The 115,343-nt window shown below is 70.9% G+C and carries 90 protein-coding genes, 1 other RNA gene and 1 pseudogene (1 of these 92 running past the window's edge); 53 read left to right on the forward strand and 39 right to left on the reverse strand.

Going from position 1 to position 115,343, the window contains the following annotated elements:
* Positions 1 to 151: 151 nt before the first annotated feature.
* From ACFY6U_RS27550 to ACFY6U_RS27570, 5 genes are read right to left on the reverse strand one after another with little or no spacing between them, the layout of a single operon-like run.
* Positions 152 to 1,462 (reverse strand): DUF58 domain-containing protein, encoded by a 1,311-nt coding sequence (locus ACFY6U_RS27550; protein ID WP_390042444.1) that lies wholly within the window; start codon positions 1,460 to 1,462, stop codon positions 152 to 154.
* Positions 1,462 to 2,451, reverse strand: coding sequence for an AAA family ATPase (locus ACFY6U_RS27555; protein ID WP_390042960.1), 990 nt, complete (start codon positions 2,449 to 2,451; stop codon positions 1,462 to 1,464). The genes ACFY6U_RS27550 and ACFY6U_RS27555 overlap by 1 nt, the downstream gene beginning before the upstream one ends.
* Positions 2,451 to 3,647 carry a DUF4350 domain-containing protein gene (locus ACFY6U_RS27560; RefSeq protein WP_390042445.1) on the reverse strand — a complete coding sequence of 399 codons (1,197 nt, stop codon included), beginning with the start codon at positions 3,645 to 3,647 and terminating at the stop codon, positions 2,451 to 2,453. Before ACFY6U_RS27560 ends, ACFY6U_RS27555 begins: the two co-directional genes overlap by 1 nt.
* The gene (locus ACFY6U_RS27565; protein ID WP_390042447.1) at positions 3,644 to 4,405 is read right to left on the reverse strand and encodes a DUF4129 domain-containing protein; all 762 of its coding nucleotides are present in this window, start codon (positions 4,403 to 4,405) and stop codon (positions 3,644 to 3,646) included. The genes ACFY6U_RS27560 and ACFY6U_RS27565 overlap by 4 nt, the downstream gene beginning before the upstream one ends.
* A gap of 34 nt (positions 4,406 to 4,439) precedes the next feature.
* Positions 4,440 to 5,813, reverse strand: coding sequence for a hypothetical protein (locus ACFY6U_RS27570; protein ID WP_390042449.1), 1,374 nt, complete (start codon positions 5,811 to 5,813; stop codon positions 4,440 to 4,442).
* A 140-nt stretch (positions 5,814 to 5,953) separates the two neighbouring features.
* On the opposite strand from ACFY6U_RS27570, the gene mtnA reads away from it, so the two are divergent.
* The 7 genes from mtnA to ACFY6U_RS27605 all read left to right on the forward strand — a co-directional run bounded on the left by mtnA (position 5,954) and on the right by ACFY6U_RS27605 (position 15,849).
* Positions 5,954 to 7,093: an S-methyl-5-thioribose-1-phosphate isomerase gene (gene mtnA / locus ACFY6U_RS27575; protein ID WP_390042450.1), complete on the forward strand. Its 1,140-nt coding sequence runs from the start codon at positions 5,954 to 5,956 to the stop codon at positions 7,091 to 7,093.
* Between the two features lie 1,054 nt (positions 7,094 to 8,147).
* The gene (gene mtrA, locus ACFY6U_RS27580) at positions 8,148 to 8,837 is read left to right on the forward strand and encodes a two-component system response regulator MtrA (protein WP_015659998.1); all 690 of its coding nucleotides are present in this window, start codon (positions 8,148 to 8,150) and stop codon (positions 8,835 to 8,837) included.
* 1 nt (position 8,838) lies between these two features.
* Entirely contained in the window at positions 8,839 to 10,878 is a 2,040-nt protein-coding gene (mtrB, locus tag ACFY6U_RS27585) for an MtrAB system histidine kinase MtrB (protein ID WP_351501481.1), read from the forward strand.
* Entirely contained in the window at positions 10,868 to 12,712 is a 1,845-nt protein-coding gene (locus tag ACFY6U_RS27590) for an LpqB family beta-propeller domain-containing protein (protein ID WP_390042453.1), read from the forward strand. Before mtrB ends, ACFY6U_RS27590 begins: the two co-directional genes overlap by 11 nt.
* A gap of 231 nt (positions 12,713 to 12,943) precedes the next feature.
* A complete protein-coding gene (locus tag ACFY6U_RS27595; RefSeq protein ID WP_390042455.1) occupies positions 12,944 to 13,885 on the forward strand; it encodes a phosphoribosyltransferase family protein in 942 nt (313 codons plus the stop codon).
* A gap of 315 nt (positions 13,886 to 14,200) precedes the next feature.
* Positions 14,201 to 14,893 carry a ribosome hibernation-promoting factor, HPF/YfiA family gene (gene hpf, locus ACFY6U_RS27600; RefSeq protein WP_390042457.1) on the forward strand — a complete coding sequence of 231 codons (693 nt, stop codon included), beginning with the start codon at positions 14,201 to 14,203 and terminating at the stop codon, positions 14,891 to 14,893.
* 206 nt (positions 14,894 to 15,099) lie between these two features.
* The gene (locus ACFY6U_RS27605) at positions 15,100 to 15,849 is read left to right on the forward strand and encodes a response regulator transcription factor (RefSeq protein ID WP_351501473.1); all 750 of its coding nucleotides are present in this window, start codon (positions 15,100 to 15,102) and stop codon (positions 15,847 to 15,849) included.
* A gap of 28 nt (positions 15,850 to 15,877) precedes the next feature.
* Here the strand turns inward: ACFY6U_RS27605 and ACFY6U_RS27610 are convergent, their stop codons facing one another.
* Both ACFY6U_RS27610 and ACFY6U_RS27615 read right to left on the reverse strand, forming a co-directional pair.
* Complete coding sequence (locus ACFY6U_RS27610) at positions 15,878 to 17,068, reverse strand: winged helix-turn-helix domain-containing protein (RefSeq protein WP_390042459.1); 1,191 nt, start codon at positions 17,066 to 17,068, stop codon at positions 15,878 to 15,880.
* Positions 17,069 to 17,117: 49 nt separating this feature from the next.
* Positions 17,118 to 17,693 (reverse strand): GNAT family N-acetyltransferase, encoded by a 576-nt coding sequence (locus ACFY6U_RS27615; RefSeq protein WP_390042461.1) that lies wholly within the window; start codon positions 17,691 to 17,693, stop codon positions 17,118 to 17,120.
* Between the two features lie 291 nt (positions 17,694 to 17,984).
* On the opposite strand from ACFY6U_RS27615, the gene secA reads away from it, so the two are divergent.
* Complete coding sequence (gene secA, locus ACFY6U_RS27620) at positions 17,985 to 20,828, forward strand: preprotein translocase subunit SecA (RefSeq protein WP_390042463.1); 2,844 nt, start codon at positions 17,985 to 17,987, stop codon at positions 20,826 to 20,828.
* Between the two features lie 103 nt (positions 20,829 to 20,931).
* Here the strand turns inward: secA and ACFY6U_RS27625 are convergent, their stop codons facing one another.
* Positions 20,932 to 21,393, reverse strand: coding sequence for an Rv3235 family protein (locus ACFY6U_RS27625; RefSeq protein ID WP_390042465.1), 462 nt, complete (start codon positions 21,391 to 21,393; stop codon positions 20,932 to 20,934).
* 339 nt (positions 21,394 to 21,732) lie between these two features.
* On the opposite strand from ACFY6U_RS27625, the gene ACFY6U_RS27630 reads away from it, so the two are divergent.
* The 4 genes from ACFY6U_RS27630 (at position 21,733) to ACFY6U_RS27645 (ending at position 29,207) form a co-directional block, all read left to right on the forward strand.
* Positions 21,733 to 22,248, forward strand: a complete 516-nt coding sequence (locus ACFY6U_RS27630; protein WP_390042467.1) for a DUF6912 family protein — start codon at positions 21,733 to 21,735, stop codon at positions 22,246 to 22,248.
* 112 nt (positions 22,249 to 22,360) lie between these two features.
* Complete coding sequence (locus ACFY6U_RS27635) at positions 22,361 to 23,026, forward strand: HAD family hydrolase (protein WP_390042469.1); 666 nt, start codon at positions 22,361 to 22,363, stop codon at positions 23,024 to 23,026.
* Between the two features lie 599 nt (positions 23,027 to 23,625).
* Positions 23,626 to 28,563: an NAD-glutamate dehydrogenase gene (locus ACFY6U_RS27640; protein ID WP_390042471.1), complete on the forward strand. Its 4,938-nt coding sequence runs from the start codon at positions 23,626 to 23,628 to the stop codon at positions 28,561 to 28,563.
* 200 nt (positions 28,564 to 28,763) lie between these two features.
* Complete coding sequence (locus ACFY6U_RS27645) at positions 28,764 to 29,207, forward strand: GtrA family protein (protein WP_390042473.1); 444 nt, start codon at positions 28,764 to 28,766, stop codon at positions 29,205 to 29,207.
* A 36-nt stretch (positions 29,208 to 29,243) separates the two neighbouring features.
* Here ACFY6U_RS27645 and ACFY6U_RS27650 read toward each other — a convergent pair whose 3' ends face one another.
* A complete protein-coding gene (locus tag ACFY6U_RS27650) occupies positions 29,244 to 30,113 on the reverse strand; it encodes an ABC transporter ATP-binding protein (protein WP_390042961.1) in 870 nt (289 codons plus the stop codon).
* Positions 30,114 to 30,153: 40 nt separating this feature from the next.
* Positions 30,154 to 31,071, reverse strand: coding sequence for an ABC transporter permease (locus tag ACFY6U_RS27655; protein WP_390042475.1), 918 nt, complete (start codon positions 31,069 to 31,071; stop codon positions 30,154 to 30,156).
* A 380-nt stretch (positions 31,072 to 31,451) separates the two neighbouring features.
* Between ACFY6U_RS27655 and ACFY6U_RS27660 the strand changes: the two genes are divergently transcribed.
* The 3 genes from ACFY6U_RS27660 to ACFY6U_RS27670 all read left to right on the forward strand — a co-directional run bounded on the left by ACFY6U_RS27660 (position 31,452) and on the right by ACFY6U_RS27670 (position 33,492).
* Positions 31,452 to 32,078 carry a TetR/AcrR family transcriptional regulator gene (locus tag ACFY6U_RS27660; RefSeq protein WP_089106574.1) on the forward strand — a complete coding sequence of 209 codons (627 nt, stop codon included), beginning with the start codon at positions 31,452 to 31,454 and terminating at the stop codon, positions 32,076 to 32,078.
* Between the two features lie 79 nt (positions 32,079 to 32,157).
* Positions 32,158 to 32,535: a DoxX family protein gene (locus tag ACFY6U_RS27665; protein WP_390042477.1), complete on the forward strand. Its 378-nt coding sequence runs from the start codon at positions 32,158 to 32,160 to the stop codon at positions 32,533 to 32,535.
* A 33-nt stretch (positions 32,536 to 32,568) separates the two neighbouring features.
* Positions 32,569 to 33,492 (forward strand): RNA polymerase sigma-70 factor, encoded by a 924-nt coding sequence (locus tag ACFY6U_RS27670; protein WP_390042479.1) that lies wholly within the window; start codon positions 32,569 to 32,571, stop codon positions 33,490 to 33,492.
* 327 nt (positions 33,493 to 33,819) lie between these two features.
* Here the strand turns inward: ACFY6U_RS27670 and galE are convergent, their stop codons facing one another.
* Both galE and ACFY6U_RS27680 read right to left on the reverse strand, forming a co-directional pair.
* Positions 33,820 to 34,800 (reverse strand): UDP-glucose 4-epimerase GalE, encoded by a 981-nt coding sequence (gene galE, locus ACFY6U_RS27675; protein ID WP_390042481.1) that lies wholly within the window; start codon positions 34,798 to 34,800, stop codon positions 33,820 to 33,822.
* Positions 34,801 to 34,839: 39 nt separating this feature from the next.
* On the reverse strand, positions 34,840 to 36,057 hold the full coding sequence (locus tag ACFY6U_RS27680) for a glycosyltransferase 87 family protein (RefSeq protein WP_390042482.1): 1,218 nt from the start codon (positions 36,055 to 36,057) through the stop codon (positions 34,840 to 34,842).
* A 400-nt stretch (positions 36,058 to 36,457) separates the two neighbouring features.
* Here ACFY6U_RS27680 and ACFY6U_RS27685 point away from each other — a divergent pair, with 400 nt between their 5' ends.
* Positions 36,458 to 38,026: a glycosyltransferase family 39 protein gene (locus ACFY6U_RS27685; RefSeq protein ID WP_390042483.1), complete on the forward strand. Its 1,569-nt coding sequence runs from the start codon at positions 36,458 to 36,460 to the stop codon at positions 38,024 to 38,026.
* Positions 38,027 to 38,048: 22 nt separating this feature from the next.
* On the opposite strand, the gene ACFY6U_RS27690 is transcribed toward ACFY6U_RS27685, so the two are convergent.
* Positions 38,049 to 38,537, reverse strand: coding sequence for a MarR family transcriptional regulator (locus ACFY6U_RS27690; protein WP_351499605.1), 489 nt, complete (start codon positions 38,535 to 38,537; stop codon positions 38,049 to 38,051).
* A gap of 135 nt (positions 38,538 to 38,672) precedes the next feature.
* Here ACFY6U_RS27690 and ACFY6U_RS27695 point away from each other — a divergent pair, with 135 nt between their 5' ends.
* Positions 38,673 to 39,089, forward strand: a complete 417-nt coding sequence (locus tag ACFY6U_RS27695; RefSeq protein ID WP_351499603.1) for an organic hydroperoxide resistance protein — start codon at positions 38,673 to 38,675, stop codon at positions 39,087 to 39,089.
* Here the strand turns inward: ACFY6U_RS27695 and ACFY6U_RS27700 are convergent.
* From ACFY6U_RS27700 to ACFY6U_RS27740, 9 genes are all read right to left on the reverse strand, one after another.
* Positions 39,079 to 40,548, reverse strand: a complete 1,470-nt coding sequence (locus ACFY6U_RS27700) for a hypothetical protein (RefSeq protein ID WP_390042485.1) — start codon at positions 40,546 to 40,548, stop codon at positions 39,079 to 39,081. The two genes, ACFY6U_RS27695 and ACFY6U_RS27700, sit on opposite strands and share 11 nt — an antisense overlap.
* A 72-nt stretch (positions 40,549 to 40,620) precedes the next feature.
* Positions 40,621 to 41,958 (reverse strand): hypothetical protein, encoded by a 1,338-nt coding sequence (locus tag ACFY6U_RS27705; protein ID WP_390042487.1) that lies wholly within the window; start codon positions 41,956 to 41,958, stop codon positions 40,621 to 40,623.
* The gene (locus ACFY6U_RS27710) at positions 41,955 to 44,144 is read right to left on the reverse strand and encodes a CDP-glycerol glycerophosphotransferase family protein (RefSeq protein WP_390042489.1); all 2,190 of its coding nucleotides are present in this window, start codon (positions 44,142 to 44,144) and stop codon (positions 41,955 to 41,957) included. Before ACFY6U_RS27710 ends, ACFY6U_RS27705 begins: the two co-directional genes overlap by 4 nt.
* A 2-nt stretch (positions 44,145 to 44,146) precedes the next feature.
* Positions 44,147 to 46,339 (reverse strand): CDP-glycerol glycerophosphotransferase family protein, encoded by a 2,193-nt coding sequence (locus ACFY6U_RS27715; RefSeq protein WP_390042491.1) that lies wholly within the window; start codon positions 46,337 to 46,339, stop codon positions 44,147 to 44,149.
* Between the two features lie 124 nt (positions 46,340 to 46,463).
* The gene (locus ACFY6U_RS27720) at positions 46,464 to 48,725 is read right to left on the reverse strand and encodes a CDP-glycerol glycerophosphotransferase family protein (protein ID WP_390042493.1); all 2,262 of its coding nucleotides are present in this window, start codon (positions 48,723 to 48,725) and stop codon (positions 46,464 to 46,466) included.
* Between the two features lie 155 nt (positions 48,726 to 48,880).
* On the reverse strand, positions 48,881 to 49,720 hold the full coding sequence (locus ACFY6U_RS27725) for a carbohydrate ABC transporter permease (RefSeq protein WP_390042495.1): 840 nt from the start codon (positions 49,718 to 49,720) through the stop codon (positions 48,881 to 48,883).
* On the reverse strand, positions 49,717 to 51,048 hold the full coding sequence (locus ACFY6U_RS27730) for a carbohydrate ABC transporter permease (RefSeq protein WP_390042497.1): 1,332 nt from the start codon (positions 51,046 to 51,048) through the stop codon (positions 49,717 to 49,719). The genes ACFY6U_RS27725 and ACFY6U_RS27730 overlap by 4 nt, the downstream gene beginning before the upstream one ends.
* A gap of 7 nt (positions 51,049 to 51,055) precedes the next feature.
* The gene (locus ACFY6U_RS27735; RefSeq protein WP_390042499.1) at positions 51,056 to 52,432 is read right to left on the reverse strand and encodes an ABC transporter substrate-binding protein; all 1,377 of its coding nucleotides are present in this window, start codon (positions 52,430 to 52,432) and stop codon (positions 51,056 to 51,058) included.
* Between the two features lie 256 nt (positions 52,433 to 52,688).
* A complete protein-coding gene (locus ACFY6U_RS27740; RefSeq protein WP_390042501.1) occupies positions 52,689 to 56,429 on the reverse strand; it encodes an FHA domain-containing protein in 3,741 nt (1,246 codons plus the stop codon).
* A 430-nt stretch (positions 56,430 to 56,859) separates the two neighbouring features.
* On the opposite strand from ACFY6U_RS27740, the gene ACFY6U_RS27745 reads away from it, so the two are divergent.
* The 4 genes from ACFY6U_RS27745 to ACFY6U_RS27760 all read left to right on the forward strand — a co-directional run bounded on the left by ACFY6U_RS27745 (position 56,860) and on the right by ACFY6U_RS27760 (position 62,459).
* Complete coding sequence (locus ACFY6U_RS27745) at positions 56,860 to 58,575, forward strand: serine/threonine-protein kinase (RefSeq protein WP_390042503.1); 1,716 nt, start codon at positions 56,860 to 56,862, stop codon at positions 58,573 to 58,575.
* Positions 58,576 to 58,699: 124 nt separating this feature from the next.
* Positions 58,700 to 59,935: a serine/threonine-protein kinase gene (locus tag ACFY6U_RS27750; RefSeq protein WP_390042505.1), complete on the forward strand. Its 1,236-nt coding sequence runs from the start codon at positions 58,700 to 58,702 to the stop codon at positions 59,933 to 59,935.
* Positions 59,936 to 60,188: 253 nt separating this feature from the next.
* Entirely contained in the window at positions 60,189 to 61,295 is a 1,107-nt protein-coding gene (prfB, locus tag ACFY6U_RS27755; RefSeq protein WP_351958257.1) for a peptide chain release factor 2, read from the forward strand.
* A 303-nt stretch (positions 61,296 to 61,598) separates the two neighbouring features.
* Positions 61,599 to 62,459 carry a hypothetical protein gene (locus ACFY6U_RS27760; RefSeq protein ID WP_390042507.1) on the forward strand — a complete coding sequence of 287 codons (861 nt, stop codon included), beginning with the start codon at positions 61,599 to 61,601 and terminating at the stop codon, positions 62,457 to 62,459.
* Positions 62,460 to 62,569: 110 nt separating this feature from the next.
* Here the strand turns inward: ACFY6U_RS27760 and ACFY6U_RS27765 are convergent, their stop codons facing one another.
* Positions 62,570 to 62,764 (reverse strand): hypothetical protein, encoded by a 195-nt coding sequence (locus ACFY6U_RS27765; RefSeq protein ID WP_089106595.1) that lies wholly within the window; start codon positions 62,762 to 62,764, stop codon positions 62,570 to 62,572.
* Positions 62,765 to 63,021: 257 nt separating this feature from the next.
* On the opposite strand from ACFY6U_RS27765, the gene ftsE reads away from it, so the two are divergent.
* The 5 genes from ftsE (at position 63,022) to ssrA (ending at position 66,996) form a co-directional block, all read left to right on the forward strand.
* Entirely contained in the window at positions 63,022 to 63,711 is a 690-nt protein-coding gene (ftsE, locus tag ACFY6U_RS27770) for a cell division ATP-binding protein FtsE (RefSeq protein WP_294011361.1), read from the forward strand.
* Positions 63,712 to 63,733: 22 nt separating this feature from the next.
* Positions 63,734 to 64,651, forward strand: a complete 918-nt coding sequence (gene ftsX / locus ACFY6U_RS27775) for a permease-like cell division protein FtsX (protein WP_351486726.1) — start codon at positions 63,734 to 63,736, stop codon at positions 64,649 to 64,651.
* 68 nt (positions 64,652 to 64,719) lie between these two features.
* Positions 64,720 to 65,889 carry a S41 family peptidase gene (locus tag ACFY6U_RS27780; RefSeq protein WP_390042510.1) on the forward strand — a complete coding sequence of 390 codons (1,170 nt, stop codon included), beginning with the start codon at positions 64,720 to 64,722 and terminating at the stop codon, positions 65,887 to 65,889.
* Between the two features lie 76 nt (positions 65,890 to 65,965).
* Positions 65,966 to 66,508, forward strand: a complete 543-nt coding sequence (gene smpB, locus ACFY6U_RS27785; protein WP_390042511.1) for an SsrA-binding protein SmpB — start codon at positions 65,966 to 65,968, stop codon at positions 66,506 to 66,508.
* A gap of 93 nt (positions 66,509 to 66,601) precedes the next feature.
* Positions 66,602 to 66,996, forward strand: a transfer-messenger RNA (tmRNA) gene (gene ssrA, locus ACFY6U_RS27790).
* Between the two features lie 560 nt (positions 66,997 to 67,556).
* On the opposite strand, the gene ACFY6U_RS27795 is transcribed toward ssrA, so the two are convergent.
* The 7 genes from ACFY6U_RS27795 to ACFY6U_RS27825 form a co-directional block, all read right to left on the reverse strand.
* The gene (locus tag ACFY6U_RS27795; RefSeq protein WP_390042513.1) at positions 67,557 to 68,570 is read right to left on the reverse strand and encodes a LacI family DNA-binding transcriptional regulator; all 1,014 of its coding nucleotides are present in this window, start codon (positions 68,568 to 68,570) and stop codon (positions 67,557 to 67,559) included.
* Positions 68,570 to 70,822, reverse strand: a complete 2,253-nt coding sequence (gene yicI / locus ACFY6U_RS27800; RefSeq protein WP_390042514.1) for an alpha-xylosidase — start codon at positions 70,820 to 70,822, stop codon at positions 68,570 to 68,572. The genes ACFY6U_RS27795 and yicI overlap by 1 nt, the downstream gene beginning before the upstream one ends.
* Positions 70,823 to 70,833: 11 nt before the next feature.
* Complete coding sequence (locus ACFY6U_RS27805) at positions 70,834 to 71,655, reverse strand: carbohydrate ABC transporter permease (RefSeq protein ID WP_390042516.1); 822 nt, start codon at positions 71,653 to 71,655, stop codon at positions 70,834 to 70,836.
* The gene (locus ACFY6U_RS27810) at positions 71,652 to 72,539 is read right to left on the reverse strand and encodes a carbohydrate ABC transporter permease (RefSeq protein WP_390042518.1); all 888 of its coding nucleotides are present in this window, start codon (positions 72,537 to 72,539) and stop codon (positions 71,652 to 71,654) included. Before ACFY6U_RS27810 ends, ACFY6U_RS27805 begins: the two co-directional genes overlap by 4 nt.
* The gene (locus ACFY6U_RS27815) at positions 72,536 to 73,822 is read right to left on the reverse strand and encodes an ABC transporter substrate-binding protein (RefSeq protein ID WP_390042520.1); all 1,287 of its coding nucleotides are present in this window, start codon (positions 73,820 to 73,822) and stop codon (positions 72,536 to 72,538) included. Before ACFY6U_RS27815 ends, ACFY6U_RS27810 begins: the two co-directional genes overlap by 4 nt.
* A 111-nt stretch (positions 73,823 to 73,933) precedes the next feature.
* Entirely contained in the window at positions 73,934 to 75,259 is a 1,326-nt protein-coding gene (locus tag ACFY6U_RS27820) for an MFS transporter (RefSeq protein WP_390042522.1), read from the reverse strand.
* Positions 75,260 to 75,424: 165 nt separating this feature from the next.
* Complete coding sequence (locus ACFY6U_RS27825) at positions 75,425 to 76,534, reverse strand: hypothetical protein (protein ID WP_390042524.1); 1,110 nt, start codon at positions 76,532 to 76,534, stop codon at positions 75,425 to 75,427.
* A gap of 298 nt (positions 76,535 to 76,832) precedes the next feature.
* Between ACFY6U_RS27825 and ACFY6U_RS27830 the strand changes: the two genes are divergently transcribed.
* Complete coding sequence (locus tag ACFY6U_RS27830) at positions 76,833 to 77,807, forward strand: LysR family transcriptional regulator (RefSeq protein WP_390042526.1); 975 nt, start codon at positions 76,833 to 76,835, stop codon at positions 77,805 to 77,807.
* 720 nt (positions 77,808 to 78,527) lie between these two features.
* Here the strand turns inward: ACFY6U_RS27830 and ACFY6U_RS27835 are convergent.
* Positions 78,528 to 78,989 carry a hypothetical protein gene (locus ACFY6U_RS27835; RefSeq protein ID WP_390042528.1) on the reverse strand — a complete coding sequence of 154 codons (462 nt, stop codon included), beginning with the start codon at positions 78,987 to 78,989 and terminating at the stop codon, positions 78,528 to 78,530.
* Between the two features lie 125 nt (positions 78,990 to 79,114).
* Between ACFY6U_RS27835 and ACFY6U_RS27840 the strand changes: the two are divergent.
* Positions 79,115 to 80,163, forward strand: a pseudogene (locus tag ACFY6U_RS27840) (polysaccharide deacetylase family protein); the annotation flags it as partial.
* A gap of 173 nt (positions 80,164 to 80,336) precedes the next feature.
* On the opposite strand, the gene ACFY6U_RS27845 reads toward ACFY6U_RS27840, so the two are convergent.
* From ACFY6U_RS27845 to ACFY6U_RS27855, 3 genes are read right to left on the reverse strand one after another with little or no spacing between them, the layout of a single operon-like run.
* Positions 80,337 to 80,804 carry a hypothetical protein gene (locus tag ACFY6U_RS27845; RefSeq protein ID WP_390042530.1) on the reverse strand — a complete coding sequence of 156 codons (468 nt, stop codon included), beginning with the start codon at positions 80,802 to 80,804 and terminating at the stop codon, positions 80,337 to 80,339.
* Between the two features lie 58 nt (positions 80,805 to 80,862).
* Positions 80,863 to 81,294 carry a hypothetical protein gene (locus ACFY6U_RS27850; protein ID WP_390042532.1) on the reverse strand — a complete coding sequence of 144 codons (432 nt, stop codon included), beginning with the start codon at positions 81,292 to 81,294 and terminating at the stop codon, positions 80,863 to 80,865.
* Positions 81,295 to 81,306: 12 nt separating this feature from the next.
* Positions 81,307 to 85,911 (reverse strand): DUF6531 domain-containing protein, encoded by a 4,605-nt coding sequence (locus ACFY6U_RS27855; protein WP_390042534.1) that lies wholly within the window; start codon positions 85,909 to 85,911, stop codon positions 81,307 to 81,309.
* Between the two features lie 371 nt (positions 85,912 to 86,282).
* Between ACFY6U_RS27855 and ACFY6U_RS27860 the strand changes: the two genes are divergently transcribed.
* From ACFY6U_RS27860 to ACFY6U_RS27885, 6 genes are all read left to right on the forward strand, one after another.
* A complete protein-coding gene (locus ACFY6U_RS27860) occupies positions 86,283 to 86,945 on the forward strand; it encodes a hypothetical protein (protein ID WP_390042536.1) in 663 nt (220 codons plus the stop codon).
* Between the two features lie 35 nt (positions 86,946 to 86,980).
* Positions 86,981 to 87,958: a hypothetical protein gene (locus tag ACFY6U_RS27865; protein WP_390042538.1), complete on the forward strand. Its 978-nt coding sequence runs from the start codon at positions 86,981 to 86,983 to the stop codon at positions 87,956 to 87,958.
* 39 nt (positions 87,959 to 87,997) lie between these two features.
* Positions 87,998 to 88,303, forward strand: a complete 306-nt coding sequence (locus ACFY6U_RS27870; protein WP_390042540.1) for a hypothetical protein — start codon at positions 87,998 to 88,000, stop codon at positions 88,301 to 88,303.
* Between the two features lie 113 nt (positions 88,304 to 88,416).
* Positions 88,417 to 89,751, forward strand: coding sequence for a hypothetical protein (locus ACFY6U_RS27875; protein ID WP_390042541.1), 1,335 nt, complete (start codon positions 88,417 to 88,419; stop codon positions 89,749 to 89,751).
* 19 nt (positions 89,752 to 89,770) lie between these two features.
* The gene (locus ACFY6U_RS27880) at positions 89,771 to 90,373 is read left to right on the forward strand and encodes a hypothetical protein (protein ID WP_390042543.1); all 603 of its coding nucleotides are present in this window, start codon (positions 89,771 to 89,773) and stop codon (positions 90,371 to 90,373) included.
* A gap of 3 nt (positions 90,374 to 90,376) precedes the next feature.
* A complete protein-coding gene (locus ACFY6U_RS27885; protein ID WP_390042545.1) occupies positions 90,377 to 90,967 on the forward strand; it encodes a hypothetical protein in 591 nt (196 codons plus the stop codon).
* Between the two features lie 86 nt (positions 90,968 to 91,053).
* Here the strand turns inward: ACFY6U_RS27885 and ACFY6U_RS27890 are convergent, their stop codons facing one another.
* The 3 genes from ACFY6U_RS27890 to ACFY6U_RS27900 are packed head-to-tail and all read right to left on the reverse strand — an operon-like array spanning position 91,054 to position 92,751.
* Entirely contained in the window at positions 91,054 to 91,689 is a 636-nt protein-coding gene (locus tag ACFY6U_RS27890) for a hypothetical protein (RefSeq protein WP_390042546.1), read from the reverse strand.
* Between the two features lie 4 nt (positions 91,690 to 91,693).
* Positions 91,694 to 91,879: a DUF397 domain-containing protein gene (locus ACFY6U_RS27895; RefSeq protein ID WP_390042548.1), complete on the reverse strand. Its 186-nt coding sequence runs from the start codon at positions 91,877 to 91,879 to the stop codon at positions 91,694 to 91,696.
* A gap of 17 nt (positions 91,880 to 91,896) precedes the next feature.
* Entirely contained in the window at positions 91,897 to 92,751 is an 855-nt protein-coding gene (locus ACFY6U_RS27900) for a helix-turn-helix transcriptional regulator (protein WP_351486799.1), read from the reverse strand.
* A gap of 222 nt (positions 92,752 to 92,973) precedes the next feature.
* Between ACFY6U_RS27900 and ACFY6U_RS27905 the strand changes: the two genes are divergently transcribed.
* From ACFY6U_RS27905 to ACFY6U_RS27930, 6 genes are all read left to right on the forward strand, one after another.
* Positions 92,974 to 93,423 carry an ATP-binding protein gene (locus ACFY6U_RS27905; protein WP_390042549.1) on the forward strand — a complete coding sequence of 150 codons (450 nt, stop codon included), beginning with the start codon at positions 92,974 to 92,976 and terminating at the stop codon, positions 93,421 to 93,423.
* 118 nt (positions 93,424 to 93,541) lie between these two features.
* Entirely contained in the window at positions 93,542 to 94,501 is a 960-nt protein-coding gene (locus tag ACFY6U_RS27910; RefSeq protein WP_390042551.1) for a hypothetical protein, read from the forward strand.
* Positions 94,502 to 94,660: 159 nt separating this feature from the next.
* Positions 94,661 to 96,028 carry a nitrate/nitrite transporter gene (locus ACFY6U_RS27915; RefSeq protein ID WP_390042553.1) on the forward strand — a complete coding sequence of 456 codons (1,368 nt, stop codon included), beginning with the start codon at positions 94,661 to 94,663 and terminating at the stop codon, positions 96,026 to 96,028.
* An 88-nt stretch (positions 96,029 to 96,116) separates the two neighbouring features.
* Entirely contained in the window at positions 96,117 to 97,280 is a 1,164-nt protein-coding gene (locus tag ACFY6U_RS27920) for a uroporphyrinogen-III synthase (protein ID WP_390042555.1), read from the forward strand.
* A gap of 180 nt (positions 97,281 to 97,460) precedes the next feature.
* Complete coding sequence (locus ACFY6U_RS27925) at positions 97,461 to 98,048, forward strand: hypothetical protein (RefSeq protein ID WP_390042557.1); 588 nt, start codon at positions 97,461 to 97,463, stop codon at positions 98,046 to 98,048.
* A 225-nt stretch (positions 98,049 to 98,273) separates the two neighbouring features.
* Positions 98,274 to 98,801, forward strand: a complete 528-nt coding sequence (locus ACFY6U_RS27930; RefSeq protein WP_390042559.1) for a helix-turn-helix domain-containing protein — start codon at positions 98,274 to 98,276, stop codon at positions 98,799 to 98,801.
* Here the strand turns inward: ACFY6U_RS27930 and ACFY6U_RS27935 are convergent.
* Positions 98,752 to 99,288, reverse strand: a complete 537-nt coding sequence (locus ACFY6U_RS27935; protein ID WP_390042561.1) for a peptidoglycan-binding protein — start codon at positions 99,286 to 99,288, stop codon at positions 98,752 to 98,754. The genes ACFY6U_RS27930 and ACFY6U_RS27935 overlap by 50 nt on opposite strands.
* A gap of 289 nt (positions 99,289 to 99,577) precedes the next feature.
* On the opposite strand from ACFY6U_RS27935, the gene ACFY6U_RS27940 reads away from it, so the two are divergent.
* The 6 genes from ACFY6U_RS27940 (at position 99,578) to ACFY6U_RS27965 (ending at position 106,717) form a co-directional block, all read left to right on the forward strand.
* Positions 99,578 to 100,180, forward strand: coding sequence for a CGNR zinc finger domain-containing protein (locus ACFY6U_RS27940; RefSeq protein WP_390042563.1), 603 nt, complete (start codon positions 99,578 to 99,580; stop codon positions 100,178 to 100,180).
* 451 nt (positions 100,181 to 100,631) lie between these two features.
* On the forward strand, positions 100,632 to 101,153 hold the full coding sequence (locus ACFY6U_RS27945) for a sigma-70 family RNA polymerase sigma factor (protein WP_010039908.1): 522 nt from the start codon (positions 100,632 to 100,634) through the stop codon (positions 101,151 to 101,153).
* Positions 101,153 to 101,974 (forward strand): anti-sigma factor family protein, encoded by an 822-nt coding sequence (locus ACFY6U_RS27950; protein WP_390042564.1) that lies wholly within the window; start codon positions 101,153 to 101,155, stop codon positions 101,972 to 101,974. The genes ACFY6U_RS27945 and ACFY6U_RS27950 overlap by 1 nt, the downstream gene beginning before the upstream one ends.
* Before the next feature lie 60 nt (positions 101,975 to 102,034).
* Entirely contained in the window at positions 102,035 to 104,362 is a 2,328-nt protein-coding gene (locus ACFY6U_RS27955) for a HelD family protein (RefSeq protein WP_390042566.1), read from the forward strand.
* 340 nt (positions 104,363 to 104,702) lie between these two features.
* Positions 104,703 to 106,106: an NAD-dependent malic enzyme gene (locus ACFY6U_RS27960; protein WP_390042568.1), complete on the forward strand. Its 1,404-nt coding sequence runs from the start codon at positions 104,703 to 104,705 to the stop codon at positions 106,104 to 106,106.
* Positions 106,107 to 106,435: 329 nt separating this feature from the next.
* Positions 106,436 to 106,717 (forward strand): HU family DNA-binding protein, encoded by a 282-nt coding sequence (locus ACFY6U_RS27965; RefSeq protein WP_089106629.1) that lies wholly within the window; start codon positions 106,436 to 106,438, stop codon positions 106,715 to 106,717.
* 322 nt (positions 106,718 to 107,039) lie between these two features.
* Here the strand turns inward: ACFY6U_RS27965 and murA are convergent, their stop codons facing one another.
* A complete protein-coding gene (gene murA / locus ACFY6U_RS27970) occupies positions 107,040 to 108,380 on the reverse strand; it encodes a UDP-N-acetylglucosamine 1-carboxyvinyltransferase (protein ID WP_351486827.1) in 1,341 nt (446 codons plus the stop codon).
* A 382-nt stretch (positions 108,381 to 108,762) separates the two neighbouring features.
* Here murA and ACFY6U_RS27975 point away from each other — a divergent pair, with 382 nt between their 5' ends.
* From ACFY6U_RS27975 to ACFY6U_RS28005, 7 genes are all read left to right on the forward strand, one after another.
* On the forward strand, positions 108,763 to 109,335 hold the full coding sequence (locus ACFY6U_RS27975; RefSeq protein ID WP_217545775.1) for a YqgE/AlgH family protein: 573 nt from the start codon (positions 108,763 to 108,765) through the stop codon (positions 109,333 to 109,335).
* 52 nt (positions 109,336 to 109,387) lie between these two features.
* Positions 109,388 to 109,663 carry a DUF3039 domain-containing protein gene (locus ACFY6U_RS27980; RefSeq protein WP_390042570.1) on the forward strand — a complete coding sequence of 92 codons (276 nt, stop codon included), beginning with the start codon at positions 109,388 to 109,390 and terminating at the stop codon, positions 109,661 to 109,663.
* A 235-nt stretch (positions 109,664 to 109,898) separates the two neighbouring features.
* Positions 109,899 to 111,191 (forward strand): extracellular solute-binding protein, encoded by a 1,293-nt coding sequence (locus ACFY6U_RS27985; RefSeq protein WP_390042572.1) that lies wholly within the window; start codon positions 109,899 to 109,901, stop codon positions 111,189 to 111,191.
* Positions 111,188 to 112,147 carry a carbohydrate ABC transporter permease gene (locus ACFY6U_RS27990; RefSeq protein ID WP_390042574.1) on the forward strand — a complete coding sequence of 320 codons (960 nt, stop codon included), beginning with the start codon at positions 111,188 to 111,190 and terminating at the stop codon, positions 112,145 to 112,147. Before ACFY6U_RS27985 ends, ACFY6U_RS27990 begins: the two co-directional genes overlap by 4 nt.
* A gap of 5 nt (positions 112,148 to 112,152) precedes the next feature.
* Positions 112,153 to 112,998, forward strand: a complete 846-nt coding sequence (locus ACFY6U_RS27995; RefSeq protein WP_390042576.1) for a carbohydrate ABC transporter permease — start codon at positions 112,153 to 112,155, stop codon at positions 112,996 to 112,998.
* Positions 112,999 to 113,011: 13 nt separating this feature from the next.
* Positions 113,012 to 114,634 (forward strand): beta-N-acetylhexosaminidase, encoded by a 1,623-nt coding sequence (locus tag ACFY6U_RS28000; RefSeq protein WP_390042578.1) that lies wholly within the window; start codon positions 113,012 to 113,014, stop codon positions 114,632 to 114,634.
* A gap of 300 nt (positions 114,635 to 114,934) precedes the next feature.
* Positions 114,935 to 115,343: the 5' end (the start) of an FAD binding domain-containing protein gene (locus ACFY6U_RS28005; protein ID WP_351486843.1), read on the forward strand. 485 nt of this gene lie beyond the right edge of the window; the window shows 409 of its 894 coding nt (coding positions 1–409); its start codon is at positions 114,935 to 114,937; its stop codon lies beyond the right edge, outside the window.

The raw sequence follows: 115,343 nt of genomic DNA on the forward strand, positions 1-115,343 counted from the left end.
TGGTACTGCAGGGGGGACCCTGTGGGAGAGTAGGACACCGCCGAACAAATATTGGGAAGAGCCCCACACCTCACGGTGTGGGGCTCTTTTGCGTTTTAGTGGGCTCAGAGGGAATTCGGCAGGGCCGGCCGCGGACCCTGCCGACCGAGAATCAGAGTCGGCCCGCCGCTTTCAGGGCCAGATATGCGTCCGCCAACGCAGGGGCGAGATCATCAGGCGTCGCGTCCACGACCGTCACACCGTGCCGACGGAGCTGCTCCGCGGTCCGTTGCCGTTCGCTCTGGGCTTGTGCGGCCGCTGCTGCCTCGTACACCGCGTCGGTGTTTCCACGAGCCGTCGCCATGCGGGCGATATGCGGGTCGGCCACTGAAGCGAGCAGAACCGTGTGCCGTTGGGTCAGCTGGGAGAGCACGGGAAGCAGTCCCTGCTCGACCGGAGCGGTGTCGAGTGTCGTGAGCAGGACGACCAGGGAACGCCGTGGAGCCGTTCGAAGCGCGGTGGCGGTCAGGCCGCGGGCGTCCGTTTCGACGAGCTCGGGCTCCAGTGTGGCCATTGCATTGACCAGGGAGGGCAGGACGTCGCCCGCGGCGCGGCCCTGGACCAGAGCGCGGACCCGGCGGTCGTAGGCGAGGAGATCCACTCGGTCGCCCGCGCGCGAGGCGAGGGCCGCGAGGAGGAGTGCCGCGTCCATGGAGGCGTCCAGGCGGGGCGCGTCGCCGACTCGGCCGGCGGAGGTGCGTCCGGTGTCGAGGACGAGAAGGATGTGCCGGTCGCGTTCAGGACGCCAGGTGCGTACCGCGACCGCCGACTGCCGGGCCGTTGCCCGCCAGTCGATGGAGCGGGTGTCGTCGCCGGGGACGTACTCGCGAAGGCTGTCGAATTCCGTGCCCTCGCCGCGGGTCAGGACGCTGGTGCGGCCGTCGAGTTCACGCAATCGGGCGAGTTTCGACGGCAGATGCTTGCGGCTGGTGAAGGGGGGCAGAACCCGTACAGTCCAGGGCACTTTGTGGCCGCCCTGGCGGGAGAACAGGCCGAGGGGACCGTAGGAGCGGACCGTGACGCGGTCCGCCTGGCGGTCGCCGCGGCGGGTGGGGCGCAGGCGGGTCGTGACGCGCCGGCGTTCGCCCGGGGGAACGGTCAGACGGTGTCGTGAGGCCTCGACCTCTGTGCCGGGCTGCCAACTGCTCGGCGGCCAGCCGTCCCTGAGGCGGGCCCGGAGAGGGCGTCCGGACGGGTTGGTCACCGTCAGGGTGACGTCCGCGGTCTCGCCCAGGCGAGCGGACGTGTCGCCAGAGCGGTTCAGCACGAGACGTCGTACCGGAGCCGCCAGGGCGAAGTCGCAGGCGCAGGCGAGAGCCAGTGAGCCGTCGACGGCGAGGATGCCCGTCCAGCTCGGTCCCCAGATGCCGATGGGGATCGATCCGATGGCCGCGATGAGGGCGGCGCGTCCGGTGAGGGGCATCAGCGGGGGACCGGAACGTGGGCGAGGATCGCGTTGATGACCGAGTCGGCGGTCACGCCTTCCATCTCGGCCTCGGGACGGAGTTGAACGCGGTGGCGGAGGGTGGGCAGGGCGAGGGCCTTGACGTCGTCGGGGATGACGTAGTCGCGGCCCGTCAGCCAGGCCCACGCGCGTGAGGTGGCGAGGAGGGCGGTGGCGCCGCGCGGGGACACGCCGAGGGTGAGGGAGGGCGACTCGCGGGTGGCGCGGCAGAGGTCGACGACATAGGCGGTGATCTCGGGGGAGACGGTCGTCTTGGCGACCGCTGCGCGGGCGGCCTCGAGGTCGGCCGGGCCTGCGACGGGGCGTACGCCGGCGGCGCGCAGGTCGCGAGGGTTGAAGCCCTCGGCGTGGCGGGTGAGGACGTCGATCTCGTCCTGGCGGGAGGGCAGAGGGATCGTCAGTTTGAGGAGGAAGCGGTCGAGCTGGGCTTCGGGCAGGGGGTAGGTGCCCTCGTACTCGACGGGGTTCTGGGTCGCGGCGACCAGGAACGGATCGGGGAGCGGGCGTGGGATGCCGTCGACGGTGACCTGGCGTTCCTCCATGGCTTCGAGGAGGGACGACTGGGTCTTGGGCGGGGTGCGGTTGATCTCGTCCGCGAGGAGGAGGTTGGTGAAGACCGGGCCGGGCTGGAAGGAGAACTCGGCGGTGCGGGTGTCGTAGACGAGGGAGCCCGTGACGTCGCTCGGCATGAGGTCGGGGGTGAACTGGACGCGCTTGGTCTCCAGTTCGAGCGCGGACGCGAGGGCGCGGACGAGCAACGTTTTGGCGACTCCGGGGACTCCTTCAAGGAGAACGTGTCCGCGGCAGAGGAGGGCGACGACGAGGCCGGTCACGGCGGGGTCCTGGCCGACCACGGCTTTGGCGATCTCCGCGCGCAGGGCCTCCAGGGAGGCCCGGGCGTCGGCCGGGTTCCCGGTGTTCCCGGCGTTGTCAGTGGTCGGGTCCATCATGGACGGCGTACCTCTCTTTCGAGGGCGTCGAGCTGGTCGGTGAGGGAGATGAGGGCCGCGTCGTCGCCGGGCGGCGGTCCGAAGAGCAGGGCTTGCAGGGTCTGTCCGTCGCCGTGCAGGTGGGCGGAGAGGGCGGGGAGCAGGGCCTCGGGCGCGTGCGCCTGGGAGACGGGGACGCCGACGAGGGGGGCGAGGCGGGTGCGTGCGGTGGAGCGAAGAGCGGCGGCCGCGCGGTCGCGGGCGCTGGCCTTGCGGTAGAGGCGGGCGCGCCCTTCGACGGTCTCGGAGGCGCGGATCGCCACAGGTAGTTTCTCGGGCACGAGGGGGCCGAGCCGGCGTGCCCGCCAGAAGGCGGCGAGGGCGGCCGCGATGAAGAGCTGGAGCGTGCCCCAGAGCCAGCCGGAGGGCAGCAGGTCGAACAGGGATTTCTGGTCGCCGGTACCGGTGGCCGCGGCGTCGGAAAGCGAGGGGAGGTACCAGACCAGATGGGGGCGGGAGCCGAGGAGCTGGAGGGCGAGCGACGCGTTGCCCTGCTTGTCGAGGCGGTCGTTGAGCAGGATGTCGGGCGCGCCGAGGACGACGGTGTCACCGTCTCCGGAGGCTGCGGGGATGCGGAGGAGCGTGGCCAGGCGCTGGCTGGGGTAGCAGGAGTCGGCGTTGAGATGGGTGGTGCTGTAGCGGATGCCACCGGTGTCGGCGCTGCCCGCTCGCCGGGCCGCGGCCAGCGTGCAGTGGGGGTCGAGCGTGGACCGGACGCTGTTGGCGGGGTCGGCGGTGACGCCGGGGGCGAGCCGTTCGACGGACGTGCTGCCGGCGGCGACCAGGACGGTGCGGCCGTCCGAGCGGGCTGTCGACTTTCGCAGCAGCGACTGCTGGTGCGGAGTCAGCAGGTCCGGGACGGCCACGAGAAGGGTGGTGTCGCGGCCGCCCGCGGCGCGCGCCTCGGCCAGGGTGGTGACCACGCGCGTGTCCACGCCCCGGTCGGCGAGGAGTTCGGCGACGGCGCGACTGCCGTAGGGGTCGGCGGAGCGTGGGTCGAGGTCGCCGTGCCTGTTGTCGGAGCGGATGACGGCGATGGCGACGGCCCCGGCGAGGACGAGCACCACGGCGAGGACGACGCCCCGGGTTCGGGTCCACACCTGGCGGGTGGTGGGCGCGGTGGAGGTGGCCGGGAAGGCTGCGCCGGTGGTCATTCGGCGGCTCCCTGGCGGGTGCTGTGGGCGCTGCTGGAGCTGTTGGCGCTGCCGGCCAGGATCGGCTTGGTGCGTTCCAGGTCGAGGTCGAGGTCGGCGATGCGGTCGTATGATGCCTGGGTCGCCCTGCGGCCGCCGTACGTCACGTCGTCGAACTCCCGGGCGGCGGCGCGCAGTCGGTCGGTGTGGGCGGGCAGGGTGCGGCCGGCTTCGGCGGCGGCCTCGTCGGCGGTGCGACCGGGGCGGACATCGAGGAGGGCGCGTTCCTCCAGGGCGCGGACGACGGCGCGCATGCGTTCCTGGAGTGCCTGGTTCCAGTGGCCCTGGGCGGCGTGTGCCTCGGCGGCCGCGCGGTGTTCGGCGGCGCTGCGGGGGCGGTCGTCGAACAGGGTGGCTGCGGAGACGGGTTGGCGGCGGGGGGCGCCCAGGCGCCACCACAGGGCGCCCAGGACGGCGATGACGGCCAGGACCACGACGACCAGGCCCAGTGCGCCTCCGGGCGTCGCGGACGCGGCGGCGGAGAGCAGCCGGTCGACCCAGTCCAGGACGGCGTTCAGGGCGCGCTGGAACAGCCCGGGGTCGTTCTCGTGGTACATCCGCTTGGACAGTTCACGCCGTGCCGCCTCCCGTGCGGGGTCGCGCGGGATGGTCACGGGCGGTTGGCCGTCCGAGCCGGTCAGGGACAGCAGCGCTGTGTCCCGAGCCTGCAGCAGGCCTCGTACGGCCTCGCCGGCGGCGCGCGGCAGGGTTGCGGGCACCGCTGCGAGGACTCCCCCCGTCGGGCTCACCGCATCAGCTCCCCGGGACGGTGCCGGGGGTGCCGGCGCCGTAGTTCTCGACACCTGCGGCGCGGGCCAGTTCGAGATCGAGGGCCTCGCGGCGGATGCGCTGGTCGATGTAGAGGAGCACGGTGACGCCCGCGTTGATCGGGAAGGTGAGCATGGAGCCGATCACCGAGCCGATGCCGCTGATGACGAGGAACGTCCAGCCGTAGTTGTCGTTGGTGTTCTCGAGGAAGCCGGTCAGGCCGTGGCCGCCGGCGTAGGCCCCGATGAGGGTGAAGGGGACCACGGCGAGCGACGAGACGATGTTGGCGATGATCGAGGCGAGGAACTGGATGCCGAAGACCCGCCACCAGGAGCCGCGGACGAGTTTGGTGGAGCGGACCAGGGACTTGGTGATGCCCTGCTTCTCCAGCATCAGGGCGGGCGAGGCCAGCGAGAAGCGGACCATCAGCCACACGGTGACGATGACACCGGCGAGGATGCCGAGGATGAGCAGGGCGGCGATGGCGCCGCTCGGGCCGCCGGCGATCGCGACGATGATGCCGGGCAGCGCGCCGACGACCACGACTCCGACCGCGATGAGCCCGGTCAGGAGGATGAGGCCGAACAGTTTGAGGACCTGCGGACGTGCGTCGCGCCAGGCCTCGCCGATGGTCACGGACTTGCCGAGTACGGCGCGGCTGGTGACGGTCGTCAGCAGGGCTGTCGCGATGATGGTGCCGACCAGGGTGATCAGCAGGACGGCGCCCGAGCTGAGCGCGACCTCGGCGAGGGCGCGGCTGATCTCGGTGAGGGAGGCGCCCGGGTCGTTGAGGGCGTCGGTGGTCTCGGTGTCGTTCAGGACGAGGCCCTGCAGGAGGATCACCGCGACCTCGGTGACGACGGCGACCGTCAGCGAGATGCCGAGGACCGTGCGCCAGTAGGTGCGCATGGTGGAGACGGCGCCGTCGAGGATCTCGCCGACGCCGAGCGGGCGGAGTGGGATCACGCCGGGCTTGGCGGCAGGCGGGGGACCGCCCCAGCCACCGCCCCAGGCTCCGTAGCCACCGGGCGGGCCGTATCCGCCGGGCGGGCCGTAGCCTCCGGGTCCTCCGGGTCCTCCGTAACCGCCGCCGGGGGGCTGGCCACCCCAGCCGGGGCCGGGAGGTGGTGGCGGTGCCTGGCCTGGTGCCGGGGCGCCGGTGGGCGCGGACCACTGGCCGGGTGGCGGCTGCTCCTTGGACCACTGCGAGCCGGAGCCCTGTGGATCCGTGCCCGGCTGGTCGGCGGGCGGTTCGACAGGCCCTGCGGGGACGGGGCGGTCGGCAGGGGCGGACGCGCCGGGTTCCCGCCCGTCGGACGGGGCGGATCCGGGCGAGGCCCAGCCCGGAGTGTCGTTCATCGAAGCTCCTTCACGGTGCCCGTCCGCGAGCGCGGCGGCAGGTTGGCTGCCATCGTGCCATGGGGTGGGCGCCCAGTGACCGGCCGCGGTAGAGGCTGCGCACCTTCAATTGTCCGCCGGATACGGGGCAGACTGAGCCCATGGCTGATCAGTACGCGCAAACCGGCGAGGACAAGCGGCCGACGGGAATGCCAGTGATCCGGTGGGAGGAGCCGCCCGAGGGTCCGGTGGTGGTCCTTCTCGACCAGACCAGATTGCCTGCGGAGGAGGTCGAGCTGGTGTGCACGGACGCGTCGGCACTGGTCGAGGCGATCCGTTCGCTCGCGGTGCGCGGGGCGCCGTTGCTCGGGATAGCTGGGGCGTACGGGGTGGCGCTCGCCGCCGCGCGGGGCTTCGACGTGGAAGAGGCCGCGGTGGCGCTGTCGGGTGCCCGGCCCACGGCCGTGAACCTGTCCGTCGGGGTGCACAGGGCCGCGTCGGCGTACCGGTCCTCGCTGGCCGAGAGCGGTGACAGCGGGGCGGCGGCCGCGGTGGCGCTGGGGGCGGCCCGGGCGCTGCACCGGGAGGATGCCGAGGCCAGCGCCCGGATGGCCGGGCACGGGCTGGCGCTGCTGGAGGAACTGCTGCCCGGCGGAGGGCACAGGATCCTCACCCACTGCAACAGCGGATCGCTGGTCTCGGGAGGGGAAGGAACGGCGTTCGCGGTGGCCCTCAAGGCGCACCGGGCGGGGCGGCTGAGGCGGCTCTGGGTGGACGAAACGCGTCCGTTGCTGCAAGGCGCTCGCCTGACGGCATACGAGGCGGCTCGCAGCGGCATGGCGTACACCTTGCTCACCGACAACGCGGCCGGTTCGCTGTTCGCGGCGGGGGAGGTGGACGCGGTGCTGATCGGGGCGGACCGGATCGCGGCCGACGGATCGGTGGCGAACAAGGTGGGGAGCTATCCGCTCGCGGTGCTCGCGCGGTACCACCATGTGCCGTTCATCGTGGTGGCGCCGTTGACGACGGTGGATCCGGAGACCCCGGACGGGGCATCCATCGAGGTCGAGCAGCGCCCCGGATACGAGGTGACCGAGGTCACAGCACCGCAGGTGCCGGTTGCGGGAGCGGGAGGCGGGATTCCGGTGGCCCCCCTGGGGACCCAGGCGTACAACCCGGCGTTCGACGTGACGCCGCCCGAGTTGGTGACAGCGATCGTCACCGAGGAAGGCGTTGTTTCTCCCGTGACGGCTGAGGGTCTTGCGGAGCTGTGTGCCAGGTCACGCCAGGTAACGATCTAGCTAACGGGATGACGCCGGCTCGACCGACGGGAACGGCCCCTCCACCTGCGGCGATTCGTAGGAGAGGGGCCGTTGGCATCTGTGGTTGACATCAAGGCAATGCCATATCAGGTGGCGTGGAGGGGGCATCGTCCGTCCGCCGCAAGGTGTACCTCGCCTTGCCAAACGTGGCCGCCGTCCGGTCACCCAGTGCCCTGTCACAGATCTCCACCTCATCAAGCCGGCTGCGCTCCTTCGCCGGGCGCGCTCCCGGCTCCGCTGCGCGCTGCGCTCCTGCCTTGGGCCCGCTCTGCGTGCGCTGCGCCGACACGCGCCCACGTGGCCAACGCCGGGACATGACTCGATCGCCGTCGAGAAGCAGCCACGGTCAGAGCAGCCTCCGGCGGGGGCGCTCAGGCTCCGAGATGGCGGGGGCGCCGTTCGCGGGTGCCGGCGGACAGTGGCGTGCGCGGGGTGCTCCCATCCCGTCTGCCATCGACCCAGGCAGGCGGGTCTTCACCCTCCTGTCATGACGGGAACGATCACCGCCGCGACAGCCGAAAGAAGACCTCCCACAGCTGGGAAGGCGTTGAACTTCTCAGTCGCGGTCGGAAAGGCTGCCCGGCTGCAATCTCCGGCCTTGCTGCGCAGAACGATCACTTGACCTTCTGCCAACGATGCCGGCGGTTCCGGCACCCCATCAGGATGCCGCCGAGACCGCGACCGAGAGAGTGACAACGATCGCTAGTGACCACCGCTGAGTCCACGCGACGATGAGGGCCGCGACTGCTATGTAACCCCAGTACAGACGCACCGATTTCCCCATGGATGCGGAGAGCAGGGGGCATAGGCGCGGCAGCGGCAGAGGTGATCGAGCCATGCAGAGCATGGCTGACCTCGGACAGTCGCGGTAGGCCGATCGGTATCCTCGGCACACTCGCCAGGCGGGCGAGCTGACATCCGCGGCTGACATCAACGTCGACGGACGGGGGCAGACAGTGACGGTCCCCAGCGGCTAGGGTCACTGGCCGGTGAGCCTGGTCACCTGCGCAACCTTCACTGTTATGAGAATGGGATGATGTCGTTTATGAAGGGACGAGTCCTTGTCGTCGACGACGACACCGCACTGGCCGAGATGCTCGGCATCGTGCTGCGTGGTGAAGGTTTTGAGCCGTCTTTCGTAGCCGACGGCGACAAGGCGCTGGCCGCTTTCCGGGAGACCAAGCCCGACCTGGTGCTGCTGGACCTGATGCTGCCCGGTCGGGACGGTATCGAGGTGTGCCGTCTGATCAGGGCGGAGTCCGGGGTGCCGATCGTGATGCTCACGGCGAAGAGCGACACCGTCGACGTGGTCGTGGGCCTGGAGTCGGGCGCGGACGACTACATCGTGAAGCCGTTCAAGCCGAAGGAGCTGGTCGCCCGGATCCGGGCCCGGCTGCGGAGGTCGGAGGAGCCGGCGCCCGAGCAGCTCGCCATAGGCGACCTGGTCATCGACGTGGCCGGGCACTCGGTGAAGCGGGACGGGCAGTCGATCGCGCTGACCCCCTTGGAGTTCGACCTGCTGGTCGCGCTCGCCCGCAAGCCGTGGCAGGTGTTCACGCGCGAGGTGCTCCTGGAACAGGTCTGGGGCTACCGGCACGCGGCGGACACCCGTCTCGTCAATGTTCACGTCCAGCGGCTGCGCTCCAAGGTCGAGAAGGACCCGGAGCGGCCGGAGATCGTGGTGACCGTCCGTGGTGTCGGATACAAGGCGGGACCGAGCTGACATGTCCGGGGACAGCGCCGCTTCGGCCCCCGGCCGGTCCGGGGACCGTCCGGAGCGGCCTGTCGGCGGCAAACGGTTCGGTTCGCGCTGGCGCCTGCTCTTCGAGGGCGGGCTGCTCCAGGGCGGGGTTCAGGGCAGCCCGGTGCTGCGCCTGTTCATGCGCTGGGTGCGGCGGCCGCTGCTGCCGGTCATGCGGCTGTGGCGGCGCAACATCCAGCTCAAGGTCGTCGTCACCACCCTGCTGATGTCGCTGGGCGTCGTCCTGCTGCTCGGCTTCGTCGTCATCGGGCAGGTGCGCAACGGTCTGCTGGACGCCAAGGTGAAGGCCTCGCAGAGCCAGGCCACCGGTGGTTTCGCGGTGGCCAAGCAGAAGGCCGACGAGGCCGCGACCGGCACCGGTGACACCGCCGAGTCGGCGGACGGGCGGCAGTCGCAGAACGTCACCTCGTGGATGAGCGACCTCGTCGAGTCCCTCTCCAGTGGCGGCCAGGGCGCCTTCGACGTGGTCACACTTCCCGCGGGCGACAACAACAGCGGCGGCGGGCGCACGCGGGCCTCCGGGCAGGTCGACCCGACGGCCAGCGTGCCCGACGACCTGCGCGCGCGGATCAACGGCAATACGACGGCCGCGCAGAGCTATACCCGGATCATCTACACGGACGACAAGGAGTCGCAGCCCGCGCTGGTCATCGGCAAGCAGGTCAGCGATCCGAACAACGACCCGTACGAGCTGTACTACCTCTTCCCGCTCACCCAGGAGGAGAAGTCCCTCAGCCTGGTCAAGGGCACGCTGGCGACCGCCGGGCTGTTCGTCGTCGTCCTCCTCGGGGCCATCGCCTGGCTCGTCGTGCGGCAGGTCGTCACGCCGGTGCGGATGGCGGCCGGGATCGCCGAGCGGCTGTCGGCGGGGCGGCTCCAGGAGCGGATGAAGGTCACCGGCGAGGACGACATCGCGCGGCTCGGCGAGGCCTTCAACAAGATGGCGCAGAACCTCCAGCTGAAGATCCAGCAGCTGGAGGACCTGTCGCGGATGCAGCGCCGGTTCGTGTCGGACGTCTCGCACGAGCTGCGGACCCCGTTGACGACCGTCCGGATGGCGGCCGACGTCATCCACGAGGCCCGCGAGGACTTCGACCCGGTGACCGCGCGGTCCGCGGAGCTTCTCGCCGACCAGCTGGACCGGTTCGAGTCGCTCCTCGCCGACCTGCTGGAGATCAGCCGCTTCGACGCGGGCGCGGCGGCGCTGGAGGCCGAGCCGATAGACCTCAGGGAGGTCGTACGGCGGGTGGTCAGCGGGGCCGCGCCGCTCGCCGAGCGCAAAGGCACGCACATACGCGTGCTCGGCGACCTGCAGCCCGTGGTGGCCGAGGCGGATGCCCGGCGCGTGGAGCGGGTGCTGCGCAACCTGGTCGTCAACGCCGTCGAGCACGGCGAGGGCAAGGATGTCGTCGTCAAACTGGCCTCGGCCGGCGGGGCGGTCGCGATCGCGGTGCGCGACTACGGTGTGGGCCTCAAGCCCGGCGAGGCGACCCGGGTCTTCAGCCGCTTCTGGCGGGCCGACCCGGCACGCGCGCGTACCACCGGTGGTACGGGCCTGGGGCTGTCGATCGCCCTGGAGGACGCGCGGCTGCACGGCGGCTGGCTGCAGGCGTGGGGGGAACCGGGCGGCGGCTCGCAGTTCCGGCTGACGCTCCCCAGGACGGCGGACGAGCCGTTGCGGGGCTCGCCGATACCCCTGGAGCCCAAGGACTCCCGACGCAACCGGGGGCTCAACGAGGCCGGCCTGCCGAGCGGCGAGGACAAGCGGGCCACCGTCCCGGTGCAGCCCGGCGGCGGCCAGGCGTCGTCGCTCGCACCGATGACGCAGCGGATGGCCGCCGTGGCCCCCACCGCCGACCCGACCGCGCTGCCCGGCAACGGCGCGCGCGTGGTGCCCCGTCCGGCCCAGGGCGCCCGGCGTCAGGAGGACACGCCCGAGACAGGCCAGGGCGACGGGGCGGACGAGTCGAACAAGCCAGGGGAGGCATTTCGTGGGCGCTGACCGCGAGGGGAGCGCCCGGCGCAGGCTCGCGCGCGCGGTGGCGTACGCCGCCTGTGGGGCCGTTCTGCTGGGGGGCTGTGCCTCCATGCCGGACAGCGGCGACCTGCGGGACGTCGAGTCGACGCCACGGCAGGACACACAGGTGCGGGTCTTCGCCATGCCGCCGCAGCAGGACGCCTCGTCCACGGAGATCGTGCAGGGTTTCCTGGAGGCCCTGACCAGTGACGATCCGAACTACGACACCGCGCGCAAGTACCTGACCAAGGCCGCCGCGAAGACCTGGCAGCCGGAGTCGCAGGCCACGGTGCTGGCGAACGGGCCGAGCATCCAGACGGACCCGCGGCCGGCGGGCCGTGAGGGCACGAGCAGCATCACCTACACGCTGCAGGGCAGCCGGGTGGCCACCGTCGACGCGCAGCAGGCGTACGCGCCGGCGGACGGGTCGTACCGCAGGTCGGTGCATCTGACGAGGGACGCCAAGAGCGGGCAGTGGCGGATCGACTCGCTGCCGCAGGGAGTCGTGATGGGCAGGTCCGACTTCCAGCGCAACTACACGTCGGTCGACAAGTACTACTTCGCCTCGGACACGTCGGCCGCGGAGACCGGGCAGCCGGTGGCGGTTGCCGATCCCGTCTTCGTGCGCAGCCGGGTCGATCCGACGACCCAGCTGGTGCGTTCGCTGCTCAAGGGGCCCACCACCTGGCTCGGCCCGGTGGTCCGGTCGAGTTTTCCGACCGGTACGGCGCTGAAGAAGGGCGTGTCCGGGCTGGTGCCGGACGACCAGAACCGGCTCACGGTGCCGCTGAACGTCAAGGCGTCCCGGATCGGCTCCGCCAAGTGCGGCGAGATGGCGACCCAGTTGCTCTTCACGCTGCGCAACCTGACGCCCACCGTGGACTCGGTCGCGCTGCAGTCCGTCAACGGTGCCCACATGTGCGACGTCGACGAGGAGCAGGCCGAGGCGACCGCGTGGCGTGCCTCCACCAAGCGCCCCGACTACCTGTACTTCCTCGACGGCAAGCACCGGCTGGTGCGGATGACCACTGCCGGCACCGGCACCAGCACCGGCGCGGTCGCGGTCCCGGGCCCGTTCGGCGCGGGCACCAAGCCGCTGCGGTCGGTGGCGGTCGCCCGCGACGAGCGGACCGCGGCCGGGGTCAGCAGCGACGGCAGGGCGCTGTACGTCACCTCGCTCGCGTCGGACGGTTCGCTGGGTGGTGCCGTGCTGACCAGTCACGGTGCGACCGAGGACGACCGGCTGACGGCGCCGAGCTGGGACGCCCGCGGTGACCTGTGGGTGGCCGACCGCGACCCCGCCAAGCCGCAGCTGTACATGCTGGCGCAGGGCGTGGGCCAGCCCGTGGCCGTGCAGATCCCCGAACTGGACGGCCGCATCAAGGACGTGCGGGTCGCCGCGGACGGCGTGCGGATCGCGCTCGTCGTCGAGAAGGACGACAAGCAGTCGCTGCTCGTCGGACGGATCGAGCGCACCAAGTCCGACGACCAGCAGGAGGTCTCGGTCCTCGAACCGCGCTCCGCGACCCCCGGATCCGAGGAGGTCACCGCGATGTCCTGGGCCGGGGACAGCAGGCTCGTGGTGGTCGGGCGCGAGCAGGGCGGCGTGCAGCAGACGCGGTACGTCCAGGTCGACGGATCCACGCCGGACGGGCCGGCGCCCGCAGCGCTCACGGGTGTCCTGGCGATCGCCGCGTCCGAGGACGACCGGGTGGCGCTGGTGGCCGACTCGCAGGACGACGGGATCGTGCGGCTGCCGTCCGGAGACCAGTGGCAGAAGGTGGTCAAGGACGGGTCGGCGCCGGTCTATCCGGGCTGAGGCCCGAGCCGTGCCTGAGCGGCCGTCCCGGTCCGGCGTCGAGCCGGCGGGGCGGCCGTTTTCGTGGGCTGCGGACGGGAGCTGTGGTCCGCCCCCGGGCAACCGTCCTCCGGTACGGCAATGCTCCTTCTCACCCGCGTGGGTGAGACGCCGTGCGTGGCGGGTGGAGTTGTCCCCAGGCGGTTGTCCACAGGGGTGGCCGGTCGGGCCGGTCGTTGGCACAGTGGGCACATGCGGGGGTGGTGGCAGGACCTCACCGATCTGGTGCTACCGGCCGAGTGCGGAGGCTGTGGGACGCCTCGCACAGTGCTCTGCGACGAGTGCCGTGCCGCCCTGAGCGGGGCCGTACCGCGCCGGGTGCGACCGGTGCCGGAACCGCCCGGGCTGCCGGCGGTGTACGCGGCGGCGCCTTACGCGGACGAGGTACGGGCGGCTCTCCTCGCCCACAAGGAGCGCGGTGCGCTGGCGCTCGCCGCAGCGCTGGGCGCGGCGCTGGCGGGATCGGTGCGGGCCGGGCTTCGGGACGGGCTGTGGGACACGCTTCAGGACGGCCCGGCCGGGCTTCGGGACGGCCGGACCGTGCGGATCGTCCCCTCGTGGAGCGGTACGGCGGGTGGCGCCGGCGGGTCCGGGCCCGTGCTGCTCCTCCCGGTGCCGTCCGCGCCGTGGGCCGTGCGGGCGCGGGGGCATGATCCGGTGCGGCGGATCGCTCTCGCGGCGGCCGCGGAGCTGCGGCGTGCCGGAGCCTCGGCCCGGGTGGTCCCGGTGCTGCGGCAGCGGCGGGCCGTCGCCGACCAGGCGGGGCTCAACGCCCGGCAGCGGTTCGCGAATCTCGCGGGCGCGCTGGAGGTGACGGCGGGCGGCGCCCGGCTGCTGGCCGGGAGCCGGGTCGTCCTCGTCGACGACCTCGTCACCACGGGCGCCACCCTCGCGGAGGCGGCGCGTGCGGTGCGAGAGGTTGCCGGGGGCGAAGGGACAGGAGAGGTGACAACGGCTGTGTATCGGCGCGCGGCTTGGGAAGGAAGGGAGGAACGGAAGACCGGACCAGCGGAAGAGCGGGCGAAGTGGGCACGGAACACATCGGGAATGGCCGAGGTGAACGGCCTCGCGGGGCCGGTCCGTGCCGCTGTGGTCGCGGCCGCACCGGATTCCTTCGAAATGAACCGGAACTGACCGTGAACGTACATCGTTGCAGGTAGTGACGGGGTCAATTCACCTGAATGGAGGTACGCATCAGTAGAGGGTGACGCCATCCGTCCGGGCGAGATATGTTCGGTTGTGAGGGAGAAAGCCGCAGGCCATGTCTCCCCTATCCGAATGCCGTGCCGCGGGTTTTCCGCAATCATCGCGGTGCTGGGGTGCGGATCTTGCCCATGGGGGAGGAGGAGGTGAAGTCGCCGAGTCCGAGGCTCCGGGGTTCACCGGAGCTGGGTGCAAAAAGGGAGATGCTCCGCAGCGCAGCGGAGTGATCCGGGAACGGAGTTCTGCGTGGACATCGTCGTCAAGGGCCGCAAGACCGAGGTGCCTGAGCGGTTCCGCAAGCACGTGGCCGAGAAGCTGAAGCTGGAGAAGATCCAGAAGCTCGACGGCAAGGTGATCAGCCTCGACGTCGAGGTGTCCAAGGAGCCCAACCCCCGACAGGCCGACCGTTGCGACCGAGTGGAGATCACGCTCCGCTCCCGCGGTCCGGTGATCCGGGCGGAGGCAGCGGCCAGTGACCCGTACGCGGCACTCGACCTGGCGGCGGAGAAGCTGGACGCGCGGCTGCGCAAGCAGCACGACAAGCGGTTCTCGCGCCGCGGCGCACGGCGGATCTCGGCGGCCGAGGTCCCCGACCACGTCCCGGGCGCGGCGACGCTCAACGGGAACGGCAGCCCCGTCCACCCCGAGGACGCGGACGGAGTGCCCACCAAGAAGATGGGCTCCCTCGAGGTGCAGGGCGAAGGCCCCCTCGTCGTTCGCGAGAAGACGCATGTCGCGGCTCCGATGACCCTCGACCAGGCTCTCTACGAGATGGAGCTGGTCGGACACGACTTCTACCTGTTCGTCGACTCCGAGACCAAGGAGCCGAGTGTCGTCTACCGGCGGCACGCGTACGACTACGGTGTCATCCACCTCAACACCGACCCGATGGTCGCCCAGGCGCAACCGACCGCGGCGGGAGGCACGCTGGGCGGCTGACCGGCCCGGCCGGCAGGTGAGCCCGTGCCCCTGGAAGCGCGCGTGCGCCCCAGGGGCACCGGTGTGCGACCACTTCGCGCCCCGCTCGGTCACCCCGTTGGCGCCCGGGCATGGAATCATGGCCAGGGCGGCCCAATCGGTGGGCCGCTGCCTTGGGTTGGCGGATGGCACAGCACCACAGGCCACAGCCTTCAGGGGGAGGAACGATGGCGGACAGCTTCGGACCGATGCAGGACGGTGATGCCGACGGCGGCGTCGTCGGCATGGGCCCGGACGCGGGCGGTACTCCACGCAAGGAACCGATCAGAGTCCTTGTCGTCGACGACCATGCCCTCTTCCGCCGCGGACTGGAGATCGTGCTCGCCGCCGAGGAGGACATTCAGGTCGTCGGGGAGGCGGGCGACGGCGCGGAGGCCGTCGACAAGGCCGCCGACCTGTTGCCCGACATCGTGCTGATGGACGTCCGGATGCCCAAGCGCGGCGGTATCGAGGCCTGCACCTCCATCAAGGAGGTCGCGCCCAGCGCGAAGATCATCATGCTGACGATCAGCGACGAAGAGGCCGATCTCTACGACGCGATCAAGGCGGGCGCGACCGGATACCTCCTCAAGGAGATCTCCACCGACGAGGTGGCCACCGCCATCCGCGCAGTGGCCGACGGGCAGTCGCAGATCAGCCCGTCCATGGCGTCGAAACTCCTCACCGAGTTCAAGTCGATGATCCAACGCACCGACGAGCGCCGACTGGTGCCGGCACCGCGGCTGACCGACCGTGAACTCGAAGTGCTCAAGCTGGTCGCCACGGGGATGAACAACCGCGATATCGCGAAGGAGTTGTTCATCTCCGAGAACACCGTGAAGAACCATGTGCGCAACATCCTGGAGAAGCTGCAGCTGCACTCCAGGATGGAGGCGGTGGTCTACGCGATGCGGGAGAAGATCCTCGAGATCCGCTGAGGCCGCGCCGGGCCCGGCCCGGCGCCGGTCAGCGCAGCGCCGCGATCAGGAAGCGGGTCACCTCCTTCATGAGCGGCTCGCGCAGCTCTGGGGCGTCCACGCGCTCCACACGCACCGTCGTGCAGTCCACCCAGCTCGCGGCCTCGACCAGCGCCTCCGCCACCGCCGGGACCGCCTTCGGGCCGTCCAGCGTGACCTGGCGGGCCACCAGGACGCCGCCCGCCTCGCGCGCCGGGTCCACCCGGCCCACGAGCCGGCCACCGGCCAGCACCGGCATCGCGTAGTAGCCGTACACCCGCTTCGGCTTCGGGACGTAGGCCTCCAGGCGGTGGGTGAAGCCGAAGATCCGCTCCGTGCGCGCCCGGTCCCAGATCAGGGAGTCGAACGGGGAGAGCAGCGTCGTACGGTGCCGGCCGCGCGGGGGTGCGGCCAGGGCCGCCGGGTCCGCCCAGGCGGGCTTCCCCCAGCCCTCCACCTCCACCGGGACCAGGCCCGAGTCGGCGATCACCGCGTCGACCTGCTCGCCCTTGAGGCGGTGGTAGTCGGCGATGTCCGCGCGCGTGCCGACGCCCAGCGACTGGCCGGCCAGCCGGACCAGGCGGCGCAGGCACTCGGTGTCGTCCAGCTCGTCGTGGAGCAGCGCGCCAGGGACGGCGCGCTCGGCGAGGTCGTACACCCGCTTCCAGCCGCGCCGCTCGACGCACACCACCTCGCCGTACATCAGTGCGCGCTCCACGGCGACCTTGGTGCCGGACCAGTCCCACCACTCGCTGGTCTTCTTCGCGCCGCCCAACTCCGTCGCGGTCAGCGGGCCTTCGCTGCGCAGCTGCTTGATGACCTGGTCGTAGGCGCCGTCGGGAAGGTCGTGGTTCCAGTGCGGGCGGTCGCGGTAGGCGCGGCGGCGGAAGGCGAAGTGCGGCCACTCCTCGATGGGGAGGATGCAGGCGGCGTGCGACCAGTACTCGAAGGCGTGCGCGTCCTGCCAGTAGGCGGCCTCGACCGTCCTGCGGCCGACGCGCCCGAGGCGGGCGTACGGGATCAGCTCGTGCGAGCGGGCGAGGACCGAGATGGTGTCGAGCTGGACCGCGCCGAGGTGGCGGAGCACGCCCCGGACGCCGGAGCGGCGGTCGGGGGCGCCGATGAAGCCCTGTGCCTTCAGCGCGATACGGCGGGCTTCGTCCGCCGAGAGAGCGGCGGCGGGGCGCGGGAGGGTCGTCATGGACCGGACCCTAGACGGTGGCACTGACAGCCGGGCACGAGCTGGGGTTTCAGCTCTGCGCAGGGGCCGGCAGGTAGGGCGCCGCCGACGGCAGGCCCAGGTCCGAGGGGAGCAGGGAACCCACCCAGCAGTCGCGTCGTACGCCCTTGTTGTTGAGGGAGGAGCGGAGGGTGCCCTCGACGGTGAAGCCCGCGCGTTCGGCGACCGCGCGGGAGGCGTGGTTGCCGACCTCGGCACGCCATTCGACCCGGTCGACCGCGATCCGCGTGAACGCCCAGCGGGCGGCCGCGAGGGTGGCCTCGGCGGTGTAGCCATGGCCGCGGTGCTCCTTGGCGGTCCAGAATCCCACCTCGGCCGTCCCCAGGGAGCGCATGGTCAGGGCGAGCATCCCGGCCAGGCCGCCCGTCGGCAGGAAGACGCCGAAGGTGAACATCGAACCCTCGGACCAGCCGTCGGGGACCATCTGCTCCGTGAAACTGCGGGCGTGCTCGGCGAGGTAGGGCGCAGGAATCGTCGTCCAGCGCTGGATGTCGGGGTCCTGGACGGCCGCGTACACCGCGTCGGTGTCCTGCGGGCCGACCGCGCGCAGCAGCAGACGAGGAGTGGTGAGCGTGACGGGTTCCATCGGCTGATTCTGCTCGCCAGTGCGTCCGGTACGCCATCGATTTCGCTCTCCGTGAGCGCGTGATCACATTTCGCGCAATTCCTCGCTCCGGCGCGGCACTATCCGCCCGCCCCGGCCGTTGTCCCGGATGAAGCACGAAGTGGGCCGGCAGGGCCCTCTGAAAGGCGACGGGCTGCCGTCGGGCCGACAGGCCTCCCGACACGGCCGGGTCCTCGCATACGATGGCCGTTGCTCAGTACGTCAAATGGAAACCGACCCTCCCAGGCCCGACCGGCAAGGAGACTAACCCCCGTGTCCGTCCTCTCGAAGATCATGCGTGCAGGCGAAGGCAAGATCCTGCGCAAGCTGCACCGCATCGCGGACCAGGTCAACTCCATCGAAGAGGACTTCGTCGACCTCTCCGACGCCGAGCTGCGGGCCCTCACCGATGAGTACAAGCAGCGCTATGCCGACGGTGAGAGCCTCGACGACCTGCTCCCCGAGGCGTTCGCCACCGTCCGCGAGGCCGCCAAGCGCGCCCTCGGCCAGCGCCACTACGACGTGCAGATCATGGGCGGCGCGGCCCTCCACCTCGGCTACGTGGCCGAGATGAAGACCGGTGAGGGCAAGACCCTCGTCGGCACCCTGCCGGCGTACCTCAACGCGCTGGCGGGCAAGGGCGTCCACCTCATCACGGTCAACGACTACCTGGCCGAGCGCGACTCCGAGATGATGGGCCGCGTCCACAAGTTCCTGGGCCTCACCGTCGGCTGCATCCTCGCCAACATGACGCCGGCCCAGCGCCGCGAGCAGTACGCGTGCGACATCACGTACGGCACGAACAACGAGTTCGGCTTCGACTACCTGCGCGACAACATGGCGTGGGCCCAGGACGAGCTCGTCCAGCGCGGCCACAACTTCGCCATCGTCGACGAGGTCGACTCCATCCTGGTCGACGAGGCCCGTACGCCGCTGATCATCTCCGGCCCGGCCGACCAGGCCACCAAGTGGTACGGCGACTTCGCCAAGCTGGTCCTGCGCCTGAAGAAGGGCGAGGCCGGCAACCCGCTCAAGGGCCAGGAGGAGACCGGCGACTACGACGTCGACGAGAAGAAGCGCACCGTCGCCATCCACGAGTCCGGCGTCTCCAAGGTCGAGGACTGGCTGGGCATCGACAACCTCTACGAGTCGGTGAACACGCCTCTGGTGGGCTACCTGAACAACGCCATCAAGGCGAAGGAGCTCTTCAAGAAGGACAAGGACTACGTCGTCCTCGACGGCGAGGTCATGATCGTCGACGAGCACACCGGCCGTATCCTCGCCGGCCGCCGCTACAACGAGGGCATGCACCAGGCGATCGAGGCGAAGGAAGGGGTGGACATCAAGGACGAGAACCAGACCCTCGCCACGATCACCCTGCAGAACTTCTTCCGCCTCTACAAGCGCCACGACCACAACGGCAAGGAACAGCCGGGCCTGTCCGGCATGACCGGTACGGCCATGACCGAGGCCGCCGAGTTCCACCAGATCTACAAGCTCGGCGTGGTCCCGATCCCGACGAACCGGCCGATGGTCCGCAAGGACCAGTCGGACCTGATCTACCGCACCGAGGTCGCCAAGTTCGAGGCGGTCGTCGACGACATCGCGGAGAAGCACGAGAAGGGCCAGCCGATCCTGGTCGGCACGACCTCCGTCGAGAAGTCGGAGTACCTCTCCCAGCAGCTCTCCAAGCGCGGCATCCAGCACGAGGTCCTCAACGCCAAGCACCACGAGCGCGAGGCCTCGATCGTCGCCCAGGCCGGCCGCAAGGGTGCCGTCACGGTGGCCACCAACATGGCCGGCCGTGGTACGGACATCAAGCTCGGCGGCAACCCCGAGGACCTCGCCGAGGCGGAGCTGCGCCAGCGCGGCCTCGACCCCGAGGAGCACATCGAGGAGTGGGCGCAGGCGCTGCCCGCCGCCCTGGAGAAGGCCGAGCAGGCCGTCAAGGCCGAGTTCGAGGAGGTCAAGGACCTCGGCGGGCTCTACGTCCTCGGCACCGAGCGGCACGAGTCGCGCCGGATCGACAACCAGCTGCGCGGCCGTTCCGGCCGTCAGGGCGACCCGGGCGAGTCCCGCTTCTACCTCTCCCTCGGCGACGACCTGATGCGCCTGTTCAAGGCCCAGATGGTCGAGCGCGTGATGTCCATGGCGAACGTGCCGGACGACGTGCCGATCGAGAACAAGATGGTCACCCGCGCGATCGCGTCCGCGCAGTCGCAGGTCGAGCAGCAGAACTTCGAGACCCGTAAGAACGTCCTGAAGTACGACGAGGTGCTCAACCGGCAGCGCGAGGTCATCTACGGCGAGCGCCGCCGCGTCCTGGAGGGCGAGGACCTGCAGGAGCAGATCCAGCACTTCATGGACGACACGATCGACGCGTACGTCGGCGCGGAGACCGCCGAGGGCTTCCCGGAGGACTGGGACCTCGACCGCCTGTGGGGCGCCTTCAAGCAGCTCTACCCGGTCAAGGTCACCGTCGACGAGCTGGAGGAGGCGGCCGGCGACCGCGCGGGCCTCACCGCCGAGTACATCTCCGAGTCCATCAAGGACGACATCCACGAGCAGTACGAGTCGCGCGAGACGCAGCTCGGCTCCGAGATCATGCGTGAGCTGGAGCGCCGGGTCGTGCTGTCGGTCCTGGACCGCAAGTGGCGCGAGCACCTCTACGAGATGGACTACCTCCAGGAGGGCATCGGCCTGCGCGCGATGGCCCAGAAGGACCCGCTGGTCGAGTACCAGCGCGAGGGCTTCGACATGTTCACCGCGATGATGGACGGCATCAAGGAGGAGTCCGTCGGCTACCTGTTCAACCTGGAGGTCCAGGTCGAGCAGCAGGTCGAGGAGGTCCCGGTCGAGGACACCGAGGCGGCGGAGGGCGTCCAGGACGCGGTTCCGGCCCAGGCGGGTTCCCGTCCCGAGATCCGCGCGAAGGGTCTTGAGGCGCCGCAGCGCCGGGGCATGCACTTCTCGGCGGCCACGGTGGACGGCGAGGGCGGCATCGTCGAGGGCGACTTCGACTACGACGAGGACGAGCCGGCCCGCTCCGAGGCCGACGGCCTGACCCGCGCCGAGCGCCGCAAGCAGGCGAAGAGCCGCCGCGGCCGCAGGAAGTAACCCCTGGCGCCGACGAGCGCTCCACGAGGGCCGGTCCCCCTGGGAAGGGGGGCCGGCCCTTCGGCTTGGGGGTACGGCGGGAGGCCGGGCCGGCCTCCCGCCGTCAGTCGTCGTGCGGCGCGCGTGGGCCGCCCATCTCCACCGCCGTGCAGCGCCAGCGCAGGTCCGCGCCCCGCTCCAGACGGAAGGCCAGCGCCCGCAGCCGGTCGCCCGCGGCGATGCGGGCGAAGACCTCCAGGGCGCCCGCGCGGGCGACGTAGTAGCCGATGTCGCGGACGACGGGGTCGGTGCCGCGGGTGCGCAGGGGGCCGCGTTCGGCGAGGCGTGCCAGGTCGTCGTAGGCGTGTCCCGCGGTGTGCCGGAGCATCCAGTGGACGGGACGACGGCCGCTCAGGACGGCCAGCAGCCGCTCCGCGAAGAGGTCGGTGGGGCGGGGGCCCGGCGGGGCCGCCGGAGGCGTGAGCGGCCGGCGGGAGGAGGGGGCGCCGGGGCGGCGGGAGTCGCGGCGGCCGGGCGGCCTGGTGACCGGGCGGAGCTGGGCGGTCCTGGTCATGACCTTGTTCATGGGGGTCCCCGTTCGGCGGGCCCGGCGGGTACCGGGCGGTAACTTTCGGTTACGGATCTTGTACGGGGGCCGGGACGGCGACAGCAAGGCGGCGGCGGTCCGTGTCGGGGGTCCGGAAATGTTCACCTATCCGAGTGGTCGCAGGTGCCGGAAACCCGCTGGGCGGGCGGCCGCACCGGGTGAATCGCGGGGCGTCGGGTGGACGCTCCCGACGTCACCGGCCGGGACCCGAAAGGGGACGCCCGCACGTATCCTGAAGGCCCTCCGGAAGGCGCCAGGCCTTCCGGGAGGCGCAATGCCGAAGCAGAGTCGAAGAGTCCGGAAGAGAGCGGCCCAGCCATGCGCGTCTACGTCCCCCTGACCCTCCCCGGGCTCGCCGAGGCGCACAAGACGGGCGAGCTGGGGACCGGTCCGTTCGTCGCCTACGCCGTCACGCCCGCGCTGCGTGAGTGGTACCTCTCCGACGACATGGAGGAACTGGAGTACGCCGCGCTCAACCGGGCCGCGCTGGCCTCGCTGCGGCTGCTGGCCGCCGCCCCGGACGCGCTGCGGCGCCGGGTGGTGGTCGCCGTCGACGTGCCCGACGGCACGGCGGCTGCCGACCCGGACCGCGGGCTCGACCCGGCGGCGCTGGGCGAGGTCCGGGTGACCGGGACGGTGGCGTTGGCCAAGGCGGCCTCGGTGCACGTCGACTCCGACGACGCGGAGGAGGACGTGACGGCGGCCGCCGGGGCGCTGGAGGCGGCGGACGGCGGGGACGACGACGCGCAGTTCGTCGTGGACGGGGCCGAGGACCACGAACTGCTCTGGTACGCCACACAGGAGATCCCGAACCTGGTGGGGCTCCGCGGCTGAAGCGAGGCCGGCGGAGTCCGACAGAGGTCGCCGGGGGCCGACGAGGCAGCTGTGACCTGCGGTGATGTGCCGGAGGTCTTGATTGTCAGTGCTGGCGGGTAGCGTTTTTGGCATGGGGAAGCACGAAAGCGCACACATTGTCTGGGACTGGAACGGGACGCTGTTCCACGACAACGACGCGATCATCGGGGCGACGAACGCCGCCTCGGCCGAGCTGGGCCTGGCGCCGATCACGTTGGAGCAGTACCGGGCGCTGTACTGCGTGCCGGTGCCGAAGTTCTACGAGCGGCTGATGGGGCGGCTGCCGACGGACGCCGAGTGGGAGGTCATGGACGTGATCTTCCACCGGTACTACGCCGAGCACCGCGTCAGGTGCGGGCTGACCGAGGGGGCGGCCGAGCTGCTGGCCGGGTGGCGTTCGGCGGGGCGCAGCCAGTCGCTGCTGAGCATGTACGTGCATGACGAACTGGTCCCGCTGGTGCGGGGGTTCGGGATCGAGCCGCACTTCATACGGGTGGAGGGGCGGGTCGGACCGTCGGGGGGCAGCAAGGCCGAGCACATGGTGCGGCATCTGCGGCAGCTGGCGGATGTGGCCCCGGGGCGGACCGTGGTGATCGGGGACGCGGCGGACGACGCGGTGGCGGCGCAGGCAGCGGGGGCGAAGGCGGTGCTGTACACCGGGGGGTCGCACGGGAGGGCGAGTCTGGAGGAGGCCGGGGTGCCGGTCGTGGACTCGCTGGCGGAGGCGGTCGAGGAGGCGGAGCGGCTGGTGGCGTGAGCGGTGCGGGTGGGCTGGGACGGGGGTGTCGCTTACCGGCGCTGGGCGGGTGCCGCAGCTATGTAGCCGACGCGACTGCAGCGCCCCTTTAGGGGCGCGGGGAACTGCGCGACCAGCCCCCACGCACCCGCACCCTCACCATCCGTTTTCAGCCACCCCCCACCCCCGTGTAGGCCGAGCCGGCGCAGCGCCCCTGTGCAGAACGTCAAAGTTCCACCCCCTGTTTTGTACACATACGGCTCATGACGGCCCCCCGGTCGGGAGCGATAGCCTTGGTGGCGTGATCAGCGCGATAGTTCGCGGGGGCATCGGTGCCCCTGCCCTGCGCCCGGTGAGCACGGAGCACCTCCGTGACCGGGTGGCGGTGGCTGGTCTTCCCGGGCGGAGGGCGCCGAAGGCGGCCCAGGCAGGAGTGCTGCCGAGAGCAGCGTCACACCTGCGGAGCAGCTCGAATATGGCTCAATACCCCCCGCTCGTCTCACCCTGCGGCATAGCGTCGGAGCAGACCGGAGAACCCGGCCGTGGCGTCGAGCCGCAGGGGGAAGATCCCGTACTTCCTTCTACGTCACGCAATGGCGCGCGACAGGAGCCAGAGGACAATGCAGACCAAGCTGGACGAAGCCAAGGCCGAGCTGCTCGATCGGGCCGCCCGGGTAGCTGAGAACAGCCCGGCCGGGGGGCACCTACCGACTGGGACGACGGGAGAGGCGGACCAGGAGTCCGTCTTCGCGTTCCTCCAGCGCTACTACCTGCACACCGCACCGGAGGACCTGGCCGACCGCGACCCGGTCGACGTCTTCGGCGCGGCCGTCTCGCACTACCGCCTCGCCGAGACCCGCCCCCAGGGCACCGCGAACGTCCGGGTCCACACCCCGAGCGTCGAGGAGAACGGGTGGACCTGCACCCACACGGTGGTGGAGGTCGTCACCGACGACATGCCCTTCCTCGTGGACTCGGTCACCAACGAGCTGACCCGGCAGGGGCGCGGGATCCACGTCGTCATCCACCCCCAGATCGCCGTCCGCCGCGACCTCACCGGCAAGCTGATCGAGGTGCTGCCCACCCCGGCCGTCGGCGAGGAACTGCCGCACGACGCGTACATCGAGTCCTGGATCCACGTCGAGATCGACCGCGAGACCGACCGCTCCGACCTCAAGCAGATCACCGCCGACCTGCTGCGCGTGCTCTCCGACGTCCGTGAGGCCGTTGAGGACTGGGAGAAGATGCGGGAGGCGGCCGTCCGCGTCGCCGAGAACCTCGGCGAGGAGCCGGTCCCCGCCGACCTGCCGCGCCCCGAGGTCGAGGAGGCCCGCGAGCTGCTGCGCTGGCTGGCCGCCGACCACTTCACCTTCCTCGGCTTCCGCGAGTACCAGCTGCGCGAGGACGACTCGCTGGCCGCCGTGCCCGGCACCGGCCTGGGCATCCTGCGCTCCGACCCGCAGCACGCCGGCGAGGAGGGCCACCCGGTCAGTCCCTCCTTCGAGCGGCTCCCCGCCGACGCGCGCGCCAAGGCCCGCGAGCACAAGCTCCTCGTCCTGACCAAGGCGAACAGCCGGGCGACCGTGCACCGGCCGTCGTACCTGGACTACATCGGCGTCAAGAAGTTCGACGCGGACGGCAACGTGGTGGGCGAGCGGCGCTTCCTGGGGCTGTTCTCGTCCGCCGCCTACACCGAGTCGGTGCGCCGGGTGCCGGTCATCCGCCGCAAGGTCGACGCCGTGCTGGAGCGGGCGGGCTTCTCGCCCAACAGCCACGACGGCCGCGACCTGATGCAGATCATGGAGACCTACCCGCGCGACGAGCTGTTCCAGACCCCGGTCCCGGAGCTGGAGTCGATCGTCACGTCCGTCCTCTACCTCCAGGAGCGCCGCCGGCTGCGGCTGTACCTGCGCCAGGACGAGTACGGCCGCTACTACTCGGCCCTCGTCTACCTCCCGCGCGACCGCTACACGACCGGCGTCCGGCTGCGGATCATCGACATCCTGAAGGAGGAGCTCGGCGGCATCAGCGTCGACTTCACGGCCTGGAACACCGAGTCGATCCTCTCCCGGCTGCACTTCGTCGTCCGCGTCCCGCAGGGCACCGAGCTGCCCGAGCTGTCCGACGGCGACAAGGACCGCATCGAGGCCCGCCTGGTCGAGGCGGCCCGCTCCTGGTCGGACGCCTTCGCCGAGGCGCTCAACGCCGAGTGCGGCGAGGAGCGCGCGGCCGAGCTGCAGCGCCGCTACACCAACTCCTTCCCCGAGGGCTACAAGGCCGACCACACCCCGCGCGCGGCGGTCGCCGACCTGGTCCACCTGGAGCGGCTCAGCGAGGAACCGGGCAACGACTTCGCCCTCAGCCTCTACGAGCCGGTGGGCGCCGCTCCCGGCGAGCGCCGCTTCAAGATCTACCGCAAGGGCGCGGCGATCTCCCTGTCGGCCGTCCTGCCGGTCCTGAACCGGCTGGGCGTCGAGGTGATCGACGAGCGGCCGTACGAACTGCGCTGCTCGGACCGGACGACCGCGTGGATCTACGACTTCGGGCTGCGCATGCCGAAGGTCTCCGGCGGTGGCAACGGCGACTACCTGGGCGACGACGGCCGTGAGCGCTTCCAGGAAGCGTTCGCGGCGACCTGGACCGGCCTGGCGGAGAACGACGGCTTCAACGCGCTGGTGCTGAGCGCCGGGCTGAGCTGGCGGCAGGCGATGGTGCTGCGGGCGTACGCGAAGTACCTGCGGCAGGCCGCCTCCACGTTCAGCCAGGACTACATGGAGACCACCCTTCGCAACAACGTCCACACCACCCGGCTGCTCGTCTCCCTGTTCGAGGCGCGGATGTCGCCGGACCGGCAGAAGGCCGGCCTGGAGATCACCGACGCCCTCCTCGAAGAGCTGGACGCGGCGCTGGACCAGGTGGCGAGCCTCGACGAGGACCGCATCCTGCGTTCCTTCCTGACCGTCATCAAGGCGACGCTGCGCACCAACTTCTTCCAGGAGACGGCCGACGGCAAGCCGCACTCCTACGTCTCCATGAAGTTCGACCCGCAGGCCATCCCGGACCTCCCGGCGCCCCGCCCGGCGTTCGAGATCTGGGTGTACTCGCCGCGGGTCGAGGGTGTGCACCTGCGCTTCGGCAAGGTCGCGCGCGGCGGTCTGCGCTGGTCCGACCGGCGTGAGGACTTCCGTACCGAGATCCTCGGCCTGGTCAAGGCGCAGATGGTGAAGAACACCGTCATCGTGCCGGTCGGCGCCAAGGGCGGCTTCGTCGCCAAGCAGCTGCCCGACCCGGGCGTGGACCGGGACGCGTGGCTCGCGGAGGGCATCGCCAGCTACAAGACGTTCATCTCGGCGCTGCTCGACATCACCGACAACATGGTGGCCGGCGAGGTCGTGCCCCCGCAGGACGTGGTCCGGCACGACGAGGACGACACCTACCTGGTGGTGGCGGCCGACAAGGGCACGGCGACGTTCTCCGACATCGCCAACGAGGTCGCCGGCAGCTACAACTTCTGGCTCGGCGACGCCTTCGCCTCCGGCGGCTCCGCGGGCTACGACCACAAGGGCATGGGCATCACCGCGCGCGGCGCCTGGGAGTCCGTGAAGCGGCACTTCCGGGAGCTTGGCGTCGACACCCAGAGCGAGGACTTCACGGTCGTCGGCATCGGTGACATGTCCGGTGACGTGTTCGGCAACGGCATGCTGCTCAGCGAGCACATCCGGCTGGTCGCCGCCTTCGACCACCGGCACATCTTCATCGACCCGAACCCGGACGCGGCCACTTCCTACGCCGAGCGCCGCCGCCTGTTCGACCTGCCCCGCTCCAGCTGGGGCGACTACGACACCGACCTGCTCTCGGCGGGCGGCGGGATCTTCCCGCGCAGCGCCAAGGCGATCCCGGTCAACGGCCACATCCGCGAGGCCCTCGGCATCGAGGAGAAGGTCACCAAGCTGACCCCGGCCGACCTGATGAAGGCGATCCTCGGGGCGCCGGTCGACCTGCTGTGGAACGGCGGCATCGGTACGTACGTCAAGGCGTCGACCGAGTCCAACGCGGACGTCGGCGACAAGGCCAACGACGCCATCCGCGTCGACGGCGCCGACCTGCGTGTCAAGGTCGTCGGCGAGGGCGGCAACCTGGGCCTGACCCAGCTGGGCCGGATCGAGTTCGCCCGCCAGGGCGGCAAGATCAACACCGACGCCATCGACAACAGTGCCGGCGTGGACACCTCCGACCACGAGGTGAACATCAAGATCCTGCTCAACGGCGCGGTCGCGGACGGCGACATGACGGTCAAGCAGCGCAACAAGCTGCTCGCCGAGATGACCGACGAGGTCGGTGCCCTGGTGCTGCGCAACAACTACGCGCAGAACGTGGCGATCGCCAACGCGCTCGCCCAGTCCGGGGACATGCTCCACGCCCAGCAGCGGTTCCTGCGCCACCTGGTCAGGGAGGGCCACCTCGACCGGGCCCTGGAGTTCCTGCCCACCGACCGCCAGATCCGCGAGCGCATCGGCACCGGCCAGGGCCTGACCGGCCCGGAGACGGCCGTCCTGCTGGCGTACACGAAGATCACGGTCGCCGACGAACTGCTGGCCACCACCCTGCCGGACGACCCGTACCTGAGCAGCCTGCTGCACGCGTACTTCCCGACGGCCCTGCGCGAGCGGTTCGCCGCCGCGCTCGCCACCCACCCGCTGCGCCGCGAGATCACCACCACCGTCCTGGTCAACGACACGGTCAACACCGGTGGTACGACCTACCTGCACCGGCTGCGCGAGGAGACCGGGGCCTCCCTGGAGGAGATCGTCCGGGCGCAGACCGCAGCCCGCGCGATCTTCCGCTCGGCCCCGGTCTGGGACGCGGTCGAGGAACTGGACAACAAGGTCGACGCGGCCGTCCAGACCCGGATCCGGCTGCACTCCCGCCGCCTGGTGGAGCGCGGCACCCGCTGGCTCCTCAACAACCGGCCGCAGCCGCTCCAGCTCCTGGAGACCGTCGACTTCTTCTCCGAGCGGGTCGAACAGGTCTGGCAGCAGCTGCCGAAGCTGCTGCGCGGCGCGGACCTGGAGTGGTATCAGCACGTGTACGACGAGCTGTCCGGCGCCGGCGTGCCCGCCGAGGTCGCCACCCGCGTGGCCGGCTTCTCCTCCGCCTTCCCGGCGCTGGACATCGTCTCGGTGGCCGACCGCACGGGCAAGGAGCCGCTGGACGTCGCCGAGGTCTACTACGACCTCGCCGACCGGCTCGGCGTCACCCAGCTGATGGACCGCATCATCGAGCTCCCGCGGGCCGACCGCTGGCAGTCGATGGCCCGCGCCTCCATCCGCGAGGACCTGTACGCGGCCCACGCGATGCTCACCGCCGACGTGCTCGCCGCGGGCAACGGAACGTCGACGCCCGAGCAGCGCTACCAGGCCTGGGAGCAGAAGAACGCCGCGATCCTCGGCCGGGCCCGGGCCACCCTGGAGGAGATCCGCGGCTCGGACTCCTTCGACCTGGCCAACCTCTCGGTGGCCATGCGGACGATGCGGACGCTGCTGCGGACGCACTCGTAGTCGTACGAAGCAGCCGTACGAAGCAGCCGTACGAAGCAGCCGTACGAAGCAGTCGTACGACATGAAAGGCGCCCCGGGCCGGTGACGGTCCGGGGCGCTTTCTTTCCTGCCGGTGTTTGTTCTTGCCGATATCCAGGGGGAAACGGACGCTGAATTTACCGTTTCCTGCTAATCCGGATGTCTCGGATATGGTCTGCCCTGTGACAGTGCAACTCACGGTGGCGCGGCCGGTCCCGCACGTCGTCCTCGAGGTCGTGAAATTCGGGGTCGTCGGCGGCAGCGGTGTCCTCGTCAATTTCCTGGCCTTCAACCTGCTGCTGCACGGCCTGCGTTGGCCGGCCATGACCGCGACGGTGGCGGCCAGCTGCCTGGCGATGGCCGCCAATTACGTGGGCTTCCGGTTTTTCGCCTATCGCGACCGGGCCTCGCGCACACGACAGCAGATCGCACTTTTCTTCGTGTTCAGCGGCCTGGGTGTCGTGCTGGAAAGCGGTCTGTTCTACGCCGGTTATCACGGCCTCGGTCTCGACGGGCCGCTGGAATCCAACGTGGTGAAGGCGCTGTCGATCGTGCTCGCCTCGGCCTTCCGCTTCCTCGTCTACCGGACGTGGGTGTTCCAGACGGACACGAGCCGCGCCGTGTGACGACGGCGCGGCTCATGGGCGTCAGCAGGTCATGCTTCAGGACGGCTGGGCGGCCTTCGGCTGCGGCTTGGGCTTGGGCTTGGCCTTCGTCTTGTCGGACTTGTCGCCGGTGAAGGCCTCGTACTCCGCGAGGACGTCCTCGGTCGGCCCGTCCATGCGCAGTACGCCGCGCTCCAGCCACAGCACCCGCTCGCAGGTGTCGCGGATGGACTTGTTGTTGTGGCTGACCAGGAAGACCGTTCCCGCGTGCTGGCGCAGTTCGCGGATCCGCTCCTCGGACCGCATGCGGAAGGACGCGTCACCGGTGGCCAGGGCCTCGTCGATGAGCAGGACGTCGTGGTCCTTGGCGGCGGCGATGGAGAAGCGGAGCCGGGCGCCCATGCCGGAGGAGTAGGTGCGCATCGGGAGGGTGATGAAGTCGCCCTTCTCGTTGATGCCGGAGAAGTCGACGATGTCCTGGTACCGCTCCCTGATCTCCTCGCGGGACATGCCCATGGCCAGGCCGCCGAGGTAGACGTTCTTCTCGCCGGTCAGGTCGCCCATCAGGGCCGCGTTGACGCCGAGGAGGGAGGGCTGGCCGTCGGTGTAGATGGCGCCGTTCTCCACCGGGAGCAGGCCGGCGACAGCCTTGAGCAGGGTCGACTTGCCGGATCCGTTGGTGCCGATCAGGCCGATCGCCTCGCCCTTGTAGGCGACGAAGGAGACGTTCTTGACCGCGTGCACCTTGCGGACGCCGGCCGCCTGCTCCGCGTGCTTGCGGCGCAGCATGCGGTTGAGGGCGGCGGTGGCGGAGCCGCGTCCGGCGCCGGTGCCGTTGACCCGGTAGACGATGTCGACGCCGTCGCAGACGACGGTGGGGACGTCGCTCACGGTGCGGGGCTCACGCACGGTGGGGGTGTCGCTCATGCCGGTGTCGTCGCTCATGCTGGGGGTGTCGCTCACGTTGTCAGCCACGGCCGTACGTCTCCTCAGCCTTCCAGAAGTAGATGAACCCGCCGACGCCGAAGAGCAGGGCCCAGCCGGTCGCGACGATCCACACGTGCGGCGGCAGCTGGCTGGCGTGGAAGCTGTCGATCAGGGCGAAGCGCATCAGGTCGATGTAGACGGCGGCCGGGTTGTCCTTGAGTACCGGGTTCACCCAGCTCGGCAGACCGTGGTGGTTCTTGGTCAGCTTGTCGATGTTCCACATGACGCCGGAGATGTACATCCAGGTGCGGAGCACGAACGGCATCAGCTGGGCGATGTCCGGCGTCTTGGCACCCCACCGGGCCATGATCATCGCGAAGCCGGCGTTGAAGGTGAACTGCAGGATCAGCGCCGGGATGGCCAGCAGCCAGGAGGCGGCCACCGGAACGCCGAAGCAGAGCAGGATGACGACCAGGGCGGCCATGGAGAACAGCAGCTGCTGGAGCTGCTGGAGGCAGAAGGAGATGGGGAGCGCGGCCCGCGGGAAGTGCAGGGCGCGGACGAGGCCGAGGTTGCCCGAGATCGCGCGGGTGCCGACCATGATCGAGCTCTGCGTGAACGTCCAGATGAACACGCCCGTGACGAGGAACGGGATGTAGTCGGGGACGCCGCGCTTGGTGCCCAGCAGGATGCCGAAGATGAAGTAGTACACCGCGGCGTTCAGCAGCGGGGTCATGACCTGCCAGACCTGGCCGAGCTTCGCCTGGGCGTACTGGGCGGTGAGCTTGGCGGTGGCGAACGCGGTGATGAAGTGCCGCCGCGCCCACAGCTGGCGGATGTACTCCGGCAGGGAGGGACGGGCGCCGCTGACCGAGAGACCGTACCGGGCGGCGAGCGCCGCGAGGTCGTCCTCGGTCGTGACCGGGGCCGGGGGCGGTGTGTGAAGGACCTGGGTCACATCCGCTGCTTTCACTCGGGGGGTGGGGGTGCGGCGTCCGGCTGGGCGCCGGGCCCGTACATCCGGCGTTTCCTTACGCTTCTCTTCACGTTTTCTTACGTCGGGACGGGACCGTATCGTCGCAACGGGAGCGTAGGCGGAGTTGGCGTCGGAACGCAACCGTTTCGTCGTCACGGACGTATGTGTGCCGTAACACTTTCGAGGTCGTGGCGCGACCGATTCGTTGCGGTGTGTTGCGGGCGCGTGTTCGGTACGGCGGTGAGCGGGGGCGTGTTCAGCGCGACCGGGTTGCGGCCTCGTTGCGGCGTTCGGGTGGCGGCTCGGTGCCGGTGTGTCGTCGGAACGCAACCGTTTCGTCGTTACGCCCCTATGCTGGGAGCATGACGACGAACGCCGAGGAGTCCCAGACGCGTCCGCGCCGACGAGCCCCCGCCGGGGCGGCCGTCCTCCGCGAGGACGTGACCGAGGCCATCCGGGCCGCCGTCTTCGAGGAGCTCGCGGCGGTCGGGTATGCCCGGATGTCCATCGAGGGCATCGCGCGCCGCGCCGGCGTCGGCAAGACCGCCGTCTACCGCCGCTGGCGCTCCAAGCTGCACCTCGTCCTCGACGTCGTCTCGGCCCTCGCCGTGATGGGCCTGCCGGTGCCCGACACCGGTTCCCTGGAGGGCGACCTGCGGCTGCTGTACGAGGTCACGTCCCGTGCGCTGCGCCACCCGGTCGCCTCGCAGATCATCCCGGACCTGCAGGCCGAGGCGGCCCGCAACCCCGACATCGCCGAGGCCATGCAGAAGACGCTGCGCGAGGGCCAGGAAGGCGTCGCCAGCAAGATCATCGAGGCGGCGCAGCGGCGCGGTGAACTCGCCGAGGGCCTCGACGACGACCTGGCCATGGACCTGATCTCCGGCCCGCTGTACTGGCGCTCGGTGGTGATCCGCACCCCGAAGCTGCCGAAGGGGTATCTGGCGGCGCTGGCCCGCGGGACCACGGAGGCGCTCAAGGCGCTGTAGCCACTCGACCGTGGATGTCACAGGCGCTGCGGCCGTCTCGTCGTAGAGGGCGCAGACATCCTCGAACAGGGAGTGGACGATGAACCTCGCGCTGTGGATCACCGCCGGGCTGCTCGCCGCGGTGGCGCTGGCGGGCGGGATCAGCAAGACGTTCGTGCCCCGGGAGAAGCTGGCCATGGCGCACGGGGGCGGCTGGACCGGTGACGTCGGCGACGGTTTCGTGCGGACGCTCGGCATCCTCGAACTCCTGGCCGCGGTGGGCCTGGTGCTGCCCGCCGTCACCGGCATCGCGCCGGTGCTGGTGCCGGTGACCGCCGCCGCCTGGATCCTGCTGATGATCGGCGCGATGATCACCCACGGCCTGCGCGGCGAGCGGGCGTTCGTGGCGCTGAACCTGTTCTATCTGGCGCTGGCGCTGGTCGTCGCGGTGGGCCGGTTCGGCCCCGGCTCCTTCTGAGCAGACTCCGACGGACAAGGGGGAGTGGACGTGATGGACAGGACCGAGGAGTTCCAGGAGCTGCGGCCGCTGCTGTTCTCGATCGCGTACCGGCTGCTGGGCAGCGTCGGCGAGGCCGAGGACGCCGTCCAGGAGGCCTGGCTGCGCTTCGCCGGCTCACCGGCGGAGGTCAGGTCGCCGAAGGCGTTCCTGTCGGCGGCGGTGACCCGGATCTCGATCGACGTGCTGCGCTCGGCCCGGGTCCGGCGCGAGGTGTACGTCGGCCCGTGGTTCCCCGAGCCGCTGCTGGCCGACCCCTACGAGGACCCGGTCCGGTCGGCGGAGCTGGCCGACTCGGTGTCGATGGCGGCCCTGCTGCTCCTGGAGCGGCTCAGCCCTTTGGAACGCGCGGTCTTCGTCCTGCGCGAGGTGTTCGACTTCGGCTTCCCCGAGGTCGCGTCGGCGGTGGGCCGTTCGGAGGCGGCCTGCCGCCAGCTGGCGGTCCGGGCCCGGCGCCACATGGCCGAGGGCCGCCCCCGTTTCGAGGCGGACCGCAGGGAACGCGACGAACTGGCCACACGCTTCTTCGAGGCCCTCCACGAAGGCGACCTGGCCGGCCTGCAGGACCTGCTCGCCGCCGACGTGTCGCTGGTGGGCGACGCCGGCGGCAAGGCCCCGCAGCTGGCCCGCGCCGTGCTGGGCGCCCCGAACGTGGCCCGTCTCCTCGCCGCCGTCGTCCCGTTGCTGTTCCGGATCGACGTCACCTGCGAGCAGCACGAGGTCAACGGCCAGCCCGGCGCGATCTTCCGCGACCGCGACGGCAAGGTCCTCCAGACCTTCGCCCTCGACATCCTCGACGGCCGCGTCCAGGCGATCCGCCTGGTCCTCAACCCCGACAAACTCGGCCACGTGGGCCCGGTGGCGGACGCCTGGGCCATCGCCGAGGAAGTCAAAAAGGTCCGCAGGACCGTGGAGTGACGGAGCCTCACGTACCGGGGTGGCCGGGGTGGTGGTCAGGCGTGCACCGGGTGGATGGGCCGGTGGTCTCGCGCGCTTGGCGGCCGGGTCCGTCGCGCTGTGCACCGGGTGGCCGGGCCGGTGGCGTCGCGCACCGGGTGGATGGGCCGGTGGTCTCGCGCGCTTGGTGGCCGGGCCCGTCACGTTGTGCACCGGGTGGATGGGCTGGTGGCGTCGCGCGCTTGGTGGCCGGGCCCGTCGCGTCGCGCACCGGGTGGCCGGGACCGTGGTCTCGCGCGCCCGGCGCCCGAGCCGTGGCGTCACGTGCCCGGTGGCCCGGCCGGTGTGTCAGCCCCGGGCGGCCTCCGGATGCAGGCGTACCCAGCCGTCCCAGGCCGAGGCGATCATGTCCTGGACGTCGTGTTTGGCCTTCCAGCCGAGTTCGGTGGTGATGCGGTCGGCTGAGGCGACGACGCGGGCCGGGTCGCCGGGGCGGCGCGCGGTGACGGCCGCGGGGAGGTCGTAGCCGGTGACGGCGTTGATGCGGTCGATCATCTCGCGGACCGAGACGCCCTCGCCGCGCCCGATGTTGAGGGTGAGGGCGCGGCCCGGCTCGGCCTGGAGGGCGCGGGCCGCGGCCACGTGGGCCTCGGCGAGGTCCACCACGTGGATGTAGTCGCGGATGCAGGTGCCGTCCGGTGTCGCGTAGTCGTCGCCGAAGATGCGCGGCGCGGCGTGCTCCGTGAGCTTCTCGAAGACCATCGGGACGAGGTTGTAGACGCCGACGTCGGCGAGTTCGGGACGGGCCGCGCCGGCCACGTTGAAGTAGCGGAGCGAGGCGGTGGACAGGCCGGTGGCCCGGCCCGTCGCGCGGACCAGCCACTCGCCCGCCAGCTTCGTCTCGCCGTACGGCGACATCGGCACGCACGGCGTCTCCTCCGTCACCAGGTCGACGTCCGGCATGCCGTAGACCGCCGCGGAGGAGGAGAACACGAAGGACGGGACCCGGGCCTCCGTCACGGCCTGGAGCAGGACGCGCAGGCCTTCGACGTTCTCGCGGTAGTAGTGCAGCGGACGGTCCACCGACTCGCCGACCTGCTTCTTCGCCGCCAGGTGCACGACCCCGGTCACCTCGTGCTCGGCCAGCACGCGCGCGACCTTCTCACCGTCGAGGGTGGAGCCCGTCACCAGCGGCACGTCCTGCGGCAGGCGCTCGGCGATGCCGGTGGACAGGTCGTCGTACACCACCGTCCGCTCGCCCGCCTCCGCCATCGCGCGTACGACATGCGCCCCGATGTAGCCGGCGCCGCCGGTGATCAGCCAGGTCATGTGTGGCCGTCCCCTTCGTGAGTTGGCCCGTGGTGTTCGTCAGCCGCGGTCACTCCTCAGTGAACCAGGTGCAGCCGACATCTGCGGACGGGAGACGTGACGCAGCGCGGTCATGCGGACACGTGACGTGTTCTCGCGGCGGCGGGTGGCGCGCCACAGCCGGGTGAGGGAGAGTACGGCAGCCGTGGCCAGCAGGCCGTTGCGGGCGAGCATCAGCAGGCAGCCGGTCCAGGTGCAGTGGACGACCTCGGCGTAGAACGCCGGGTAGGCGACGGCGCTGAGGGCGGTCGCCGCCAGGACGAGCGCGGCGACCGGGCGCTGGGTGGTGTGCCGTGAGGTCAGGCAGACGGCGGACAGGCCCAGCAGCCAGATCATGTACTGCGGACTGATCACCCGGCTGGTGACGGTGAAGAGGAGTACGGCGCTCAGCGCCGCGTCGTACGGGGTGGCCGGGGACCAGTGCCGGGCCCGTACCCGCCACAGAAGCAGCAGCGCGAAGGCGGCCGCGGTGAGCGCGAGGGAGGCGGTCGCGACCGCGCGCACATGCGGGCCGACCAGTTCGATGGCGCCGTACTGGTAGCGGGTGGTGCCCCGCCAGCCGGCGTGCCGTGCGAGGCTCAGCGCGGTCCCGCCCAGCGACTCGATCTGCACGCCCCGGCCGCCCTGCTGACGGAGGAACGCGAGCGGGTTGCGGAACGACACCACGAAGACGGCGAGGGTCACGGTCCCCGTCAGGGCCGCGGTCAGCCATGCGCTGCGGGTCGGACGCCCGCGTTCCAGGCCCAGCAGCACCAGCGCCGGCCACACCTTCACCAGCGCGCCCAGCGCCGCGAGCGCACCGCACGCGCGCGTGGAGCGCGACAGCGCCAGCAGGGAGAGCACGGCGAAGGCGGTGACCTCCACGTCGTAACGGGCCAGCGGGAGGTGCAGCAGGAGAGGCAGGCCGCCGGTCCACAGGGCCGCGCCGAGCAGGGTGCGGCCGGGGCGCCTGCCCGCGCGGGCGAGTGCCGCCGTGACCAGGGCGTCGGTGGCCAGGGTGAGTGCCACGAACGCCTGGAAGTAGCTCAGTCCGGGCACCAGGCCGGGCGCCAGCAGTACCGCGCCGGCGCCCGGCGGGTACTGCCACAGCGTGTCGTGCGCCGGGAACGCGCCGTGCGACAGCACGCCGTACCAGTGGAAGTACAGCCGCCACACTTCGCGCGCGACCGCTCCGTGACCCAGGGGTCGCTCGTTGTTGTGGGCGAGGAGCCACAGCATCAGCGTGCGCGTGGCGGTCCAGGCGACGGCGAGTCGGAGGAGCGGGGGGAAGAGACGTGGCCGGAGGTGCGGAGGGAGGCGCGAGTGGCCGGACGGGCGGCGCAGACGCGGGAGTCGAACAGACGGGGCGAACGGGACGCGCGGAAGCGGAGTGTACGGGTGGCGATTCATCGACGGCGAGCGTAAGCCGCGCGGATGGTGTATCCATGCCGATACGCCGTCATTACCCGGCAAAGGTTGGCTAATCGCAAAAGATCGGGCCGTGGTGAGTATCGGGTCTCTCGTAAAAGCACATCCGCGAACGACGCGAACAGAAGACGACAGCCGGCCGGCTCCACGGAGTCGGCCGCGCCCGTTCGGCGGCCCGCCCCGGTGGCCGCGCGCCGCCCGGTTACTCGCCGTGGCCGCCCCGGCCGCGGTGATGCTCGCCGTCGGGTTCTGGGGGCTGCACCGCGGCGGCATGTGGCGCGACGAGGCCGTCACCTACCAGGTCGCCCGGCGCACGGTGCCGCAGATCTGGCTGCTGCTGCACGACGTCGACGCGGTGCACGGCCTGTACTACCTGCTGATGCACTTCGTCCTCTCCGCCGACCCGGGCCACCCCGGCGAGGTCGTCCTCCGGCTGCCCTCGGTGTGCGCGGCGGCCGGTACCGCGGGCCTGGTGGCCGCTCTCGGCAGCCGCCTGGCCCGGCCGCGCGTCGGCCTGTGGGCCGGGCTGCTGTACGCGGTCACCCCGCTGGTCGGCCACTACGCGCAGGAGGGCCGCTCGTACGCCCTGGTCGCCGCGGGCGCCACCGGCGCGACGCTGCTCCTGGTCCGGGCGGTGCGGGAGGAGGGGCGGCGGGCCTGGTGGTGGTACGGCGCCGTCCTCGGAGTCACCTGCTGGCTGCACGAGTTCGCCGTCCTGCTGCTGCTCGCACACGCGGGAACCCTGGCGCTGGCCCGTTCGTCGGGAAGGGTGTGGCGGCGGTGGGGCTGCGCGGCCGGGGGCGTGGGGCTGTCGCTGCTGCCGATGGTCGTGGTCTCGCACGGACAGTCGGCCCAGGTGGCCTGGCTGCGGGAGCCGGACGTGGAGACCGCGCAGGAGTTGCTGCGCCAGTACCTGGGACCGACCGACCGGGTGTACTGGGTGTGCCTGGCGCTCGGGCTGCTCGGACTGACGCGGCTGGTGGGCAGGCGCGGTGAGGTGACCCTCGCGGCGGTCGCGCTGCCGCTCGCGGTGCTGCCACCGGTGGCGCTGATGCTGGCCTCGCAGTTCACACCGCTGTACGTCGACCGGTACGTACTGTACGCACTCGCCGGGGCGCCGTTGCTGGTGGCGCTCGGTGCGGACCAGATCGCCCGGGTGCTCGGCCGGCTCTGGTCCCGCGGCGCGCAGGCGGCGCCGTCCCGGTCGCACGCGCTCACCCTGGCCGGGGTCCTGGCGGTTCTCCTCGCCTTCACCCACCAGCTGCCGCTGCTGCGGGCGGACCGGGTGCCGGGCACCCGTCCGGACGACCTCGGCGCGGTCGCGGCGGCCGTGGCCCGTGTGCTGCGGCCCGGCGACCCCGTGCTGTTCCTGCCGGCCCACGCGCGCGGGGCGGAGCTCGCGTATCCCGCCGACTTCAAAGCCACGAGGGATGTTGCACTGGCCGAACCGGGGGCGGAGTCCGGGACGTTGTACGGGCGCGAGGTGGGGGTGGGGACGCTGCGGCGGAGGTTGGCGGGGGCCGACGAGGTGTGGGCCGTGATGGAGAAGTACGCGCTGGTGAGCGGGTATCGGCCGCGGTTGGGAACGGAGCGGGCGAAGTTCGCTGTGCTGAACCAGCAGTTCGTGCTGCGGGAGGAGATGGTGATCGACCGTATTGCTGTGAGGTTGTACGTGCGGCCGATTCGGGGGGGTTCGGAGGAGTCCGGGCTGCAGGCCGGCGGGGGCCGGTCGCGCCCACGCGGCGGCAGCCGCACATCGACAACAGCCCCGCGCCCCTGAAAACCTGGAAGCAGAGGGCGCTTCAGCGGGAACCCTCTTCCAGGGCTGCCGCGTCCAGAGTCCCCGTCAGTTGATCCAGTCGCGCCTTCAAGTCGCGGATCTCCTCCACGTCGAAGCCCGTCGCCGCCACGATCCTCCGCGGTACCTCCAGCGCCCGCTCCCGCAGTGCGGTTCCCTCCTCGGTCAGCCGTACGTCCACCGAGCGTTCGTCGAGCGCGCTGCGCTCGCGGTGCACCAGGCCCGCCGCCTCCAGGCGCTTGAGCAGCGGGGAGAGGGTGCCGGAGTCCAGGCGCAGGTGTTCGCCGAGCTTCTTGACCGGCAGGTCGCCCTGTTCCCACAGCACCAGCATCACCAGGTACTGCGGGTAGGTGAGCCCGAGGTCCTTGAGGATCACGCGGTAGACGCCGTTGAAGGCGCGGGACGCGGCGTGCAGGGAGAAGCAGATCTGGCGGTCCAGGCGGAGCCACTCCGCCTCGGGCGCGGGGCTGGGGGTCGGGGTCGTCGCGGTCATGGCTCAAGCGTAGCGCTTGCGGGTCATTTAGTTGTGGGCAATTGAATTGTGTGCTCTACTTGTGGTCGTGAGGGCGGCGGGAACGGGAGCCGCCGGACACCGATACTTCGAGTACTTCGAGAGGGATGGTCTTCCATGGACGCCATCTACACCGCAGCCGCCACCGCCACCGGCCGGGAAGGACGGGCGGTCAGCTCGGACGGCCAGCTGGACCTCACGCTGGCGTTCCCGCCCGCGCTGGGTGGCAACGGCCAGGGCACCAACCCCGAGCAGCTCTTCGCCGCCGGTTACGCCGCCTGTTTCGCCAGCGCCCTCGGCGCCATCGGCCGCCAGGCCAAGGTCGACACCGGCGAGATCTCCGTGACCGCCGAGGTCGGCATCGGCAAGGACGAGTCCGACGGCGGCTTCGCGCTCAAGGTCACCCTGCGCGTCGAGCTTCCCGAGGCGCTCGCCAACGAGACCGGCGAGAAGCTGGTCCACCAGGCCCACGAGTACTGCCCCTACTCCAAGGCCACCAAGGGCAACATCCCGGTCGAGCTCGTCATCGAGTAACCGGTCGAGCGACCAGCGGTACGGGGGACGCGTCCCCCGTCCGGGTGAGCCGCGCCAGCACCTCCCCGGTTCGCCGGCTCCAGTCCACCACCACCGCCTCCGCGGGCAGCCGCTCCTGCCGTGTCAGCAGCAGCCAGCGCACCCGGGGGCGGTGGTCGTGCCCGTCGGTCAGGTCGATGCCGTACCCGGGGAGCAGCCGGAGGGCGTAGTAGGCGTCCGTGACCACCGGTTCCCCCGGGCCGATGTGCCGGGCCGCCCAGTCGTACGACGGCCAGCGGGGCGGCTGGACGAAGCCGACCGGGTCCACCGAGCGCGGTACGACCGCCCCGGCCTGCGCGGCCAGAAAGCCCAGGCAGACCCCGCCGGCCGCGGCCCACCCCAGCAGCCGCCGCCACCTGCACCAGGGCCGCTCCGCCGTCAGCTCCACGGCGAGCGCACACTGCGGCGCCAGCAGAACGAGCCCGAGCAGCCCGACGAGCCGCCCGCACACCAGCACCAGGCACTCCAGGGCGAACAACAGCACGAGCGGATCACACCAGGCCGCAGGCCGCACCGCACCGCGCACCGCCGCCCCGCCCGCCCGCCGTGCCCGCAGCCACAGTGCCGGCAGCCCGAGCAGGGCCAGCCAGCACTGGCCTGCCCATCCACCCGGACCGGCGTACGCCCCGTACGGCGACGGCGGCAGCACGCGCGCGTGCGTCCCGAAGACGAGCGCTGCCCCCGCCACCGTGCACACCAGCGCCCACCGCCCCCACAGCGCGCACCGCCACCCCCGCTGCCACCCCGCCACGAACGCCACCGCCCCGGCCGCCGCGCCCGCCCCGGTCACCGGGTCGATCAGCGCCACCGTCCCGTACAGCAGGCCGAGCGCCGCGTAGCCGGACAGGCTGCGCAGGCCGCTCGGGCCGACGTAGCGCACCCGGCGCAGATCGCGGGCGCGGGCGCCGGTCAGGGCCCAGGCCCAGAGGGTCAGGCCGAGGGCGAACGCGGACGGATAGCCGAGGCTGCCGGTCAGCGGCAGCAGGGCCAGCGAACCCCCGCCCCACGCCGGCCGTGTGCCCCACAGCACGGACAGGAAGGCCAGCGCCAGCACCGGCGCCCACGGGCGCGGGGTGAGAACGCGGACCAGGCGGCCGAGTCCCGTCAGCAGCACCAGCAGGTTCAGCGGGCCGCACGCCCGCAGCAGCTGCCACCCCGTCAGTCCGGTCAGCCGTGCGAGCGCGCCCTGGGCGAGTACGTACGGGGAGGCGGCGGTGCCCGTCAGGCCCGCCCGCAGCCGTGCCACCGCCGCCGCGTGCAGTCCGGCCTCGCAGCACGGCGGCACCCGCCAGTACGCCAGGGTCATCAGCAGCCAGAACAGCAGGCCGAAGACCTGGTACGGGGTGAGTCTGCGGACGCGGCCGCCGCGCAGGGCGGTGGAGCCACGTGTGGCGCGCCGGAGCAGGGCGCCGGTGCTCACCGGAGGAAACGGACGGGACGGACCATTTGCCAAGTGTTCCCGTCCGCCCCGACCGCGTTGCCGTCCGTCACCTCATCGAGTGACGCCGACCGCCTTGACCGCCCCCTGCACGGGAACCGGGACCGACCGGTGCGCCAGCGGTTCGAGGAGCAGCGGGACGCCCACCACCGGCAGCAGCCACGCCAGCACGATCAGCCGGTCGCCGAAGACGGTGATGTCGGGGTGGCCGGCCTGGGTGAGGATCCCGGTCGCGGCGGCCGCCAGCAGGAAGACCCCGAAGGCGGGCCGCCGCCGTGCTCCCCACGCCCCGGCCGCCAGCGCGGCCGGGAACAGCGGCGCCGTCAGTTGCCGCCGGAGCCACTCCACCCAGAAGTCGAACTCCAGGTGGAGGAACTCCCGCCACGGGTGGGCCCGGTCCGGGTGGGTGTAGTGGCCGGTCAGCAGGTCCTGCACGCTCTCCGCCTCGGAGGGGTAGCGCAGCAGCCGGGCGAGGAGCAGGGTGCCGGCCACCGCCCCGCACCCCACCACCGCGATCGCGGCCACCCCGCGCCCGGGACTCCGCCCGCGCCCGGGGTTCCCCCCGTGCCGGCGGCGCCGCCACCACGCGACCACCGCCGCGGCCCCGGCCAGGCACGCACCGAGAAAGAGGGCCTGCGAGTGCTTCACGGCGAACAGTGCGAGCAGCGCGCCTGCGGCCAACGCCGTCCCCGTCCGCGTCGTCCCCATCCGCGCGGTCGCCGCCCGCGCCGTCGCCGCCCGCCCGGTCAGGACCAGCGCGCAGCCCCACAGCGCCGTCAGCGTCAGGGCCAGCATCAGGCCCTCCGTCATCGGCCGCATCGCGGTCGTGCCGACCGGCAGGACGTAGTACAGGGTCTGCCCGGTCAGCGCGAGCGGCACCGGTACCGACACCGTCCGCAGCACCAGGAACACCAGCACCCCGCCCGCGCCCGCGACCAGCACACTCGCCAGCCACACGCCCCATGTCACCCCGAACACGGTGACGAACGGGACCAGGAAGACCGGATACCCCGGCCGCACCTCGAAGATCCGCCGCAGCCGAGGGGCCACGAACGGCACGACGTGCCCGTCCGTCTGCGCGCCCCCCGCCCGCAACCGCCGCTCCACCCGCTGCAGTTCACCGGCCCGGCACTCCGCGAACACCCGGCCCGCCGGACTGGGCGCGTGGAAGCGCAGCACGTCCACGCGCTGCGCGCGCTCCGCCGCCGACGCCTTGCCGGCGCATACCCAGTCCACCGTCTCGGCCGCCGCCTCCCGCTTGCCCGCCCCGGCCAGGGTCAGCGCGTACGACACGTAGTTCTTGGAGTCCGGCGTGTCCCGGCCGGTCACATCGGCGAGTTGCAGCACCGCGAAGACGGCGGCCAGCACCAGCACCCAGGTGCGCGGTCTCACGGCGACGCCAGCAGGTCACGCGCGCCGGCCGGGCCGGGCACCCGGGCCGGCGGCTCCGGCATCGACTCGCCGAGCAGCAGTGTCCGTACGACCCGCTCGGCGGCCCTGCCGTCGTCGAACTCGCAGAACCGGGACCGGAAGTCGGCCCGCAGCCGTGCCGACTCCTCGTCCCGCCAGCCGCCCGAGGCGAACAGCCAGGCCAACTCCCGGTAGGAGTGGGAGACATGGCCCGGGGCCTCGGCGGTGATGTCGAGATAGGCGCCGCGGCTCGCCGTGAACACGGCCCAGTCGTCGGCGTGCACGACGATCGGCCGGTCGAGACTGGCGTAGTCGAACATGATCGAGGAGTAGTCGGTGACGAGGGCGTCCGAGGCCAGCATGACCTCCTCGGCATGCGGTTCGCTGGTGGCGTCGACCACGATTCCGCGCCGGTGCAGCTCGGCCAGCCCCATCCCGCGCGCCGGACCGGTCGCGAGGCCCGGGTGCAGCCGGACCACCAGCGTGTGGCCCTCCCCGAGGTCGGCGGCGAAGCGGGTCAGGTCGATCCGGTCGACGTGCCCGCCCCGGACGTAGTCGCGGCGGGTCGGCGCGTAGAGCACCACGGTGTGGTCGGCCGGAATGCCGTGCCGGGCCCGGAAGTCGGTGGGGCCGCCGTTGACCAGGACGTCGTTGCGCGGGCTGCCGGTGCGGGCCGACGCGAAGTGGCAGGGGTAGGCCCGCTCCCACACCAGCTCCGAGTGGCGGTTGGCGACCAGGCTGTGGTCCCAGCGGTCGGCCCGGCGCAGCATCTGCGGCACGTCGAAACCGAGCCGGGCGCCGGGCTTGCCCAGCAGGTCGGCGCCCAGGTACTTGAGCGGGGTGCCCCGGTGGGTGTGGACGTGCACGCTGCCGGGCCGTTTCACCAGCGCGCCGGGCCAGTTGACGTCGTTGACGAAGAACTTCGCGCGGGCGGTCAGCCGCAGGTACTCCGGGGAGTCCAGCAGCACGTGCTCCACGCCGGCCGGCAGCTCCGCCGCGACCTCCGCGTCCCGTACCACCCAGACGCCGCGCAGCCGCGGGGCGATCTCCCGGGCCGCCCGGTACACGGCCGCCGGGTCGCCCCGCAGCCCCTGGTGCGAGGCCGCGGAGTACAGGACCAGGTTCTCGTCCGGCGGGCGCAGGCCGCGGAGCCCGGTCAGCGCGCGCCGGGCCCGGGTTCCCGCCGCCCGCCGCACCCGCAGCGCCTGCCGGCCGCCCGCCCGTCCGGCCCGCCCGGCCTGCTCCCGCAGCCGGTACGACGCGTACGACCCGCCCAGCACACCGAGGTCGGCCCCCTCCGGCCGGAACGCCCGGTACAGCTCGGCCGTCCGCCGGAAGAACTCGCCCCGGGCCGCGGGCGGCAGCCGGTCCGGTTTGGCGAGGATGTCCAGGCAGTGCTCGCCCATCTTCCGGTGCAGGTAGGGCCGCCAGCCGGCCAGTTCCGGGCGGGCGTCGACGAAGGCGAAGACCCGCTTGTACTGCTCGTGGACGTCGAAGTGCTTGCGGCTGGTGGTGGAGAGGATGTTGCCCTGCCGGCGCTGGCGGTAGCCGAGGCAGATCCGGTCGAGGGTGGCGATCCGGGCCGCGCTGAGCATGACCGGGAAGGTCCAGGGGGTGTCCTCGTAGTAGCCCGGCGGGAAGGCGAAGCCGTTCTCCTCGACGAAGTCACGCCGGTAGGCCTTGTTCCACACCACCATCAACAGGTCGAGGATCTCGGGGCGTTCGGCTGCGGTGAAGACGCCGTCGGTGGAACCCAGCACCTCCGCGAGGGCGTTGCGCCGGGTCCCGCCCCACCAGTAGGTGCGGGCGTAGTCGAAGACCAGCACGTCCGGGTCGCCGGTCTCCGCGAGCCGGTCGGCGACCGCGCCCAGCGCGCCCGGGGTGAGGGTGTCGTCGCTGTCGAGGAAGAGGAGGAAGTCACCGGTGGCGTGCGGGAGCCCGGCGTTGCGGGCGCGGCCGAGCCCGACGTTCTCCGGCAGGTGCAGGACCTTCACGCGCGGGTCGCGGGCCGCGTACTCGTCGAGGATCGCGCCGCAGCCGTCCGGGGAGCGGTCGTCGACGGCGATCACCTCGATGTCGTGGAAGGACTGTTCCAGGACCGAGTCGAGGCACTCGCGGAGGAATCCCTGCACCAGGTAACAGGGGATGATCACACTGAGTCGGGGCACGGTCAGCTCCTGACGAGGGTCGCGGCCGGGGCGGGCAGGCGTTCGGCGAGCGGGATCACCGTCGGGATCTCCTCCGGTGGCCGGCCGAGGAAGACCCGCCGTACGACCCGTTCGGCGGCCAGGCCGTCGTCGAACTGGCAGAACCGCGCCCGGAAGCCGGCCCGCAGCCGCCGGGACTCCGGGCCCCGGTAGGAGCCCTCGCGGAAGATCCGGGCCAGCTCCTCGGGGGTGTGGGCGACCGGCCCCGGCGGCTCGGCCATCAGGTCGAAGCAGACGCCCCGGGTCTGCCGGTAGACCTCCCAGTCGTCGGCGTAGACGACGATCGGCCGGTCCAGGTTGGCGTAGTCGAACATGATGGAGGAGTAGTCGGTGATCAGCGCGTCCGCGGCCAGGCACACGTCCTCGGCGGAGCGGTGCGCGGTGACGTCGATGACCCGGCCGGTGCCCGCCCGACGGCCCCGGTCGTAGAAGTAGTGCGCGCGCAGGAGCACGACGACGTCCTCGCCGGCCGCCTCGCAGAACGCCTCCAGGTCGAGGCCGGACTCGAAGCCGGTGTGGTGGTCGCGGTGGGTGGGCGCGTACAGCACGGCCGTCCTGCCGTCGGGGACCCCCAGTCTGCGGCGGGCCCGGACCACGTCGTGGGCGGACGCCGTGTAGTAGACGTCGTTGCGCGGATAGCCGTACTCCAGGGTCCGGTACGAGCCGGGGAAGGCGCGTTCCCAGGTCTGGGTGGAGTGGCGGTTGGAGGAGAGGTTGAAGTCCCAGCGGTCGACGCGGCCGAGGAGCCTGGTGAAGCTGCCGGTCTGCGCGGCGACCACCGGGTACGTCGACTGGTCGACGCCCATCTTCTTCAGCGGGGTGCCGTGCTGTGTCTGGAGGTGGACGCTGCCGGGCCGCTTGACGACCCCCTCGGCGAAGTTCGCGTTGTTGACCAGGTACTTGGCGCGGGCCAGTACCTCCCAGTACCGGCGGCTGCCGATCACCACGGACTCGACGTCGTCCGGCACGCCGTGTTCCTGGCCGGCCTCGACCAGGAACACCGAGCGGATGTGCGGGGCGAGTACGCGGGCGACGGCGTGGATCGCGGCCGGGTTGCACACGTAGCCGCGCCCCCAGTAGGCGCAGTACACGGCGAGGTTCGCGTCCAGCGGGCGGCGCAGGTCGAGGGCGTACCGCAGCCGGGTGAACGGCATGTGCGGGCGGGGCAGCCGCCCGGCGGCGCCGGCCGCGATCCGGTTGGCGCCGCGGAGCACGCGGAACGCCGTGTACGCGCCCGCCGCGAGGAGCCGGTGCTGGACACCCACGCTCCCGCCCGGCATCCGGAACCCGTCCGGGCGGTGCGTGCGGTGCAGCCGGGCCGCCCGCCGGAAGAACGCCCGGTGCCCGGCCGGCATCCGCTCCGGCTGCGCGGCCGTCTTCAGCACCACCGCGAAGACCTGCTCGAACAGCGCCCGCGCCCGGTCGCCCGGCAGCGCGGCGGCCCGCTCCAGCACCAGCTCCACCTGGTCGAGGAGTTCCCGCTGGTGCGGTCCCGGCAGGTTCAGCCGGCTGCCCTGCCGGCGCAGCCGGTGCCGTACGACCACCGAGCGCAGCACCGCGATCCGCTCGGCGGCGACGCTGGTCAGGCCGCCCCAGCCGAGGTCCGTGAAGTGCCCGTCCGGAAAGCGCAGGTGCCGCTCGGTGAGGAAGGACCGGCGGTAGACCGCGCTCCAGGCCGGCAGGGCCACGCCGGTCAGCCGCGGGGCCCGGTCCGGGGTGAACGCGCCGCTCGGGAGACCTGCCAGCAGGGGCGCCGCCGGGTTGGTCGGCTCCCCCTCCCACCAGGGTGTCCGTTCGTGCTCGGCATACAGGACGTCCACGTCACCGGTCTCGGCGAGCCGGGCGTCGAGCAGGGCCAGCGCGCCCGGGACCAGGACGTCGTCGCCGTCGAGGAAGAGCAGGTACGTGCCGTGCGCCGCCCGCATCCCGGTGTTCCGGGCCCCGCTCAGCCCGGCGGCCGGCGGTGAGTGCACCGGGGCCACCCGGGAGTCCCGCTCGGCGTAGGGGGCGACGACCGAGGCGGCCGGGGCGTCGGGCCCGTCGCAGACCGGGATCAGCTCCAGGTCGCCGAAGGACTGGGCGAGGACCGAGTCCAGCGCCTGGGACAGCCGGCCGGCGACCCCGTGGGACGGGACGATGATGCTGAAGCGGGGCATGCTGCTCTTTCTCAGGTGTGCATGCGGCCCGGCCTTCCCGTCGGCCGCCAGGTGGACGGCCGGGACGGAGTGGGCCGCGAGGTGTTGGGGGGCATGAGAGAACTCCCTGCAAGGCAAACGGCGTTCAGCGGCTCTCGGTGACGGGCAGATGTCCGGAAGGTTGCGGAACGGTGGCCAACGGGGAGTGGGTGAGCCCCGAGGCCGCCGAGGGCACGGGGTGCCGCTGCGCCAGCGGGACGACCTCCGGCAGCCCGGCCGTCTCGCCGAGCACCACATGCCGTACGACCCGCTCGGCGGCGCGTCCGTCGTCGTACCGGCAGAACCGCTCGCGGAACGCGGCGCGCAGCTGGGCGGAGCGGGAGCCGCACCAGTGGCCGGTGGCGAAGATGTCGATCAGCTCGTCCTCGGTGCGGGCGACCGCGCCCGGCGGGCTGGAGCGCAGGTCGAAGTAGGTGCCGCGGGCCGCGTGGTAGGCGTCCCAGTCCTCGGTGTGCACGACGATCGGCCGGTCCAGGTTGGCGTAGTCGAACATCAGCGAGGAGTAGTCGGTGACCAGCGCGTCCGCGGCCAGGCAGAGGGACTCCACGCTGGGGTGGTCGCTGACGTCGATCACCCGGTCCCCGGACGCGAGCGGGCCGCCGTGCCAGTAGTGGGCGCGGGCCAGGATCACGAAGCGCGGGCCGAGGCGGCGCACGATCCGGTCCAGGTCGAGGGCGGGGCGCTGGGTGCGCCGGTAGTCGCGGTGGGTGGGGGCGTACAGCAGGGCGACCGAGCCCTCGGGGACGCCGAGCGACTCCCGGATCCGGGTGACGTCGGCCGAGGTGGCCTGCTGGAAGACGTCGTTGCGCGGGTAGCCGTACTCGAGGGTCCGGTAGCCGCCGGGGTAGACGCGCTCCCAGGTCAGGGTGGTGTGGCGGTTGGCGGACAGGACGTAGTCCCACTTGTCGACGCCCCGCAGGAGCTCCTCGAAGTCCATGCCGGCGGCGGCCGCCGGGTGTTCCTGGAGGTCCAGGCCCATGTGCTTGAGCGGGGTGCCGTGCTGGGTCTGCACGAACACCTGGCCGGGGCGCTTGCGCAGCCGCCGGTCGAAGTTGACGTTGTTGACCAGGTACTTGGAGCGGGCCAGCGCCGTCCAGTAGCCGAAGGTGCCCGGCCGCAGCCGGCGCGGACCCGGCGGGATCGTGTGCTGGTGTTCCGGGCGGGCGATCCAGGCGGTGCGGATGTGCGGGGCGTGGGTGCGGAACGCCTCCTCCAGCGCGCCCGGGTTGCAGCCGTGGCCGCGGTTCCAGTAGGCGGCGAAGACCGCGCGGTCGGCGCGCAGCGGGAGGCGCAGCTGGATGCGGTAGTGCAGTTGGAGCAGGGCCGAGCGCAGACCGCGGACGGACTTCACGCCGGCCTTGACGGCGCGGCGGCGGACGGACATCGCCGACTGGAGGGCGCGGTAGGTGCGGTGCAGGCCGTAGTGGACGAGGGCGTGGCGCAGGCGGGTGCGGAGCGGGACGTTCGAGCCCCGCGCGTGATGGCGCCGGTAGTGGGCGCGGGCCGTGCGCAGGAACTCCCCGCGGGTGCCCTTCGGAAGCCGGTCCCGGCTGGTGAACACCGTGGTGAAGTGGTCGGCCATGCGGCGGAACAGCACCGGCCGCCAGTGCGCCAGTTCGGGCCGCTCCGCGAGGAACGCGAAGACCCGGTCGTACTGTTCGAAGATGTCGAAGTGCCGGCGGCTGGTGGTGCCGAGGATGCTGCCCCGCCGCCGCTGCCGGTAGTGCACGCAGACCCGGTCGAGGGTCGCGATCGACTCGGCGGCCATCAGGACCGGGTAGGTCCAGGGCGTGTCCTCGTAGAAGCCGGGCGGGAAGGCGAAGCCGTTCTCCTCGACGAACTCCCGCCGGTACGCCTTGTTCCAGGCCACCATGAGCACGCGCAGCAGACCGGGCCGGTCGTCGAGCCGGAAAGGCGCCGGCCCCTGTTCGGTCAGGTGCAGCGCGACCTTGTTGCGCTCCGCCCGGCCCGTCCAGAACGTCCGCGCGTAGTCGTGGACGAGCACGTCCGGATCGCCGGTCTCCTTGATCCGGTCGGCGATCGCCCGCAGCGCGTCCGGCGTGAGGGTGTCGTCGCCGTCGAGGAAGAGCAGGTAGTCGCCGCACGCCTGCGCCATCCCCGCGTTCCGGGCGCCGCCCAGGCCCTGGTTCTCCGGCAGGTGCAGGGCCTTCACGCGCGCGTCCCGGGCCGCGTACTCGTCGATGAGCGTGCCGCAGGCGTCCGGCGAGCAGTCGTCCACGGCGATCAGTTCGAGATCGGGGTACGACTGCGAGAGCACCGAGTCCAGGCACTCGGCCAGATACGCCTGGACCTGGTACGCGGGGACGATGACACTGAACCTGGGCAAGGCACATCCATGGGTCGGTCGGCGCGGGCGTTCTGCCCGGGAACGGCCAATGGAGTGATTCGGTTACGGTTCGTTACGTCATGTGAGTGACCGTACGTGAACGGCGGAGGGCGAGCCGATGGCCGGCCCGCCCTCTTTCGATGCCTCCTGCGGGGTTATTTGACCGCGCCCGCCATCACCCCCGTCACGAACTGCCGCTGGAACGCGAAGAACACGGCCAGCGGGATCACCATCGAGATGAAGGCGCCGGGCGCGAGCACGTCGACGTTGTTGCCGAACTGGCGTACCTGGGTCTGGAGCGCGACCGTGATCGGCTGGGTGCCCGACTTGGTGAACACCAGCGCGACCAGCATGTCGTTCCACACCCACAGGAACTGGAAGATGCCGAGGCTCGCGATCGCCGGCCCGCCGAGCGGCATCACCACCCGGGTGAACAGCCGCAGTTCGCCGGCGCCGTCGAGGCGGGCCGCCTCCAGCAGTTCGCGCGGGATCTCCGCGAAGAAGTTCCGCAGCAGGAACACCGCGAACGGCAGCCCGAAGCCGACATGGAAGAGGATCACCCCGAAGATCGTCCCGAACAGGCCGATCCTGCCGAAGAGTTCGGCGATCGGGATCAGCGCCACCTGGACGGGCACGACCAGGAGACTGACCACGACCAGGAACCACCAGTCCCGGCCCGGGAACTCCATCCACGCGAACGCGTAACCGGCCAGCGCCCCGATGATCACGACCAGGACCGTCGCCGGGACGGTGATCAGGACCGTGTTCCAGAGGGAGTTGGTGATGTCGCCGTTCTCCAGGAGCTTCTGGTAGCTGTCGAACGTCAGCTGGGACGGCTTGGCGAACACGTGCCACCAGCCGTTCGCGCTCATGTCCTCCGGGGACCTGAGGGAGGACGCGAGCAGCCCGATGGTGGGCACCAGCCAGAACAGCGCGACGACGATCAGGAAGACGCGCACCAGACCGCCGTTGATCTTCTCCAGCAGCCAGCTCATCGCCGCTCCTCCCGCCGCAGCCGACGCACGTTGAACCACATCACCGGGATGACGAGAAGCAGCAGGAACACCGCGATCGCGCTCGCGATGCCCGGCTGACCCTCCGAGAAGCCCTTCCGGTACAGCTCCAGGGCGAGCACGTTCGCGTCGTCCTGCGAGGAGCCCGGCGCGATGATGTACACGAGGTCGAAGACCTTCAGCACGTTGATCATCAGGGTGACGGTGACCACCGCGAGGACCGGTGCGAGGAGCGGCACGGTGACCTTGCGGAACACCTGCCACTCGGACGCCCCGTCGACCCGCGCCGCCTCCAGGAGTTCCCGGGGCACCCCGGCCAGCCCGGCCGCGATCAGCACCATCGCGAAGCCGGCCCACATCCAGACGTACGACCCGATGACGGCCGGCGTGACGAGGGTCGGGCCGAGCCAGTCGACGCCGTTGTAGGGCTGTTTGAAGTTGCTTGCCGGCAGCCGCAGTTGGGCGCCGTCCGCGGCGGCGGGCAGGGTGAAGGTGCCGTCGGCCGCGGCCTTGGTGGACGCCACCACCTCGCCGTTCTTCACCGCCTCGATACGCATCCCGTCGTAGCCGAGCTCGGACGGGTCGGGGGCGCCCAGCTTGCCGACGCCCTTGCCGCGGGTGAAGTCCTGCCAGGTGGTGCCGGTGATCTTCCCCGGGTCGGACTTGGCCGCCACGGCCTTCCTGGCGCCGTCGGGCATCTGGTCGGGGGCGACGCCGACGAGCGGGAGGGTGACGGTCTGGCCGGTGTGGACGGTGGCCGTGGTGATGAAGCCGCCCTGGTCCGGTCTGAGGGGCGACTCGCGGCCCGGGTGGGCGTTCGGGAACGCGGAGGACTGGGCGAAGGTGTCGTGGATGCCGACCCAGACCGCGTTGGCGACCCCTTTGTTCGGATCCTGGTCGTAGACGAGGCGGAAGATGATCCCTGCGGCCAGCATCGAGATCGCCATCGGCATGAAGACGACCAGCTTGAACGCCGTGCCCCAGCGCACCCGTTCGGTCAGCACCGCGAAGATCAGGCCGAGGGCCGTGGAGACCGTCGGCGCGAACACCACCCAGATGACGTTGTTCTTCACGGCGGTGCGGATGCTGTCGTCCGTGAAGATCGCCTTGTAGTTGTCGAAGCCGGCGAAACCGTCCCCGTTCGCGTTGTAGAAGCTGCGGATCAGCGAGTACCCGATCGGGTAGACCACGAGCGCGCCGAGCAGCACCAGGGCGGGGAGGAGGAAGAGAACCGCCACGCTCCTGCGGGTGCCGGTCACGCTCCTGCGGCGGCCCGGTGGAGCGGGGGCCGTGGTCGAGGGTGTGGCCATCGCCGGGTCAGCTTCCGCTGCCGTAGGCGGCCGCCGCGTCCTTCTCCAGCTTCGCCTGGGTGCCCGCGACGTCCGTGGGGTTCTGCAGGAAGTCCTGGAGGTCCTTCCACTCGCCCTTGCCCGGGGTGCCGCCGAACGCCTGCGGGGCCTGGTCGGACATGTCGAAGCGGAAGTCGTCACCGGACGCGATCAGGGACTTGGCGATCGTGCGCTGCACCTCGTTCGGGTAGGCCGAGTTCGGCACGCTCTTGTTCGGCGAGAGGTAGCCGCCGAGCTTCGCCTGGATCGTCGCCGCGTCCGGGGAGGCCAGGAACTTCGCCAGCGCCTGGGCGCCCTTGGAGTCCTTGAAGACGACCGCCGCGTCACCGCCGGAGACCACGGGGGCGGTGGAGCCGACCGCCGGGAACGGGAACACCTTGGCGTCCGTGCCCACCTTCGCCTTGGTCTCACCGATGTTGACCTGCACGAAGTCGCCCTCGTACACCATGGCCGCCTTCGGCTGGTCGCCGCCGGTGAAGGTCTGGGTCACCGAGGCCGGGAACTCCGTCTGCAGTGCGCCCGACGCGTTGCCCGCGACGTACCCCTTCTTGCCCCAGACCTGGGCCAGGGTGGTCAGCGCCTGCTTCACCGACGGGTCGGTCCACTTGATCTTGTGCTGGGCGAGCTGGTCGTACTTCTCCGGGCCCGCCTGGGAGAGGTAGACGTTCTCGAACCAGTCGGTCAGCGTCCAGCCGTCGGCGCCGCCGACCGAGAACGGGGTGACGCCCGAGTCGTACACCGCCTGCGCCGTCGTCAGCAGGTCCTGCCAGGTCTTGGGCTCCTTGGCGCCCGCGTTCTCGAAGACCTTCGCGTTGTACCAGATCAGCGACTTGTTGGCGGCCTTGTAGTAGACGCCGTACTGCTTCCCGCCGACCTTGCCGATGTCCTGCCAGCCCTGCGAGTAGTTCTTCTGCACTTCCGTGATCGTGTCGGCGCTCAGCGGCTTCGCCCAGCCCTTCTGCACGGCCTGCTTGATCGCGCCGGGCTGCGGCAGCAGCGCGATGTCCGGCGGCTGACCGCCCGCGATCTTCGACCCCAGGAAGTTGATGATCGGGTCCTGGGCGGGCACGAAGGTGACCTTCGCGCCGGTGCGCTTCTCGAACTCCGCGAGCACCTGCTTGAAGTTCTTCTGCTCCTGCCCCGTCCACACGGCGGCCACTTCGAGCGTGGTGCCGTCGAGCTTGGGGAGGCTGAGGGTGCTGGTCCCGGTGGCGCCGGTGCTGGTGTCGCCGTCGGACTTCTTGTCGCTGCTTCCGCACGCGGTGAGTGCGAGGGATCCCGCTAGCAGGGCGGCGAGTGTGGCGAGGGCCCTGTGTGTCCGGATGGTGTTGCTCATGACGCGCATCACTTCCCCGTTCGTCGTTCCTCGTTGAACGTCAGAACTGTGTCCCGTGCGCTCCGGTGTACGCGGGGGCCGCGTACGCGGCAAGTAGGCCGACAGGTCAGCGGCGGGGATCGTGATCGCGTTGTGATCGGTGGCCGGTGTCGGTGCGGGCGTCACCGGGGGCTGCCGCCCCCGGGCCCCCGCTTCGGCCTGGACGGCCTCGTCCTCGGACTCCCCCAGAGGGGGCACCCCCGGACGAGCTGACAGCGCCCCCTGATCACAAAAGTGAAGGAACCTCCGCCGCCGAGACCTCCTTCGCCGCCCTCTCCACCGCGCTCGCCAGCAGGGCCAGGTCGGTGGGGCCGTTGCCCAGTTCGCGGATCGGGCGGCGGGCCGGGGGGTCGCCCATACGGTGCCAGTCGAGGGCGACCACCGTGGGTCGCTGGGTCGCCGTGCGCGGGATACGGCCCGTGACACGGCCCGTCTGGAACGCCGTGGTGCGGCCGTCCGGGGTGGTCAGACGGCCGCGGCCCGGCGCCGGTTCGTCGGGGCCGCCGGCCGGGGTGTCCAGGGCGATGCGCAGGGTGGCCTGCCGGGCCGGTTCCGTCTCCGCCGTGCGGCCGCCGGCGCCGGCCGCCGCGACCAGGTGGACGCCGAGCCGCTCGCCCTCCTTCGCCACCGCCTCCAGCGCCCGCATCACGGAACCGGCGGCCGGGCGGCCCGGTGAACCGAGCGCGGGGGAGACCAGGGCGTCCAGATCGTCGACCACGACCACGAGCCGGGGAAGCGGGGGCGGCGGTGCCTCCGTCCGCCCGCGGGCCGCGGCACCGGCCGCCGGGCGCAGGCGGAGCGTCGAACTCGGGGGGGCCTCTATGTCGGCGGCGCCCGCGGCGGGGCGGGCGCGCTGCGGGACGATACGGCCGGAGATCTCCCGCTGCGCGTGCCAGTCGGTGAAGTCGGAACGGCCCAGCAGCTCGGCCCGGCGCTTCAGCTCCGCACTCAGCGACTGCGCCAACTCCCGCATCCGCACAGGGTCGTTGGCGGTCAGGTGGGTCGTGACATGAGGTATGTCCGTACAGACCCGCAGTCCCTCGCCGTGCCCGGCGCCCGTGCCGACGCCGTCGCGGCCGTCGATGAGGACGATCCCGAGCCGGTCGGGGCGCTCGGCGGCGGCCAGCGAGGCGACCACCGCCCGCAGCAGCTCCGTACGACCGCTGCCGGGCGGGCCCTCGATCAGCAGATGCGGTCCCTCGGCCACCAGGTCGGCGGTGAGCGGGCCGCGCGGTCCGGCGCCGAGCACCGCCCGGGCCCGGCCGCCCAGCGACTCGGTGTCGTCGGCCGCGTCCGCCCAACGGGCCATCAGCGAGGCCGGGGTGGCCCTCGCCAGCCCCAGCTCGTCCAGCAGCCGGGCGGACTGGGGGAGCGGGGCGGCCATGCGCGTGCGCCGGTCGGCGCCGGGGCCGTCGGGACGCAGCGGGGCCAGCGCCCTCGCGAACCGCTCGGCCCAGGCGGGGGAGACCGCGTCCACCGCGGCCAGGGTGCCGGGGCCGACCGGGCCGGCGGAACCGGCGTGGCCGGTGCGGACGCCGGCGGAGACCCGCATGAGGTGCAGCGCCGTCGCCACGTCGCCGCTCAGCAGGGCCACCGCCCCGCACTCCCGGAACGTCGGCGTCACCGCGCACGCCTGCTCGTAGGTCTGGTCGACCGGGGAGGTGGGCGAGGTGGGGGCCGTCTCCGCGAGGCAGATGACGTGCACTCCGGCCCGCGGTCCGGCCACGGTCAGCCGCGCCACCGCGTCGCGCAGCGCGGAGCCACCGGGATCGCCGTCCACGACGACGACCGTGTACGGGCCCGGGAAGCCGTCCTTGCCGTCGCCGTCGGCGCCCGGGTCGTGACGGGCCCAGGAGGGGCCCTTGGCGGCTTCGGGGGCCGCGGCGTCCGCTGCCGTACGGGCCGGGGCGGGGACCGGTGCGGGGCGGTCGGACGGGGTGGCCGGTCTGCGGGGGGCCGACAGCTCCTCCGTCCGCCGCAGCAGTTCCTCCACGCGCGCGGCCGCCTGTTCGCGGTCGTAGGCCAGCAGCAGGCGGCAGTCCTGGCCGTGCCCCGGGCGGACGTGCGGGAGCCAGCCGAGCCACGACCACTCGGCCGTGCGCTCCTCCAGGGGGCGGGCCCGGTCCGCGCTGATCAGGACGATCTCCAGCAGGTCGGGCGAGTGCAGTGCGGCGAGCTGGGCCAGGACCGCGCGGGCGAGGCCGGCCAGGCGGGTGCGTGGACCGGCCAGGCCGAGGGCACCGGCCTCACGCAGATCGGCGGTGACCGGGACGGCGGGGAGCAGGCCCGAGCCGTCGGGCGTCGGGCGGTCGGCCGTGCCGAGCCGGACCGTGAGTGCCTCGGGGTGGCCGGGGGCGCGCTCCCAGAGGCGGGGGCCGGGGCCGAGCGCGGTCAGCAGCACGGCGGCGGGGTCGGGCCAGGTCTCCGGCTGGGCGGGCACATCGGCGGACCCGGCACCGCCGTCCTCCGCCGCGGTCTCGTCGTCGGCGGCCGACGGAGGCTCACCGCGCCCGCCGGCCAGCCGCCGTGCCCAGGCCCCGAGCCCGCCGCGCCTGCGGGCGCCGGGCAGGGCGGGGGCTTCGGTACCGCGGAGGGGGGTGCCTTTGCGCCTGCCGGAGGGGGCAGGGGCGTCGGCCGGGTCGTGGGCGAGGGTGCCGCCGTCGGCGGGGGCCGGGCCGGGGGCGGTGCTTGCCGCGCCGGTGGAACTCCGGCCGCTTCCTACGTCTCCGGCACTTCCGGAGGGGGCCGGGCGATCGCCGAGCACTCCGGAGCGGCCGGCGTGGGTGTCGCCTGAACTGTGCTTGACGGCGGACCCGGGGCCGGTGCCGGGGCCCTGCGCCGCGTCGGGGCCGTATGCGGCGCCCGAACCGTGCGCGGCGGCGGAAGCGCCGCGCGGGCCCGGCAGTGTGCCGCGATTCCCGGTCGACGGGTAGCCGTGCCGGTCACCGTCGTACCCGCGCTCGGCCGACGGCGGTTCGGTCCGCTGCCCTGCCGACGACGCCAACCCGCCCGCGTGCCCGCCGTCCCCGGTGGGGGATCCGCCTGCCCGCCCGGTCCACGGCGGTCCGTCGCCACGGCCGGCCGCCGGCTGCCCGCCCCGGCTCTCGATCCTCGGTGCGTCCCCCTGTGCCGGTACGACCGGTGGCTCCATCGAGCCGTGCTCGTGGCTCCCGGCGGCCCCGCCCGCGGCTCCCCAGCCCGCCGTGCCGTAGGCGTGGTGGGTGCGGTCGGCCGGCGCGGCCGTACCGCCCCCGACGGCGGCGGAACCGTCGCCGTCGGCTCCCTCGCCGCCCGTCAGCACCCGCACGCACCCCTCTCCGTCGGGTGCCGTGCCGACCCGGGCCCCCGGCCCCCCGGACGGCGTAAGCCGCAGGGCCGATTCCCCGATGCGCAGGAGCGAGCCCGGGGTGAGGCGGACCGGGCGGTCGGTGACGCGGGTGCCGTCCAGGGCCGTGCCGTTGGTGGAGTGCAGGTCGGCGACCGAGACCCGGCCGTCGGCGGCGACCGTGACCGCGCAGTGCAGCCGGGAGACGTCCGGGTCGTCGAGCGGGACGTCGGCGTCGGCGGAGCGGCCGATGGTGATCTGGCCGCCGTGCAGGAGGTGGACCCCGCCCGCGTCCGGGCCGGCGATCACGTGCAGCTGGGTCGGGGCGTCGTCCAGCTCGGGGTGCGGCTCGGGGGCCGCGGGCGCGCCCAGGGACAGCACGGCGCCGTCGACCAGCGGGGGCTCGCCCAGGATGCGGCGGCGGGCGTCCAGCCGCTCCGTCCCGGCGTACAGCACGACCGGGGCGCCGCTCGGCTCACGGCCGCCCAGGCTGCCGTCCCCGGTGACCGCCGAGGCCAGCCCCGACGCCACCGCGGCCAGGTCCGTGCCCGAGGGCGCCGTCACCAGCACGTCGCGGCTCAGGGCCCGGCCCCGCTGCGCGGCAGGGCCCAGCGGGTCTACGACGGTCAGCCGGATCTGCATCGCCGTCAGCGGTCCCTTCTGCGCGGGCGCGGAATTCCCCCCACCACCACGAGCACGTCGGCCAGTTCTGCTGTCAAACGCATCCTCGCACCTGCCACTGACAACGCGCCCACGCCCCGATGGTAAGTGATCTTGATTGGTCAGCTCTGCCCCCAAAAGTGCCTGACCAATACCGTGCGGGCGATCACTTGAGATCGGTCACGTCCGGCCCCGGCAACCAGTGGACCGAAGCAAGCGTCTTTCCATCGAACGCAGGCCGGAACGCCAACGTATGGGGATACGTCGGGACGCTTATCGGCTGCCTACCGGGGAGGGGAAAGCACAGCCGGACGACAGCCCGGTCCCAGGCACCACGGCACTACAGTGGGTCGGACACATGGGTCGGACACATGGGTCGGACACATTCAGCAAGCAGCAGGGAGCGCATGACGTGCGGCCGGTAGGCAGCAAGTACCTCCTGGAGGAGCCGCTGGGACGCGGCGCCACCGGGACCGTCTGGCGTGCCCGCCAGCGGGAGACCGCGGGCGCCGAGGCGGCCGTGCCCGGCCAGCCCGGCGAGACCGTCGCGATCAAGGTCCTCAAGGAAGAGCTCGCGAGCGACCCCGACATCGTGATGCGCTTCCTGCGGGAGCGCTCGGTCCTGCTCCGGCTCACCCACCCCAACATCGTCCGGGTCCGCGACCTGGTCGTCGAGGGCGATCTCCTCGCCCTCGTCATGGACCTCGTCGACGGCCCCGACCTGCACCGCTACCTGCGCGAGAACGGCCCCTTCACGCCCGTCGCCGCCGCCCTGCTCACCGCCCAGGTCGCCGACGCGCTCGCCGCCAGCCACGCCGACGGCGTGGTGCACCGCGACCTGAAACCGGCCAACGTGCTGCTCGCGCAGTACAACGGCCAGATGCACCCGATGCTGACCGACTTCGGCATCGCCCGCCTCGCCGACTCCCCGGGCCTGACCCGCACCCACGAGTTCGTCGGCACGCCCGCGTACGTCGCCCCGGAGTCCGCCGAGGGCCGGCCGCAGACCTCCGCCGTCGACATCTACGGCGCCGGCATCCTGCTGTACGAGCTGGTCACCGGCCGCCCGCCGTTCTCCGGCGGCAGCGCCCTGGAAGTCCTCCACCAGCACCTCAGCGCCGAGCCCCGTCGCCCCTCCACCGTCCCCGACCCGCTGTGGACGGTCATAGAACGCTGCCTGCGCAAGAACCCCGACGACCGCCCGAGCGCCGAGAACCTCGCGCGCGGCCTGCGGGTCGTCGCCGAGGGCGTGGGCGTGCACGCGAACTCCGCGCAGATCGCGGCGGCCGAGGGCGTCGGCGCGCTGCTCGCCCCCGACCCGGCACCGGCCGCCGTGCCGGGCGCGGCCGACCCGACCCAGGTGCTGCCGAACACGGGCACGCCGACGGGCGCGTACGACCCGAACGCCGCGACCAGCGTCCTGCCGCACACCGGCCAGCCGGGGCCGTTCGGCGCCGCCGACCCGACCGCCGTGCTGCCGAACACCGGCGCCGCCGACCCGACGGCCGTCATGCCCCCGATGCCCCAGGGGCAGCCCGGCCAGCAGCAGCCCGGCCAGCAGCAGCCCGAGCAGCCGCACCCCTGGCAGACCCAGCTCCGCGCGGCCCGCGACCGCAACGAACAGACCCAGGTCCAGTACCTCGACCCGGGCGAGGACCCACTGCGCCGCCGCCCCCAGCGCCAGGTGGCCCGGCCGCAGCAGCCGCCGCCGCGCCAGGCCCCGCAGCAGCAGCCGGTACGCCGGCCGCAGCCGCGCGGCGCACAGGGCGGGCAGGGCGGGTACGGCCAGCAACAGCCAGCCGGATACGGCGGCGGTCGGCCGCAGCAGTACGCCCCGCCGCCGCAGCAGCCCCAGCAGCGCTACGCGCCGCCCGCCGAGCCGCAGCAGCGGGCCCCGCGCGAGCCGCGGCAGCGCAGCGCCAACCCGATGCGGATCCCCGGGCTCGGCTGCCTCAAGGGCTGCCTGTTCCTGGTCGTCATCCTGTTCGTCGCGGGCTGGCTGATCTGGGACCTGACCCCGGTGCACACGTGGGTCGGGCAGGGCCGGGGCTACTGGAACCAGCTGAGCCACTGGGCACACTCGGTCAGCAACTTCATCGGCGACCTGGGCAACGGCTCCGGCAACTGACCGCGGGAACCGACCGCGAGTTTGGGGATTTGTCGACACCTGGCGGGTGATTTCCGCCTCCGTGGTGAAGGTTGGCTACTCGGACGCGTACTTTTGTCGGCAACACGCGTCTGTAGGAGCAGCCTTGGCACGGAAGATCGGCAGCCGGTACACCGCCCACCAGATCCTGGGGCGGGGCAGCGCCGGCACGGTGTGGCTGGGCGAGGGGCCGGAGGGGCCCGTCGCCATCAAGCTGCTGCGCGAGGACCTCGCGTCCGACGAGGAGCTGGTGGGCCGCTTCGTGCAGGAGCGCACGGCACTGCTGGGCCTCGACCACCCGCACGTGGTGTCCGTCCGTGACCTCGTCGTCGACGGCAACGACCTCGCCCTCGTCATGGACCTGGTCCGGGGCACGGATCTGCGCACCCGCCTGGACCGGGAGCGGCGGCTCGCGCCCGAGGCGGCCGTCGCGATCGTCGCGGACGTCGCGGACGGGCTGGCGGCGGCGCACGCGGCGGGGGTCGTCCACCGCGACGTGAAGCCGGAGAACGTCCTCCTCGACATGCAGGGCCCGCTGGGTCCCGGCGGCTCCCACCCCGCCCTGCTGACGGACTTCGGCGTCGCGAAGCTCATCGACTCCCCGAAGCGGACCCGCGCCACGAAGATCATCGGCACGCCGGACTACCTGGCCCCGGAGATCGTCGAGGGCCTGCCGCCCCGCGCGTCGGTGGACATCTACGCGCTCGCCACGGTCCTCTACGAGCTCCTCGCGGGCTTCACCCCGTTCGGCGGCGGCCACCCCGGCGCGGTGCTCCGCCGCCACGTCACCGAGACCGTCGTCCCGCTCCCCGGCATCCCCGAGGAGCTCTGGCAGCTGCTCGTCCAGTGCCTGGCGAAGGCGCCGGCCTCCCGGCTGCGGGCCTCCGAGCTGGCCGCGCGGCTGCGGGAGCAGCTGCCGATACTGGCGGGGATGCCGCCGCTGGACGTCGACGAGCCGGAGACGGAGACGCCGGAGGAGGCCGAGGACCCGGCGACCGCCGCCGCTCCGGCCGCGGAGGAGCAGCGGGTACGGCGCCGGGGTGCCGTCTCCCTGGTGCCGGGCGCGAAGCCGGACTCCAACCGGGACACGCACACGTCGATGCGGGTGCCGGGCCCCGACGAGCTGGCGGGCGGCGCCCGGGGCACCGCGCGGGCGCCGCGGGCGTCGGGGGCGCCGCGGCCGGGGTCGGCGCGGCATCGGGTGGCGGCGCGGCGGCGGAGGGTGACGTTCGCGGTGGCGGGGGTCGCGGTGGCGGCGGCGGTCGGCGTCGGCGCGTGGCTGGCGTCGTCGGGTGACGACTCGGCTCCGCCGCAGGAGACGCACAGCTCGTCGACGCCGTGACCTGCCGGTGGCTCCGCCGGTTTCTGCCCACCCGCCCACCCGCCCACCCGCCCACCCGCCCACCCGCCCCGGTAGGCACCAAACCCACCGCCACGGGGCTCCGCCCCGGACCCCGAGGGGAAGTGGGCGTCCGCCCGGCTCGGTGGGACGTGGGCCCGCCGTCGCGGGGCTCCGCCCCGGACCCGGCTCGGACCCGAACGTGCGGGGATGCCCGTCGGCCATCCTCGGTTGGCGGAGCCGTTACGCTGGAGGCGTGGCAGTCGTCGATGTATCCGAAGAGCTCAAGTCCCTCTCCTCGACCATGGAGTCGATCGAGGCCGTTCTGGACCTCGACAAGCTGAGGGCAGACATCGCCGTGCTCGAGGAGCAGGCGGCCGCGCCGTCCCTGTGGGACAACCCGGACGAGGCGCAGAAGATCACCAGCAAGCTGAGCCACCTCCAGGCCGAGGTCAGGAAGGCGGAGGCGCTGCGCGGACGGATCGACGATCTCGCCGTGCTCTTCGAGATGGCCGACGAGGAGGACGACCCGGACACCCGCGCCGAGGCCGAGTCCGAGCTCGCCGCCGTCAAGAAGGCGCTGGACGAGATGGAGGTCCGGACGCTGCTGAGCGGGGAGTACGACTCCCGGGAAGCGCTCGTCAACATCCGCGCGGAGGCGGGCGGCGTCGACGCCGCCGACTTCGCCGAGAAGCTGCAGCGCATGTACCTGCGGTGGGCGGAGCAGAAGGGCTACAAGACCGAGCTCATCGAGACGTCGTACGCCGAAGAGGCCGGCATCAAGTCGACCACCTTCGCCGTGCAGGTGCCGTACGCCTACGGGACGCTGTCCGTGGAGCAGGGCACGCACCGGCTCGTGCGCATCTCGCCGTACGACAACCAGGGGCGCCGCCAGACCTCCTTCGCCGGTGTCGAGGTGCTCCCCGTGGTCGAGCAGTCCGACCACGTCGAGATCGACGAGAGCGAGCTGAGGATCGACGTGTACCGGTCCTCCGGGCCCGGCGGCCAGGGCGTCAACACCACCGACTCCGCCGTGCGCATCACGCACCTCCCCACCGGAATCGTGGTCTCGTGCCAGAACGAGCGGTCGCAGATCCAGAACAAGGCCACCGCGATGAACGTCCTCCAGGCCAAGCTCCTGGAGCGGCGCCGCCAGGAGGAACAGGCCAAGATGGACGCCCTCAAGGGCGACGGCGGCAACTCCTGGGGCAACCAGATGCGGTCGTACGTGCTGCACCCGTACCAGATGGTCAAGGACCTGCGGACCGAGTACGAGGTCGGCAACCCCGAGGCCGTGTTCAACGGCGAGATCGACGGCTTCCTGGAGGCCGGAATTCGCTGGCGCAAGCAGCAGGAGAAGTAACTTTGTCGACTTGCCCACGGCGAGTCGACCGACTTGGAACTGCCGCCCCCGTGGCGGCAGTTCTCGTATGTCTGGGTTTTACGTCACACTCACACACTTCAACTCCCGGCATTGGGTGCGCAACTGGACATCGCGCGCGCAACGGCCTTGACGTGCTCTTGGAAAATGGGAAGGGTGAAGTGTGGCATGCGTATCTCTGGGGCGCATGTGAACCGGGGGCCTTGAACATTCGTAGCTGTCTCCGTCGAGCACCGGCCCCGAGCGCCGCCGCACAGACGATCAGCTACTGGGGGTAGCAACCATATGACGAAGAAGACGCGTCTCCGCGTCGCGCGGATAGCCGCCGGCGCAGTGATCGCAGCCGGCGCCTCTCTCACGGCCGCCGGCGCCGCTTCCGCCCTGGACATCGGCGTGAGCGTGACCGACAGCGGTGTCAGCGCGACCGTCGACACCGGCGACGACGATGGCGGCACGGGCGGCGCGCCCTGTGACATCGTCGTGGACCCGACCTGTGACGACGGTGGCACCAGCACCACCGGCGGCACGGACAGCGGTGGGACCGACACGGGTGGCACCGACACCGGTGGCACGGACACGGGTGGCACGGACACGGGTGGCACGGACACCGGCGGTTCGACGACCGGTGGCAGCGACACCGGTGGCAGTGACACCGGCGGTTCCGACACGGGTGGCAGTGACACCGGCGGTTCGACGACCGGCGGCAGCGACACCGGTGGCAGTGACACCGGCGGTTCCGACACGGGTGGCAGCGACACCGGCGGTTCGACGACCGGCGGTTCGACCACGGGTGGTTCGTCCACCGGTGGCAGCGACACCGGCGGGTCGACCACGGGTGGTTCGTCCACCGGTGGCAGCGACACCGGCGGTTCGACCACGGGTGGCTCGTCCACCGGCGGCTCGACCTCCGGCGGCACCGGTACCGACGGTAACTCCGGCACCTCCGCCCAGGAGGCCGGCACCTCTGCGCTCACCGACACCGGGTCCTCGAACACCGAGGCCCAGGGTGGCGGCAAGCAGCTCGCCGAGACGGGTGCCGGGCAGACGGCGTTCCTCCTCGTCGGCGCGGCCACGATGATCGCCGGCGGTATCGGCTTCCGCATCCTGCCGCGCCTCGTGGGCGGCCGCGGCGGCGCCGCCGCCTGACGGTAGGCAACCGCTCACGGAGCGTATCCGTAGCGCAACGGACGAAGGGCCCTGAGCAGCGGCTCAGGGCCCTTCGGTCGCTCTTGGGTGAGCTTCGCGTGTGAGCTTCGTTACGCGGTCTGGTGGGCCGCCAGCAGCGCCACCGCGGCGATCAGTACCGCCAGCAGCCCGATGAGCGCCATCGGGTTCAGACCGCCGAGGAAACTCTCCTGCTGAAGACGCTCGCGATTCGCGCGGCACACGGGGCACCGGCCTTCGCTCACGGGCGCCGCGCAGTTCGCGCACACCAACCGGTCGTACGTCATGCGCTCGCCCTCCTTGCACCCGCCATTACCCACACAACGCTCCGCGGAACGAGAACGTTCCCCTCCCACTGTGCCAGGTTCCCCCGGAAAGAGCGCGGCCGTCCGCAGACCTCGGCCCGGCACTCCTGGGCGTTCCGGAGAGACTGCCCCGGAACAAAACTGCACAAGCCTCACCCAACCGTGACCGGCGCCTGCGCTACCTCACTCGACTCGCGTATGGTCACGCTCATCTACCCCCGGCGACCCGTGGTGCATCCGTGATCCGATTCGACAATGTCTCCAAGGTCTACCCCAAGCAGACCCGCCCCGCACTCAGGGAAGTGTCCCTGGAAGTGGAGAAGGGCGAGTTCGTCTTCCTCGTGGGGTCCTCCGGCTCCGGAAAGTCCACCTTCCTGCGGCTGATCCTCCGCGAGGAGCGGTGCAGCCACGGCCAGGTGCACGTCCTCGGCAAGGACCTCGCCCGGCTGTCCAACTGGAAGGTGCCGCAGATGCGCCGCCAGCTCGGGACGGTCTTCCAGGACTTCCGCCTGCTGCCCAACAAGACGGTCGCCGAGAACGTGGCCTTCGCCCAGGAGGTCATCGGCAAGTCGAAGGGCGAGATCCGCAAGTCCGTGCCCCAGGTCCTCGACCTCGTCGGGCTCGGCGGCAAGGAGGACCGCAGGCCCGGCGAGCTGTCCGGCGGCGAGCAGCAGCGCGTGGCCATCGCGCGTGCCTTCGTGAACCGGCCCAAGCTGCTGATCGCGGACGAGCCCACGGGCAACCTCGACCCGCAGACCTCGGTCGGCATCATGAAGCTGCTGGACCGCATCAACCGGACCGGCACCACCGTGATCATGGCCACCCACGACCAGAACATCGTCGACCAGATGCGCAAGCGCGTCATCGAGCTGGAGAAGGGCCGACTCGTCCGCGACCAGGCCCGCGGCGTCTACGGCTACCAGCACTGACGGAAAGGCTTAACCCGACGCCATGCGTGCCTCGTTCGTAATGTCGGAGATCGGAGTCGGTCTCCGCCGCAATCTGACGATGACCTTCGCGGTCGTCGTCTCGGTCGCCCTGTCCCTGGCGCTCTTCGGCGGCTCGCTCCTGATGAGCGACCAGGTCAACACCATGAAGGGCTACTGGTACGACAAGGTCAACGTCTCGATCTTCCTCTGCAACAAGAGCGACGCCGAGTCCGACCCCAACTGCGCCAAGGGCGCGGTGACCGAGGACCAGAAGAAGCAGATCCAGGCCGACCTCGGCAAGATGTCGGTGGTCGAGAAGGTCACCTACGAGTCCCAGGACGAGGCGTACAAGCACTACAAGGAGCAGTTCGGCGACTCGCCGCTCGCCGACTCCCTCACGCCGGACCAGATGCAGGAGTCGTACCGGATCAAGCTCAAGGACCCGGAGAAGTACCAGGTCGTCGCGACCGCCTTCGACGGCCGTGACGGGGTCCAGTCGGTCCAGGACCAGAAGGGCATCCTCGACAACCTCTTCGGCCTGCTCAACGGCATGAACTGGGCGGCCCGCATGGTCATGGCCCTGATGCTGGTGGTCGCCCTGATGCTGATCGTCAACACGGTGCGCGTCTCCGCGTTCAGCCGTCGGCGCGAGACCGGCATCATGCGCCTGGTCGGCGCCTCGGGCTTCTACATCCAGGCCCCGTTCATCGCGGAGGCCGCCGTCGCCGGCCTGATCGGCGGCACGGTCGCCTGCGGATTCCTGGTGATCGCGCGGTACTTCATCATCGATCACGGCCTGGACCTGTCCCACAAGCTGAACTTGATCAACTTCATCGGCTGGGACGCGGTGTTGACCAAGCTCCCGCTCATCCTCGCAACGAGCCTTCTGATGCCCGCGCTTGCCGCGTTCTTCGCGCTGCGCAAGTACCTGAAGGTGTGACGCATGCCAAGAGGGCCGTACGGGCAACAGCCCGTGCGGCCCTCTTGCGTTGTCCTAGACTCACCGGCATGTCAGGCCGAGAGCTGTTCTGTCAGCCCCGCCGGGTTCGCCGGGGGGCGGCTCTGACGTTGGTGTTTGCAGGGCTGTTGGTGACCGGGGCGGCCACCGGGGCGTTTCCGGACCCCGGGCAGTCCGACCGGAAGACGCCCACCGGGGCCGCCCGTCCGGCCACCGGGCACGAGGACGTCGCGAAGGCCGCCGCCGAGGCGATGGCCGACGGCAAGTCCCCCGTGGAGGCGGCCGAGCGGGCCGTGAGCCGCAGTGGGGACCGGTGGGCCGCGGTCTACTCCGAGGGCGAGTACCAGGAGTTCGAGGAAGCGCTCGACGGCCAGTACACGGGCGTGGGGCTGTGGACCCGGCGGACGGCGGACGGGCGGATCGACGTGACCAAGGTGCAGGCCGGGTCGCCCGCGGCCGCCGCGGGGATCAGGAAGGGCGACCGGCTGCGCAGCATCGACGGCGAGGACGTCGACGGGCGGCCCGTCACCGACGTCGTCTCGTTACTGCGCGGTGACGCCACCGACGCCCGCGCCGGTACGACCGTCACCCTCGGTCTCGAACGCGGCACGCGCGCGTGGAGCGAGACCCTGCGCCGGGCGCTGCTGTCGACGGACTCGGTGACCGTCCGCAAGCTGACCGCCGGTATCACCGTCATCAAGGTCTCCGCCTTCACCAGGGGCTCCGGGGAGCTGGTGCGCACCGCCGTCCGGCAGGCCCCGGCTGACGGCGGCATCGTCCTCGATCTGCGCGGCAACTCCGGCGGCCTGGTCAGCGAGGCCGTCACCGCCGCCTCCGCCTTCCTCGACGGCGGCCTGGTCGCCACCTACGACGTCGACGGCGCCGAGCGCTCCCTGCACGCCGAGCCCGGCGGCGACACCGCGAGACCCCTGGTCGCGCTCGTCGACGGCGGCACGATGAGCGCGGCCGAGATGCTCACCGGCGCCCTCCAGGACCGCGGCCGCGCGGTCGTCCTCGGCTCCCGCACCTTCGGCAAGGGCTCCATCCAGATGCCCACCCGCCTCCCCGACGGCTCGGTCGCCGAGCTCACCGTCGGCCACTACCGCACCCCGTCCGGTCACACCGTCGACGGCCGGGGCATCACCCCCGACCTGGACGTGTCCTCCGGGGCGCTGGAGCGGGCGGAGACGGTCCTGAGCGGCCTCGGCGACCCGTCGTAACCCGCGGAACCCTGCAAATCGGCTTCCCCCGCACCCCCTCCGTAGTGCGAAAATGGACGGCACTATGGCCAAGGGAATGTACGTACCGAAAGAGTCCCAGCAGAAGCAGCAGGGGACGGCCGCCAAAGCCAGGGACGGCGAGAAGGGCGGCAAGCGCAAGATCGTCGCGCAGAACAAGAAGGCGCGGCACGACTACGCGATCATCGACACCTACGAGGCCGGTCTCGTCCTGTCCGGCACCGAGGTGAAGTCGCTGCGGCAGGGCCGGGCCTCGCTGGTCGACGGCTTCGTCCAGATCGACGGCAACGAGGCGTGGCTGCACAACGCGCACATCCCGGAGTACAGCCAGGGCACCTGGACCAACCACTCGGTGCGCCGCAAGCGCAAGCTGCTGCTGCACCGCGAGGAGATCGACAAGCTGGAGGCCAAGGCCCAGGAGACCGGTCACACGATCGTGCCCCTCGCCCTGTACTTCAAGGACGGCCGGGCCAAGGCGGAGATCGCGCTCGCCCGGGGCAAGAAGGAGTACGACAAGCGGCAGACCCTGCGCGAGCAGCAGGACCGCCGGGAGAGCGACCGCGCGATCGCGGCGGCGAAGCGGCGGCAGCGGGGCGCGTAGGGGCGCGGGAATGTAGTGGCATCGGCGTGCGTTGGTCACGTACGATGGCACCAACACCGGCGGAAGCTGGTGTGAAGATTGAAAAATCAACATGGGGATGATCGGTTTCGACAGCGGATGTCGAGGCAGGGGAAGCGTGTCGAGAAAGCGGCCATGATCTCGTAAACCACAGGCCGAAACAAATAATCGCCAATTCCAAGAGCGATTCTCCCGAGCTCTTCGCTCTCGCTGCCTAATTAGGTAGTGATCGAATAGCTCCTTAATGGGAGTGTCAGCCCGGGGCTGTTCCCGACCCGGATCCTGGCATCAGCTAGGGGACTAAACCTTGATCCCGGTCACGGGGTGAAGAGGGAAATCAAACAGTGACTGGGCCCGTCGGCGACTTGTTCGCGTGATCGCCGGGGCCGAGAAAATCACAGCGAACTGCACACGGAGAAGCCCTGGTTCTGCACCGTTGGACGCGGGTTCGATTCCCGCCATCTCCACGATCAGAGGAGCCCAGCTCCTCAGTCCCATGTGGGCACAGGCCCCGGCACTCTCGAAGGAGACCGGGGCCTTTGTCATGCCCGGAGGGCCATTCACTCATATGGGCGGCGTCTGCGGATTACGGCTCAGCAGGGGCGTCCGCATCACTGGCGTTTGCCCCGTGACGCGCTCTATGGGCGCGTCCTCCCTTCACTCCGGGTCCCGTCCCCTCGGGACCCGGCCCGACGAGAGCGGCACCGGGGCCGAGACAGGCCGCCTCACGTCGAAGGGGGGACGCCTCCACATGGGCTCGCACGAGGAGCAGAACACGAGGAGCAGAAACCGACTCTCGTCATGCGGCTGATCCGGTTTCTGCCGGAGCGGGCTGCAAGGCACGCGAGGAGGTGGTTGCTCTGGTGGCTCAGCAGCTGGCCGGATGTCCCCACAGGGCCTGGGGACATTCGACAAGCTTCCGATGAGCTTGGGCATCCGCCCGACTAAAACATCCGGACCTCAGCGCGACGCCCACCCCCAATACAGCACAGCGGCCCCCGCTCGGCATCGCGAACAGCAGTTCATCACCTCACGCCAGAGTCCGCGGCGCAGTGCTCGCCCGCTCCGTCAGCCGGGGCGCCAGCAGCGTAGCCTCCGGCACCTCCCCCTCCCCGCCCAGCTTCCGCATCAGCAACTCCGCTGCCCGCTCGCCGAGTTCCGCGGCCGGGAGAGCCACCGAGGTCACCGGGACGCGCAGCCCCGCCGCCAGTTCGTCCGGGCAGATCGCGGTGAGCGACAGGTCGGTCGGGACACGCAGGCCGAGCTGTTCGAAGGCGTCGATCAGGGGCTCCAGGGCCGCCTCGTTGTGGACGACGACCCCCGTCAACGCGGGCTGCTCCCGCAGCAGCTGCTCCGCGACCCGGCGCGCCGCCGCCGGCGTCGCCTCGCACGGGTGGACGGAGGACGCCATGCCGTTGCGGTCGGCGGCGGCCGTGAAGCCCTGGACGACCCGCTGGGCGAACGCGGTCTCGCGGACGTACACCTCCGGCGGCGAGCCGACCAGCGCGACCACCCGGTGACCCAGCCCCGCCAGCCGCTCCACGCACAGCTCACCGGCCGCCCGGAAGTCCAGGTCGACGCAGGTCAGGCCCTCGGCGGCGGCCGGGAAGCCGATCAGCACCGACGGCCGCTCCAGGGCACGCAGCAGGGGCAGCCGGGGGTCGTGGAGCTGGACGTCCATCACGATCAGGGCGTCGACCAGTGCCGTGTCGGCGACCCGGTGCAGGCCCTCCTCGCCCTCCTCCTGGGTCAGCAGCAGCACGTCGTGGTCGTACCGGCGGGCCGTCGTCACCACCGACACCGCGAACTGCATCACCACCGGGACGTGGATGCCGGTGCGCAGCGGGACGACCAGGGCGAGGACGTTGGCGCGGCTGCTGGCCAGGGCGCGGGCGCCGGCGTGCGGGCGGTAGCCCAGTTCGCGGATGGACGCCTCGATACGGCGCCGGGTCTCGTCGGAGATCGGGCGCTTGCCGCTGAGCGCGTAGGACACCGTGCTGGGGGAGACCCCGGCGTGCCGGGCCACGTCGGTGATCTTCACCATCAGCCCAGCTCCAGGGAGAGGAACCCGGTCCCGGCCTGCGCGTGTGCCGTGCGCTCCCCGGCCGCCAGGTTCCAGGCCGCCGCCGGATCGCTGCACGAGGCCCGCAGGGTGTCCCCTTCCCGTACGACGGTGAAGGTGACGTCCCCGACGGGCACCGTGACCTGCGCGCCGCGCTCCAGGCCGTAGGCCCGCAGGGTCACCCCGTCGGCGTGGTCGTAGTCGGGGCGGTCGGCCACCGCGCCGACCGGGATCACCGCGCCGGGACGGACCAGGAGGGGGACGCCGAGGAAGTCGTGGTGCTCGCGGACCCAGCCGGGGCCGGCGACCGTCCGGCCGGTCAGGAAGTGGGTCCAGGTGCCTCGCGGACAGTAATATGTCACATACCCCCCGTCGTCGAAGACGGGCGCCACCAGCAGATCCGCCCCCAGCATGTACTGCCGCTCCAGATGCGCACACCCCGGATCGTCCGGGAACTCCAGCACCATCGCCCGCATCACCGGCACCCCCTCCGCCGAGGCGGTGCGCGCGGCCTCGTACAGGTACGGCATCAGGCTCAGCTTCAGCCGCGTGAAGTGCCGCAGCACGTCCACCGACTCCTCGTCGAACAGCCACGGCACCCGGTACGACGACGACCCGTGCAGCCTGCTGTGCGAGGACAGCAGCCCGAAGGCCAGCCACCGCTTGAACAGCGCCGGCGTCGGGGTGCCCTCGAAGCCGCCGATGTCGTGGCTCCAGAAGCCGAAGCCGGACAGGCCCAGCGAGAGCCCGCCGCGCAGCGACTCGGCCATCGACTCGTAGGTCGCCTCGCAGTCCCCGCCCCAGTGCACGGGGAACTTCTGGCTCCCGGCCGTCGCCGACCGCGCGAACACGACCGCCTCCCCTTCGCCCCGGTGCTTGCGCAGCACCTCGAAGACGGTCCGGTTGTAGAGGTAGGTGTAGTAGTTGTGCATCCGCTCGGGGTCCGAGCCGTCGGACCAGGCCACGTCCACCGGGACGCGCTCCCCGAAGTCGGTCTTGAAGCAGTCGACCCCCTGGGCGAGCAGGGCCTCCAGCTTGCCCGCGTACCAGTCACGCGCCGCCGGGGACGTGAAGTCCACCAGCGCCATGCCCGGCTGCCACAGGTCCCACTGCCACACGCTCCCGTCCGGTCGCCGCAGCAGGTGCCCCAGCTCCTTCCCCTCGGCGAACAGCGGCGACCGCTGCGCGATGTAGGGATTGATCCAGACGCACACCCGCAGCCCGCGCTCGTGCAGCCGCCCCAGCATCCCCTCCGGATCCGGGAACACCCGCGGATCCCACCGGAAGTCGCACCAGTTGAACTCCCGCATCCAGAAGCAGTCGAAGTGGAAGACGGAGAGCGGCAGTTCGCGCTCCCGCATGCCCTCGATGAAGGACGTCACCGTCTTCTCGTCGTACGACGTCGTGAAGGACGTGGACAGCCAGAGCCCGAAGGACCATGCGGGCGGCAGCGCCGGGCGGCCGGTCAGGGCCGTGTACTTGCGCAGGATGTCCTTCGGGGTCGGGCCGTGGATGACGTAGTACGTCAGCTGCTGCGACTCCACGCTGAACTGGACCCGCGACACCGCCTCCGAGCCGACCTCGAACGACACCTTCCCCGGGTGGTCGACGAAGACGCCGTACCCCGCGTCGGTCAGGTAGAACGGGGCGTTCTTGTAGGCCTGTTCGGTGGCGGTGCCGCCGTCGGCGTTCCAGATGTCGACGACCTGGCCGTTCTTGACCAGCGGGCCGAAGCGTTCGCCGAGGCCGTAGACGGACGTGCCGACCCCGAGGCCCAGCTGCTCCCGCAGGTAGTGGGCGCCCGTGGCGGCGTCCCGCATGATGCCCATGCCCTTGGGGCCGCTGGAGGTGAGGGTGCGGCCGCCGGAGAGGAAGTCGAGCCGCCAGGGAGCCGTACGGCTCAGCCGCAGCGTCAGCGAGCCGGAGGTCAGGGTCGCGTACTCGTCGTCGTACGACACCTGCGACGCGAAGTCGGCCCGGTGCAGCTCGAACTGCGGGCCGCGTGGCCGCTCGCCCTCGAAGTGGGTGAAGGTGACGCCGATGACGTCGGGCATCGGGGTGTGCGCGCTGATCGTCAGGACCGGTCCCTTCAGCAGGTCTCCGCGGTGGCGGATGGGCTGGGTCGGCGCGTGGATCTCCAGGGCGCCTTCGTTCGCCGTGACGTCGAGGACCTCGACCGGGTGGGCCGCGGTGACGCCGTCGCGCAGCAGCCAGTAGCCGTCGGTGAACTTCACGCACGAACCTCCTATTTGACGGCTCCCACGGCGATCCCCCGGGTGAGCGTCCGCTGGAAGACGAGGAAGAAGACGAGGGCCGGGAGCACGCCGAGCAGCGCGGCCGCGTTGGTCATCGTGGCGTCCATCAGGCGCTGGCCCTGGAGGACGCCGAGGGCGACGGACACCGTCTGGTTGTCGTTGGAGATCAGCATGACCAGCGGCAGCAGGAACTCGTTCCAGGTCCAGATGAAGAAGAAGACCAGGAGCACGCCCAGGGTCGGGCGGCTCACGGGTACGACGATCCGGACCAGGATCTGCCACTTGTTCGCGCCGTCGATCCGGGCCGCCTCGACGATCTCGCGCGGGAACTGCCCGAGGACGGCGGAGAGGAGGTACGTCCCGAACGCCGACTGGATCACCGTGAACACGATGATCACGCTGAGCCGGGTGTCGTAGAGGCCCGCCTCCTTGCTCAGGTAGTAGAGCGGGTAGACCAGCGCCTCCTGCGGCAGCAGGTTGGCGAGGACGAAGAAGGCCAGCACCCAGGTGCGGCCGCGGATCCGGCCGATGCCGATGGCGTAGGCGTTGAGGACGGACAGGGCGGTGGCGAGCAGCGCCACCGAGCCGCTGATCAGGACCGAGTTGACGAGTTTCTGCGTGTAGTCGACGCGCTGCCAGAAGTCCTTGAGGCCGTCCAGGTACAGGCCGTGCGGGAGGCTCAGCGGGCCGTTCCGGGAGTACTCCGCCGGGGACTTCACCGCGTTGACCGCCACGATCAGGAACGGCACGACCATGAAGAGGGCGGCGAGGCAGAGGGCGAGGAGGACCGGGTAGCGGCGCAGGGCGGTCATGAGTCCTCCACCCGACTCTGCAGCTTCAGGCCCAGCACGGCCAGGGCCAGGATGATCACCGTGAGGACCGTGGAGATCGCCGAGCCGTAGCCGACCTGGGTCTTCTCGAAGAACGTGGTGAAGGAGAAGTAGGAGGGGACGTCGGTGGCGCCGCCCGGGCCGCCCTTGGTCAGGACGTACACCGCGCCGAAGACCTTGAGCGCGGCGATCGTGCACCAGGTCAGGACGACGTACACCTCGGGGCGGATCTGCGGCAGCGTGACGTGCCAGAAGCGCCGCCACCAGCCGGCGCCGTCCAGCTCGGCCGCCTCGTACAGCTGGGGGTCGACGCGGCCGAGTCCGGCCATGAAGACGACCAGCGGGAACCCGATCTGCACCCAGACCAGCACGCCCATGACCGTGTAGAGGGCGAGGTCGGGGTCGCCGAGCCAGTCCTGCTGCCAGCTGCCGAGGCCGGCCGCCTTCAGGAGGGCGTTGAGGGAGCCGTTGTCCGGGGCCAGGATCCAGCTCCAGACGATGCCGGCGACCGCGACCGGCAGCACCTGGGGGAGGTAGAAGCAGGCGCGCAGGACGGCCGCGACCCGGGTGCCGAAGTGCTTGCCGACGTAGTCGAACAGGGCGGCGGCCAGCACCAGTCCGAGCGCGGTCGGGATCGCGGCCATCGCCACGACCATGAAGAGGCTGTGCCGGAAGGACGCCCAGAACTCCGAGTCGTGCAGCAGCTCGCGGTAGTTGGCGAGCCCGGACCAGTGCGGGCTGCCCACGCCCTGCCAGTCGGTGAAGCCGGCGCCCGTGTTCATGAGGAACGGGACGATGACGACCGCGAGGAAGGCGAGGGCGCCGGGGAGGAGGAAGAGGGCGTACGAGTCCCGGCGCACCCTCACTTGGTGCCCTTGTCGTACGCCGTCTGCAGGTTGCTCAGGTAGGCATCCGGTTTCTCGCTGCCGGTGATCAGCTTCTGGGTCTCGGAGACGAGGGTGTCGTAGAAGCCGGCGACCGGCCAGTCGGGGTAGAAGGCGAGGCCGTCCCGCTTGCTGACGGTGTTGAAATCGGCGATGAGCTGCTTCGACTTGGGGTCGGTGATGGCGCTCGCGTCGGCGGCGACCGGGACTCCGCCCTTGTTGCCGAGCAGGTTCTGGATCTTCTTCGACATGGTGATGTCGATGAAGTCGTAGGCGAGATCCTTGTTCGCGGAGTTCTTCGGTACGACCCAGAGGTTTCCGCCGGAGCCGAGGGTGAGGTTCGAGCCGGGCCACAGGAAGCTGCCCCAGCCGAACTTGGCCTCCGACTGGAAACGGCCGTACCACCAGCTGCCGGAGAACAGGATCGGCGACTTGCCCTGGATGAAGGAGACCCCGGCCTGCTCGGCGGTCGTACCGGACGACGTCTTCGCGATGTAGCCCGTCTTCACCCAGTCGGCGAAGGTGGTCGCCGCGTACGTCCAGGCCTGGTCGTGGAAGTCGACCTTGCCCTTGTACAGCTCGTAGGCGTCGACCCACGAGCGGTCGGCCTTCGAGAGCGCCAGCTGGTAGAGGTACTGCTGGGCCATGTACTCGGAACCGGCGTTCGCGAGCGGGGTGACCCCCTTCGCGACGAACTTGTCCATCGCCGCCGTCAGGTCGTCGAACGTCTTCGGTTCCGCGATCCCGTACTTCTCGAACAGGTCCTTGTTGTAATAAACCATGGTGTACTCGGCGTAGTTGGGCACCCCGTACCACTTGCCGGAACCCATCACGCCGTCCGCGTCGTACTGGCTGGTGGTGCGTACACCCGCGCTGAGCTCCTTGTCCCAGCCGCGCTTGGCCGCCTCGGCGGTCAGGTCGGTGAGGAGCCCCTGCTTGGAGAGCAGCCCCGCCGTCGCGTTGCCCTTGTTGTACTCCATGATGTCGGGGGCGTCGGAGGAGTTCAGGACCATCTGGGCGGTCTTCTGGATCTGCTCGAAGCTCTTCTCCTCGTACTTCACCTTCACGCCCGGGTGAGTCGCCTCGAACTCCTTGATGGCCTCGTTCCAGGCCACGCCCATCGCGCTGGTGGGACCCTCGTAGTGCCACAGCCGCAGCGTCTTCGCGTCGGACGTGCTGCCGCCCGAGCCGCCGCAGGAGGTGAGGAGCAGCGATCCGGCGAGGATCGCCGCCGCGGTCGTCATTCGCCTTCGTGCCGTCAACATCCAATGCCTCCGGGGGAGTCGGATGGATGGTGCTCGTCCCGCGTCGAATCGGTTCGATGGGGAACGTCGAAGCGCTTCGACGGAGGACGGTAGGTGCGGGCCTTGAGTGCGTCAATGGGTGCGGCGGGAATTGGGCGAAGCGATTCGACTGACCGCGTTGACGGCCAGGGCTGCGACGGCGGCCGCGGCCGGGGTGACGAAGGCGGCCGTCGGCGGGACGTGGTCCGCCGCCCAGCCGCCGAGCGCGGAGCCGCAGGCGATGCCGGTCAGCAGGGCGGTGACGACCAGGCTCATCCCCTCGTTGAGGCGGTCCGCGGGGGCCCGGTCCTGGACCAGGGTCATCGCGGTCACCATGGTCGGGGCGGTCGCCATGCCGGCCGCGAGCAGGGCGGGGGCCAGGGCCCAGAGGCTGTCGAACGCGCGCACGGCGAGCAGCGGCAGGGACATCAGGGCCGCCATCGACAACAGGCAGACGGGTAGCCTGCGTTCGGCCGGACCGGTCGGCCGGAGCGCCCCGTACAGCAGGCCCGCCGCGCAGGAGCCGGCGGCCTGGAGGGCGAGCACGGCACCGGCCGCCGAGCGGTGGCCCTGGGCGTCGGCGTAGGCGATGGTGACGACCTCCATCGAGCCGAACACCGCACCGGTGGCGACGAAGCAGACCAGGAGGGTGCCGATGCGCAGCGGTGTCCGTGCGGTCGCCGACCCGGGCCGGGGCGGTGGCTCGGTGGCCCGCTGGGCGGCGAACAGCAGCGCGCCGGTGAGCAGCAGCACCGCGCCGGCCAGTGTGCCGGCCTCCGGGAAGAGCGTGCCGGTCAGGAAGGAGGCGAGGACCGGGCCGAGCATGAAGCACAGCTCGTCGGCGGCCTGTTCGAAGGAGTTCGCGGTGTGCAGGGCGGCCGGGTCCTCGCGCAGCAGGTGGGCCCAGCGGGCGCGGGACATGCCGCCGAGGTTGGGGGTGGTGGCGGTGGCCGCGTAGGCGGCGAACAGGGTCCAGTCCGGGGCGCCGTAGCGGACGCAGAGCAGCAGGGCGAGGCTGCCGAGCACGGCGGTGACGGTCGCGGGTACGGCGACCCGGGCCTGCCCGTACCGGTCGACGAGCCGTGCGATCCAGGGCCCGACGAGACCGGTGGCGGCGAGGCCGGTCGCGGTGACGGCGCCGGCGAGGGCGTACGAGCCGCGCGACCCGGCGATCATCACGACCGCGCTGACGCTGAACATGCCCATGGGGAGCCGGGCCAGCAGGTTCCCGGCGGTGAAGGCCCGGGTGCCGGGGAGGGCGAAGAGGCGGCGGTAGGGGCCGGGCGGGCGGGAGCGGGAGTGAGGGGTGCGGCGGGGATCGGCGCGGCGCTGGAACCGGGGGCTGAAGTCGACGGTGACGAGGGTGTCGGCGGTGACGGCGTGCAGGCGCGGGGGTGCGGGTTCGGTCGGTTGCGGCATGCGCACTACCGTCGCGCGGGGCCGATCAAGGGGTCCAACACCTGCTCGGCGCCGATTCACGCACTGCTGTTGTGAGTCCGGCGTGGTCGGCGGCCGTAGCGGCGCGTCCGGATCGCTCGGGCTACATCGCCCGGCCTACCTCGGGCTTCTTCGGGCTACTTCGGGCTACTTCGGGCTGAAGGTGATCACCGGGGTGTAGTCCGATCCGGCGTTGAACTCGATCCGTCGGGTGCCGGCCGGTGAGCCGAGCGCGCTCAGCGGCAGGGTCCAGGTCTGCGTCGGGCCGTCGACCGTCCGCTTCGGGTGGGCCGCGGTCTCGGTCCAGCTCCAGTCGGTCGACCGGCTCCGGTAGAGGCCGCCGTTCTCGATCATGTAGTCGGCGCCGAGGGCCGAGGGTGACGGGTAGGGGAGCTGGTAACCGGTCGCGGTGCTGCCGTCGGTGTCGAAGAAGACGTGGTAGTAGGACTGCGAGGCGTGGAAGGTGACCCGGAAGGTGACCGTCCCGGACGCCACGCAGACGGAGTAGTCGGTGAGGGCGCCCGAGCCCGCGGCGGAGGTGCAGGAGTCGTCGTCGCCGCTGCCCGAGCCGGTCCGGGCCTGGCCGGCGTCCGCCGCCGGGGCGGTGGACGGCGCGGTCTGCGTGCGGGCGGAGGTGCCGCCGTCCTTGGCGGACCTCTTGGCCGGCGACCGAGACGAAGCGCCGGTGGCGGCCGCCGACGGTGCCGCGGACGGTGTGGCCGACAGCGAGGAGGACACCGACCCGGACGGCGGGGGCGGGCCGAGCAGGCTCGGCGTGCTGTCGTACGCCCCGCCGTCTCCCGCGGCGCCCGGCTCGGCGCCGGGCGCCGCGTCCGACGACCGCGTGCCGTCGGCGCCGCCGCCGAGGAGGAAGGCGCCGCCGACCAGCGCGGCCACCACCACGGACACCCCGGTCAGGAGCACCGCCCGTGGCAACCGGCGCCGGGCGGAGGTACCGGCGGCGGGTCGTGGAGCGGGTCCGGTCCCCGGTCGTCCGGTGGCGGCTTCGGTGGTGCGGGCTTTGGAGGTGCGGGCGTGAGGCGTGGCGGCCGTGTGCTGCGGGGTGCCTGGACTCTCCGCCGCGAACGCGGCCGCCGCCGCGGACATGGGCGGCGCGCTGGGGTCGTCGGGCTGCTGCCGGGGGGTGGATCCGTCCTCGGAGCCGGAGCCGGAGCCGGGTCCGGGTCCGGTGTGGGAGGCGGACGCCGCGGCGATGGCCGACGGCCCCTTCGGTCGCCGGGGCAGCGGAGACTGCACTGTTGTCGCGTCCTTCCAGGAGAGCGGTGGCGAACGCGTCCGGCGGCGCCAGGGCGCCGATGGTACTGGCGCCGGATAGGGATCCGGGCCGCGGCGCGTTGTCTCGTTGTTGTCAACTCGCTGGCGGATTGGTCCAGTTGCCGTTTCCTGCCGGACGGCCGGTGACGGTGCCTGTCGGTGCACCGGTGAAGTCCCTGATGGTGCACCGGGTGAGGTCCCCGTCGGTGCATCGGTGACTGCCCGACAGGACATGGGGGCATCGGCCGGCTGCCCGGCGCGGTACAGGTAGGTTCGCCCGATGGCCGCTTCTCCCGCCCACATCGACCCCCGGCTCCTGCGCGTCTTCGTCGCCGTCGCCGAGGAGCTCCACTTCACCCGCGCCGCCGCCCGGCTGTACGTCGCCCAGCAGGCGCTCAGCCGTGATGTACGGCGGCTGGAACGGGAGTTGGGCGCCGAGCTGTTCCTTCGCAGCACGCGACAGGTCACTCTCACCGCCGACGGCACCCGGCTGCTGCCGTACGCCCGCCGGGTGCTGGCCGCCCAGGACGCCCTGCTCGCCGCGTTCGGGCAGGCCCGGCCGCTGCTGGTGGACCTCAACTCCCCGGGCCTGGAGACCGCCCGCCGCGTCCTGTACCGGGCCCGCGAACTCGCCCCCGACTGCGAGCTGATGGCCCGCTACGAGAGCGGGCTCACCGGAGCGGCGGCCGAACTCCTCGCGGGGCGGCTCGACGCGTCCTTCGGACGGTTCGCGGGACTGGATCCGGCGCTGCGCTCCGGACTCGAACACCAGCCCGTGCGGTTCGAACCCATGGCCGTAATTCTCCCCTCCGATCACCGGCTCGCGGCCCTGGACGCGGTGCCGCTGACCGCGCTCGCGGGCGAGACGGTATACGCCGGTGCCGGGAACGAGCGCACCCTGGAATGGACTGACCTGGCCTTTCACCTCTTCGAGGGGCGCGGCACCGTGGTCGCGCCGCCGCTGCCGCTGGCCGTCGGGGAGGAGGAGTTCCAGCGAGTCATGGCCAAGGACCGGTATCCCATCCTCGCGGTAGTGGGATTTCCGGCCATACCTGGAAGCGTGTCGCGGCCGCTGGTCGATCCGGTCCCGTTGTCGCCTGTGTCGCTCGTGTGGCGAAAGGGGCTGGTCCATCCGGGAGTCGACGCGTTGCGCCGGGCGGCCACCGAGATCGGGCGGGCGGAACGGTGGCTTCAGCGACCGGCCGACGGATGGATTCCAGCCAGTGATCAAGAGGTGATGGACGACCGCAAATGACACATCGGGAACGCGGATCTCCCCCGTGCGCTAGCTTCATGGGCCCGAGCGCGGAGAGCTGCAAGGGGGCGCTCGGAGCGGGTGGGGGCCCGTTCCGTTGACGTGTGCTCGGGTCCGTCAGTGCGCCCGGAACACTCCCGTGGGGGGACGTGCGCGCGTGAAAAACTGGCGAGAAGAAACCCAACCCGAAATGCCGCAGGTCGTCCTGGATGCCCGGGATGTGCCCGTGACGGGCGACGACGGGGTGGAAGCGGGCGTTGCTGACGCCGGCGGGGCGGAGACGGGCGTTGCGGCCGCCGACGGTGGCGAGGCGGCTCGGGCCGCGGGAGTCGCCGGGGCCGCGGGTGCGACCGAGGTGTTACGGGCCGGGTCGTCACGGGACCCGTGGAGCGTGGTCGAGCCGCCGATCCCGGTGTTTCTGCGCGACCCGGTCCCGGACCCCGTCCACGACCCAGACGAGGTGACCGTCCAGAACGACGTCGGTGCCGTACGAATACGGCCGACCGGGCCGACGGGGCCGGTACGGTCCGCCGCTGCGGGGGTCTCCAGGGCTTCCGGGGCTTCCGGGGCTTCCGGGGCTTCCGGGGCCTCCGGGGCCCCCGGTTCTTCCGAGGGCTCAGGCGCTCCCGACGTCCCCGTCCCCGTCTTCGTCGACGCGTCGGGGCGTCGCAGCCGCCGGCTCCGCAGGCTCGGGGCGGCCGTCGGCCTAGCCTGTGCGGTCTACGCGGTGGTCATCGTCGTCACCCTGCTGTCCGGGAGTTCCGCCGCGCCCTGGCTGCCGGTGCCCGGACAGAACGCCGACAGGCCTGCCGGCAAGGTCGACGACTCGCCGCGGCCCGCGCGGTCGCCCCGGTCCTCGGACGACGGCGCCTCGGTGGCCGGCCCGGCCGTGAGCGGCGGTACCACCCCGTCGGCCGGTACCTCCTCCCGGGCGTCCGGAACCGGAAAGGGGACCGAGCGGCCGAGCGCGTCGGCCTCCGCGCGGCCGACCGCGTCCTCCGGGGTGACGGTCACCTCGCCGAAGCCGGGGTCGTCGTCCGCCTCCGCCGCGCCGTCCACGGTCCCGCCCACCTCCGACGGGCCCTCCTCTCCCGCCTCGTCGCCGCCGCCGGTCTCGCCCAGCGAGTCGGCCGCCCCCACCGGCGGCCCGGTCGCCCAGGGCGCGCCCAGGCACACCCGCACCGGCGGCGCCTCCGCTCCCGCCCCCGTCCTCTGATGCCGTCCCGTACCCGGCGCCGCTCGGCCGTCGCCTACGCGTCCCGCCGCCGCCCGACCGCCGCCCCGCTTCCCGGCGCCGCCGCCTCCCCATGCGTCTGACGCTGCCCGTCCTCCTCCTCGTCGCCCTGACGGCGATGCTGATGCTGCGCGGCTACGTGCACAGCGAGATCCTCGCGGACCACCGCATCCGCCCCGAGGCCGCCGCCGGCGAGGTCCCGGAGAAGATCCTGGACGGCGGCCCGGTCATCGACACCCGGAACGGCCGTACGACGTCACTGCGCATCCCCGACCACCACCTGGTCCTCACCTTCGACGACGGCCCCGACCCGACCTGGACCCCGAAGGTCCTGGACGTCCTGAAGAAGCACCACGCGCACGCCGTCTTCTTCGTCACCGGCACCATGACCTCCCGCCATCCCCAGCTGGTCCGGCGCATGGTGGCCGAGGGCCACGAGGTCGGCGTGCACACCTTCAGCCACCCCGACCTGTCGTACCAGTCGAAGAAGCGCATCGACTGGGAGCTGTCCCAGACCCAGCCGGCGATCACCGGCGCGGCCGGCATCCGTACCTCCCTCTTCCGCCCGCCGTACTCCTCCTCCGCCGACGCGATGGACTCTCCTGACCGGTGACCTGGTACATCGGCACCCGCGGCTACATCACCGTCGTCAACGACAGGGACGGCGGGGACTGGCGCAAGCCGGGCGTCGACCGGATCATCCGCAACGCCACCCCGCGCGGCGGCAAGGGCGCGATCGTCCTGATGCACGACTCGGGCGGCGACCGCCACCAGACCGTCCAGGCCCTGGACCGCCTGCTGCCCCAGCTGGAAAAGCGCGGCTACCGCTTCTACAACCTCACCGAGGCCCTGCGCGCCCCGAGCGCCCACACCCCGGTCGCCGGCCCCGACCTCTGGCAGGGCCAGGCCTGGATCCTCCTGGTCCAGGCGGCCGACGGAATCACGGACGTCCTGGTGGTCGGCCTGGCGGTGATCGGCGCGTCGGTGCTGGCCCGCTTCGCCCTGATGCTCCTGCTCTCGTGCCTGCACACCCGCAAGGTCCGCCGCAGGGGCTTCCGCTGGGGCCGCCGCGCGGTGACCGAACCGGTCTCGGTGCTCGTCCCCGCCTACAACGAGGGGCGTGGGTGTGGCCGGACGGGGGGGCGACGGGGAAGGGGGCGCCGACGGGCGTCGTGAGAGGCAGCAGCCGGCCTCAGTGCCATTCCTCGGGGCTGCGATCTACGGCGCGGCCTGCCGCCGGATCTCGGCGGACTCCTCCGGACCAAGGACCACCAGGGGGTCGGGTGCACCGCTGCTCACCGGCGTTCCCCCCGACGCAGCTGTGCCACGAAGTGCCCGAACTCGTCCAGGGACTTCTCCAGATCCTCTCGCCCTGCGTCGTCCTCGGGCAGGAGGGGGAGCCGGGGCGCGGCGAAGCGCTCGGCCCCCGTGTGCACGGCGCTCGCGAGGTCCTCGGCGGACGAGCGGTCGATGACCGTACCGTCGTGGAGGGTCTCGATCGAGCCGTCCTTTCCGCGCCGGAACGTCAGCGAGAAGGACGAGTCGACGGCGGCCGTCGTGAAGGATCGGCCCCGGCCCGGCAGGAAACGGCGCAGGCCGTCCATGAGGAGGGGCAGCGAGAGATAGATCATCATCGCCTGGTCCGGGGTGCGGTACCGCGAACTCGCCTCTCCCTGGTCGCCCCGGACGTCCATGTGCCCCAGGTCGAATCCCGAGGGCGGGGGTGCCTCGTTCTCGGCAACGGAGAACCCGAACCGGATCACCCGTGAAATCCGTGGACGTGAGGGCGCTTTCAGCCGTCCCGGGTCCTTCGCCATCCGGTCAGTGTGCCGCGAGGTCGTCCGAGAAGGGGGCGGTGTCGTCTCCCCACCGGAACGTGTAGCCGCCTTGCTCGGCGTCGAAGGCCACCCGCAGGCCACGGTCCGGTAGGTCGAACTGTTGCCTGAGCCAGCCGTCCATGGCCAGGGCCGCGACTTCCGACCGGAAGTGGGCGAGAGGATAGGTGAACGATGCCACCCTCACGGTCACGCCGTCGGGATGCCGTGCCACCAGGGCCGGGGCGTGTGCCGCCAGGCCGTAGGCCAGCCACGACGCGTCCCGCCAATGAACCCCCGCGGGCAGTGCCAGGCGCACCTGCCGGTCGATCTGCAGGAAGAACTCGCCCTCGGCACCCGTGGGAGCGCACTCGGCGGTCAGGTCGGCAGCGAGCCCGCCGAGCGGGCTCCGGAAGCGGTACTTGAAGGTGCTGCTCACGTTGGATTGATCCTAGAACTTCAGGAGATGGAAGACTGACTTGCTGAAGATGTTCTCCGCTTGGCCCATGCCGGTGGGTGCCCGCACATAGTCATAGTCGTGCGGAAGGCCATCACCCCAGAGTCTGCTGTGCTTGTCGGCGAATTCGGTTGCCGCGTCCTCGCCGATTTCGTGCAGGTCGATCTTCTTCATATTGTCGAAATCGCCGGCACTGACTCTGAACGGCATGACCTCCACTTCGGCGCCACGCCCCCGAAGCCGTTCTGCGTAACGTTCGGCGTCGGCTCGGGACTCCCACGAGTAAACCCCCTCCCCGTAATGACCGCGATTCTCGGCCGTGGGCCACGGTGTTCCGTCACCGCGGAGACGTCTGGCGTTTTCCGCATCTTGGACGGTGAAGAACTCATGGTAGTCGGGGGCCAGTCCGAGGCTGTCGGAGTGGGTGTGCGGGGTGGGTACGTAGGCGATCGGGTTCGGTGCGGGTTCGAGGCCCAGCGGATCGGGAGACAGATACCGGGCGCTCTCCGGGTCGTAGTGCCGGAAGTAGTTGTAGTGCAGTCCCGACTCCGGGTCGAAGTACTGTCCCGGGAAACGAAGCGGTGTGTATGCGGTGCTGTCGGCGGTCCAGGCCGTGCTTCCCCACACGGTCGTGCGTGTCTGCCACACGATCTCGCCGCACTCGTCGACGAGTTCGCGCGGCGCACCGACGAGATCGGTGACGATGGCGAAGAAGCGCAGATCGACGCTCTCCTGCGGGCTCTCGTTCGTCGTCGGCGCGGTGACCTGCTCGGTTTGACACACTGGTCGGCGACCCTGGTGATCCCAGGTGAGCGTGACCGTCTGCGGCACGTCGTCGCCGATGGTGGTCTGTTCACAGAGGGTCGTACCGTCCCACGCGAAGTCCGTCCGCTCGACCACCCGTTCACCGTCCGCGTCCATGCGCACCTTGGCGATGCGGCGTCCGAGCGGGTCGTAGGCGTAGCGCCACAGTGTGCCGTCGGGCGTGCGCACCGCTGTCAGGCGGTCCTCCGCGTCCCATGTGTAGTGCCAGGTGTCGGGTTTGCGGGAGAGGCGGATCCGCTGCCGCAGGACGACGCGGCCGAGGGCGTCGTGTTCGTACCGCACACGGCCCGCGCGAGTGATCCTCGTTCCGTCGTAGACCCGTTCGCCGGTCGCCTCGTGCCCCGGATGTGTGTCCGGCCAATCGGCGCGAGTCTGGTTTCCTGCCTGGTCATAGGCGTACGACTCGGACCAGGCGGGTGCGTGCACGGCTAGGACCCGGCCCAGGGGGTCCAGATCGAACCGTTGCTGACCGGCGAGTTGCTCGTCGACACCGGCCAGCGCACCGTCGGCACGGTAGCTGTACGAACGCCGCTGCACCGACGCGCCGTCTCGGCCGGTGACCGACTGGGCGGTGAGACGTCCCAAGGGATCGAAGGCATGCGTCAGTGTGAGCTCGCATCCGAACCGTCTGATGGTCTCGCGTCCGACTTCGTCATATCCGAAGTCCACGCTCCGGCCCGAGGATGTGAGCCGTGCGGGTCGGCCGGCTTCGTCGTAGCTCCATGAACTTACGGCGCCCCCGGGTGTTGTACGGCGAGTGCGCCGCCCCAGCCCGTCGTGGGCATGGGCGACCGTGCGTCCGTTGATGCTTTCGGAGACCAGGCGGCCGAGCGCGTCCCGGCGCAGCTCGACCGTCGCCTCAGGGCCTGCCGCCTCGACGAGTTCGCCGACGGCGTCGTAGACGAACGTGGTCACCCGGCCGTGGGCGTTCTTGCGAGTGACCCTTCCCATGACGTCCCGCTCGTAATGGGTCGTCCGGCCCAAGGCGTCTGTACGGGACGAAAGACGGCCCGCGACATCATGGGTGTAGGTGAGGACCCGGTCGTCGAAATCCTTCTCCGACACGAGTCGTCCGGCTGCGTCGTAGTCGTAGATCCACTGCAGGCCCTGGGGGCTGCCGACCTTCCTCAGACGCAGCCCGGCGTCGTACGAGAATTCGTACCGTGCTCCGTCGGGGCCGGTGCGCGCGGCGAGGAGGTCGAAATGCGTGTACTCGTAGCGGGAGACCGCGCCGTTGCGGTCGATGTGGGCGGTTCGGTTGCCCTCTCCGTCGAACTCCCAGAGCTCGGCCGAGCCGTCCGGAGCGACCCGCTCGGTCAGACGCCCTTCTACTGTCCACCTGAGCCGCGTCACGGATCCCGTTGCGTCGGTGACCGCGGCCGGCCTGCCGAAGGCGTCCCGTACACAGCTCGTCACCGCGCCCGCGGGATCCATGGTCGACAGCGGCAACCCGGCCGGGTCGCAATGCACCGCCGTGACCTGGCCCAGGGGATCGACGACTGAGGAGAGGCGGCCCCCCTCGTCGTAGGTGAAGCGCGTGGTGTTGCCCGCCGGGTCGGTGACAGAAGAGCGGTTGCCGCGGTCGTCGTAGGTGAGACGGTGGACCAGTCCGTCAGGGGTCGTCACTGTCACGGGGAGGGAATGTTCGTTGTATTCCACCCGGGTCTCGTAGCCGTCCGGGCGTACGACCCTGAGGGGCTGGTCGTGCTCGTTGTTCGTGAACCATGTGGTGCGGCCGAGGGCGTCGGTCCAGGACAACAGCCGGTGGTGTTCGTCGTACTCGGTCCTGGTGACCGCCCCCAGCGGATCTCTCTCGGCGATGACCTGGCAGTTGTCGTTTACGGTGAAGCGGGTGACGGCGCCTTCGGCGGTTGTGAGAGTGGTGATGCGGCAGTCGGGCCAGGCGGGGTCGGTGCCGTCGTAGTCGAGGGTGATGGTGATGTGACCGGCTTCGCCGCCCTCGGCGATGCAGCGGTCGTGGTCGTCGTAGGTGTAGGCGTAGCGGCTGTTGTTGGTGTCGGTCCAGGAGGTGACACGCAGCCGGTCGTCGTAGGTGAAGCGAAGGGGCAGGCCGGAGGAGTTGACCGTCTCGGTGAGGTTGCCGTCGGTGTAGCCGTAGCGCTTGACGACGACGTCCGAGCCGTCCTCGGCGGCTCCGGCCAGAGCGAGCGCGGTGACACGGCCGTCGTCGGAGGTGAACTTGAGGTGGTAGCCGCCGGAGTGGTGGATGGCGAGCGGGGTGCCGTGCTCGTCGTACTCGAAGGCGATGGTGTGCTGGTTGCGGTCGGATATCTGCGTGAGCAGGGCGGTCCCGTCGGCGGTGGGGCGCGTGAAGTGCCGGGTCCGGCCGGTGAGGGGGTCGGTGATGCGGTAGCCGCCGTCGTCGTGGCGGGTCAGGGGGCGGCGGGGGCCGGCCTCCGGCATGACCGGGGTGTGGGACGCGGCGGGGTGGGGGTAGGCGAGGAGCAGGCCGTCCTCGGTGACGTGGACGACGCCTTGTTCGTCAACTTCCAGACGCTCATCGAGGGTGGACGCCCAGCTCGGGCCGAACCACCACCCGCAGCGGTAGTCGGAGGCGACACGGCGGGTGAAGGCCAGCGGCAGCAGGCCAGGCAGTTCGATGTCGTTCTGCGGGAGATACATGGCGCCGGTGGCCATGTCGACGGGGTCACTGCCCTTGGATCGGACGACGCTCTTGAGCCGGTTGAATGCCCCTTCCGCCCCCTCGGCCAGCATGCCTCGGGCATTCTTGCCCAGCCCGCGGACGGCGAGGCTCATGGCCTTCATGCCGCCGCGGAGGTTCTTCATCTCCTTGAGGCCCTTGGCGATTTTGCCGAGGCTGGTGATGCCCTTGCCGCCGGGTATGCAGTCCAGGGCGGCGAACGCCACGTCCCATAGTGAGGCTTGCCCTTGGGAGTATTTGTAGAGGGTGTCGGCGAGGACGACGAGGGCGGCGACGAGGACGATGGCGCCGAGGATCGGCCCGCCGATGATCATCGCGATGATCCCGACGACCGCGACGACGACCTTGCAGACGGTGACGATGGTGTCCCAGTTGTCCTCGAACCAGTGGCCGACGTCCTGCCACCAGTGCCGGTTCGGTATCCCGGCGTCGGACGCCTCGTCGATCTTCCGCTTCGCCTCCCCGGCCGCGTCGTCGCGCATCTTGCGGGCGTCCTCGGCCATCTTCTTCGCGGCGTCGAGGGCGTTCTGCGCGGTGGTGACGTCCGACTGGGCTTTGGTGTGGGCGGACTTGGCGCTCTGCACGTCCCGGGTGGCCGCCCGCACCTTGCCCTCGTCCGGCTTGTCGGCGTCCGATTTGCTGCCGGTGGGATCGTCCTTGTACTTGTCCGCTTCCTTCGTCGCCCGCGTCACCCACGAATCGGCCGAGGAGAGACGGGACTTGGCGGAGGACAGGTCCGACTGGGCCTCCTTCGCCTTGGCGAGGGCCTTGTCGGCCAGGGCCTGGGCCCGCTCCAGCTTGGGCCAGTAGTCCGCGAGGGCGTCGCCGCACATCTCGTAGGACTTCTTCAGCTTCTTCAGGTTCTTCGGGACGTCCTTGAACTGCTCCTTGAACACCTCGGCCGACTTGCCCGCCCACTGCAGGAGCGTGTCCTCGCCGGCCATGCCCTTGACCAGGCGCAGGGCGTCGGAGACGTCGTCGGCGAAGGCGTGGAGTTGCGTGGCGAGAGTGCGGACGCGCTGCGGGTCACCGGGGGTGGGGTCCTTGTCCAGGTCGAGTGGATGCCAGTCCGCCGGTCGGTAACCCGCCATGATCCCGCAACCCCCGTCGCGTACGCCTCGTCAACAAGCCTGTGCACACGTGAAGTTACAGGTCCGGTCGGTTTGAGGTGAAGGCCGTTCGGTGATGCGGGCTCGGATACGCGCCCCGTCTGGGTGTGTGGGGCATCTCGCCTTCCGGTGCCCGATCTGGCCAACAGCCTTTGCGGAGGCCAACTGACGGTCGCGGCGATGTCACGGGACAGCACCAAAGCCGAGGCCGGGGCAGCGAGTTGTCCAACTATGATCCGGCATGCACGCTTCGTTCGACCGGGTCGCAGCAAATCGCTCTGGTGCGTTCCGGATGGACCCCGATAGCGTATTCGCTGCTTCGCAGACCCCAACCGCCCCACCAGGAGCCCACCGTGACCCGCCGTTCCCGCCTGCTCACGACAGCCACCGCCGGTGTGACGGCCGCACTGCTGCTTGCCGGATGCGGTGGAGGTGACGGAGGCAAGGACAACTCGAACGGCAAGATCGCGGGGGCGGACACGGGGGCGTCGGCTTCGGCTTCCCCTAGCCCTTCGGCTTCGGCAGCTGAATCGGGGCGGCCGAAGATCACATTGCCGTCGGATGTGACGTTGACCTTCGAAGGTGGCCAGACCGGTGATGCGGTGAAGGACGCCGTGCTCGCGGACGGAGCGGAAAGGGCGCGGGCGGAGGACGCTGCTATCACCGGAACTGATCCCAAAGGCGAGGGACTCGCCTACTACAACACGGGCAAGGCTCTTGAGGCCACACTGTCCTGGGTCGCCCAGTTCAAGAAGGCTAACGTCACGATCACCGGCGTTGTCCGGTACTACGACCGCAAGGTGACACTCAAGAGCAAGACGTCGGCCATCCTCACGTTCTGTGGCGATGAGAGCAAGGGCTTCAGCAAGAACAAGAAGACCGGAAAGATCAATAAAACACCTGTCAACAAGGACAGCTACGTCTCGTACAACACCAGGCTCGACAAGAACTCCGACGGCGTTTGGCAGACATCGCAGATTATTTCCATCAGGGGGGCAGCTCAGTGTCAGCCGTAGCCAGAGGAACATGCGCATTCCTGGTTGGCATTGTGATGTGGAGCTCCGGGCCAGCGGCCTGGGCCACCATCACTCCCGGCGGGGGCTCTGGCACCAACAGCCAGGTAAACGGTAACCAGAAGAACGGCGAGATCTCCGCGACCGCCGGTGCCGTCGTCTACGACCTCTCCAACAACGGCTCCGGCGCATCGACCGGTGCGGTGACGCCGACCACGACCTGGACCCCGCCCGCCTGTTACTACGCGCCCAAGTACTCACCTGACGCGCTTGAGGCCTACCTGACGCCGATCTGGGAGGCCGACTCGACGGGCTACGAGTGGGATGCCACGCAGCGCGACCGCTACGTCAACGGGAAGCCGTACAAGGACTTCAACAAGGACAAGGCGGGCAAGGGCTACTGGTGGGACTCGTACGTCACCCCGGGCCGTGAGGGAGACCCCGGCGCGCTCGACTGCACGAAGCCCATCTTCTGGGTGGACACGGGTGAGGACCCGCCGGCCGACGTACCACAGGCGGTCACCCCGGAGATCCTCGCCCAGCTCGCCTACAACCAGATCCGCGTCCCCAGCACGAAGGTGACCCTGGCCCCGGCGGACAGGACGAAGGTCAACCTTCCCACCTGGGCCTGGCTGGACGGTGCCGAGTTCAAGCCGGTCTCCGTCACCGCGTCCGTTCCCGTGCTGGGCATCAGCGCGACGACCACCGCCACGCCGTACTCTCTCAAGATCGACCCCGGTACCTCGGACGCGGTCACGTATCCGGCCTCGGGCGTCTGCGAGTTCAAGAACGGCAGCATTGGTGAGGCCTACGCCAAGGGAAAGGCCGGTGAGACGCCACCCTGTGGGGTGAAATACCTGCACTCCTCGGGCACGGGCTCGTACCCACTCAAGGCCACGATCACCTGGAAGATCAGATGGAAGGGTACCGGAACGCCAGGCGGGCCCCTCGATGACGGCGTCTTCGGGGCCACCCAGGATGTCATCGTCCAGGAGATCCAGTCCGTCAACAGGTGAGCGAGAGTCGGCCCGGAGCTTTCCGGCCTAGGAGGGGCCTTGGGCGACAGGACCAGAATCGACGATCTCGATGTGCTCAAGAGCGTGTCCACAGGCATCGAGAAGATCGTCGAGGAGTTGCAGGGGCTCGACGACAAGAACAAGTACGGCTGGAGCCGGGAGGTCGTAGGGCACGAGGAGCTCACGGACCGGCTTGACGACTTCGCTGACAACTGGGACTACAAGCGGGGGAAACTCGAGGGCGAGTTGGGCAAGCTCGCGGCAATCACGAAGGCTGCGGCCCAGGCCTACGAGCAGATAGACACAGACCTCGCCGACGCGGTCCGCAAGCAGGAGAAGCCCTAGAGGCAAGGGGAATGATGTCCCGACCGAAGGACTGGTCTCCGGTCGAGCTGGACTCCGACCCGGTGTCCGGTGATCCAGAGGCCGTGGCGAAGTTGGGTCGGCGATTCCGCTCAGTGGCGGATGCCATCAGAAGGCAGACCGGCAACATCGAAGCCCTCTGCGGGGTGGACGGCTGGCAGAGCGATGCCGCGAACGAGTTCCGCAAGGCGGCCGAGGGGACCGTCGGCCGCCTGAAGAAGGTCCTGGACCGTTTCGAGACCGCTGCCGACCTCCTGGGCGAGCAGACGGACCAACCTGATGAGAAGTACGCCTCTGTCCTGGCGTCCTCCCAGCAGGCGGCGGACAAGGCCCGTAACGATGCCGAGCGCGACCGTGAGGAGCGGGAGCGTCTCGACAAGTCGCTCGACGCCCTGGACAAGTCCGCGGGTGACTATGAGCAGAAGAAGCACGACCTCACCACGAAGCGGGACGAGGTCGACGGTCGTGTCAAGGACGCCATCAGGCGGGTGCACGCTGCCAAGAACGCCCGCAACCGAGCCGGTGAGAAGGCGGCTCGCGCTCTGGAGGCGCTCATTGACCACGACAAGCTGAAGGACTCCACCTGGGAGAACATCAAGGGAGCGCTCAAGAGCATTGCGGACATCGCCGGCTGGGTGGCGACAGCCTGTGCTCTCGCCTCGCTGCTGGTCGGCTGGATCCCGGTGATCGGCTGGGCGCTGGCGGGTGTCCTGGACGCGATCGCCCTGCTCGCGACCGTGGTGTCTTTCGCCTGTCATCTGGTGCTCGTCTTTTCGGGAGACGCGAGTATCGCCGACCTGGTTCTGGACGGCGTGGCCCTGCTCACGCTCGGGCTGGGCCGCGCCGCGCTGAGTGCGGGCAAGGCGGCCGCGGCCGGCGTGCGGGGGGTACAGACGGCGAGCCGCTCCGCCCGGGCGGACTTCCTCGCAGCCAACTCGATCTCCGGCAGATCGGTGAAGGCGGCCAACACGCTGAAGGGCAAGGCCACCAAAGCTGCGAACCAAGCCGCCGAAGAGGCGTCACAGAGGCTCGCGGGTGACTTGCCAGGTGCTTTCGGGAAGCTCGGTGAGTTCAAGCACGTCCTGAACCCCAAGGTGATCTACCAGGACACGGTGGACGCCGTGAAGGGCCTCAAGGACTTCAAGGACGTGGGGAAACTCTTCGGAAGGGATGCTTGGCGAGGAGCCCGGCCCTTCGGCAATCCGGAATGGGTGGAGTCCAGCAAGGCACTCAAAGAGGTGCCGATCCTCGGAAAGTTCGAAAGCATGGGCGGTGTGAAGTTCACCGACTATGTGCGATCCGCTGGGCAGAGGTGGCTTGGCTACACTGCCGCGGCGACCGCCATCGACGGGAATGACAAGCTCCACGGCCTCACGGAATGGGATAATCCGTACAACAAGTGGAAGACCGCTTGGACGGTGGGTTCGTGACGGCCAGGAGGAATTCCGAGTGAGTGACGACGCGATGTGGCAGTGCCTGATCTCCGAGCCCGAGGGCAGTATCCGACTCCCCGTCGGAGAGAACGCGGAGCTCGGTGAGTGGGCCAAGCGCGCGGCCCGGCAGTATCTGGGCACAGATGCTCCGCGAAGCGAGACTCGTGAACTTGCCTCTGTGCTGGCCCGGGTGGCGGCCACGGCTGATCTGGGCGACCCCACGTTCGCCTATGCCTATGTGATCGACGCGGCAAAAGCGCTGACCGCCGTCTACGAGGTGCACGACTACGACGGCGACGGATACCGGTCCACTGACCGTCTTCCCGAGCTCCTGGAAGCTGTCCTCCCGACGTCACCCGAGCGCCGGAGCGTGACCGAGGTGAATCTTCCGGCCGGGCCCGGTGTACGGGTCCAGGAACTCCACTCGGTCGAGACCGGCTCGCTCTTCAAGAAGAAGACGATGATGGAGACGGTTACCTACGCGCTGCTTCCGCCGCAGGTCGACAACATCCTCGTTTTCCGGATGTCGTGGACCAATCTCGTCTTCGGCGAGGCGCTTCTGGAGTTGGCGCAGATGCTGGCCGAGTCGCTGGAGCTCGCCGAGATCAAGGAAGGCTGAGGAATGCCAGACGCCGTCGCCGGCGGCTTCACCGATGGCGGACTCCCGCCCACCGACTACGGCCTCGTCGTTCCGGACGGCTGGTTCCGGATTCCGCTTGAGCCCGATGGCTGGAAAGGGCCGATCAAAGCACTGACCGAGCGGGTCTTCGACGGTCAGGACGATGCCGTACTGCTCAAGCGAGAATTCAGCAAGGCACTTCGCGCTCGTGCAGAAGAGGGCTACGACAACGGCGGTGTCGAGTTCTACATCTCCACGACTTCCATCGGCCCGGTGCCCCTGTCCTCCTCGCTCCTGGTAACCGTCGTCCCTCCAGGCCAGGGGTTCCGCCTGGACGCCCGCGGGAGCTCTCAGCAGATCACCGCCGTCGAACTCCCCTTTGCCGGCCCGGCGACCATGCGACGCACCCGTACGGTTCCGGTTGCCGATGACTCCTCCGGTAACCGGCTGCCTGTGACCGTGGTCGACTACGCCGTCAGTGTCCCGGGCACCGAAGCCGTTCTCCTGCTCACCTTCTCGACATCCCTGGACATGTTCGCCGACGCCCTGGTCGACCTGTTCGAGGCAGTCGCCAAGTCGCTGCACTGGAAGTGACTGTCACTCCGACTGCTCGGGTTCCAGAGCAGCCCGCCCGACCGCCGAGCAAAGCGTCCGGACCACCGGGACGTCGGCGCACGTGGTCACTCGTCGAACCACGCCACCAACCGCACGTTCTCCTCGCTGTGCACCCCCGCCAGGGCCTCCATCACCGTCCACACCGGGGCCCACGGGCCGTCCTCCGGGACCGCGTCGCGGCGGCGGAGGCGTTCGGCTCGGTAGAGCGTGGTGCCGGTGGTCCATTGGGTGCCCTCGGGGTGGAGGCCGGCCAGGTCTGCCGGGGACGTCGTCAGCGTGTTGATGCCGCTCGCTCGGGCGAAGCCTTTGCTCCAGTCGCGGTGGTGGACAAGGCGGAGGGTGCCGTCCGGGGTGCGGTGGTAGCGGGTGATGTGGGTGGTTCGGGGGATCGCCGGTTCCGTCCAGTTGATCGCCCTCGCCTCCGGCCACGTCAGCCAGGTCTCGGCGAAGGCCGCGGCCGCCCAGGTGGAGTGCTCCTGGCGGACCTCGGGGGACGTGTCCGGCGGTAGGCCTCGGTCCGGCGCCACCGGGCGCCAGGTGGCGGCGAAGTCGCGTACTCCGAAGAGGCAGGCGAAGCCGTCGTAGTCCCTCGGCATCCCCAGCATCGACAGGCTGATGGCCGGGGACCATGCCGTCTCGTCGTGGTTCAGGCCCTCCCGCCAGGTGCGGCACTCGATCCAGCCGTGGATGTCCGTTCCCATGCGGTCATTGGGGCCGTGGCGGTGCCACGAGGGAGACGAAGTGAGCCCAGGTGGAGGTTGCGACGGTGAGGTGGGGGCCGGTGGGGTTCTTCGAGTCGCGGATGTGGACGGCGTGGGGTGTGGGGGCCATCTCGACGCAGTTCGAGCCGTCGCCGCTGTGGGTCGACTTGCGCCAGTGGAGTATGTGCACAGGTGCCTCCTCAGAGGTCAGAGGTCCAGGACCCGTTGGTTGATGAAGTCGCGGGTTTTGGCTGGTGAGAGCGAGCAGGATTCCATGCGGCCCAGTACGGCTCGGTACTTGCTCAGCTGGGCCTCGGCGTCGAGGAACTCGCAGGCACCGTGATGGGAGTCCAGCTGAACCGTGTCGAGCTGCGGCACGGGACCCTCCACGTAGTCGAAGGACTGACCGGTGGTCGGGAAGTTGTCAGCCTCGAAGGGGATCACTCGGACGACGACGTGCGGGAGTTCACTCATTTCGAGCAGGTGCTTGAGCTGGCCGCGGGCGACGGCCGGGCCGCCGAAGCACATGCGGAGTGCGGCCTCATGGATGATCGCGGTGTACGGGGGTGGTGCTGCCCGGTGCAGGATGCCTTGCCGCTTGATCCGGTGAGTGAGACGGTGCTCGATCTCGTGCTGACGCATCGGCGGCACCACCGACCGGAAGAGCTCGCGGGCGTGATCTGTTGTCTGCAGCAACGCGGGGATGTGAATGAGTAGCGCCACCCGCAGCGCGGAGGCGTGGTGCTCCAGCTCGGCCAGATCGACCAGCGCCACGGGTACGTGTTCGCGGTACTCCTCCCACCAACCCCGACTGCGTCGGCCTGTCATGGAGGCCAGCGCGTCCATGAGTTCCTCGTCGGAGCAGTCGTAAGCACGTGCCATGGAGCGCAACCGGTCCGCGCTGACCGGCGTGCGGCCTGTCTCGATCATGCTGACGCGCGCTTGGTTGACGCCGAGAAGTTCACCGGCGCTCGTGGCGGTGAGCCCGGCCCGTTCCCGGAGTTTCCGCAGCTCCGCGCCCAGCCGTCGCTGTCGGAGCGTGGGGCTTTCGGTGGACGGCACACCGTCTCCCTTCTGGCATGAGGCGGCCCAGTGCACCCTCACATGAGTGAAGCATGGATGCATTCACGGCATTTAGTTAGATCCATCTAACCATCTGCTCTACGGTGAGAACGCACCGCTCAACCAGCCGCTTCGGTAAGCCGGAAGCGCACCCCCAGGCAGAGCCACCGCCCGGCGCGGTCGTTGAGCGAACCCGAGTCCCGTCTCTCGTCGGAGGTCCTCGTGGACACCGTATTCCTGCCCGACACCTGGACGTACGCCCTTCGCCTGCCCCGTGATCCCCGCGCGGCACGCGTCGCACGTATGACCGTACGAGCGGTGCTCAGCGGTCACGGCAGAGGCGAGGCTCTCGACGCCGTCGAGTTGTTGGCCTCGGAGCTCGTCACCAACGCCTACCGGCACACCCGCGGCCCCGCCTCCCTCCGGCTCACCGCTCTCGCGGACGGACGGCTGCGGGTCGGGGTCTGGGACAGCCACCCGCGTATCCCCGCTCCCTTCGGGGAGCCTCCCAGGGACCGCGTGCCGTACGTCCCGGCGGAAGCCGAGCGGGGGCGCGGCCTGCGACTCGTGCAGGAGTACGCGGACTCGTGGGGCGGCCTGTCCGTCGGGGACGGCGGTCCGCTCGACCGCGGTGCCGGGAAGCTGCTGTGGTTCGAGGTCGGCGAGTGCTGACGGCGGGTCAAGCTCGGGTCAATCCGCCCGGTGGCCGTTCTCTCGGTGCACGCCACATGGAACACTTCCTGGGTTGCAGAAGTGAAAAGAGTGGCTCGGCCGACGGGGAGCGGATGCGATGAGCGCGCGGCAAGTACGGAAGATGTTCCAGTTGATGGCCAGTGGTGAGCCCGTCGAGCTCACCAACGCCTGGGCCTCCGTGAAGAAGCTCGCCCGGCTCGCCTTCATCGCCCAGCAGTTCGGGTACGAGTACGCCGACGCCCGCCACACCGGCTCCCGCAACAACGTGCTCAAGCTCCTGATCGTGCCGGATCACAGCCCGCAGGGGCAGGCGCGCGCCGCGCAGAACTGGGCGCAGTACCCGAACGCCGCCGACGGTGTCTCGCTGCCGCCCCTCGTCCCCGACGCCGTCGAACTCCTCAAGGCCCGGATCCAGTTCGACCTCACCGGGAAGAACGCCGAGAAGCGCATGCTGCTCGGGGCCGGTGGTATCACGCTCGGGCTGGTGCTGGCCGCGGCGCGCGCCGGCGGGAGTGCGGGGGCCTTCGTCGTCTCCGGGGTCGTATGGGTTCTCCTCATGGCGGTCATGGGGCTCGGGTTCTTCGTCACGCGCGGACGCAACGCCAAGTTCGCGCAACGGCTCCAGGCCGCCGGGTTCATGCCGGTGACGGGGGAGGGCGGGCGGGTGCGGTATCTGCCGCCGGGCACGCCCATGCCCATGCAACAGGGCCCCATGCAGCACCCCCAGTACCAACCCCAGCCCCAGTACCAGCCCCCGCAGCCCCCGCAGCAGCCCGGCCCCTACGGCCCGTACGGCGGCCAGCCCGGCCAAGGCGGCCAGCCCGGCCAAGGCGGCCAGGGCGGCCAAGGCGGCCAGCCCGGCTACGGCCCCTACGGCGGCCAGCCCCCCGCCGCACCCGCACCCGCACCCACCCCCGCCGGTTACGGTCAGCAGCCCCCCACCCCCTACACCCCCGGCCCCTACGCCCCGCCCCCGCAGCCTGCCGGCCCCTACGCCCCCGGCCCCTACCAGCAGCAGCCCCCGCAGCCCCCGCAGCCGCCGTACCCCTCTCGCTGACCCGGCGCCCGGCCCGGACCTCTCACCCGCCCTCTCTCCGGGGTGAGAGCAACGTTCCCTTCCGGTCACCCACAGCCACAGCGCGGAAACGACGCCTCCCTACCTTCGTGGCCTAGTCACTCGTAGCAGACCGAGCACGCGGAGCACCGTGGAGGCGTCATGACAGCCCCAGCCCCTACTTCCCGTAGTCGCTGGATCCAGGAGTGGGATCCGGAGGACGAGACCTTCTGGAAAGAGACCGGGGAGAAGATCGCCCGCCGCAATCTGTTCTTCTCCGTGCTCTCCGAGCACATCGGGTTCTCGATCTGGACCCTGTGGTCCGTGCTGGTGCTCTTCATGGGGCCGGAGTACGGGCTGACCCCGGCCGACAAGTTCCTGCTGACGTCGATGGTGACCCTGGTCGGTGCCGTCGTGCGCGTGCCCTACACCTTCGCCGTCGCGATCTTCGGCGGGCGGAACTGGACGATCATCTCGGCCAGCCTGCTGCTCATCCCGAGTGTCGCCGCGTTCGCCGTCATGAAGCCGGGGACGTCGTTCGACACCTTCCTGTGGATCGGGCTCCTGGCCGGCATCGGCGGGGGCAACTTCGCCTCCTCCATGACCAACATCAACGCCTTCTTCCCGCTGCGGAAGAAGGGATGGGCGCTCGGGCTCAACGCGGGCGGCGGCAACATCGGCGTGGCGGCGATCCAGCTGGTGGCCCTCGCCGTCATCGGCGCGGGCGGCGGGCCGCGCGTGCTGCTGGGGATCTACATCCCGCTCATCGTCGTCGCCGCGGTCCTCGCCGCGCTCTTCATGGACAACATCGAGAACGTCAAGAACGACACCGGTGCCGCCAAGGACGCCGCGAAGGACGCCCACACCTGGATCATGTCCCTCCTCTACATCGGGACGTTCGGCTCCTTCATCGGCTACAGCTTCGCCTTCGGCCAGGTGCTGACCAACCAGTTCGGCCGTACGCCGCTGCAGGCCACGTATCTGACCTTCATGGGCCCGCTGCTCGGCTCGCTGATCCGGCCCGTGGGCGGCTGGCTCGCCGACAAGTACGGCGGCGCGAAGATCACCCTCTACAACTACACCGCCATGGCCGCCGCCACCGCTGTCCTGGTCGTCGCCAGCATGCAGAAGTCGCTGCCGCTGTTCGTCGTCGCGTTCGTGGTGCTGTTCTCGCTCACCGGGATCGGCAATGGTTCCACGTTCAAAATGATCCCCGGCATCTTCCAGACCAAGGCCCTCGCCAAGGGGCTGGAGGGTGAGGAAGCGGTCAAGTACGGACGTCGGCTCTCCGGTGCCTCCATGGGTCTCATCGGCGCGGTCGGCGCGCTCGGCGGCGTCGGCATCAACCTCGCCTTCCGGCAGTCCTTCCTCTCCTACGGCTCCGGCACCGGCGCGTTCGTCGCCTTCCTGGCCTACTACGGCCTGTGCTTCGCCATCACCTGGGCCGTATACCTTCGCCGGCCGGCCGCGCGGGCGCAGGCCACAGCCGCCACCGAGGCAAAGGCGCAGCTCAGCTACGCCGAGGTGTGACGTAACACTGGTGACATGAACCCGAACCGAGCCTGTCACGCACCGTTGACAGGCTCGTTCGGCATGCGGGTCAGCTAGGAGAGCAGCCATGGACGAGGAACAGCAGCAGCGACCGGAGGCCGGTCAGCACGGCCCTCTCGCGGGGTTCACCGTGGGGGTCACGGCCGCGCGCCGCGCCGACGAGCTCGGGGCACTGCTGCAGCGGCGCGGTGCCGCTGTGCTGCACGCCCCCGCCCTGCGCATCGTGCCGCTCGCGGACGACGGCGAGCTGCTCGCCGCCACGAAGGAGATCATCGACCAGGCGCCGGACATCGTCGTGGCGACCACCGCGATCGGGTTCCGGGGGTGGGTCGAGGCCGCGGACGGGTGGGGTTTCGGCGAGCAGTTGCTGCAGAGGCTGCGGAACGTCGAGCTGCTCGCCCGCGGGCCCAAGGTCAAGGGGGCGATCCGGGCCGCCGGGCTGACCGAGGAGTGGTCGCCGTCCTCCGAGTCCATGGCCGAGGTGCTCGACCGGCTCCTGGAGGAGGGCGTGGACGGCCGCCGGATCGCCGTACAGCTGCACGGGGAGCCGCTGCCGGGGTTCGTGGAGTCGCTGCGGGCGGCGGGCGCGGAGGTGCTGCCGGTGCCGGTGTACCGGTGGATGCCGCCGGAGGACCTGGGCCCGGTGGACCGGCTCCTGGACGCCGTCGTCTCCCGCTCGGTCGACGCGATCACCTTCACCAGCGCCCCCGCCGCGGCCTCCCTCGTCTCCCGCGCCGAGCACCGCGGGCTGCTCGGCGACCTGCTCGCCGCCCTGGGCCACGACGTCGTCCCCGCCTGCGTCGGACCGGTGACGGCGCTGCCGCTCCAGGCCCTCGGCGTCGACACGGTCCAGCCGGAACGCTTCCGGCTCGGCCCCCTCGTCCAGCTGCTCTGCCAGGAACTCCCCTCCCGCGCGCGGGCGTTGCCCATCGCCGGCCACCGTGTCGAGATCCGGGGGCACGCGGTCCTCGTCGACGGCGCGCTGAAGCCGGTACCGCCCGCCGGGATGTCCCTGCTGCGGGCGCTGTCGCGACGGCCGGGCTGGGTGGTGGCCCGCGCCGAACTCCTGCGGGCCCTGCCGGGCGCGGGCCGCGACGAACACGCGGTGGAGACGGCGATGGCCCGCCTGCGTACGGCCCTGGGCGCGCCGAAGTTGATCCAGACCGTGGTCAAGCGGGGGTACCGGCTGGCGCTGGACCCGGCGGCGGACACGAAGTACGCGGACGTGTGAGCGGACGTGTGAGACACCGAGGAGACACCGGCCGGGAGACCACGCACCGGTTCCCCGCTGCCCGGCGCTGTCCGGCGTGATCCTGGTGGGCGTTCGTCTGTACGATGCCCGCTCCGGGGGCTTCCTCCGCATCGGCACCGTGCGCGAGGCCATGAGCGCCGGCACAGCGAACGGAGCGCCATGGCACGCGTCGACAGGGTCTTCCTGCTGTGGCACGTACACCACCGTGCCGAGGACGAGGACGGAGAGATCCGGCACTTCGCCGCTCCCGACGACTACTGGTCCGACGAGGAGGCCGGGGACGACGTCAAACACCTCGGCGTCTACTCGACCCGCGAACTGGCGCAGGAACGCATCATCCAGGCCAGGCAGTTGCCGGGCTTCCGGGACGAGCCCGACTGCTTCCACATCGAGGAGGCGGCCATGGACGAGCCGGAGTGGACGGACGGCTACGTGACCGTGGGCCCGTCGTCCTGGTACGGAGTGCGATGCGTCTTCCGGCACCGCGGCCTCGGCGTGTACGAGGAGCGGGTCACGCTGTGGACCGCCCGTTCGGCGGACGAGGCGATCGGCCGTGCCGAGGCCGAGGCGGTCGAGTACTGCGAAGCGCTCGACGAGGTCGAGTACGCGGGCTTCGCCGAGGGGTTCCGTGTCGACGGGACGCCGGGGGAGGGGGCCGAGGTCTTCTCCCTCATGCGGGAGAGCGGGCTGCCGCCGGGGGAGTACGTACAGCGGTTCTTCGCCACGGGTGATGAGCGGACCGGCTGACCGGTGTACGACGTTCTGGGGACCGCCTGGCGACAACGGGCCGTAGCAGGCCGCCCGTTGCCCGTCACTCCGGTCCGTTCCTCCCCGGGCGCGCCGGGCCGTCCCGTGCGGCCGCGCGCGTGCGACGGGCCGTGCCCCGCTCCGCGGGCGTGCGCTCTGCCGGATCCCGGCCGGTGGGCGGCACGCTGGCGCCGGACCACGGCACACGGGGGACGGGGACGGAACATGACACGCTGGCAGCCCTTGCCGGCCACACTGCCGCGGGAGGCCCGGCATCTGGTCGAGCAACTGCGGCTCCTGAAGGGCCGTACCGGACTCAGCCTCGCCGGACTGGCCCGGCGCACCGCGTACAGCAAGTCGTCCTGGCAGCGCTATCTGAGCGGGGACAGACTGCCGCCGAGGAGCGCGGCGCAGGTGCTGTGCCGGCTGGCCGGCGGGGACCAGGCGCGGCTGCTGGCGCTGTGGGAGCTGGCCGAACAGGCGTGGCCGCAGGGCGCGGCGGAGCCGGCGGCGGACGCGGTGGCGGACGCGGCGGCCCGGCCTCCGGAGTCCGCCGGGCCGCCCGAGGTCTCCCCAGGGCAGCGGCGGTGGCGGATCGCCGCTGTCGTCGCGTCCGTCCTCGCCGGGGCGCTGGCCGCCGGGCTGCTGTGGGCGCTGCCCCGCAGGGCGGGCGACACCGTCGTCGCCCGCCCCCGTGGTGTGCTCAGCCGCGCTGGTCGTAGTACGCGATCTTCCAGGAACCGGTGCCCTTGATACGCACCCGGTACTTGTTGCTGATCCGCTTGAGCGTGGCGTTGTGCGCGGTGCCGTGGAAGGTGACGGCGCTGCCCGCGGCCGGGCCGGTGAGCCGCTGCTGGGCGAAGGTCCAGCTCTGCTCGGTGACCACGCCGTCGTTGTCCGACAGGCCGAAGTGCTCCTGCCACCACTGGGTGGCCGATTCCGTCTCGGGGCCGAACGAGCCGTCGATCTTGCTCTTCTCGAACGGGTGCGAGTCGCCGTCGTCGTCCTGGTACTGGGCGCCGTCCGCCCACAGCACGGTCTCCCACAGCGCCGTGGCGTTGCTCTCCGCGTAGTCGTCGACGCCGAGGTTCTCCTCGTCCTGCCAGTCGTCGGTGACGGCGCCGCCGCCGTCGATGCCGTGGTAGGGCGCGGCGGCGGCCGCGGCCGGAGCCAGGGCCAGGCCGCCGACGCCCAGCAGTACGGCCGTCGCCATCGCGACGACCCGGGTGCGCATGCTCATGAACGTGTCCTCTCCTGAACCGCCGTCCCTCACGGGTCCCCCCTGGGGCGGCTCGCTGTGCGTTCGCAGGACCCAGGGTCACGGCCCGGAGCGGGGGGCGGCGAGGCCTGTCGGGGTATCCGGGCCGAACGGGGACGGCCCGCGTCCCGGGCTCCGGCGTCCCCGCCCGGCGCGGGGTCGCACGGGAACCCCGCGGAAAGGCGGAACCCCGGTACGAGGGCTTCCGGCCGCCCGCCGCACCGGGCACTGTGAACAGAACGGTTCTCCTGTCCTAGGCGGTGACAGGCACATGGCACTGGGTACGGCCGCGACCGCGTCCGCGTACGAGCTGCGCTTCGACGCCGGGCGGATCTGTCTCGATCTGCTCGCGACCACGCATCCCGGCGAACGGCTCGACGGGCTCGCACCGTTGCGGGCCTGGATCACCGGCTCCGGACTCGTCCCGCCGGGCACCCCGCTGGCCCACGCCGCCCCCGGCTGGCTCGTCGGCTTCCGCGAACTGCGGGGACATGTCGGGCAGTTGGTGCGCGGCCGGAACACCCCGGGGGTCCGGTCGTACGACCTCTCGCTCGCCCGCGTCAACGAGGTCGCCCGCGCCGCCGCGCCTCCGGCCCCGCGCGCCGTGCCCGGCGAAGACGGATTCCTGGTGAGGGAGTTGGCCGGTCCGCCGGGGTGCGCGGCCCTGCTCGCCGCCGTCGCCCGGGATGCCGTGGAACTGCTCACCGACCCCGTCGCGCGGGCGGCGGTCAGGGAGTGCGAGGGCGACAACTGCCCCCTGGTGTACCTGGACACCTCCCGGGGACGCAGGCGCCGCTGGTGCTCCAGCGAGGTCTGCGGGAACCGCGAGCGGGTGGCCCGGCACCGCCGCCGCGCCGCCCTCGCCCGCGCCTGACACCACCCTGGGCCGCGCGTGGCACCGCTCTCGCCCCGCGCGTGCCACCGCCCTCGCCTGCGCGTGAACGCGCGCGGACGCGTGTTCACGCCCGTGACCGCCGTCACTGCGTATCTCAACTCCCGCCCCATTCGCGGCTTCTGCCGGATCTTCATCGAAGCTCCGCGAAAGTGATTTCGGCAACACTCCGTTTGGCGACGGGTGAGTACGGGCAACTCGGCCGCCTTCGACGTTGTGTCGGAAATGTAAAGATCACGCGGTGGGAATGTGGGGTCATGTCCCGCTCGTCATGTCACCTCGCAGAAAAATGTGGGGTCTTGTTGAACACCTCGCGAGTCACTTCCGTACCGGTGGGGGAGCGACCGACTGGGGGAACCCCCGGACACCGGAGGTGGGCGTGCGCAAGGATGCGGCCGTGGCCAATGAACGTGGATCGAGGGCCCGACATCGCATGTCCCAGCCCTCGGAGCCTGATGAGGAGCTGATGCGTGCCCTCTACCGAGAGCACGCCGGACCTCTCCTTGCGTATGTCCTTCGGCTGGTCGCCGGTGATCGGCAACGCGCCGAGGACGTCGTGCAAGAGACACTCATCCGTGCCTGGAAGAACGCCGGCCAGCTCAATCGGGCGACCGGATCTGTACGCCCCTGGCTGGTGACGGTCGCTCGCCGCATCGTCATCGATGGTCACCGCAGCCGGCAGGCCCGGCCGCAGGAGGTCGATCCGTCGCCGCTGGAGGTCATCCCCGCGGAGGACGAGATCGACAAGGCGCTGTGGCTGATGACGCTGTCGGACGCGCTCGACGACCTGACCCCGGCCCACCGGGAGGTGCTCGTCGAGACGTACTTCAAGGGGCGTACCGTCAACGAGGCGGCCGAAACGCTGGGTATACCCAGCGGCACCGTCCGTTCGCGGGTGTTCTATGCCCTCAGGTCGATGAAGCTGGCACTGGAGGAGCGGGGGGTGACGGCGTGATGAGTGTGTACGGGGGGCACGGCGGGTTCGGCACAGGTGGTTCGGGTATGTCTGGTGCTATGCAGGAATCTCCGGTGCCCAATGAGCACGAGACTGTCGGCGCGTATGCGCTCGGGATTCTCGACGACGCCGAGGCAACCGCTTTCGAGGCCCATCTGGCCGGGTGCGAGTGGTGCGCCCAGCAGCTCGACGAGCTGGCCGGAATGGAGCCCATGCTCGCGGCCCTGGCGGATCTGCCGGGCTCCGGAAGTACCCCGTCCATCGGCGAGTCGCTGTCCGCGAGGCCCAGCCCGCGGATGGTCGAGAAACTCGTCGTCGAGGTCTCCGAGAAGCGGAAGGTCCGCAGCAGGCGGAACATCTTCGCACTGGCCGCCTCGGTCGTGCTGATCGCCGGCGGCACCGCGGCCGGCGTGACCCTGAGCGGCGGCTCGGACAACGGCACCGCGGACATGGCCATGGGGCCCGCCCAGGCGGCCTTCCAGACCATGACCGACAAGAAGTCGGCCACGGACCCGACGACCCACGTCACCGCGACCGTCGCCGTGGAGAAGAAGGACTGGGGCACCCACGCGGTCCTCCAGCTCAAGAACGTCACCGGCCCGAAGAAGTGCTCGCTGATCGCCGTCGGCAAGAACGGCGAGCGCGAGACGGTGACCTCTTGGTCCGTCCCGACCTGGGGATACGGCATCACCGACGCCAAGTCGGCGAAGGCCAAGGAGCCCCTCTACGTGCACGGCGGGGCCGCCTTCACCCCCAATCAGATCGACCACTTCGAGGTCATGACCTTCGACGGGAAGAAGCTCGTCTCGGTCAGCGCGTAGCTTCGGCGGGCCCCCTTCGCGTACGGTTGACGGCTGCCCAGCACGTCAGAAGGGGGCCCGGTGGCCGCTCAGGCTCAGCAATCCGCGGTCGGCTCTCACGGCTCGGATCGGGATTCAGTCCGGGACTCGCTCCAGGACTCCGTCCGAGACCGTGAGATCAGCGTCGAACAGGTACACCTCGACCGGGTGTACCGCCGTCTCGAGGAGAAGATCCACGAGGCGGAGTTCCTGATGAACGACGCGGCCAAGCGCGGTCAGGTAGGCACACCCGGTGCGCTCGCCGAACGCGACGCGCAGGTCTTCCGGGCGGGCGTCCACCTGAACCGGCTCAACAACGAGTTCGAGGACTTCCTCTTCGGCCGCATCGACCTGCTCCTCGGCAAGGACGGCAAGAAGGGGCCCGACGGCGCCTACACCGCCGTGGAACCCGCCGAGGGCGCGGTCCGCGGCGACAACACCGCCGACATCGCCGAGACCCTGCACATCGGCCGCATCGGCGTCCTCGACCAGGACTACGCCCCCCTGGTCATCGACTGGCGGGCCCCGGCCGCCGCGCCCTTCTACCGGTCCACCCCGGTCGATCCCGGGCGTGTCGTACGACGCCGGGTCATCCGCTCCAAGGGCCGCCGGGTCCTCGGGGTCGAGGACGACCTGATGCGCCCCGAGCTGACCGCCTTCCTCGACGGCGACACGCTGCCCGTCATCGGCGACGGCGCCCTGATGGCCGCCCTCGGCCAGGCCCGCAGCCACACCATGCGGGACATCGTCGCCTCCATCCAGGCCGAGCAGGACCTGGTCATCCGCGCCCCCGCCGCCTCCGTCACCTACGTCGAGGGCGGCCCGGGCACCGGCAAGACGGCCGTCGCCCTGCACCGCGCCGCCTACCTGCTCTACCAGGACCGGCGCCGGTACGCGGGCGGCATCCTGATCGTCTCCCCGACCCCGCTGCTGGTCGCGTACACCGAGGGCGTGCTCCCGTCCCTCGGCGAGGAGGGCCAGGTCGCCATCCGCGCTATCGGCTCCCTCGTCGACGGCGCCGAGGCCACCCTGTACGACACCCCGGCCACCGCCCGCGCCAAGGGCTCCTCCCGGATGCTCCGGGTGCTGCGCAAGGCCGCCCGCGGAGCCCTGGAGCTGAACGACTCACCGACCCGGCTCAGGGTCGTCGCCTTCAACCGCCGCCTGGAGCTGGAGGCCGAGGAACTCGACCGCATCCGGCACAACGCGCTGGGCGGCACCGCCCCGGTCAACCTGCTCCGCCCCCGCGCCCGCAAGCTCCTCCTGGACGCCCTGTGGGCCCGCTCCGGCGCGGCCGGCCGGCACACCGACCCGGAGCTCGCCGCCGAACTGCGCTCCTCCTTCGACGAGGACATCCTCACCGAGGACCCCTTCATCGAGTTCCTCGACGCCTGGTGGCCCGAGCTGACCCCGCAGACCGTCCTCGCGGCCATGGCCGACGAGAGACGCCTCGGCCGCTGGGCCCGCCGCATCCTCAACCCCGGCGAGGTCCGCCGGGTGGCCCGCTCCCTGAAGCGGGACGGCCACACCGTCCACGACATCGCCATGCTGGACGAGCTCCAGGCCATCCTCGGCACCCCCGCCCGCCCCCGGAAGAAGCGCGAGGCGGACCCGCTGGACCAGCTCACCGGCCTGGAGGAGCTGATGCCGGTGCGCGAGGAGTCGCAGCGCGAGCGCGCCGAGCGACTCGCCCAGGAACGGGTCGAGTACGCCCACGTCATCGTCGACGAGGCCCAGGACCTCACCCCGATGCAGTGGCGGATGGTCGGCCGCCGCGGCCGGCACGCCACCTGGACGGTCGTCGGCGACCCGGCCCAGTCCTCCTGGTCCGACCCCGACGAGGCCGCCGAGGCCCGCGACGAGGCCCTGGGCACCCGCCCGCGGCGCCGCTTCGAGCTCACCGTGAACTACCGCAACCCGTCCGAGATCGCCGAGCTCGCGGCCAAGGTCCTGGCCCTCGCCATGCCCGGCTCCAAGGCCCCCTCGGCCGTCCGCTCCACCGGCGTCGAACCCCGCTTCTCCGTCCTCCGCGACTCGCTCGAGAAGACCGTGCGCGCCGAGGCCGAGCGGCTCCTCGACCTGGTCGACGGCACGGTCGGCGTGGTCGTCGCCATGGACCGGCGCGCCGAGGCCGCCCGCTGGCTGGCCGGGCTCGGCGACCGTGTGGTGGCCCTCGGCAGCCTGGAGGCCAAGGGCCTGGAGTACGACGCCACGGTCGTCGTCTCGCCCGCGGAGATCGCCGACGAGTCCCCGGCCGGGCTGCGCGTGCTGTACGTGGCCCTCACCCGGGCGACGCAGCAGCTGACGGTGGTCTCCGGCGAGCGGGACGCGCCGGACGCGGCGGGGGTGCCGGACCTGCTCAGGGAGTGATGCGGGGAGCGCCCGTAGACCCGTTCGGCTGGGGTTTTCCTGTGAAGTCCGCGGACGGGAATGGCCGTGCGGGATCTGTTTGTTAGCCTTGTCGTGACACCGGCTCGATCCAAGCCCCCGGGCCCAACCTTCGTCGCTACGAGCGACCACTTGCCGCGAGGCGAGCATGGCGGGTCGGTGTCATGAACGTAGGAAGAGGCCCACGTCGCTTGTGACGTGGGCCTCTTTTTTGTGCGAACAATACGTACGTAATCAGGCCCGGCTAACGCCTACCCGGCGGTAGGTGCGACGATCGGACGGCAAAACCAGCGACACGGTGAAACAACGAAGGAAGTCGGCCATGGCAACGGCGCCCAGCGTCTCCTACTCGATGACCATCCGGCTGGAGGTGCCCGCGAGCGGAACCGCCGTCTCGCAGCTCACCACCGCCGTGGAGTCCTCCGGAGGCTCGGTGACCGGCCTCGACGTCACCGCGTCCGGCCACGAGAAGCTCCGTATCGACGTCACCATCGCGGCCACCTCGACCGCGCACGCCGACCAGATCGTCGAGCAGCTCCGCCACATCGAGGGCGTCACCCTCGGCAAGGTCTCCGACCGTACGTTCCTGATGCACCTCGGCGGCAAGATCGAGATGCAGTCCAAGCACCCCATCCGCAACCGTGACGACCTCTCCATGATCTACACCCCGGGCGTGGCCCGCGTGTGCATGGCGATCGCGGAGAACCCCGAGGACGCGCGCCGCCTCACCATCAAGCGCAACTCCGTTGCGGTCGTGACGGACGGCTCCGCGGTCCTGGGCCTCGGCAACATCGGCCCGAAGGCCGCCCTCCCGGTCATGGAGGGCAAGGCGGCCCTCTTCAAGCGGTTCGCCGGCATCGACGCCTGGCCGCTGTGCCTCGACACCCAGGACACCGACGCGATCGTCGAGATCGTCAAGGCGATCGCCCCCGGGTTCGCCGGCATCAACCTGGAGGACATCTCCGCCCCCCGCTGCTTCGAGATCGAGGCGCGGCTGCGCGAGGCCCTCGACATCCCCGTCTTCCACGACGACCAGCACGGCACCGCGATCGTCGTCCTCGCCGCCCTGACGAACGCACTTCGCTGCACCGGCAAGGCGATTGAGAACATCCGGGTCGTCATGTCCGGAGCGGGCGCGGCCGGTACGGCCATCCTCAAGCTGCTGCTCGCGGCCGGCGTGAAGAACGCCGTCGTCGCCGACATCCGCGGTGTCGTGCACTCCGCCCGCGAGGATCTGGTGGGCGCCCCCGCCGACTCGCCGCTGCGCTGGATCGCCGACAACACCAACCCCGAGGCGCTGACCGGCACCCTCAAGGAGGCCGTGCGCGGCGCCGACGTCTTCATCGGCGTCTCCGCCCCGAACGTCCTCGACGGCGACGACGTGGCCGCCATGGCCGAGGGCGCGATCGTGTTCGCACTCGCGAACCCGGACCCCGAGGTCGACCCGGCGATCGCCCGTCAGACGGCGGCCGTCGTGGCCACCGGCCGCTCCGACTTCCCGAACCAGATCAACAACGTGCTGGTCTTCCCGGGTGTCTTCCGCGGCCTCCTGGACGCCCAGTCCCGTACGGTGAACACCGACATGATGCTCGCGGCCGCGAAGGCCCTCGCGGACGTCGTGACCGAGGACGAGCTGAACCCGAACTACATCATCCCCAGCGTCTTCAACGAGAAGGTCGCGGGAGCGGTGGCGGGCGCGGTCAGGGAAGCGGCGAAGGGCGCGTAGCGCCCCGTAAGGGGCGCTGGGGGTACCCCCGGCCGAAGGCTGGGGGAGGAAGAACTGCGCGAGCAACCCCCACCGGCCGACAGCCGGAACACGACGCACGTGCATGATGCAGGGGTCTGGGGGCAGCCGCCCCCAGGCAAACGTTTGTGAAACTTGCCACGCCATCCGATCGGCGCGTCGTGAAACCCCCCCTTCGGCCCACCCGTAGGGTATTGGCGGCACCCGGATTGGCGTTCCCGCCGCAGGTGGGGGCAGGATGCGTCCCGGCCCAACATGCGGCTCCGCCGCGTGGCACGCCTCAATGGCAAGAAGAACACGGGAGTAACAACATGAACCGCAGTGAGCTGGTGGCCGCGCTGGCCGACCGTGCCGAGGTGACTCGCAAGGACGCCGACGCCGTGCTGGCCGCTTTCGCCGATGTCGTCGGCGACATCGTCTCCAAGGGCGACGAGAAGGTCACCATCCCCGGCTTCCTGACCTTCGAGCGCACCCACCGTGCCGCTCGCACCGCGCGCAACCCGCAGACCGGCGAGCCGATCAACATCCCCGCCGGCTACAGCGTGAAGGTCTCCGCGGGCTCGAAGCTGAAGGAATCCGCCAAGGGCAAGTGAGCCGAGGCGCTCCGTTTGAGCGCCGTGGGTGACTGCGGGCCCGTCGTGGCTGGTCGCGCAGTTCCTCCCCCAGCCTTCGGCCGGGGGTACCCCCAGCGCCCCCTACGGGGCGCGTCCGCTGACGCGGCTGGAAATGACGACGGGGCGGCCCCTCCACCAGGGGCCGCCCCATCGTCGTGTCTGCGGGGTTATCCGAGCGACTTGCCCGGCAGTTCCTTCGCGCCCAGTTCCACGAGCTTCTCCATGCTGTGTCTGCCCGGGGGATGACCCCCGGACCCCCAGCCGGAGGGAACTGCCCCGGGCCGGGGCCGGGAGGTTGCGGTTATCCGAGCGCCTTGCCCGGCAGTTCCACCTTCGCGCCCAGTTCCACGAGCTTCTCCATGAAGTTCTCGTAGCCGCGGTTGATGAGGTCGATGCCGTGGACCCGGGAGGTGCCCTGGGCGGCGAGCGCGGCGATCAGGTACGAGAAGCCGCCCCGGAGGTCGGGGATCACGAGATCGGCGCCCTGGAGCTTCGTGGGGCCCGAGACGACCGCGGAGTGCAGGAAGTTGCGCTGGCCGAAGCGGCAGGCCGAGCCGCCCAGGCACTCGCGGTAGAGCTGGATGTGAGCACCCATCTGGTTCAGCGCGGAGGTGAAGCCGAGACGGGACTCGTAGACCGTCTCGTGGACGATGGACAGGCCCGTCGCCTGGGTCAGCGCCACGACGAGCGGCTGCTGCCAGTCGGTCTGGAAGCCCGGGTGCACGTCCGTCTCCAGCGCGATGGACTTCAGCTGGCCGCCGGGGTGCCAGAAGCGGATGCCCTCGTCGTCGATCTCGAAGGCGCCGCCCACCTTCCGGTAGGTGTTCAGGAACGTCATCATCGAGCGCTGCTGGGCGCCCCGGACGTAGATGTCGCCCTCGGTCGCCAGCGCCGCCGACGCCCAGGACGCGGCCTCCAGACGGTCCGACAGGGCCCGGTGGGTGTAGCCGCCGAGCTTGTCCACACCGGTGATGCTGATCGTGCGGTCGGTGTCGATCGCGATGATCGCGCCCATCTTCTGCAGCACGCAGATGAGGTCCTCGATCTCCGGTTCGACCGCCGCGTTGGACAACTCCGTGACGCCCTCGGCGAGTACGGCCGTCAGCAGCACCTGCTCGGTCGCGCCCACGGACGGGTACGGCAGCCGGATCTTCGTGCCGCGCAGCCCCTTCGGCGCCTCCAGGTACTGGCCGTCCGCACGCTTCTCGATGGTCGCGCCGAACTGCCGCAGCACGTCGAAGTGGAAGTCGATCGGCCGGCCGCCGATGTCACAGCCGCCGAGACCCGGGATGAACGCGTGGCCGAGGCGGTGCAGCAGCGGGCCGCAGAAGAGGATCGGGATCCGGCTGGACCCCGCGTGGGCATCGATGTCAGCGACGTTCGCGCTCTCCACGTACGTCGGATCGAGCACCAGCTCACCGGGCTCCTCGCCCGGACGTACCGTCACCCCGTGCAGCTGCAGCAGGCCGCGTACGACACGCACGTCACGGATGTCCGGAACGTTGCGCAGCCGACTGGGTGCACTGCCCAGCAGGGCGGCGACCATGGCCTTCGGTACGAGGTTCTTCGCACCGCGGACACGGATCTCGCCCTCCAGCGGGGTGCCGCCGTGGACAAGCAGGACATCGTCGTTGACGGTCATGAATCTCGCGTTCCGATGAGTCGGGCAGGGGCCAGGAGGGAAAGGGTAATCGCCAAACACAGGATCGGCTAAGCTGCGTGGCGTGTGCTGCGAGAACCAAGCTCTGCACTTCTCTTGACGTTCATGTCAACCGGGCTGGTTCCAACCCGGCTGGCGCTGATCGCGTAGGACTCGGTCGTTCGCTGAGCGTCCGAGCGGCGTGAGCCAGGAATCCTTCTGCTTCGGCCGGAGGAGGGTTCAAAACACGAGCGGTTCCTGTCGGGGACGCTGAGTCACCGGTGTGAGTGTGCGCCGGTGACGCTTCCTTCCGCCCTTCGCTGCATTCACTCCCGGACCCGGATTGGCTCCCCACACGAGGGGAAGATGCGGGATCATGTCAGGCATGACCGAGGTGTCCTCGCTCACAGGGCGGCTGCTCGTGGCCACGCCCGCCCTGGCGGACCCGAACTTCGACCGTGCGGTGGTGCTCCTTCTCGACCACGACGAGGAGGGCTCCCTCGGTGTCGTCCTCAACCGCCCCACCCCGGTGGACGTCGGCGACATCCTGGAGGGCTGGGCCTCCCTCGCCGGCGAGCCGGGGGTCGTCTTCCAGGGCGGCCCGGTCTCCCTGGACTCCGCGCTCGGCGTCGCGGTCATCCCCGGCGGGGCCAACGGCGACCGCGCCCCGCTCGGCTGGCGCCGGGTGCACGGCGCGATCGGCCTGGTCGACCTGGAGGCCCCGCCGGAGCTGCTCGCCTCGGCCCTCGGCTCCCTGAGGATCTTCGCCGGTTACGCCGGCTGGGGCCCCGGCCAGCTGGAGGACGAACTGGTCGAGGGCGCCTGGTACGTCGTCGAGTCCGAACCCGGTGACGTCTCCTCCCCGTCCCCGGAGAGACTCTGGCGCGAGGTCCTGCGCCGCCAGCGCAACGAGCTCGCGATGGTGGCCACGTACCCGGACGATCCGTCCCTCAACTGACGGTGGGCCTTCTCTCAACCGTTGTCCGGGCGCTTCAGTACCCTTGGCACTTATGAGCACTCTTGAGCCCGAGCGCGGGACTGGTACGGGGACCCTCGTAGAGCCGACGCCGCAGGTGTCCCACGGTGACGGCGACCACGAGCGCTTCGCCCACTACGTCCAGAAGGACAAGATCATGGCGAGCGCCCTCGACGGCACCCCCGTCGTGGCGCTGTGCGGCAAGGTGTGGGTGCCCGGGCGCGACCCGAAGAAGTACCCCGTGTGCCCCATGTGCAAGGAGATCTACGAATCCATGGGCAGCGGCGGCGGCGAGGGCCAGGACAAGTAACCCGCTGGTCCGACAGCTCGGCTCTCCGAGGCCCCGGGCGCGCTTTGGCGTGCTCCGGGGCCTTTGTCGTACCCGTGCGTTGCACGGAGTGCGTCGTGCGGTCACAGAGTGGTTGAGACCTCTTGTCGGCATGTTCATGTAGTCCCTAGCCTCCGTGGTGTTGTGCAGAGCGAAATAGCCGTTGCATATCTTGCAACGCCCCCCATGCTTGAGCGCGCTCCCGGAGGGTCACTCCATGAAGCTCCCCGTCCCCGCACTCCTCGTCGGCGCCCTGTTCCTCGCCGCCGCGTGCGCCCCGCAGACCTCCTCCAACTCCGCCTCCGACAAGGACGACAAGAGCGGCACCCTGCGGGTGTGGCTCTTCCAGGAGGTCGGCAACGACCCGAAGCAGAAGGTCGTCGACTCGGTCGTCGCCGCCTTCGAGAAGGCACACACCGGCACCAAGGTCGACGTGGAGTACATCCCGGTCGACACACGCGCCCAGCGCGTCAAGGCCGCCTTCAACGACCCGGCCTCGGCCCCCGACGTCATGGAGTACGGCAACACCGACACCGCCGGTTACGTCCACGACGGCGGGCTCCTCGACGTCACGAAGGACTTCGGCGCCTGGAGCGAGGCGAAGGACACCGACCCGACGGCCCGGCGGTCGGTGACCGTCGGCGGCAAGGTCTACGGCGCCCCCTTCTACGTCGGCGTCCGCGCCCTCTACTACCGCACGGACGTCTTCAGGGAACTCGGCCTGAAACCGCCGGCCACCATGGCCGAGCTGGCCGCCACCGCTCGTGAGATCCGCGCCGCGAAGCCCGGCCTGTACGGCCTCGTCGTCGGCGGCGCCTACACCTACGGCGCGATGCCCTTCATCTGGGCCGAGGGCGGCGAGCTGGCCACGGACAAGGGAGGGGCGTACACCTCGGCGATCGACAGTGCGGCCGCGCAGAAGGGCATCAAGGAGTACGCGTCCCTCTTCGGCGACGACAACTGCCCGGCCGCCAAGTGCGCGGGCTTCGGCGGCAACGACACGGTCACCGCGTTCGCCGCGGGCAAGGCGGGCATGGCGATCGGGGGCGACTTCAGCCATGCGGCCGTGGAGGCGGGGAGCGTCAAGGGCAAGTACGCGGTGGTGCCGCTGCCAGGGGCCACGGCCGGCTCGATCGCGCCGGCCTTCGCGGGCGGCAACAACATCGGCGTGCTGAGGAGCACGACGCACCGGTCGCTGGCCGTCGCGCTGATGGAGGAGCTGACCTCCAAGGAGACGCAGGCGGCGATGTTCGACGCGATGGGTTTTCTGCCGACGTTCAAGGACGTCCGTGACCAGGCGGCCGCGAAGGAGCCGTTCGTGAAGCCGTTCGTGGCGACCCTGGCCGCCGGGACGAGGTTCGTGCCTGCCTCGGCGGGGTGGTCGCAGATCGACTCCTCGCTGGTGCTGCCGACGATGTTCCAGGAGGTCATCAGCGGCAGGAAGAGCGTGGGGGCTGCTTCGCAGGAGGCGGCGAAGAAGATGGACGCGGCGTTCGGCTCCGCCGGATGACGCCCAACGGGGTGGGGGTCGCGGTGCGTTCGCGGGTGCGGGTGCGTGGGGGACTGTCGCGCAGTTCCCCGCGCCCCTTGCGGGGCGCTGGATGGAGCCCTTGGCTGTATCTGGCCCCCGCTCTCGTGATCCTCGGGGCGCTGCTCGGCTACCCCATCTATCAGCTCGGGCTCATCTCCGTCTTCCGGTACACCCAGGCTCAGGTCAGTGGGGGTGAACCCACCGCCTTCGTCGGACTCGGCAACTACGCGGACGTCTTCTCCGACGACCGGTTCTGGTCGGTGCTGGTGGCGACCGTCGGGTTCGCCGCCGCCTGTGTCGTGTCGACGCTTGCCGTCGGGTGTGCGCTCGCCGTGCTGCTCACGCGGGTGCGGGCGGTGCCGCGGCTGGCGCTGATGCTGGCGGCGCTGGGGGCGTGGGCGACCCCGGCCGTCACCGGGTCCACGGTCTGGCTGTTCCTCTTCGACCCGGACTTCGGACCGGTCGACAGGGTGCTCGGGCTGGGCGACCACTCCTGGACGTACGGGCGCTACTCCGCCTTCTTCCTGGTCCTGCTCGAAGTGGTGTGGTGCTCCTTCCCGTTCGTCATGGTCACCGTGTACGCCGGGATCCGCGCCGTACCGTCCGAGGTGCTGGAGGCCGCCGCCCTGGACGGGGCCTCGCAGTGGCGGATCTGGCGGTCGGTGCTGGCGCCGATGCTCCGGCCGATCCTCATGGTGGTCACCATCCAGTCGGTGATCTGGGACTTCAAGATCTTCACGCAGATCTACGTGATGACCGGCGGGGGCGGCATCGCCGGGCAGAACCTGGTGCTCAACGTGTACGCCTACCAGCAGGCCTTCGCCTCCTCGCAGTACGGGCTGGGCGCGGCCATCGGTGTCGTCACGCTGCTGGTGCTGCTCGCCGTCACCCTGGTCTACCTGCGGCTGCTGCGCCGGCAGGGGGAGGAGCTGTGACCGTCGTGAATCTTGTGCGCGGGTTCGTCCGGCGGCCGGGGCGGCTGGCCGCCGAGGGAGCGGCGCTGGCGATCGCCGTACTCGTCGCCTTCCCGCTGTACTGGATGGTGCTGGGCGCCTTCAAACCGGCCGGTGAGATCGAGTCGGACCGGCCCCGGCCGTGGACCCTCTCGCCCTCTCTGGACTCCTTCCGGCGGGTCTTCGGGCAGCAGGAATTCGGCCGTTACTTCGTCAACAGTCTGGTCGTCGCGGGCAGTGTGGTCGTCGTCTCGGCGCTGATCGCCTTTCTCGCGGCGACCGCCGTGACCCGATTCCGGTTCCGCTTCCGGACCACCTTGCTGATCATGTTTCTGGTGGCCCAGATGGTGCCCGTGGAGGCCCTCACCATCCCCCTCTTCTTCCAGATGCGGGACTTCGGTCTGCTGAACACACTGGGCTCGCTGATCCTGCCCCACATCGCCTTCTCGCTGCCCTTCGCGATCTGGATGCTGCGGGGGTTCGTGAAAGGGGTGCCGGAGGCCCTGGAGGAGGCGGCGTACATCGACGGGGCGAGCCGGTCGCGCTTTCTCTGGCAGATCCTTTTCCCGCTCGTCCTGCCGGGCCTGGTGGCCACGAGCGTGTTTTCCTTCATCTCCGCCTGGAACGACTTCCTGTTCGCCAAGTCGTTCATCATCAGCGACACCTCGCAGTCGACGCTGCCGATGGCGCTCCTGGTGTTCTTCAAGCCGGACGACCCCGACTGGGGCGGGGTGATGGCGGCCTCCACGGTGATGACGATTCCGGTGCTGGTGTTCTTCGTACTCGTGCAGCGACGCCTGGTCTCGGGACTGGGCGGAGCGGTCAAGGACTGAGGTGATTTCGGTGATGGATCTGATTCCCGCGCCGCGCAGTGTCGTCGCCGGTTCCGGCGAGGTGCGGCTGACGGCGCACTCACAGCTCCATGCCGGTCCGGGGACGGAGGGCGTCGGCCGCTGGCTGCGCACCGCTCTGTGGGCGGCCACCGGTCTGCCGCTGCGCGAGGGGCGGGAGCTCGACGACACCGAGGGCGACGGCATCGGGCTGCTGCTCGACCCGCGCCTCGGCCCCGAGGAGTACCGCCTCGTCAGCGACCCGGGCGGCGTCCTCGTCGAGGGCGGCAGCGCGGCGGGTGTCTTCTGGGGTGTCCAGACGCTGCGTCAACTCCTGGGCCCCGCCGCGTACCGCAGGGCCGCCGTCGAACCCGACCGCATCCGGGCCGTGCCGTATCTCACGATCGAGGACGCCCCCCGATTCCCCTGGCGCGGCTTCATGCTCGACGTCGCCCGGCACTTCATGCCGAAGGAAGGCGTCCTGCGCCACCTCGATCTGATGGCGGCGCACAAACTCAACGTCTTCCACTTCCACCTGACGGACGACCAGGGCTGGCGCGTGCGGATCGAGCGCCACCCCCGGCTCACCGAGGTCGGCTCCTGGCGGGCCCGCACGAAATTCGGCCACCGGGCCTCACCGCGGTGGGAGGAGAAGCCGCACGGTGGCTTCTACACCCAGGACGACATCCGGGAGATCGTCGCGTACGCGGCCGAGCGGCATATCACGGTCGTCCCCGAAATCGACGTACCGGGCCACTCGCAGGCCGCCATCGCCGCGTATCCGGAACTCGGCAACACCGACGTCATCGACACCACCGCCCTCTCCGTCTGGGACTCCTGGGGGATCTCTCCGAACGTACTCGCCCCCACCGACAACACGCTGCGCTTCTACGAGGGGGTGTTCGAGGAAGTGCTGGAGCTGTTCCCCTCGGAGTTCATTCACGTCGGCGGCGACGAATGCCTGAAGGACCAGTGGCGGGCCTCGCCGGCCGCGCAGGCCCGCATGAAGGAACTCGGGCTCGCCGACGAGGACGCGTTGCAGTCGTGGTTCATCGGGCACTTCGCGAAGTGGCTTTCCGCGCGCGGGCGTCGGCTCATCGGATGGGACGAGATCCTGGAGGGCGGGATCGCCGAGGGCGCGGCCGTCTCGTCCTGGCGCGGCTACGGCGGCGGGATCGCGGCCGCGCGGGCCGGCCACGACGTCGTCATGTGCCCCGAGCAGTACGTGTACCTGGACCACCGCCAGGCCGACGGCGCCGACGAGCCGGTGCCGATCGGATACGTCCGCACCCTGGAGGACGTGTACCGGTTCGAGCCCGTTCCACCGGGGCTGGACGAATCCCAGGCGCGGCGGATCCTGGGCGCCCAGGCCAACGTCTGGACCGAGGTGATGGAGGACCACGCGCGCGTGGACTACCAGGCCTTCCCCCGGCTGGCCGCCTTCGCCGAGGTCGCCTGGAGCGCCCTCCCGGCGCCGGGGGAGCGGGACTTCGCCGATTTCGAGGGCCGTATGGCCGCGCACTACCGGCGGCTCGACGCCCTGGGGGTCGCCTACCGCCCGCCGGCCGGCCCCCTGCCCTGGCAGCAGCGTCCCGGCGTCCTCGGCCGCCCCCTCGACGGCCCGCCCCCGAACCGCTGACCACCCCGTCCCGCCCCCTCGCCGGTCCCGCCCCCCGCCCGCTTCCCGCCCGCTTCCCCCGCTCCGAACGCGTAATGGAAAAAGACCCCAAGGATCACCGAAGAGTGTCAATCGGTGCGCACCGGTGATGGTGGAAGAAAACGGATCAAGTCGCCGATGAGGTGGGCGAATGCCTCCTAGCGGACCCGTGCGTTCGAGGCTTGCGAAGATGTGCCAGAGTTGCCACGTCCGCCCTGTGAGCACGTACCGTACGGCCACACAGGTGGGACCAGGTGGGGCAGCGGGAAGGGGCAGCCGGTTTTGACCACGCACGCACCGCAGGCGGGGCAGTCCGTCACGCTGCCCACGACGCTGAACGAGGCCGTGGCGGCCCTCACCGACATGCCCGCCGCGGTTCCGGTGGCCGGCGGCACCGACCTGATGGCCGCCGTCAACTCCGGACAGCTCAGGCCCGCCGCCCTGGTCGGTCTCGGCCGGATCAGCGAGATCCGCGGCTGGCAGTACCAGGACGGCAACGCACTGCTCGGCGCCGGTCTCACGCACGCGCGCATGGGCCGCCCCGACTTCGCGGCCCTGATCCCGGCGCTCGCCGCCGCCGCGCGGGCCGCCGGTCCGCCGCACATCCGCAACGCCGGCACCCTGGGCGGCAACATCGCCACGGCCGCGCCCACCGGCGACGCGCTGCCGGTGCTGGCCGCCCTGGAGGCGA

The sequence above is a fragment of the Streptomyces sp. NPDC013157 genome, from assembly GCF_042899865.1.
In the GTDB taxonomy this organism is placed as follows: Bacteria; Actinomycetota; Actinomycetes; order Streptomycetales; family Streptomycetaceae; genus Streptomyces.

Coding starts and splice junctions, on each gene's coding strand:
- ACFY6U_RS27550 (WP_390042444.1), bottom strand. CDS start 1,462: ATGCCCCTCACCGGACGCGCCGCCCTCATCGCGGCCATCGGATCGATC.
- ACFY6U_RS27555 (WP_390042960.1), bottom strand. CDS start 2,451: ATGGACCCGACCACTGACAACGCCGGGAACACCGGGAACCCGGCCGAC.
- ACFY6U_RS27560 (WP_390042445.1), bottom strand. CDS start 3,647: ATGACCACCGGCGCAGCCTTCCCGGCCACCTCCACCGCGCCCACCACC.
- ACFY6U_RS27570 (WP_390042449.1), bottom strand. CDS start 5,813: ATGAACGACACTCCGGGCTGGGCCTCGCCCGGATCCGCCCCGTCCGAC.
- mtnA (WP_390042450.1), top strand. CDS start 5,954: ATGGCTGATCAGTACGCGCAAACCGGCGAGGACAAGCGGCCGACGGGA.
- mtrA (WP_015659998.1), top strand. CDS start 8,148: ATGATGTCGTTTATGAAGGGACGAGTCCTTGTCGTCGACGACGACACC.
- mtrB (WP_351501481.1), top strand. CDS start 8,839: ATGTCCGGGGACAGCGCCGCTTCGGCCCCCGGCCGGTCCGGGGACCGT.
- ACFY6U_RS27595 (WP_390042455.1), top strand. CDS start 12,944: ATGCGGGGGTGGTGGCAGGACCTCACCGATCTGGTGCTACCGGCCGAG.
- ACFY6U_RS27605 (WP_351501473.1), top strand. CDS start 15,100: ATGGCGGACAGCTTCGGACCGATGCAGGACGGTGATGCCGACGGCGGC.
- ACFY6U_RS27610 (WP_390042459.1), bottom strand. CDS start 17,068: ATGACGACCCTCCCGCGCCCCGCCGCCGCTCTCTCGGCGGACGAAGCC.
- ACFY6U_RS27615 (WP_390042461.1), bottom strand. CDS start 17,693: ATGGAACCCGTCACGCTCACCACTCCTCGTCTGCTGCTGCGCGCGGTC.
- ACFY6U_RS27625 (WP_390042465.1), bottom strand. CDS start 21,393: ATGAACAAGGTCATGACCAGGACCGCCCAGCTCCGCCCGGTCACCAGG.
- ACFY6U_RS27630 (WP_390042467.1), top strand. CDS start 21,733: ATGCGCGTCTACGTCCCCCTGACCCTCCCCGGGCTCGCCGAGGCGCAC.
- ACFY6U_RS27635 (WP_390042469.1), top strand. CDS start 22,361: ATGGGGAAGCACGAAAGCGCACACATTGTCTGGGACTGGAACGGGACG.
- ACFY6U_RS27640 (WP_390042471.1), top strand. CDS start 23,626: ATGCAGACCAAGCTGGACGAAGCCAAGGCCGAGCTGCTCGATCGGGCC.
- ACFY6U_RS27650 (WP_390042961.1), bottom strand. CDS start 30,113: ATGAGCGACACCCCCACCGTGCGTGAGCCCCGCACCGTGAGCGACGTC.
- ACFY6U_RS27660 (WP_089106574.1), top strand. CDS start 31,452: ATGACGACGAACGCCGAGGAGTCCCAGACGCGTCCGCGCCGACGAGCC.
- ACFY6U_RS27665 (WP_390042477.1), top strand. CDS start 32,158: ATGAACCTCGCGCTGTGGATCACCGCCGGGCTGCTCGCCGCGGTGGCG.
- ACFY6U_RS27670 (WP_390042479.1), top strand. CDS start 32,569: ATGGACAGGACCGAGGAGTTCCAGGAGCTGCGGCCGCTGCTGTTCTCG.
- galE (WP_390042481.1), bottom strand. CDS start 34,800: ATGACCTGGCTGATCACCGGCGGCGCCGGCTACATCGGGGCGCATGTC.
- ACFY6U_RS27680 (WP_390042482.1), bottom strand. CDS start 36,057: ATGCTGTGGCTCCTCGCCCACAACAACGAGCGACCCCTGGGTCACGGA.
- ACFY6U_RS27690 (WP_351499605.1), bottom strand. CDS start 38,537: ATGACCGCGACGACCCCGACCCCCAGCCCCGCGCCCGAGGCGGAGTGG.
- ACFY6U_RS27695 (WP_351499603.1), top strand. CDS start 38,673: ATGGACGCCATCTACACCGCAGCCGCCACCGCCACCGGCCGGGAAGGA.
- ACFY6U_RS27715 (WP_390042491.1), bottom strand. CDS start 46,339: ATGCCCCGCTTCAGCATCATCGTCCCGTCCCACGGGGTCGCCGGCCGG.
- ACFY6U_RS27725 (WP_390042495.1), bottom strand. CDS start 49,720: ATGAGCTGGCTGCTGGAGAAGATCAACGGCGGTCTGGTGCGCGTCTTC.
- ACFY6U_RS27730 (WP_390042497.1), bottom strand. CDS start 51,048: ATGGCCACACCCTCGACCACGGCCCCCGCTCCACCGGGCCGCCGCAGG.
- ACFY6U_RS27735 (WP_390042499.1), bottom strand. CDS start 52,432: ATGCGCGTCATGAGCAACACCATCCGGACACACAGGGCCCTCGCCACA.
- ACFY6U_RS27740 (WP_390042501.1), bottom strand. CDS start 56,429: ATGCAGATCCGGCTGACCGTCGTAGACCCGCTGGGCCCTGCCGCGCAG.
- ACFY6U_RS27760 (WP_390042507.1), top strand. CDS start 61,599: ATGACGAAGAAGACGCGTCTCCGCGTCGCGCGGATAGCCGCCGGCGCA.
- ACFY6U_RS27765 (WP_089106595.1), bottom strand. CDS start 62,764: ATGACGTACGACCGGTTGGTGTGCGCGAACTGCGCGGCGCCCGTGAGC.
- ftsX (WP_351486726.1), top strand. CDS start 63,734: ATGCGTGCCTCGTTCGTAATGTCGGAGATCGGAGTCGGTCTCCGCCGC.
- ACFY6U_RS27780 (WP_390042510.1), top strand. CDS start 64,720: ATGTCAGGCCGAGAGCTGTTCTGTCAGCCCCGCCGGGTTCGCCGGGGG.
- smpB (WP_390042511.1), top strand. CDS start 65,966: ATGTACGTACCGAAAGAGTCCCAGCAGAAGCAGCAGGGGACGGCCGCC.
- ACFY6U_RS27795 (WP_390042513.1), bottom strand. CDS start 68,570: ATGGTGAAGATCACCGACGTGGCCCGGCACGCCGGGGTCTCCCCCAGC.
- ACFY6U_RS27805 (WP_390042516.1), bottom strand. CDS start 71,655: ATGACCGCCCTGCGCCGCTACCCGGTCCTCCTCGCCCTCTGCCTCGCC.
- ACFY6U_RS27815 (WP_390042520.1), bottom strand. CDS start 73,822: ATGTTGACGGCACGAAGGCGAATGACGACCGCGGCGGCGATCCTCGCC.
- ACFY6U_RS27820 (WP_390042522.1), bottom strand. CDS start 75,259: ATGCCGCAACCGACCGAACCCGCACCCCCGCGCCTGCACGCCGTCACC.
- ACFY6U_RS27830 (WP_390042526.1), top strand. CDS start 76,833: ATGGCCGCTTCTCCCGCCCACATCGACCCCCGGCTCCTGCGCGTCTTC.
- ACFY6U_RS27855 (WP_390042534.1), bottom strand. CDS start 85,911: ATGGCGGGTTACCGACCGGCGGACTGGCATCCACTCGACCTGGACAAG.
- ACFY6U_RS27865 (WP_390042538.1), top strand. CDS start 86,981: ATGTGGAGCTCCGGGCCAGCGGCCTGGGCCACCATCACTCCCGGCGGG.
- ACFY6U_RS27885 (WP_390042545.1), top strand. CDS start 90,377: ATGCCAGACGCCGTCGCCGGCGGCTTCACCGATGGCGGACTCCCGCCC.
- ACFY6U_RS27890 (WP_390042546.1), bottom strand. CDS start 91,689: ATGGGAACGGACATCCACGGCTGGATCGAGTGCCGCACCTGGCGGGAG.
- ACFY6U_RS27910 (WP_390042551.1), top strand. CDS start 93,542: ATGAGCGCGCGGCAAGTACGGAAGATGTTCCAGTTGATGGCCAGTGGT.
- ACFY6U_RS27915 (WP_390042553.1), top strand. CDS start 94,661: ATGACAGCCCCAGCCCCTACTTCCCGTAGTCGCTGGATCCAGGAGTGG.
- ACFY6U_RS27920 (WP_390042555.1), top strand. CDS start 96,117: ATGGACGAGGAACAGCAGCAGCGACCGGAGGCCGGTCAGCACGGCCCT.
- ACFY6U_RS27925 (WP_390042557.1), top strand. CDS start 97,461: ATGGCACGCGTCGACAGGGTCTTCCTGCTGTGGCACGTACACCACCGT.
- ACFY6U_RS27930 (WP_390042559.1), top strand. CDS start 98,274: ATGACACGCTGGCAGCCCTTGCCGGCCACACTGCCGCGGGAGGCCCGG.
- ACFY6U_RS27935 (WP_390042561.1), bottom strand. CDS start 99,288: ATGAGCATGCGCACCCGGGTCGTCGCGATGGCGACGGCCGTACTGCTG.
- ACFY6U_RS27940 (WP_390042563.1), top strand. CDS start 99,578: ATGGCACTGGGTACGGCCGCGACCGCGTCCGCGTACGAGCTGCGCTTC.
- ACFY6U_RS27945 (WP_010039908.1), top strand. CDS start 100,632: ATGTCCCAGCCCTCGGAGCCTGATGAGGAGCTGATGCGTGCCCTCTAC.
- ACFY6U_RS27950 (WP_390042564.1), top strand. CDS start 101,153: ATGAGTGTGTACGGGGGGCACGGCGGGTTCGGCACAGGTGGTTCGGGT.
- ACFY6U_RS27960 (WP_390042568.1), top strand. CDS start 104,703: ATGGCAACGGCGCCCAGCGTCTCCTACTCGATGACCATCCGGCTGGAG.
- ACFY6U_RS27965 (WP_089106629.1), top strand. CDS start 106,436: ATGAACCGCAGTGAGCTGGTGGCCGCGCTGGCCGACCGTGCCGAGGTG.
- murA (WP_351486827.1), bottom strand. CDS start 108,380: ATGACCGTCAACGACGATGTCCTGCTTGTCCACGGCGGCACCCCGCTG.
- ACFY6U_RS27975 (WP_217545775.1), top strand. CDS start 108,763: ATGACCGAGGTGTCCTCGCTCACAGGGCGGCTGCTCGTGGCCACGCCC.
- ACFY6U_RS27980 (WP_390042570.1), top strand. CDS start 109,388: ATGAGCACTCTTGAGCCCGAGCGCGGGACTGGTACGGGGACCCTCGTA.
- ACFY6U_RS27985 (WP_390042572.1), top strand. CDS start 109,899: ATGAAGCTCCCCGTCCCCGCACTCCTCGTCGGCGCCCTGTTCCTCGCC.
- ACFY6U_RS27990 (WP_390042574.1), top strand. CDS start 111,188: ATGACGCCCAACGGGGTGGGGGTCGCGGTGCGTTCGCGGGTGCGGGTG.
- ACFY6U_RS28000 (WP_390042578.1), top strand. CDS start 113,012: ATGGATCTGATTCCCGCGCCGCGCAGTGTCGTCGCCGGTTCCGGCGAG.